Origin of the sequence: Paenibacillus sp. FSL R5-0407 (assembly GCF_038009185.1) — a bacterium.
Taxonomy (GTDB): domain Bacteria; phylum Bacillota; class Bacilli; order Paenibacillales; family Paenibacillaceae; genus Fontibacillus; species Fontibacillus vini.
In genome coordinates, this window is sequence record NZ_JBBPAX010000002.1 from 634,388 (window position 1) to 749,730 (window position 115,343).

Below are 115,343 nucleotides of genomic sequence, written 5' to 3' on the forward strand. Positions count from 1 at the left end.
TGCTTCCTTATCTGAAGGAAGAGTACGGAAACCCTTCAAGCAAATTTTATTTGTTAGCTGAGAATGCTAAGAAGGCGGTAAAAAGTGCGCGCGAACAAGTAGCTCTATTACTTGGGTGTGATGATGATGAAATTGTATTTACCAGCGGTGCAACGGAGAGTAATAACATGATCATTAAAGGGGTACAAGACTATTACGGAAGAATATCTGAAAACTCAAATTACATGATCACATCTAAAGCGGAGCACCCTTCTGTATTAGAATCTTTCCGATATCTGGAGGAACGTGGAACGAATGTGAAGTATCTTGATGTCGATTCTTTTGCAAGGGTTAATGTGAACGAACTTACCGAAGAACTGAAGCACCAACCGCTTCTTACATCCATTATTTGGGGTAATAATGAAGTTGGATCCTTAAATCCTATACCTGATCTTGCTCAACGATTTGAAAAGAATAATCTATTCTTCCATACAGATGCTACACAAATCATTGGTAAAGTTCCATTCTACCTAAAAGACTTACCAGGGATTCGTTTCTTATCCATGTCCGGCCATAAAATAGGCGGTCCTAAAGGAATCGGAGTAGCTGTAATTCGGAAACAATCCAAAGAGATTTATACCAAGTTAACTCCGCTATTGCACGGAGGCGGTCAAGAAAATGATTACCGAAGTGGGACGCTTGCTGTTCATAATATTGTAGGATTGGGAAAAGCAGCTGAAATTGCCCATAAACAGTTAAACAAGAATATCACCAAACTGAAAGAATTAGAAGAATACCTAACTGCACTACTTTCGGAAAATTTGGGTAATAAAATAAAGTTTAACAGTGACACTGAGAATAAGATTCCCGGCCTTATTAGTTTACAATTTATAGGAGTCAACAGTGAACTTCTGCTCAAAAAGTTATCTCCTTTCGTTGCACTTTCTTCGGGCTCAGCTTGCAGTTCAAGCAAACCAAGCCATGTCCTTACTTCAGCAGGACTACCTCTTGAGGAAGTCAGACAAACCATTCGAATCACCTTAAATCCAAATATCAGCAAATCAGATTTAGATATTTTCAAAAATATTAAGTAGGAAGCATTAAGACCCGGCAGATTTCAATCTGCCGGGTCTTTTTTTATTCTTTATAAAATCATTCCCCCTTCTTATCCTAATACTTCAACATATATGCTATAGTTAATTAGGTAATATTATCTACTTTAACTAGTTACTGATTACTATATAAATCGAAAGGTGATTTCATGGAAACACTAAAACAACAAGAAAAAAAACTATTAAACGATCTCTGTGATCAATATAATCTTACTCCGGACTTAATTAATCTCCTAGTCAGAACTGCAGAAAAGAACATGCATGAAAATAAATCCTTAGCTGAAAAACGTACCGACTATATTGATATGATTAGTTATCACACTAAGAGAAAGGAATAGGGTTTATGATTATTAAGAAACTAGTTCTAAATAACTACAAAACATTTTATGGTCATCAAGAATTGGATCTTGATATTCCTGACAACTCTCGTAAAGACAACAAAAACATTATATTAATTGGTGGTCTTAACGGTTCGGGTAAGACTTCAATTTTAAAAGCCATACATTATAGCTTATTCGGAAAACGTGGAATATCTGCTGAGGAATATAAGCGCATTTTTTCAAATGTAATCAATAACACTTTTTTTAATGAAGGCGGCAGAGAGTGCTACGTAGTCCTGATTGTCGAAGTTAATAACAAAGAAGAATGGGAATTAAAAACAAAGTGGATATTTGACCATAATAAGATCCAGATCAATGAGACAAGAGAAATTACAATTCGTAAACCAGGAGCGCGGATCGGTCGTACTCAAATCATAAATAATATGGAAACATATAATCGCTTTATTGATCGGACTATTCCATACCACGTTGCCCCATTTTTTATATTTGATGGAGAAGAAATTAAGGATATCATTTTAAGACAAAATAGTCATGAGATGGAGGAAGCTATTCAGAAATTAAGTGGTCTTGAGGCGTTTAAAAAATTAAAAGCCGATTTAGAAGAAGCAAGATCATACATTTATAAACAAATACTGATATCTAAACGAACAGAAGACACCCAGAAGGTTGACAACAAAAAAATCATTTCGAAACGACTCGAAATTGATGACGAGTTAGATGAATTATCCTTAAAAAAAGAAAAAATTTATACGAAACAAAAAGATCTAATAGAAAAAATCACATTTCTAAAAGATCAAAGAATGAAGAAAGTAGCATTCAATTCCACCTCCCGAGAAGTTTACATTAAAAAAATGACAGCGAGCGAAACGAGAGTCCAAAGTTTGGAAACAAGCTTCACAAATGAATTTTTGGCTTCTGCAATTGATATCCTCTTAAAGGATCAGTATCTTTTACTGCAAAATGAATTAAAAAAAGAAGAATCCTATCAGCAACAGAAGCTAATAAAAGAAGCTTCGTTAGTTCCGTATCATAACTTTATTTCCAGCTTATTCGAAGTTGACATAGAACCTCCGCTTACCTCAACTCAAAAAGAGGATTTAAGGAAATGCGGGGAAAAAGTTTGGACCAAATTAAACAAAGTTAATTCCGAGCTTGAAGAAATCGAACTACTCCATGATTTAAATAATGAACAATATAGAAAATTAATGAACTTACCCATTAAGACTTCTCAACATTTAGCGAGTATTTACAGTCAGATGGAGAAAGAAAAAGCAATGATTCTACAATATGAATCTGAGATTAGAAATGCTCCTGACTCCGTAGATATAGAGGAAGAAAATGAGAAAATTGATAACTTAACTAAAATGCTTGGCGAAGTAGAAATGAAACTAAAATCAACTGTCCGAAAAATCAATACACTAAGCGAAGAAAAAACTCGCCTCAGTAAAAGACTAACTCATATCGAAAAGAAAGAAGATAACAACAATCAGGATCAAGAACAATATGAAGCCATTACTGTGATTGTTCAAATGCTTGATGAATTTATCGTAAAATCAACTCAATTAAAAGCTAACTTTATACATGAGCAATTCAAACTCATGCTTAACCAATTATTCCGTAAACAAGATGAATTCGGGAAGATTGAATTCGATATGAGTTCTTTTACGATCCGGCTATACAATGACCGAAACCAAGAAATTAGTATTCATGATCGTTCAGCTGGAGAAATGCAGATTATTTCATCTGCTCTGATCTGGGCTCTTACCAAGTCATCCCGATATGTGCTGCCTATGATTATCGATACGCCGCTGGGACGACTAGATAGTTATCACCGCTCATATCTTATTGATCACTATTATAAAGAATTAAGTGAACAAGTCATTATCTTATCAACGGATACTGAAATTACTGCGGATTATATTAAACAGATTAAGGACAGTACCTATAAACAATTCACATTAGATTATGATCAAAATAGAAAATACACTCTGATTAAACCAGGGTATTTTCAGACTAGGGGGGGCGTCTAAGTATGGCAGCTTTCAAGAGAAAGCATCTTAGTTATGAAGGAAAACTACTGCTTGATTACTTTACCGATGCCCTTTCCGTTGACCGGCCGTTTATAATGAGACTTGCATTAGCTAAAGGTCTTTCCTCCCATCGAAATATCGAAGTCATCAATCAAAGTGACGGAAACAGATGGGAAATTCCTGATTTCTTCAAAGTGGATGAATATAAATTATACTCACACATTATCATTAACCAAGCTAGAAGAGTACTAAGTGCCGAAGAAATTAATAATGAAATCTTAAACCAGATTGAAAAAGGGCTTCGAATACTAGAACAAATACAAAAGGAAAAAAACTCACTTGACGACTTAAGACTTGCGATAATAACAATTAATTAATAAAAAAGGGCAGATCCACTAAGGATTTGCCCTTTTTTATTAAATTCTGTTTTGCAAAGGGGTGATATTTACAACCGTTTCCGTCGGAGGAGTCAGTTCTCCAAGATCCATCAATTGTGGTCCTTGTACAATACATTGACCTTTACGAAGGTTGTTTAATCTTTCTTCCCACTGCTTACGTTTACTTGGTTCAGTAGCTAATGAGCTTGCAACAAAGGATACTTCTTGATCTGTTTGAGCAAAGTATATCTTTTGTGCAGAGTTTTGCATTCTCGCTAACTCATCAGCATCTAACTGGGATTTTAAGAACTGGGTTGCAAACCAGCCTGACCATCCAAATTTACGACCTTCCGTCAAGATTTTGGCTGACGGAGATTGTTCCCGGTGATCCAGATTTTGTGCTTCATCCAACACTAATGGCACAGGCTTAAATTTACTTCCATTTCTCAATAGGTAGTTCCATAAATCCCATAATATAAATTCGGTAATAATACGCTGTACGTCATTTGGATAACCCGTTAATTGAATAATATTGACCGAACCATTGTTGTCAATCATATCACTCCAGGAGAAGTTCTGGTCATTAATAAATACTTGTCGGTCGATGAAAGGCCTGATTTGAGACAATGCTGTTTTTGAGGCACCGCCAGTATCCTCCTCCAGCATCTCCCTCATCACATTAAGATCCATCCCGTCCTGAGCTTGTCCAAGCCCTTTCAATACCGCTTCATAAATAGCATTTAACTGTTGGATTCCAAGAGACTTATAAACGGAAGCAAACACACTCTTTATTCTCTCTGCAATATCGGTATCCGATTCAGGGAGTGTGATTCCGCCTATATCTCTTATGTTTCTTTTAAACGGGTTAATAGGCACCTTTTCATTATATACAACTCTTTGATTTAGTCTGGAGCCCAAGAATTCTACAAACTCGGGTTCAAGCTGATTCGGTAAGAACCCTTCTGTATAATCAATCACAATACTTGAGATATTTTGTTTAGACAACTCCAGTAACAGACACTGCATAAAATAGGTTTTACCTTGTCCGGATTTGCCTGAAATGAGTAAATGCCTGTTAGCTAAGCCAGAGTGATCATACTCCCAGTATATTTTTCTCGTACTATTCTCCGCAGTACCAAGAAGAACTCTAATATTCCGTTCTTTCTCACTTATGATCTGAATTGGAGTGTTATCTAGTTTATCTGGTTCCTTCTCATCTTCTACAAGCTCAGGAGGATCCTTCATATCAGAAGGCTCTGGCTCTTCTTGTACTTCCACTTCCTTAATTGGTTCTTTATCTTCTTCGACAAGATGATTAGCTACATTTCTTCCCTGCTCTAAGCTCACCCCTGAACTTTCCCCTGCTGCTGCAGTTTCCTTCATAGACCCATTAGGAACGCTAGAAGCACTAATAACACTATGAGTACTAGATTTGATATTATATCGATGTGATAATAAACTCTCTTTAATTAAATCATTATCTCTATGCTGCATCCATTCATACATTTCCTGCATCGAATTGATCAAACCATACAATCCATCAGACTCCGTTAAATTAAGATAGGTTACTTGGTCTGTAAGTTCTGTAGAACGATGGTAAGCATCTTTTTGAAACGAAATTACAGCTCCGGCTCCAATAATACGATCAATATCGAAGCTTATTTCTATTTGATCATGGATCAACTTCTCAACGATATGATCAGACATATTAAAGTTTTTCTCTGGCCAGAAATCACTTGAATGAAGTTTCGCTGCATTTACAAGAAATAATTGAGCAAAGAAGTACCGATAAAATTTTGAAGTGAACGGCTTTTCGGGATTGCTAAGTGCATCTTGGAAGATTTTTTTAGTTTTCAAAACCTGATTAGCTGCTTTATTCATAACACTATTACTATTTATGCCGATTTTAACTTCTACAGGATAGAAGTGAATTAGTAGCTTTTGGTCTCTCTCTTCAACACCCATCAATAACAAATCATCACTATGAACGCCTTTTACCCCTAAGTTCTTGGCCGTAAATGTTCCGTCTGTTTTACTAAGGTTTGAACTGCCAGCCACCCTTAGAATTTCTTCTAATGAAATTGGGACCCAGTAAATATCAGAATGATCGAAATAGGCAAGAGCAAATTTAATAGCTGATATAATACTAAACTTTTCACGGGAATAATGTCCTTTACTTCCAATAATTCTGAGAAGCCATTCACCATTAAACGTGTTAAAGGCTTTTATAATATCGATCGCTTTCTCTTCTGCAACACTTAATTGATGGGTTCCAAAATACTCACTAATAACAGAAAGATAATGATTAGATTTATTTGTCACCGTAATCGCATCATAACCATTAGAAGAAGAGTATTGATCACTATAGTGAATAACAAATAAATTCTCATCTAACTGATTGAAATAATTAAGATCTAGATGAGAATCCACAAAGGTAACCCAATGAGATGAATCAAATATCTTTTGTAAAAATTGTTCATCTGCGGTTGTAGTCCTAGAAGTAATGGCTTCTCCTTTATGGAAGGAATTGTTTCCTTCATTTTTCAGGTTAGCCGCAAGCTCATTCAGCCCCATACTAAGATCGATTAATGGATTGGAGTCCTGGTTATTCACATAATATTTCGTGCCAAAACCTGAGCGATAGTTCTCTTCATATTTGAAAGATGGCAGGTAAGAATATAAACCATTAAGCGCAATTCCTGCAGGCATCTCATTCATGGGTTGTACAGCATAACTTTCTTTCATATTCATTCTATAGAATGTAATATGTGCGTAATCCAGATCTTTCGTAGGATCAATATACTTCTTGTAATAAGAAATGGAGTTTCGGATCACTCGAAGAATATGACTCGTATCAAATTGTTCGTGCTTCAATGTAATATTAAAGTATGCCGATACTTCTTCTACCGTATTTAAAACGGATAGCTGATCGAACTCTGTTTCCAAACTATACTCACGGTATAGATTAATATGAATCTGGCGAAGATGGTCTACTCCCTTTTTCCTAACGGACTCAATAAACCATTGTAGCATTCCTCTTACAACTTCATGGTCATTCTCGATGTTGATCAGATTAATTTTGTACGGTGCTTTAATTTGATCGCTGAACAGATAAGAGAAATGCTCTTCAAACTGTTTGAGCTTATGCATGACAATGGTTGATAAATATTTGTTGGCATCTGTTACACTAACTTTATTAATGTTTTTATAGATGACCCACTCATAAGCGTCAGCAACAGTATCAGATTTATAAAGACATTCTTCCTTTTTATTCTCATATATAAATGGCAGCAAACTTTCAGGCCTAAGTCTGTTAAGTATACGATCATCCACTAGTTCATCTTGAACATCTTGCCCTAATTGCAGCTGGTAAGCAATATTTAATGGATGATACGGTGTAAACAACACATCTTCATTATGATGAATGACACCTAATTTAAATAGATCTCTTCCTTTTCTGCCTGCCGGTTTTCCCTCTTCAAAAGAGTTAATCTCTTTGATATATTCAGCAATGTATTCCCTTGCCCGTTCTGCAATTTCTTCGTTCATATAACATAAACTTGGAGTCGTTTTATGTGTCACATAAGAATTGATCAAGCGGTTATAGGCATCCATTAAATCTGTACTAAGCTCCAAGTCTTCTGGATGCAGCTGATCGGATTCCAGAATTGCACTCTTTATTCCTTTTTCCTTCCACTGCTCTTCCCATTCGAGATATTTAACAAACTCATTACTTCCATAAAACACAGAGCTTCCAACCCTTAGCTTATTTCCATCTCTATGAAAGATTAAATGTTCCTCTCTTTTGCGTTTCCAAAGACGGAATGCAGTAATAGGAACTTTACTCTTGTCCTCGATTATAAATTGAACAGGGACAGTAACTTCCTGAGGAACATAATGAACTTGAAGTGGTAATTGGTTTTGCTCATTAAACAGTTCGCTATTTAGGGATATCTCTATAAAATCATCATGATTTATATTAATCCGTTCACATGCTGTATTGATCTTTACTTCCTTTTTCTCATAACCATCTGTTCCAAGCAGATAGGTCTCTTTATCCGTCTCAATATTAATCGTACGGTTCTTAGTATCGACAAAATAATCGATCTCCAGGAACGAGCACTGTTGAGCAGAAAGAGGAAGAACTACAACCTGTAGTTCACAACCTAAATTTGCTTTCTTGTTATGTTTATAAGTAATCTTAATAAATGCAGGCTGATCTGGATTCGATAAATTACATTGGAGACTAACGTTCGTTCTAGCTACTTGAGAACGGACTTCAGAATCTCGAGTTGTTACCTGGAAATTAATCCCCTGGAGACTTTTGCTTTCTCCTTCAACTAAAAAGGATAAAGTCATTTTAATTTCTGCATTTTTATCCGGATTAAAGATAACCACATGTCGTTTTCTCTCTCCAGCAGCCGTCTGTTTGTGAGGTTTATTCCACATTTGAAGCTGATCTTTTAGATCAATCTGCTTAAGCTCAACGGTTTGTTTTCCCGCCTTCTGAGCTTCTTCATATGCTTTCTTTACATCCGTATACGGAGTATTGGTCCATTCCTCAGCATCTCTCAGTTTTGGAGCAACGCTAGTTGAGAGCTTCTTCTCTAATTCCTCACTTTCCAAACCTGAATCATGAATATGACGGACAAACTCAAACAGTTCACGGTTCCTAGATATTCTTTCTTTCATTTCTTTTTTACTGTATGTGCCCAGATCTGGGTCTTCGAACAATCCAAAATCCTTGTATTCGCCACGATCAATTTTCCCTTTGGAGAGAGCAGTAAATATTTCCTCGAAGTCGAAAAAAGTAATTTGTTGAAAGCTGGATTCAGACAGGATCTGCTCCATTCTCTCTGAAAGAATAGTCTGTTCTACCTTATCTAATACACTGCTGTCTATCTGCTCCTGCAATCCTGCCTCAAATGTTTTAGGATGTAAGGGCATGCCTTCTTTTTGTAGATCTGTACTTCCGCCTTGAATGGAATCTAATTGTTTAAACACAATACTTAATAATGCAGTATCTTTCCAAATCCCTTGCTGCTCTCCAACTTGGTTTCGTAAAGTTACTAAAAAGTCAGGACTAACCCCATCTGATGTATAAGCAACAACTAAATTCACATTGTTTACTTCTACACTAAACGAGTGATAGGCTGAGCCTTGATTATGTTGATATACAAACGGAGTACTTATTGATTGGTCACGGAGTGACTCAGCTAAAGTAAGAACTTCATCTTCATTTTCTAATTGCAGAAAATATCGCTGCCCGGGTTGAATGTTAATATCACTAAAAAAACTAATCAATAGATTAGATACATAGTTATAGAATTGGTTTGACATACTGCGCATCCCCGCTATCACTTTTTTTATCAATGAAGTTCAAATTATCTAACGTTTCCAGAACTACCTTCTTGGAATGCCGGTCTAAAGCCACGCCTCTTTTCTCGTATTCGCTAAACAGCTGATTGATAGGAATACGCTTATCCTTAACAGAGACAGCAGTCAGCAAGAGCAGCATTTCATGATTTAACATTAAAATCGTTCCGCTGCTTCCCCTCGTTCTTAAAAACTCAGATCCGAAATGCTCAATACTGTTGCCATAACCGATCCTTGCCCCTTCATTCATACCTTCTTTTATACTTTCGAACAATAGGCCAATTGCTGTCCTGAGATCTCCTGCTTGTTCTTTAGGAGTAACTCTTTCCCCAAAAATTTGTCTGTATTGTTTGATCCAATCATTCACATCGTCCAAATACTCTTGCTCTTTTCCAGAATCGCTGAAATATTCTATGAGCTCAGGATAAACAAAGAAACTATTTTCTGTATTTCCATGGAACGTACTTAACTGGGACATGGTATGAATATGAGGAAACAATAGAGGTGCTTTCTGCTTAATTCTCTTGAATCCATCCATGTCACTTGCTGCTTTTCTTCTTTTAGAAATAACCCCTTCCCAATCAAGTGCATAGTAAAGAGGAGTGGACGTGGTATAATCACCTTTATCAAACCGCTCAAACTTTAGCATCAATTGACAAATATAGGTAAAAAAATAAAAGTGCGTTAAAGTCGGTAATGATTTAATAAAGTATTCGTGATGACGACTTATGTAGATAAGATCCTCACAGTACAACTTATTCAAAAATCCCAACTTGCATTGATATCCCTTTTCGGCAGGATGATTATCGTCAGTGGTGGAGCTATTCAAAGCACCAATGATCAGCTCAGACAATACATCTTCTGTTTTCGTATCTTTAAATATATTAGCAATCCGCTGGTCATTTTTAACTAATACATCCGAAGCACACTTCGCCACTTTTCGAAATAAATTGTCAGAATCAGACCCTTGCAGGTAATTGTATATATAAGGATGAATTAACTTAATATTTTCCTTTTCCCCATACAAATAATATTGCAAAAAGTTTTCAAGTTCGTGCTGGAGCTGACCCTCCGGGTTAATACTTTTTTCAATACTATAAACTAAGGGATCTACTCCCAGAGCATCAAGTGAACTCGTTTTTTGTTTTTTTGGCTTGATTTGTGTAATATTACGAACATAATCCCCTAGGAGTGGCTGGAAACTGCCCTTTACATATTTTTTAGTTGTTGCAAAGGGAAGCACTTTATTTATTGCACCCTCACTGTGTGAGGGTGCTTTCTTATGCGTCAAGTTATTAGTTATTTCGTCCGTTTTTAAGATCGGCATACTTGTTCCCTCCGGTAAATGAATATCCAGAAAATTCGTCTTTGCTCAGGTAGAAAATTTTATTGTCCGGAATATAGTGGATGAGAAGTTGATTTTTCTTTTCTCCACTGCGCATTAATTTTTCTATAAATTCAATAAAGTGAACCATTTCCTCTTCATCTTGTCTATTTGGCCTGTAACCATCCAATACTCTTCTGAATAGATGAAAGAGAGTGTAGTCGATCTCTAAATAATGACTAGACTTACCAATATCAAAAGCAATATTGATCCGATCCTTAAAGATCTCTAATGATTCACCACTTTGCATTTTAATATGGCTAATATTGGGGTTAAGCTTCATCCGCTGAGCCAATCGGTATTTCTCATGAACAGGACTAATATAGATATATTCTTCCTTAGGAGTCCCTTTCCACTGAAAGATTACTTTAGTAGTTTCCATGTATATTTCACGAATTGAATTCTTCGTATCTCTTACATTGAAACCGTAAAGTCTATGTGTATATAGTTTATAGTCCTGATCTCTAGTCTTGTCATAGAAGTCCTTGTTTTGTAAATGGGCGGTTAATATAATGGCATCAGAGATTTTATTAAAAGCATGATGATCGACCTGTTCATTTCCCTCCCAAAATGAAAGGAACCAGCGATTAGCAACATCATCACGAATATATTCTTTAATCACATCCTGCTTATTATAAAGAGAATGAAGCGCCACAATTAACTCATCAATTTCCTTAGATCGGGTCCGGTTAAGCGGACTGATCTTATGGAACCATTTTAAAAGAACCGACCGATCTTCCCGATTGAATAGTAAGTTAGGTGTTATATTGTCCAGAACATCATATTCATCCATTTTCACAATACTAACCGGATGATCCGGCATGATAATATCAACTACAAAATTCAGGAAAGTACGTGCCGAAATGACTAATTTAAATTTGATGATAATCTCAATAACCAGATCCAATATCGATTTCTGTATCTGTTCAATTTGTAAAAGTTCATAATTATAATGAGCGATCGTATAAACTCCCGATTCAAGATCTTCCTGGTGTGCCAGATAGAACGGATTCTTCTCTGACTTCATAAAGATCTTATTCATTAATTCACTATAAAAATTAGAAGTTGGCCCTTCTGCAGTCAGCTGATAAGGATGATAGTCTCCAAAGCTCACCAAGTCGAAATGTTCTGAATTAAAGTAAGGTGTCAATTCTGGCGTGAATATTTCACTCTTCTCTATAAATGAAGCTAATTCTTTAAACTCAGCATTATTGGGATCATACACAAAGTTATGAAGGACACCCATATTTATAGCTAATATCACTTTTTGATTGGATGTTTTCAGATTCTGATCTTTAAATCCTTCAAGTGCCTTTACTAAGGTCTCCATTGCATTCATTTCTGGAGAATAACTTTCTGTAGCATCGTTGATGATGGTATACTCTTTAATTAATTCAGGACGATGAGACCGCAAATAAGCTAGCAGATGGGATTTGCCATCGCCTACACTTCCACAAATAAATAATAAATTGGAGCCCTGCTGATTAAGCTTACGTTCAAGTATTTTCTCTACTTGTAATTGCGGCCCACGATTTACATGAAGATAGTCTTTGTAATAAGAGAAGGATCCTGCTGATTCTACAGCTTCCTTTGAAGATTCCTGAAGGCGCTTTAATTCTCGAATTAAATAGCTTTCTCCCTTAGGTAGATCTTTAATTAGAATAGAAGTCTCTTCATCGTTAATCACTTTATCGTCAACTTCTGGATTTTGGTCTTGTATTAAACCATTTTCCTTCAGATACGATTTAACCATCGATTCTATTTCCGAAGTCTTCAAATCAGATTGCGGCTTAGGTTCCTCATATTCAGGAGCTTCAAAGTGCTGAGATGAATAAAGCTCCAGAAACCATACAGCAACTTTGTGAGCATTTTTATGTGCAGAAAACACATCTGGGTAGGTAATATCTGAACCATCATGTGCTCCCTTATTGCCAATCTTTCTGACGGAGTTCATTGCAAGCTGAATATCTTGTCCAACAAATCCCTCTGCGACCAGATAACTAATCTTATCTGCAAGTTTTGCATAAAAAATTGACGGCATATTAATATTGTTTTTTTCAAACTCCAGTACATTGTTAAGAACCAACTCTAAAAAGGTTCTTGCCTTAACTGCAGCACTGCCTTTATCTTGAAAGAACAATTGGTTCATTAGTCCGAATTCTCTTGCTGCTTCTGGAGATATAGATTCTAATAAATCAGTCAATGCTCCTAAACTCATAAAATTTACTCCCTTTATGATTTCAAATCAAATGTATTAAAATGGGTATTCCTATAAAGTATCTTATCATTTCATTATAATGAATTGTTTTTGAAAATACCTCTAAAATCTAACTTTAAATATAGATTTTGTTGAAAAAATAAACAAATTAGTAGTGCATATCTCCTTTTTTAGTATCGTAAAAAGTAAATGATCCTATGGACATATAGCAGCTATACAACCAAGACGGGCTATGAAACAGGTGAGCATAGATTTCTTAACGAAAAAGCCTCTCCGGCTTTCAATATATATATTTTTTAAAGTAAAAAACCACCTTTTCCAGGCGGCTTTAAGGTCCCTTACTTGTCACAATTCGCAAAATGCATTAAATGAAGATCGGAAGCGGCATTCGATGCAATTTTCCCCAAACCCTGCGAGCCGCCCCGTGAAGTTTCTATAGATTCATCACTTTTCTCGAAATGCACACCCTTGTTATGCATAAATGCCCCAAGTATCTTTTGGGGAATGGCTCTGTCCATTTTTAGCTTCAGTTAAGCCTCTAGTATAGATATCTACAAAGGAAATATAACGTACTTCTTCCTCCCAAGCATTTAATACAATCAATAACGCCCGTCCTTTAATACGAACGCTTGTACTCGCAAATAAGATGAATTCCCATTATCGAGAAGTTTGGGATAAATAGATTCAATTTCACCAAGCTGCCCTCTTTCATTTAACCCAATGCAACATCCATTTCCAAGTTAAATAGGTTTACTATCATCGGTCATATTCTCGGTAACAATATTAGAGGTTTTTACAGATGGGTAAAAGTGCACGATACCTTGGAACTATCATTTCCTTCCAATCTCTTTTAATAATAGCATCATAAGACTCCTTTCGGGTATTACTTGAAAACTACCAGATTTTATACCAACAATTATAAGCCAGGGTTCCAGCAGTACCAACCGGATCCTCGATCAACGCCTCAACCGATTCACCTATTGAATCTGCTAGCATCTTCCCGCCAGATTTTATGCCATCCCAGAACCCGTTCAGCTCGTTCTGTCTTGTCTGTTCCTTCTTCGTTTCCGGCCCGGCGTTGCCCATTTCCACTGGCGCCGCACATCTAGTATCCAGCTCCCCATTTTCCCCATCTACCTGCATGAACCTGTAGGCTATATTCTTCAATTCCCAGCTCGTAAACTGCATATGTTCGATCGTCAGCTTCATTTCCTCTCGGGCACGCTGAAAATTCGCAAAGAAACGCTCCTGCGTTGTTCCATCCCACAGCAGCATGAGCATAGTTATCTGGTTGTTTAGCGAATCTTTCATTCCCTCCAATTGATTGGATGCGTTCTCGAATTGATCTGCCACGGATTGAAGCACCCCGGTGGGACAAGTATCCTCACCACGGCTCCACTTCTCCGCTATTTGTTAACTATTTATTTAACATCAATACAAATGGAAAAGGTGCTTTTGTACTTTTTATGGAAGTGTTCTTAAGTAATATTGAACCATTAGCAATTCGTTATATATAAAAAAGTGTGGAAGCTGCTCTTCACAGTGACTCCAAACTGACACCGCGACAAGATATCAATAACCTTTTCCTTATTTACCACAATATCCCTATAATACAGAAAACCATTAGAAATGCATATGAAATATTTCCTATTCTGACATACCTTTAATAAAATTAGTCTATTAAATCAGGGAAAACAGAGTTAATTAATTATAAAGGCACCCTACTGGATGCCCCTAAATTAATTATATTTACTTCGTTAATACTTATCATCCACTATCATCCACTATTTGAAAACCTACTATTTACTGCTAATTAAAAATCAAGAGGTCTCCCTTAGTAAGTTTCGCCCTACTTATGATACGGTTCCCCCGATAAATTTAAAAAAACGAAAGGACGCGATAAACTCGCGTCCTCATTTCGTCCCCAGCCAACCGATATGACTAGTCGAACCCCTGTCAACGTCCTAAATAGTCCGCCCATTCATTTCACCTTCCCAAAACTCCTCTCTGTCTTAAAGCCACAAGGCTTCCCAGCCTTTCCTCCCCCTGAATCAAGAAATGCCGAGGAAAAACAGGAGTAGATCCTGAATTCCGTTCGGCTCTTAGGCAAACTTATTATGCTTTAGGCAGACTATTTAGGCTTTGGGTAAACTTTGAGTGCTATTTACAACCCCTTTGTGAACTACTCAAAAAGTCGTGTTACGCCACCATCCCCCACCAAATCGCCACAAACCCTTGCGCCACTTGGCTTTAACGCCTCTCACCCTAACTCCCCTGTTTCAACACGAGCAAATAAAGTCGTCCTACAAATCGGAGTAATATCGGGGGCAAATCGGAGAAAAACCGTGATAAAAAAGTAAATAAAGTCGAGTTAAAAGCAGGGGAAAAGGCAGGGTAGAGCAGGTAGAAAACAGGGATCAGAGGAAAAGAAATCGGAGTAAAAATTGGAGAAAGATATTGAGGAAAAGCTTGATAGAACAAGGGATTCGAGGAGTTTGAGTTCTCCCCTTCTCCCTAAACCCGCTTCCCTGATTTACAAAAGAAGCCGAGGAAAACAGGAGTGGATACCTGCGTTTCGCTCGGCTTTTTGATACGACTATTTAGGCTTTGAGATGACTATTTAAGCTCTGAGATGACTTTTTGAGATATTCACATAGTAGGGATTGGGTTATAAGGGAAGAACAAGGGTTTACTTTACCTTATTCATCATCCCGATGATTTTCAAACGACTGCTTGATTCGAAACATTGTATACTTAACTTCATCAACTGACGAAACTCCAACCTCTACATCACCATTGCCCCATCGACCAAGTTCGCTCACATCCTTACAGATGCCCTGTGGATCGTTTATCTAGTGGAAAGCCATATTTAAACTTAACCGAAGCTTACTTTTCTTTGGAACAATATCGACGAAGTTTGTTGTTGTCTTGAAAGCTATATATAGCTTTTTAAACTCCATTCGAACAGAACTATCCAGATTACAGATTCGCTTTGACAATTCCTCAAATAACGCCATCATTTCACCCTCAACTCAGGATGATCTGCAATGATATAAGTGATATTTTCACTTCCAGAACTTTTACTGCCTGATCTGCAAGTGAGTGAGCACGTTTTGTAATTTCATCTTTATTCCAAACACTTAGTTTACCTAGCCCTCTATTCAACCGTAAAGGACTGTCTGCAAAGCCGCCATCCATATCTCGCTTCACAGTGAATGGCTTGTCGCTCAGCTCAGAGTTGTAACGTGTCAGTGTTAAATTTCCAAGCGTATGTAAATATGTATTCTGAACCTCTTCCCAGTCTGTTCCGAGGTCTTGTCTCCATTCAGCCGATAAGTTCGGGTTTTGAGGCATGATGTGCTCTATCGTGTAACTCTCGATGTCATCTATCTCTTTGCGATTGAAGTATAAGTGCTGGGTATCATAATTCTGATCTTGATGTCGAACCAACTTAATCTTTTTTGAGAGATCAAATCCCCTCATAGCAATCAATTCGGAAAGATTCATGTATATTACGCCTCTAAAAGTTTCTCTCATCTATTGCATTACCACATTAAAACACTTTGTAAATAACTTTCTGTAGTTCAGCTTATTACGAATATATAAGAAAAGCCGATAACATTCAGGAGTGAATGCCTGAATATCGCTCGACTCTTGATCTGATACTTTACCTCTTTTTTATCATTACCTTTGCTATAATTAAAACACATCGTATAATTACTGGTAGTAAATGCAAATCATTTCTTAATGGGAGCGAATTCTTATGCACGAGTTTGAGATATTCTTCAAAGATGAAATAAAAAAAATTAGAGAAGATATGATACCTGAATTGACAACATTCCTCACCCCCTATTTCCCTTCTGAAGATGAAGCCCACAATTTTGTAATCGAATGTGAAAGTCATCAGGACCCAACACCAAAGCGTGTATTGCATCAGATATACAGGCATATCAACTTATCTAATGAAATGGCTGAACTTAAAACCGCAACTGTAAAAGACAGTTTTAGAGTGTTCTTCTGGGTTGTGACCATTGAGGCAATTTACAAGGCATCCACACCATATTCAAAAAAACCAAAAATTGAAATTGTCCGAGAGTTCTTCTCCAATTATTTAGAAGAAAGAGATCAGGACATCCTGAAAAGAAAAGTTTTCAAAATATCTGAGCCACCTGTGCAAACCACCATTGATATGGTTGCTAATTTGTTAAATACCGTCAGAAATATGGTTGCCCATGAAGGCATCTTTTGGATGTTTACATTCCCAGAAAAATCTGGGGATAGCAACATAGTTACAATTCCAGGTGAGAAAACTTCATACTTATCAACTTACACAATGAGCGATGAAAATCTTGATGCATACACTATTGATATTACACGAATAGAAATGAAAGATATTATTATGAAGGGAGCAATAAAATACCTCAAAATGGTCCTCAAAAAAATCGGAGAAGGTAACGTAGTAAATGAGTGATTGCAATGATTTAATGCATATTTTTAAGCTTATTGAAGCTTATCTTCCAACATCACGAACGTGCCTTCCGATAAACCTTTCATCGCCCTCGTTGACCTAACAATTAACTGATTGTTTAGAGACTCGACCTTAATGGAGACTTATAGAAGAGTCGATGAGATATTGGAAAAGGTGCCCTCTAAAATTCATTTTCTTAATAGGAGTACCGCAGTTTCGTTTGACTGAAACTGCGGACTATTGCTATTTATCACTAGAAAGATACCAGGTCAGCGTTCCCCTTAAATGATCTTTCGAGTTTAATTTAGCTTCAATTATCTTTAGATCTACGTTTTCAGGACGAACCCCTGCCTTACGTAACAAATCCCATTTTGAAAACTTCCTTCCATCCCGCTTCAACTCTTCAATAGCCCATGTAATTCTCCGCCATCGATACTGTTCGTTAGTTTCAACCACAAGCTTTAAATAAGCCACTGTTAAGGGTAACTTATCAAGATGCTTGTCCACGAGACTTTTATGATCAATCTCACGACCAATCGAACTCTTGCTAATTTGTTTTGGCTTTCCCTCTTTTGCTTGAATAGCAACAACTGCTCTTTTTATTTTCTCCAATAGTTCCTGGTCTCGCTTCTCCCAGTTTACCCTAGGCTTTGGTGTAACTCTCTTGCTCACCTTTGACGGCGATTCCTGTTCAAGCCATTGTCGATCAGAACGATAAAGCCTATTAAATAACGTAGGATTTAATTCCCTCAACTCTGTTCTGGACAAAAAGGGATATTTTTTTTGCATAGCCACCCATTCCACTCGATCCTCGTTTCTTTGTATCTCCCCTACTAACTGCAATTCCACCTCTTCCCGCCCATCTGCTTTGCCTAAGTATTTTTTAATTGTCTGTACACTTACACCAAGCCTTCTTCCAATCGCTTTCAAACTCATACCCGCCTCGGCTAACCGTCTACATTCTAATTCCCATGTCATTCCGAATTGCTTGACCCTCATTTTCTTTACGTCTTCACCAGCCCGAAGGGTATAGACAAATCCGCACGAGCAATGATATGTGCCAATAGCTATTTTATCCTTCACGGTCAAAGCAACCTCATGAATGACGAGTCTTTCATAATGATCTGCGGCTGGATTCAAACATTGCCATGGTCCAGAACCGAAGGGCTTGTAGAGATCATTACGTAGGAACATTTCATCTACATCAGATTTTAAAAATTGTAAAAGTAATAGATGACGGATCGGATGGAAAGTCCTCTGGTGCTTCCTGGTTAGTTGCTTTAGCCAGTTGTTTTTTGTATGAATTCCTGACTGCAAACGTTCAAGAAAGCCCTCGCCAAAATATGAAATAAAGTCTCGACAAAGCCTATCTTGATCAACATGATGCCCCATGATACTTGAATACCCTGATGCTTTTAACTTATTCCAGTAATACTGTTCGAACCAATCGAATGTTCGATTTGGATACCTGTTATTCAGAAGCATCTTTGTATTTTCGCTTAGAAATTGGAATTTCTCTAGATCGCTCGATTGTGTTTTCTCGGTAACACAATTAAGCGGACTATTCCATTCATCCGTCGCTATGAACTTATATTTGTTTTCTCCGTGCAAATGGATTTCACTATCTATAAGATGAATCCCATGCTCAATACATACATCTAATCCAGGGATTTGATGCATTCTGTGCCAATAACTTTCGCCATAGATCTCGATGTCACGGGACAGGCACTCCTTACAATATCGAATCCATTTATTCCGCCGTACTGAACTTCCCATAATACCAAGCCGAGAGTAAATTTCGTTTCCGATCCCCTCAACCATAGATTTATATACTGCATCTGCTTGATCAGGAGGCAAGAACGCCGAATAAAATGGGAACATTGTGTGTTCCATAATCAACTGCTCTACTGTTATTTGGGAAGTAATCGGCAGTCTCTCCACTAATCCTCCGATTTTCGAGGGTAGATCAACTGAAGCAGTTATATGCTTATCTCCGAATATGTGTTGTAACATGTTACGGTGATTCGGTTCACATGACCATTTCTTATATCTACCGATTATTGAATAAAGTAATTCGTCTGGATATGGGGTAGGAAAAAACACAAGCATTCTCCTTCACCTCACTTTACCAAAATCATCACGGATCATACCCGCTTGCTTCAAAGCCTCGTATGCTGATATACCCATTTCATTTCCTTCATTTACAATCACTCTTAAATCCCCTTCATTATTTATTTTCATTCCCTTTTTCTTGGCTTCTTTTTCATTAGGATTTCTCATAGCAAGCTGGTATGCCACTTGAACAAGTACATTCAAATCTGAAATGCTTGGTTGATTAGCCATGGCTTCATACACTAAGCCGCCAGCCTGCTTCTCTGTTAATCCTATTAGTTGAAGTCGAACTATCGCTTCCTCTTTTAAATACTTTATTTGCTGTCCTCTTGATTCCGAGCGTTTCTGTGCTTCTTGAATATAGGATTTAACTTGAATTTGCGACTGTTCCTTATGAATAAACTCCATCATGTCAGGCATCATAATGTCTTGATAATCTACTAATTGCGATTTTCTCCCGCTCCTTAGTGCATCTATCATTGGACGAATTAGTGTTAATTGATCCTTTGCCACTTTTCGAATGAATGGTCCTGTAATGGTTTCTTTCCCTGAAGAAATAGCTCTTGCCTGTGTCATCATAAACAATTTCACAGCTATATCTGGAATACCTTGCGTTTCTTCATATAAGATAGAGGAAATCTCATCGGTCAACTCAACCGAATTACGAACCCACTGATACTTCCATAATCCATGGGTGAATAATTCCCATGTTGCGTCCTTCTTCAACCGATCCCAAAAGAAGTTACCATGTCCATTTAAGCCCCGACGAGCTTGACGGAATTCCGTTTGGAGTACATTTAATGACTTCGGGGTTCCGACCAAAATAATCGGGATATTTGCCGTATTGATTAGTGTTGTGAAAAAGTTGAGAACTGCGGATCCACCACCACTTTTTGCCATACTCAAGTGCTGGACTTCATCGATACATAACAATCCCAATCCTAAATTCAGAAGTAGCTTAGAAATTATAGGGATCATGACATTGGTAGATTTCCGTCCGTTTCCATGCTTCTCCATATAATTTGTGCCAAGTAATGCATCAATCGTCATAAAAAATTGTAAACAAAGAGCTTTCAAACTGCCGTCGTATGGGGCTTCAATTCGCAGATGTGAAACCTGGTATCTAGGAAAGTCCTTTCCTCTGTACTTCGAATGAACAATCACTTGAGGTGTCAAAGAAAGAATTTTAGCAAGTGAGCTGGTCTTTCCTGAACCACTGATTCCCACCAACGTAAGCGATTTAGCACTTGAACTTTGATAGGTCGGACTCCCACTTGCTCCATCCTCTGATGTTAGCCTTCTAATATAGCTTGAAGAAAAAGGATTACGATCCAAGTAACCATTGCGAAGCATGGTAGAAATCGTACTTTCGAGCCTAAGATGTTCCTCAAGGGGTTGGAAGAACTGATTCAATCGTTGCAATAAATGTACCCGCATATATGGCTCCAGCAGTCTTTCATTAGGATTAAACGGAGGATAATACGCTAACTGTTCAATCACTTGCTGTGGCGACATGACATCAGGAAGGCATTCAATATAAGGATTTCCCGCATAATCCTTAATGATCTGCTCCCTATATTCAGCTACAACCGCTTCTGTTCCATTTGGTAATTTAACCATCTCCATACAAACCCTCCTGTTGCAATTGTTTCAGCAAGTCATAATGATTCGGAAGTTCATTATCTTTATCTATCTGATCCATATCAGCGGCGGAGGGTTTCGGTTGTTTCACGGCTTTTAAAACGAATTGCTCTTGACCTCGATTCCTCCCTTTCTCTAATTTCCTATTCTCACGAATGTCCCTTAACCTTTTCGCATTAGATTGTGGTACTTTTTCAGCTTTTGTTTTTTGGACTGCTTCCTTAACAATCGTTTCAATTTCAGCCGCCAATGAAATCTTTCGTCCTAACTCCTGTTCCTGTAAGCCCGTTCTTTCTTGCTTTTCCATTGATAATAGAGAGTGAACATCTTCTATTGATTTATCTTTATATCTAGCTTGAGAGTCAAGCAAATAGCAGACATCATACTCATTACGACTTAGTCTTAGATATACCTGGTTAACGCAACGAGGATCATAGTTAACATCTACTTGAAATCGTCCACTTGTCCTTGCACGAATGAACCAGTGTTCACGCAAAGCCGTATCACAACTGTATAGCATGCCATTGACTTTGATTCCCTTTGCAGTGACCACCGCAGACTTCACAGAAGGAAGCAGATTAAATTTGAGAACATCCTGTGAAACTCTACGGAGTTTTCCCGACTTGTTTTGTATGCCATAGTTCCACAAGTGAATCGGAATCGCTCTTACATTCTCAGCGATTTGATTTTCATCACGCTCATAATCCGCTAAGAGATGATGATTGTTATAATGAAGGACAACTTTTATCAGAATCTTTGTCACTTCCGATAAGGTTAGAGAGGCGTTTAAACGATTGTCCTTTACCCCTCGATCATTTGCATCCTTATAAACTGCACCTGGCATAAACGGCTTGATATGCGTCTGAAGCAATCCGAAATAACGTTCGACTTGCGGCTTCCAGTCGGGACGAAATGGGGGCGTATTCTTCACAGCAATTTGGAGATATTCGATCATCGAAAGCGTTTTGTTTGAAATTAACTCCCCCCGATCTGCAAGGATCGACTCTGGCAGATAACCCGATACTGGCCACTCTTCGTCTTTGATCTCTATTCCATATTGCCTGCAAAAGTCCACCTTGGATTCGGATGCGTTTAATAAGGCTAACATCGCTCCACCTGCCCAACTCGGTGAATCAAGACCTACATGGAGACCGACAATCAAATGACTATAGCCATCAACCACGAAATATAGAATAGGGCGACCTATAATTTTCGTTCGGTCAAACGCAGATACGATTGTCACATCGGCAATTGTGCTATCTATTTGATAAACGGAACCTGGAGCGTATGCATCTTGCTGGCTCGATCCCAAAACTGAACGATTTTGCTGTTGAAACTTCCTGACCCCCTCTCGACTAAGGACCTCTCGTTTCGGATCTCTCCATTTGTTAAACCAATATCGAAACTGACCAAAACTAGGTATCGGTGAGCCTTCCTTTACAACTGGTAGGATAATGCCGCTACTTACCTCCTGCTCTGATGAAAAATACTCTTTAATCATTTGCTCATAAGCCCATCTCAATGATGGTTGCTTTGGTTTTGCCGTGTAATAGTATTTATCCAGTGATATTCGAAACAATCGCTTCAGTTCCTCGCTGATAGCCATATCCGAATAGAGGGAAGCATATTTACGGGGACGACCTAACTTTTTATCCTTTCGAGACGTGCGCTCTTTTCCCGCTCCGCCGCAAGAATCGAAATCTGATAATAGCGAATGCTTTGTTTTACCTCGCTTCCAGTATCGCTTTAAATATTTGACTACAGTAGTTTTATTTACGCCAATAGATTCAGAAGCCTTTACGATCAATTTTGACCGTTCTTTTGGCAGGAAAATATTTGGCTCAAATTCCTTAGACGCAATCATTTGGATGATTTCATTCGCTTGATTCCAGCGTTTTTCTTCCTTTTTAGACATCGTTTCGAGATCAACAATTACGAACCACGGATCTGTTTCTTCTATTATATATATACCTTCTTTTATACCCTCTTCAATGTCCACAATCTGTTTGGCATACGGAAGAAAGTCATTGTGAACGTCTATTACAAAACATGAAGAACGATCTGGAGAAATCCAGAGCACCCTTTCAATTCGAGAAGAATCATCCGCATACCGATACAACGTATTAACTGTTACTAGCATCTTTCGTTTCCCCTCCCCGATCTATAATCTGAACTTCTAGTTCTTCAGGAGAAAATTTAAGATTGATCTCCTTATCCATGTTGATATTTATCCGACGACTGGCAATTAAATAGCGAAATACAAGAAGACCTGTTCCTACCTCTACCTTCATTTCACGATCAAACGAATGAAGGATAGATTGTATTTGTTCATCGGTATTAGTAATAAGTTGCGACATCCACTCTGCATATTGGCTCATTTCCCGCTCTGAAACACCAAAATATTGAATATTCAATGCTGGCAATACCCATTCGATATTTTTGCTTTTTTGAATAGGGATTTCATGAGGTGTAACAATACCGAAATTAATCTTTCGAGAGTTCCAGTAAACTCTTTGTAATTCCAGTCGTTCGATGGTTGCCTTCTTTTCAAGCTCCGCCGCATCTTTTAACGTTCGGGCAAACTGATATTCTTGCCCCTGCTCATTGATCGCCGTCACTAGAAATGTCGTCAGCATGATGTGCGGTACATTTGTCTTGCTGTCCTTCAATCGCTTTAATAACGACTCGTCTAGTTGATCCACTATGAGTTCCATCTCCAATAATGGAAATTGCTCGTTGATGTCCGTTATTGATTCATTCCATTCAAGCAGATAGAAATATCTGAGCTGGGTATCCGTAAGCAAATGGACGATACGATTAGCTTTATGTGAAAAGATGCGAGTGGATCTTCCTCTGCTTGGAATATCAGATACAGTGAGCCATGGATGATATTGTTCGTGTTTACCTTGCCCTCTCTTTTCAGAGAGAAACCTTTTGAATTTGGCTTCAGTCCAAGTTGAATTTGTTGCCATTTATCTGTCCCTCCTTTGCCTAATAAAAAGGAAAAGCTTTGGATTGTTTTGTAGGCACTTTGTTCCGTTTTTTTACGGTACTGCGCTACTCATCCAAGGCTTTATTAATTAAGATGACACTTTTTAGATTTCTGTCCCCAAAGAAGATTCGAATCCGTTATATCACAACGTCTTCAATCATCTTCCCCTCGATACCGTATATAGAGATCACGAAGTTCCAAAAGATCGTAAAGGCTCATAGCCCTCAATTCCTCGTTACTTTTTCGAATATAACCCTCATCGATCATCCCGTATTTTAGAAGCTCCTGTGAAACTAACTCTCTCCATGTTTCATACATCAAAATCTGCACTAGCGAGATCCCGAATATTTACATCTTCTACGGGGATTTCGATGCTGTCTCGTCCCCGCATATCTTGAATTAAGTGATAAACTATCGAAAATGTAATGTCTCGATCCATGCATTCATCTTCCTTCTATTATATTTGCAATCCATCTACCGCTTTTTGTTTATCTTCAGCATTGCTACCTACATAATAACGATAAACAATGTCAATAGAGCTATGACCTGAGAGTAAGGCGACTGTCTTAGGATCAACGCCGCTTTTGATTAGTTGCGTACAGAATGTGTGTCTAGCGGCGTGGGGGTTAACTTTTTGTTCCAACTGAGCCTTTGAGGAGTATTTGTCCAAAATTTTGTTTATTGCCAATCTACTCAAGGGTCCTCGTTGACCGATTAACAATCTATTCGATGGATCATAAGGTCTGACTTCCAAATATTCTTTTATGGCAGTCACAGTTGCGGCATTTAAGTTTACCTTCCTGGACTTGTTACCTTTTCCACTTCGAATAAGCACATGACTGTAATTGTTCCTACCATTGCGTTCTGTCAAGGAGAGATCCTCCAAATCAATCCCCACCATCTCTGAACATCTTATTCCAGTCCCAAACAACAAATAATAAATAGCAATATCACGCTTGTTATTTTCCGCTTCGACGGTTCGTTTTAATCGATACAATTCTTGTTTCTCCACTACTTTTACTTCGTGATCAAAATCTAACGTATGTTTTAACAACACCTTCTTTAGCTCGATCTCCTCTTTACAAATTCCCGCCCTTACCAAAAATCTCTGATACAACACTACGCTCTTCAGCTTCCGATTGATACTGGTTGGCTTGAGTTTCTTTTGCAAATTCAAATATTGGCGATATTCTCGAACGTCGGTTTCGGTTATCGTATCGCATTCATAACCCAGTGTTCCTCGAAGCCAATCATGGAATTGACTGATGTCGGTACGATAAGCCTCAATCGTAAGAAGACTTCTACCTTCTCTCCCCAGCTCTTTAATGAATATGGCTAACATGATTCCCCTCCTTCAATTTTGTGATTTGATAGTTTTACCTATCGAAATGAGGTAGGTTTCTGTTAAACTATCAGATTGATTAACATTCCAATAGTTAGTCAATATCAGTTGTTTACTTAAATTCCCATCGAAAAATTCACTAGCACCTTGCACCTCCCATCTAACAAAATCTTTCTCCTCCATCCATCCTTTGATATAACCATTTTGGAAATGGATAACAAAGTTATATCGATCGATGAATTCTACAGTGGCTTGATTCGTAAGTGCACCATAATAAAAACCAGGAAACTTTCCGAATTTGTTATCAATAAATTCAACAGAAGTTAATGGTAAAAAGGATAAGAAAGGGAAGTAAGAATTTGAACCTAGTAATTTCTTTACAAAATTACGAAATACTTTTACTTCGAATTCGAAAGCCAACACAATAACAGCATTTTGCTTGTAATCATCTTCTGGATCATACTTAAATACCATGCAACGATATTGCTCTTCCATCTACATCACCCTTTCATTTTTGGCAACAAAAAAAGTGCTTGACTATATGCAATGAACTTCCTTTTTTTTAAGAAAGTATTCGCAATATAGACAAAGCACTTTATGGATTTGTTAACTATAATCTGATTATAGTTACAAATAACTCTATTGACAAGTAAAAATGCTGTACACATATTCTGTTATCATAATTGTCAGTTCTGTAGAGAGTTTTCTTTTTTTCGATTGCGACAAGCCGCATTCCTGCATCAACACTTCGAAAACTAGATTAAAAAAACTTGGTACATAACTTTTTTAGCCCTTTTTGCTTCGAACTTTACTTCTCGAACATGAGTTTCCCGCACAAGTCCCTTCGTCAATTGCCTGTTAGGCATAAAAAATAGCACCCTGCCTACCAGTCAACGGATTCCGTTTTTTTAAACTGATAAGCAGAGTGCTATTAAGTTAATGACTATTTGAGTCAGAGTATACCACATTCAGCATAACTAGTGAAACGTGAGTTTCACACTATGCCGACTTTTTCTCAGCAATTTCCCCCTTTATCTTTTTCATCAGCGCAATCAGCATCTTGCGAAGTTCAACCGCCTCGTTATCTAATCGTTCAAATGTCTGTTTACAGATGATCCCAGCATTATAAGCTAATTCACACCACACCTGGCTCTCTGCGGCTGAACCGAGTGCATTGTTGATAAAGTTGATTTCCTTTATAAAATATAACTGGCCGTTTCCTTCCGCTAAATTTGCTATTACCGATGTCGATGATCTCAGTAATTGATCCCCGATTACCTGTTTGTCCTCCCACTTCCATTTCTTAACGATCTCTCTAATCTCTCCGATCCATACCACACCTTTTTGATATACGGTCAATCTTCTGAAATCACGGATTTGCGGCTCCCTCATCGCTATCATTTATTAATCCACTCCTTATATTTTTCTGATCACTTGTTTTTTTGAATACCTTCACTCTCTATCTCTTACACTTTAATCATACTTTATTTTGCAACCCCTCAGTCGCTATTTTACGTCGAATGTGGTTCGAGAATTATCTATCTTCGGGAGTTATACTTCAGTGACTAAATACAATCTCTCCTCATCAAAAATGTAATTTATTGGTTGCATATATTAAATATCTTTAATTTGCAGAAAAACCACTCAGATTTACTGCAAATCCGCAATTTCATAGTGGTAGTGTCTCCAGCAACTTATATAAGAGCATTATATTCACTAAACGCCTACGCTTAGGTATTTTCGTAAACTCATCAAGTTATACCGAACGTTGATCTTTCTGTTTAATTCACTGTTTCAATCTATGAACACAGCACAGCACAGCATAACATTCACTAATGGCCTGCGCTTGGGTATTTCCGCAAACTCGGCAAGTTATACTGCCTTTCGCAATTTCTTTTTCGTTATACTGTTGTTGCTGGGGAATATGAAAAAAAATTCACTAAACGCATTCGCAAACTTGATTAGGGCGTGTCTGAAAACTCGTAACTGAGTCAGCCTAGAGATGGCGGCTACGTATATAAATGCTAGGAATGACTTGCCATATACTCGATACTACCAAACAGGTAAGCAATCGTGAATGAGCTACGCAAAACACTTCTCTATGCCGATAATAGGCTTAGGGGGAGTAATATATGCGAAATAATCACTGGTCAGTAAACTGTGCAATTATTTATTTAATTCTTATTTTCATCATTAATATTGGTTTTTCAACTTGGTCAACTATTGAACACAGCCGACTAACACACGATTTTAATAACTCAGGCCAAGCAGCAACCATTTCTCAAGGATTTGAGAGACTAATTGAATCTTTACAAAGCATACCTGAAAGTAATAACTCAAATGAAATACAAATAAAAGCAGAGCAATTAGCTAGTACGGCTAGGTCCGCTCTTATCCACCTCTTACTAAGCAGCTTTGCAAGTATTTTCACAACCATTGCATTAATGTTTCCAAAAATCGCAATGGAGATAATCGAAAAGTTTATTGAAATCCCCGATATTGACTATGATTCAATTGGAAAATTTCAATTAGTTATGGTTCTAGCTAATATCAGCATTTTTTTATGGGATATTTATGGAGTATTTGATACATTCAAATATATTTAGCCCACTTGCGACAAGTATTACGGTATAAGATAATGGCTCTTACTAGGACGTGTTTGAAAACTCACAGTTTCAATTAAAAATGGCAGCTACAACAATCTGTAGTTTTCAGACACGTCCTAGTTATACCGTATTATCGCAATTTGTCATTCGGTGTACTGCTAAAGTAAACTCATGCCTTCAATGCGTTATTCAAGTTAGAAAGTGCGAATTAAAAAAGCGAAGTGCCACTACTCCGCTTCAGAATGGTATATCATCAAATTTTTGAGTCTGTAAAATAATTTGTGTAAACTCCCAATTCTACTAAAATGGAAAGTAATAGAAAGGTTGGGGGAACACATGGGACTTTGGACAAAAGAGCAATTACGAGCTTTCATTAAGGAGAACAAACTGGTAACGGCTCAAGATGCACAGAACGCTTTGAAAGAGTTGTTTGCAGAGACCATTCAAGAGATGTTGGAGGCAGAACTCGATACACATCTTGGATATGAGAAGCATGAAGTTAAAGCCAAAGTAACACCCAATAGCCGGAATGGCAAGAGTAAAAAGACAGTGGTTAGCGAGTACGGTGAGCAAGAAATCATGGTCCCTCGGGATCGTTTGGGTGAGTTTGAGCCCTTGGTTATACAGAAACATCAGAAGAATGTGACCGGAATCGAAGATCAGATTATAGCTCTTTACGCTAAAGGTGTCAGCACTCGGGAGATTCAGGATCATCTCCAAAATCTGTACGGAATCGAAGTCTCGCCTACACTCATATCCAATGTTACGAACAAAATCGTACCTCTCATCAAGGAATGGCAAAATCGGCCACTTCAAGGTGTCTACGCGGTCATATACATGGACGCGATTCATTTTAAAGTGAAACAGGACGGAGCTATTGTAAATAAAGCTGCATACATGGTGATCGGAATTGATCTGGATGGGAATAAGGATGTGCTGGGTATGTGGATTGGCGAGAACGAATCCAGCAAGTTCTGGCTCAGCGTACTCAATGACCTTCGAAATCGAGGGGTCCAAGATATCCTTATTATCTGTGTGGACAACCTAAGTGGCTTCTCTGAAGCGATTGCAGCTTGCTATCCAAAGACCGAAATCCAAAAGTGTATCATTCACCAGATCCGTAATTCCACTCGCTACGTATCGTACAAAGATCTTAAGAAAGTCACCGCTGACTTGAAGCCGATTTACAAAGCAGCCACGGAAGAAGGCGCCCTGCTTGAACTGGATCGGTTCGAGGAAGTTTGGGGCACCAAGTATCCGCTCATTGTTCGCTCTTGGAGAAACAACTGGGGAGAGCTCTCAACGTTTTTCAAATACCCGCCGGAGATCCGCAAACTCATCTATACTACCAACATGATTGAAAGCTACCACCGGCAGCTTCGTAAAGTGACCAAAGGAAAAAGCATTTTCCCTACCGATGAAGCCTTGCTTAAAATGCTCTACCTAGCCACAATGGATGTTACTCGTAAATGGACAGGTCGTGTCCAAAATTGGGGGCAAATGCTACTCCAGCTATCCGTCTTCTTTCCGGATCGCATCAGTAACTATTTACGTTAGAAACGCCAAATCCCCCTCGGGGGATTTGCTTGACAATGAGTTTACACAAAAATCTTGACAGACCCAAATTTTTCAATGTATGGATTATCATCATCATTCAGTCGAACACCTACTGTATCAGACTTATTCTTTGGAACATGGTAATCCGACAGAAAAACTCTATCTGCAATCTCTTTACCAAATACCTTTTCTACTTTTTCCCTTTTAATTTGGCTTTCCCACATTCCAGACTCATGAACCTTTGTTGCTATATCTTCAGCCGAATCTAATGTTTGTTTTGTATATTTCGGTACTTGATAGAAAGTGATACGTTTCCCACCTTTATACCCCTTATTAATCCGTCGTTCTAAAATTCGATTTGATATTTCAAGCAAATGACTCGGAAGTTGATTATGCGGTATTTTCTCAATCATGCCAAGTAGAGTTAACAAATTGACCGACCTTGTAACCGTTGATTGGCTTTTTCCCAATTTTTCTTTTATTCGATTAGTCGATGTAAAAAACACATGCTCCTCTCTATAGCTAAAAGATCGGAAAATCCCCTCTTCCTCATGTGTATTGAAATACTCTAAGTAAGTCAGGTATTTTTGAACCAATTTATAGAGGCTGGGAAACTCTCGTTCAAACTTTTGATTATTGTCTCGTAGTGCCTGCAAGTTATTTTGGTACTTTTCCCACTGATTTATCTTCCACTCATCCCTAAGACCCTCCAGATCCAACAATCTCGCCAATTCTTCTTGTGCATGACGAAAGCCCGCTTTTTCCCCGATATTTACACCATCGATGATTTCGATTAGATCAAAAATACTTAAACCTATTGTGTTACCTCCATCTCGCTTTGAGTAATAACGGTATACATCCTTCTCGTGCTTTGAGATCCAGGCAAAATTGTTTTGCACTAATTGGCATGGAAAATAGGTATTCTCTTGAATACATTTCAAATTTTCAAAAACGATCTCGAACATATTCACTCGATTTGCAAGATCAACAAGCTTTTGCGTTGTTCCTATGAGCTTATATAACTGTAAACGATGCTGTGTTTTAACGAACTGATTCAATCTCCCAGTATCAATTGCATGTTCTCGAAGAACTATTTTGTCACGACCTTTGACTTTAACATACCCCTCCTCCATCCTTCTTTCCCCTATTTTTTTGATATGGAATGCCGCTTTAGATAGTTGCCTGCCCATCAACCCTTCTTGTCTTTTCTCGTCTACCATTTTACGTACTCGATTTATTACAACAGCTTTTTGCCGTCTCGTTACTGTGTTAAATATGCGATCAATATCAGTCACTCTCAGTATTCCCTCCTCGGACTATCTCTATATACAAAGATACTGGTTTTTGAAGTCACGATAAAGAAGTTATGTGTCGAGTTAGGTCGGACGTATTTGGGGTTGACTATTAGAAGAAAGAGTGAAGAGCCATTAATAGTAGAACTATCTCCTATTTAGTCCGCCCTTTTCGCACCTCCGTGCTTATCAAACACTATTCGACCAAATTAGTACGACTATTTCCGATTAAATCTCATTTTTTTGAATATGATAGAGAATCAAAAATAACAAGGAGGTAGATTTCAAATGAATCAAAAATTTATAGTAGGAGTGGATTCGGGGAAATATTCAACAAAGGCGTTAATGGCAGAGGGGGACACGCTCCACCGAGTAAAGTTTCGAACTAAAGCGTGGGAAACTGACGTTAGTTTAGGAAAGGAAGTATTGGCAAGCGGAAATACGTTCCGAGTAGAGTATGATGGTAAAACTTATCTGTTAGGCGATGCGGTTTCCGAGGAAAAGTCATCATACCAGCTCAGCAAAAATTCGATTGAGCACATCCTTAGCATATATGTTGCCATTTGCCAATGTTTGAGCAAGTCAAAGCAATCTATTGGCTTCGCCGCTGTGCATTTAGCCTGTAACATTCCGATTAATTTATATAAATCAGAGGAACAGAAGAATGCCTATGCAGAGACAATTCAAAATAGTGGTGAGCCGATTTGCTTAACGGTCAATGGAAAAGCCTATGCATTCCGTATAAAGCAAATTGTGCTACTTCCAGAATCTCTCGGCCCCATTTATGAAAACACAGCCGAATATCGATCCAAACGTGCAACAATCCTCGATATTGGTGGCTTAAATGCAAGTGTCATGCAAGTAAATCAACTCATTCCTTCATTTGATCAAATGGTTAGTGCTAATTATGGGATGAATATACTAAGAGGTAAGATAGCTGATCATTTCTCAAGTAAGTATGGGATTGCCATAACAGAAAATGATGCCGAACAAATCATGCGAGATAAATTCCTGATTTTAAATGGTACAAAGCAGGAAGATAGTTATGAACTCATTAATCACATGTTCTCTGACCATATACAGGAAATTACCAACTTTGCATTGAGTCGTGGGGTCACGAATACGAATAGTGAATTAGTATTCTGTGGTGGTGGCAGTTTACTCCTGAGAGAGCATATTCTTCGGCAATTTCCATCCGCAACTATATGTGATGATCCGCAGTTCGGCAACGTCAGAAGCTACTTGAAGGTAGGCGAAGCGAAATGGCTGAGCACAAATTCTCAATAAGTTTCAGGAGGCAATATATACACATCTACAAACACCTTCTGCTTCAACCGAACCGTAGTGATTATGTATGTCGGCTGATAGAGGCTGATATGAACAAGAAGGGGCAATTTTCAGAGGATGAGATAAGACGGGTAGTGGTGGGGATACTTGGGGAGCAGATCAGTAGGCATTGGGGGCTGAGGGAAGAGAAGAAAAGTACGCTTTCAAATGAGGATGTTAATCTGATCAATCAGTTGTTCTGACATTGAGCCTCGTAAGATGCAAATGTAAATAGAAGCCACTGTAGTTGTCAGTGGCTTTTTGAATTCTTTCATACAGGGTTCTACGAAACTTGTTCCTTATGAAAGACTGTAAGAATATCCCTTGGCACACGAATTGTATTATCGTTGCCATCCAGCTTATCAGCACGGCCAGTTCCATATGCACCTAAACCATGTTTGCCTTTTTCTGCTCGAATCGTTATCCGATAGGTATCTCTTGTATAATCGTAATCAAGACAATCTCTTACATCGGAAAGTGAAAGCAAAGCGACCTCACTTCCCTTAAACTCTTTCTTCCCGCAGATTAAAGCGAAGTAATATTTCTTGTTATTCTCAGTAAAATTCCGAATCATCTCGATTTCATCCTGCACAAAAACAAACTGCCATAACTGGACATCCTTCTTCTGCCTGGCTAATGGTTCGGAAGCATACTTTGAATAAATCATAAAGTCGCCAGTGTTCGCAGTAATATTATATAGCCTACGGTTTTCCGCTTGCTCAATGATAGCTGGAGCAAATCCACTATTTATCAGCCCCGATAATAATGCTCCATAATAAAAATCCGCCTTACTTAAAACTCCCATCCCCATTTACCTCCCCTTTCAAAGTTTTCCTTTACAGTTCTCTAACTATTTCTTCATCCAGCATCGCCTTCCGTTTTCCCCAATCAGGCATCAACGAAAAAAGCATATTATAGAAGCTATCCTTATGATCATTATATTGAAAATGAATTAACTCATGTAAAACAACATAATCAATACAATGTTTCGGTGCTTTGATCAACTCAGAGTTAAGCAGAATCGTATTCGAATCGATAAGAGCCGAACCCCATCGAGCCTTCATTACACGTTGTTCAATCTTTGGTCTTTGTATTCCATACTTTTGCACCAATAGGTACTGTTTTTCTAATGATTCTTCAAATATCCTTGTTGCCTTCTCATGATACCAATCATCCATCAACTTAACCTTTCGAGCACGATTACTCGGATCTTTAACCATCAAGATAATGAAACCCCTATAATACTTAACTCGTTCTTCTTCGGATGTTACCTCGACTCGTAATCGGTATTGCTTGCCTAAGTATTTGTACGATTCGCCGCTGACATATTCCCGTTCACTTTGTTTATATGGCTGGACCTGTTCGAAGGTCTTCACATTTTTGACGATCCAGCCGCCTTTACTCTTGACGAAATCGTAAATAAAACTGAGCGGTACTTTCTCCGAAGCAGATACCATAATCGTCATGTCAGGTTTAATGTTTAGGTTCACATTCTTTACATCTTTACGTTCAATGAAAAATTCGATTATTCGATTGGCATACTCAATCTGATGCTTATCCATGCTGTCACAACCTTAATAACGACGTAATGCTACTGTTTTTATTTGTTCGATAATCTTATCTACTTGCTCGAATCCCAGGCTAACTTTATGTTCTTTTGTAAAATCAAAAATGAGATCATCTAACTTCTGGGCAATTCGATTGTGAACTTCCATGTTGTCATACCAATCTACCTTGGTATAGGAGCGAATGATGTCTTCCATTTGCAAGGCTAATTCAGCTAACAACTCATCACTCATCTTCTGTTCTTGCATAATATCTTTAGCTACTCCATAGAAGGCCTGTGCATTAGAATTTTTCTTGATGCTGTCAGGGTACGCTTCAACAGGTTCACCTTGCTGATACTCCTTCTTCAGATCATTCATTCGCTGTAAATACTCAGCTTCCGAAATGCGCTGTTGCTTATAAGCATCAATAGCTTCCTTGATCCGTTCCGAAAACTTTTTGTAGTAGGCAGGGTTCTCATCCCACCTTGTATTAATACTCTTCGTAAGACGTGTCCGAATTGCATCTGCTTTGGCACGTTTTGATTCTAACCGTTCCAATTCCTCTTCAAATGCTTTTTCATTGAGAATATCCACAGGATTCGTGATACGAATGACTTCTTCTGCCGAAATGTAATGATCCATTAGATTTTGCATTTTTGCTTCGTATTCTTTATGATCAATGGAATCCGAATACCGTAGCTTGACTGCCTTTCTAAGCTCTTGATAAAACTTCAAGTCTCTCTTATATTTCTTTAGCTCTTCTGCTGGCAGTGCGTTATAGACTTTCTCGGACTCCAACGCAATACCAAGGTTTTGACCAAACTTCGAGAGGACTCCATAGAACTCTTGCCTACGCTCTTCATCTTCCAACCACACTTCATATTCTTCCGTATCCTGTTTGTTCTTGATTGGAGCGAAAATTTGAAGTAAGTCGGAGTAATATTGCCGCAGTGATCCAATGATACTGATCACATCGTAAATAGCCCCCTGCAAATCCTTTGGATCGAAGTTCTCCAGCCCTGAACCTGAATATAATTCTAACGCTTGATCGAGTCGGTTCAGCAGACCTCGATAATCAATAATAAATCCATAATCCTTGCCTTCATACAAACGATTGACTCTAGCGATTGCTTGCAGTAACGTATGTTCCTTCATTGGTTTATCGATATATAAAACAGTTGCTCTTGGTGCATCAAAACCTGTAAGAAGCTTATCAACGACAATTAACAGCTCAATCTCATCGCCTTCGATGAAATCCTCTTTTATAGCATCTTCGTATGATTCATCGTCACCGTACTTATTCATCATTCGATTCCAAAAATTGAGTACCTTATCTCTTGATACCTCATCAACAACCTCATGCCCTTCTCGTTGATCAGGAGGTGAAATAACAACCGCACAGGTAAGATCGCCAAACTCCTCGAATGCCTCCAAATAGCGGATCGCTTCGATCTTGCTATTCGTCGCAAGCATGGCTTTGAATTGGCTACCCTGCGTTTTATAGTTGTCCAAAAAGTGTTGGTTAATATCAAAGGCAATCATGCTGATCCGTTGATTAGACGATGCAATTCGTTCGAACTGACTCCACTTTTTCATGACCTCATCTTTTTGCTTGTCATTTAAGTTGCGTGTGATCATCTCTAAGCGGGTATCAATTGCCTTCTGATTGACGGTCTGATCAACCATCTTTCCTTCATATAAAAGAGGAACAATCGCCTTATCTCTTACGCCGTCTGCAATCGTGTATGTATGTATCAACTTGCCGAACTTAATCATGGTGTTCTTTTCTTTCTTCATCAGCGGCGTACCCGTGAAACCCAGATAACATGCGTTCGGGAACACTTTTTTCATTTTGATGTGAAACTCACCATACTGTGTACGATGGGATTCATCAACCAAGATAAAAATATCCCTAGATTCAACAGGCTTTTGCTTTGCCGAAGCGGTATCAAACTTGTGTACCAATGTCGTTACAATATCCGCATTATTGTCATTGATAAGTTCTACCAAATGTGAGCCTGATGTTGCCCTGCTCGCCTTCAACCTGGTGTGCTTAAATGTCTTAAATATTTGTTTATCCAGCTCCACCCGATCCGTAACAACAACTACTTTCGGATTATACTCATTCATTTCAGAAAGGATATATTTCGCCAGCATCACCATCGTTAAACTTTTGCCTGAGCCTTGCGTATGCCAAATAACCCCAGACTGACGATTTCCGTTTTCATCACGTTCTTGAATAGTCTTGATGATCTCCTTGATTGCAAAATACTGCTGGTAACGAGTAACCTTCTTAACATCTTTATCAAACAGGGTAAAGAAATCAGTTAGCTCTATTAATCGTTCTGGATGAAAAAGCGAAATGATATTTTTATCCTGCATCGTCGGCAAACGACCATCAACTGTTTCATCCAATAACGCCTGCAACCATTCTTCCTTTTCTTCTTTCCACACTGACCAGAACTTTTTTGGCGTGTTGCATGTTGCATACTTGGTTTCATTTTTGTTCGTTGACATGACGATCTGCACGTACTTAAAGAGCTGAGGAGCGTAGTCTTTCCCCTGATTACGAATCATCTGGCTAATACCTTGCTCCATGGAAATCGATGCCTTCTTGCATTCAATAACTGCAAATGGAATCCCATTTACAAACAACACAATATCAGGACGTACCGTCCCACGCCCGTCCATACGCTCTACTGCGAACTCTTCAACTACATGGAAAACATTATTCTCGAAGTTCTCCCAATCAATATATTGGATTGTAAATGATTTCTTTGAGCCATCGGGCAAAAATTCCGTATAGCTCCGTCCCAGCATCAATGTCTCGAAGATCTTTTCATTGGTTTTGACCAGTCCATCTGTTAATGGCTCGTCAAGATCCCTCATAGCTTGCTGAATATTGTTCTGACTGAACTTATATGTCACACCTTTGTACTCATAAGAGTTGAACTCTTTTAGCTGGTCTTCCAATACCGTTTTCAACAAAACGTTATAGAAACCGCCACGCATAGACTCGGCTTGCTCTGGAGTTAGAGGCTTATAATCTAAGCGATGTAACAACTCAAGTGCAGGCTGTTGGCTGATGTATTGCTCGTCATAACTATTTGGTCGTTCCACGTTTACACCTCCATGATAAGTATAAAAGGAAAGGGGAAAGGCTAGACCTTTACCCTTAATTTCCCTGTAAGTAAGAGTTGCATAAGACCTCTCTTTTGTTCCTTTATAGATACAACTTCTTTCTCAAGACAATCTATTTCATTGCCCGCATTCGTTAGTACCTCAGCAATTTTAAGTTGCTCATGCTTGGGTGGACAAACTACTGGAATGTTGAAAAAGTCACTTGCATCGACATTCAACAATCCATCATTCCTAACACCAGTATTTATCACTTTGCCTAAATGTCTATTCATTTTTCCTGATGCAAAGTAATGCTTATAGAACTCAGTTTCACCCTCAACGATCTGAAAACTATAATAAATATTTGGTACAAGAGCCTCTTCATAGTCTTCGAGTCTAAAAATACATCCACAAGGGTACGTTTTAGAATTACCTTTGTTATAGGCAAATTCGTTTTTCTTAATCAATGTATATTTCGATAGATTTTCACCCGCAATAACTTTACTAAATCTATCACTTTGATTAAGAAAACCACTTAACGAAGAAATCGTTAAAACAGGCTTATCTTCTTTTCCTTCATTTTTTCGCTGAATCCTTTTCGAAATCTCTTTTAACTTTTTTACCGTCCATTCTTCGGGGAGTATTCCTGCTTTTGTGTCCATATAGCCTTCTGGCACTTCGCCACGACTAATCATTGCAATACGATCTTGTACCTCCTCTGTAGTACACCTCTCCCTATCATTCCACCTGATTTGTCCCGTCAATAACTTCTGCATTAATCCTTTTCTTTGCTCTTTTTTCAGTTCAATTAGTTTTTCTTTTAGTTCGATTGCTTCGTCCCAGGTAGACAATACATTCGCAATACCCTTTTGTTCATTAACACTAATGGGAATTGTGACTTCTGTTTCTGCAAACTCCTTTTGCCCTAAAGTTTTATTTCGACCTGCTCCACCAGGGGATGCTAACTTCAACAAGTGTTTGCCCTTGCTGGATTTAAAGAAGTGCGTAATAAAGTCAATGCTTAGTTTACTTTCAACTGGTCTGTACATTGGGAATCTATGAGACGCAATAAAACCTAATTCTCTATTTGTCGTTTTTGCTACTGCCATTTCCCATGCAAAGACAATATTGACTATAAAGCAGTCAGGCTCGATCCAAAAAACTGATTTACCACCTAAATCCTTTCCAGTAATGCTCTCTTTATAAAAGATTCCTTTCCCATGTGAACGTATTCCGATTTCTCTATAAGTTTCATCATCTTTTACATTCACGGGATTTTTCAATCTCACTAACAACTCGTTAATCTTATAAACACTCCAGCCTTCAGGAACATGTTTTTTTCTTGCAGATTGTCTCTCTTTAACTTCCATACTCATTGTGCTACCACCTTTAACAATCATATTGGATAGAAGTTATATTACACTTACAACCCAAGATCTTTTAGATACTTTTCCATCTGAGCTTCAGCATGAGCAAGTTCTTTTTTTATTTGATCTATATTCAACCTTGTTTGTCTTATATCAATTTCTTTTTCTTCTTCATACGTATCAACATATCGAGGAATATTTAAGTTATAATCGTTCTCGACTATTTCATCACTCGAAGCAACGTATGAGTATTTATCAATTACTTGGAATCCTTCATATGTGCTAATAATTTTTTGAATATCCTCTTCCCTGATTATATATTGGTTAATTGCTTTATCATAATTGTCTTCTGAAGAAGCATCAATGAACAGTACATCTTTACGCTTACGATTTTTTTTGAAAATCATAATACATGCAGGAATACTTGTACCAAAGAATAAATTCTCTGGTAGACCAATTACCGCCTCTAATAGATTCATATCTATTATTTGTTTTCGAATTGCTCGCTCACTCGCCCCTCTGAACAATACCCCATGAGGAAGAATAGTTGCCATTCTGCCATTCTCAGCTAATGAATAAAGCATATGCTGAACAAAAGCATAGTCACCATATTTCCCAGGTGGAACCCCCCATTCAAATCGTTTATGCTGATCCAAACTCGCCGCCATTTTAAATTTTTCATCAGTGTTTCCCTCACCTGCAAAACCTATTGCCCACTTATCGAGCGAAAAAGGCGGGTTGGCAACGATTACCTGATACTTCATCAACTTACCGTCTTCTAAGTGAAGTGGGTTTGATAATGTATCTCCCCATTCGATTTTTGCATCATCAATACCATGCAAATACATGTTCATCAGTGCAAGAGAGTGAGTTTGTCCGTTCCGTTCTTGCCCATAGATAGCGACCTTCTTGGATGGAACTTGATTTGCCACCTTTATCAGCAAGGAGCCTGATCCGCATGTTGGGTCATAAATGCGATCATTTTCTTTTGGCTTAACCAATCGAGCCAGCAGTTCCGACACCATCGAAGGCGTAAAAAATTCCCCACCTTTTTTGCCAGCATCAGAAGCAAACCGTTCGATCATAAACTGATACGCATCACCAATGACATCTTCACTACCGACAATGGAAGGCTTCAAGGTAAGCTTATTGAAGTCTTCCAGCAATGCACGAAGCATCGCATTTCGTTCTTTTGCTTTTCCAAGAGTGGCTTCACTGTTAAAGTCGATATTACGGAATACACCACGCAGTTTCCCTGTGTTCTCGTTCTCCAAACGTTCCAAAGCCTTGTTGATGATTTCACCAATCTCCGTATCCGTTCGTTTACTATATAAATAATCGAAAGTGGATAGTTCATCTAATACGAAACGTTCTCTGGATAAAGCACGTTGAATTCGATGTTGATCGCCATCATAACGTTTTGTATATTCCTCGACATGTTCTTTGTACGCATCGCTCAGATACTTGATAAACAACATAGTAAGGATATAATCCTTATATGTACTGGAGTCAATTTTCCCCCGAAATGTATCCGCCGCTTGCCATAAAACTGCATTTATTTGCTGTGAAGTCACTTGCTCACTCATCCTTGTTCCCCCTATGAACTTTTCCGTTTTTTCCATAAACCAGCTCTTCAATTATACATGAAAGGAAGGGAAGGGAGTATGCCTCCCCCTCCTAACAATTTTCGGGATTAATCATTTTTCACATAAGCATCTGAGATACCCATCATTTGATAGCTATCCGTGTAACTTCGCTCATGCTTAACCTTGGCTTCATCCATCGCCTTTTGGTACAATTCATCAGCTTGAAGCAACATCTGGCCAACTTCTCGTTGCTGATCAAATGTAAGTTTCGGCATCTTAATCGAAGCAACATCCTTATGGCTGAGTACCGTGACTGTCGTACCTCGCTGATACGCTTGTAAATAATACTGTCCGATTGGACTTTCCAGGAATGCTTTAATGAAATGAGGTTCATACTTTGCTCGATCTGACACCCGAATCCGAAGAAAGTTACTCGAAAATACAAGTGGTTTCTCTTGGATGTCTTCTGGTGTCACAACAGTCATTTTAAGCATCGTTCCTCGACTGGATAGCAAGACATCACCTGGTTCAAGTTCATAATTTCTTGCTCGCCTTGAACTTAAAGTGACTCCCTTCAATCCCTCAGCAATGATTCGATCCTCCTTAACGTTAGCCAGATTAACCAGATAGTGCGTTGCCTCTGACTCCTCGCTTTCATCTTTGGTCGGATTGATTCCTCGTTCAACATCAGCAATCTCGCCAAGCAAGACCTTAGGAAGCTCCGACTGCTCGTATTTCTTTCGGTTAATATTTGCATTCCCTATCCTTGAAGAAACCTCTGCTTTTTCAAAATACCTCATTGGATGCAAACTCCAATCGTTGTCAGCAAGCTCGTTAATCGGAACAATTCGACTATAACCCTCAATCTGCTTATAGTTCTGATAAGCATGAACAATATCTACGATGTCAGACTCCCGCAGAACATTCTGATTCCGAATCGCTTTTCCATAACTGTCCTCGGCATTAATAAACTGTATTCGATCCTTCATTGCATCAGGTTTGTTCTTATTTATCACCAGCACAGCTACAGGAATACCTGTGCCGATAAAAAGATTCGCTGGCAAACCAATGACTGCTTCAATCAGATTTTCTTGAATCAAGCTGGTACGAATCTTCGCTTCAGATGCCCCTCTGAATAGAACGCCATGCGGAACTATAACCACTGCCTTACCATCCTCTTTGAGAGATGCGATGCTATGTAGAACAAATGCCATGTCCCCATAAGACCGACTCGGTAGGCCATAACGAAAACGTCCATATACATCTTTTTCTGCTTCTTCATATCCCCAGTTACTCAATGCGAATGGCGGGGATGACAGTATCCCATCAAACTTCATTAATTGACCATCATCATCCTTTAGTTGAGGGTTCGTGATGGTATTACCGAGTTTCACATCTGCGGTATCAGGGTACATACCATGAATAATTAGGGTCATAATTCCTAGTGCACGAGTCTGTGCATTGATTTCCTGACCGTACAGTTTAACTTCACCTTTGTTCAATTGTGCATATTTATTTGCTTCAATAAGAAAACCATTTAAACCTGAAGCGTGATCGCATATCGTACCACTCGACTTATCAAGTAGGCGTGGAAGAAGCGTCGTGATACTCCTCGGACTACTTGCTTCTCCTCCGTAAGCACCTTCCCTAGAAACGAAAGCCTCTAGCAAATCTTCTAAGTACCTTGTTACTGTTCCAGTCAACGGATTAGGGTCATCATACAACTCTCGATTGAATGATTGACGATTTAGCACCTTATCTGCAACCTTGAATAAGCTCAGATCATCCTTAATGCTGTCGAAGTTAAAGATTGTAAAGACATCCTTTAATGATGGATTACAGTTCTCGAACTGCTGGAAAGCCATATGAAGCTTTTTACCAAAATCAATACCATTAGAAGTGATTGCTTCCCAGGAATGACTTTCGGGAATAATAAAGCTGTGATTTGTGTTTTCACAAAGAAGCTTGTAGGTCAACATTGGCTGTAGATAGTGCCTTATCTCAGTTGTTTGCATAATGCCTCTCCAACTATCCCCAATAACCCACGCATCTTTGTCAGCCTCATTCATTAACGTTTTTCTCATTATCATCCTCGCCTTTCGTTTTTAATTACTTTTTTTGTGTATTAGCAATACACTTTATATGGATTCATTGATAAATCCTTATTCGCATTTCCCATCTGTTACCTATGCTATCATGTCGTCAATTCTTTGTAAAGTGTATCTATGATACTTTTTTTGAATATAAAAAATCCATTTTATCTAAATTTTATAAACCTACTGATTGCAACGGGATTCTGATTCAGATACGCCAAAGTATTCATTGATCCAATTTTCAATATTAAAAATAGAGATGGGTTGCCCCATCCCCTCGAACCTTTTTATCCCCCGCTTTACTACATTGCAATTTTTAATTCATCAATCAGCTCAGATAAAACGTACAAATCTCGTACTTTTGTTTGTTCTTTCCATGGGCAAGTAATTACATGATCATTGATCTTCACAAAAATTTCCTTTATTTCCCTACTCACTAGTTCTCCATCAAGCATGAAATCGTTTGAGATCATCATTTCTTGCAACGTATTTTCCATAGTCCTTTCTTTCTCTACATCTTTGAAAGCTGTTTTTAGGGCCTCGTGATATGGAATATCCAGTGCTTCGCAGATCTGAAATATTTTCGAGATGGACGGCGACTTTCTTTCTCCCGATTCAAGTCTGAAAATGTATGAGGAACTGACCCCGCTAATATCCTCCAGCTCCTTGAGTGAATAGTTCCGCAGTAACCTAAAATGTTTAAGTAATAGTCCGAAGCTGTCCGAGATTTCTATCCCCTTCCCTTTTTCCGATTCATCCTCATCCAAATGCACCTGCTTCTGATTGTCGTCATTCATTTTGATCGACTCCTTTTTCAATTCTCAATTAAGAATCCTTTTTTTCTATTAACGCTGTATTATAAGCAAATCTAACGTTCATGATTACTTCATTAGTACAACAATTAGATTTTTGGATAGCCATCATAACAGTTGCAGATAGCTCTTAATAAACGGATTCGCATATAATTCCAATCGTGTTTAGGTTGTAACTCTATGAGAGTAAATATGAACACTTTCTCTCAAGCGATCTCTCCTCTGAGCAAGTATCCCTTTTGGCAAAATCAATTATTATCTATTACAGAGCTAGTTACCCCAGAGTCAGATTGTCTTGATCTCTAGCAATTTACGTAAATATTTCATACAACATTCATCAGAAATATGATCATCTTCATTTCTTCACAGCGAAAACTCCAATCTCTATCACTACACATCTTATAAACCTCATAATTTGTGCATAATTCTTTAGCAAGTCTTTCATAACTATTATGAGGTAGGTTCACAACTTGGCAGATAACAAGCACTGCAATCTCCTACAGATCACCAATTTCTTTGAGATGCCCCCTCCATTCCTTACCTTCCCTGCACCACTTCCAATCATTACTTTGATATGGATCCCCCATCGTTTTTACAACTTCCTCAAACGTTCCTCCATATCTATCTTCGAAAAAGCATATCATATTCACTATTTCTTTGATTCTCTCTGTATTATAAATTTGATCGTCCAATGATAGCCTCCTCTTCGATTCCGACCTCAGTACCCTTTGCCAGTTTTAAGGCCTAGAACGTTGCTTCACAGCAATTCACAAACGCAAATATCATATTGCATCATATCTCTGCTATTCTCATACAGCACGACAGGATCAAATTCCATTATGAGTTTGAATGTTCGTGTCGGATAGACTGAGGTTACTTTCATTTTAGAACCTCCACAACATGTCTAGTATAGGCTTAAAATCAAGGATAAAGCGGTATGCCGAGCTTCTTGCGGCGGTAAACCTCATAGGAGTTCATGTCTTTCTGCAACACCTTAATTTCATAAAGCGGAACCTCCTCAGATTCTTGCAGATCGTGAGTAATTTCGAGCAAATCGATTAATCTTTGCTTCCATTCTTTTTTCTCCGTTTCATAGAATATCGTCGCAATAATCGTATTAAAAACACGTTCAAGTTTGAGTTCTTTTCTCATCGCATAATAAGTCCAAAACTCTTCCTTGCTTTTCATGAACCACATCGCAATGAACCGATTCTTTCTATAGTTGTCTTCTATGCCAGCAATGATTTCATCAATCGATTCCCCCGCAAAAAAGCTCTCTCTCCACCAAATCAAATATGAATCAAACATATATGATGTCCTCCCATCTCATTTGCATCTACAGGAATTTTAGAAACAGGCGAGTTTACTTTCAAATATTGTAGTGCATCCTGCGACAATTTTAATTCTCTAGTTCCCATTTGCGGGATCTTAGTCTCAAATTTACAACTCTTTTGGGGTAATTCTTTCTTTACCTTAACCAAAAATCGTTCCCTCCCCTCTAATTCAACTCCATATTCGTACTATTACTTCGATTTCCTTTTGAGTTCTTCAATATACTTTAGCAATCTCTGATTTTCCTTCGAGACAGAGAAGCTCATATCAAGCACCTTCATGTCTTTTCTATTCGGATTTTTAACTTCACGATTTCGTCTCAGCGGCAATCTAACCCCCTCCTCATTCTTCCATAAACTGCTCAAGCTCATCTGCACTAAGTTCAGACGGTTCCTTGCCAACCTGTTTGCAATAATTAAACAATGCACGAACCTTTACTTTTGAGGATGAAGGTATAGCGAAAACGCCATCTTGAAAATCATCTTCAAGTGCAAGTTCGATGCGATCCTTCTCTTTTTCGAGATCCCGCCAATCAAAGATGTCTACAGCTTCGGGGTGGGCGTCTATTTCAAAGTCGTCAGCAAGATGACCAAAACAGTTTTCATATGTATCGCCATACTGTGATTGAAACACCTGGATCCGTGCTTTAATCTTGCTCAATCTTCCTTCAATCGTCTGATCACTTGCTTCCTTCATTTGTCGATGCCATTCTCTTTCAAATGCAGATGCGTGGATGTGATATTGCATTCTTTCTTTTATCAAATCAGCTTCGTCTTCAAGCAATCGCTCCAACTCACCAGGGGAATAGTCGGTATACTTAGCGACCTCTTCCATTTGCATCCCGCTATCGGCCATCCTTCTGACAACCATTAATATACCGATCTCGAAAGCTTTTTCATATGCAGATGCATACGCCTTATATTCTTCCCAATTGAACTCAGCTACATTGTTCTTGTAAGCATATTTTAGTGCAGCATCAACGGGTAACTTTGAATCATATGACTCCTTGTTGCATTGCGAACAGAAGTAATGTGGAATGTTATGAATGACGATTTTCCGAGTACCTACGAAAAATTCATTCGAGCCGACTCTAAACTCTTTGGTTTTGCCACAAGTACAAATAGATTCCATTGTCACATTCCTCCTCTTTTCTCCTGATTCTTAGCCAATTGCTCTTTTGAATATGACCGTATTTTAACCCCTCCTCGTATTACCCTGATCTTACTTTCGACGTTTATCCGAAAATATGTAGATAACAATTACGCATCCTGCACCAAGCTAGAAATAGGTCCAGTTATCATTTGAACTGCTATATGATTCTGGAAATAGCTCCAAAACAGTAGCAGACCTCACCAATAACCCCCCCAAAAGACTGAATACTCCTGTTTCAATATAGAAAGTATTCTTTGTTTTTGTTCTTCAAATTCTCTCCAATCAAAGTTGTCCACTGCTTCATTCATTCTATCAACCTCACTATTTGTAAAAAAGAGATCCCAAGCCTTTCAGCTTCTCTTTGTCAGGAGCGCTGACTTTAGACAACAGCATCAAATTTATGACTATATGCAATAATAAAAAACCTGCCGATCTAATGACCGACAGGTAATTTCAAAAATATTTTGTTGGGTTCGTTTCGAAATATACACATTCGAATCCCCTCAATTTCGATTAAGTTGATTTTATTTTTTTAGTATAGCACATTTCCCGTCCTTAGTACGTGAAATAAAGTTGTTTCATTGTGTAATATTAAACCCTATGCCCAACTCTTCCTACTCCTCTTCCATTTCACGCCATCATTTCTGGGAACCTCCGTAGAATTTCTGTATAACAGTAATCACACACAATGATATTCTTCTCGACCATCCCAATGAACTTCGCCTCTACTCTATAACTAGCCCCTTCTTCAACTGTCTCTGGCAACAGACTCTCATTACATACCGAACATCCCCCTCGAAGCTTCATGTAGCAATCCAAACAAAGCGCTCCTATATCATTGATCATGTGATTGAATAGCATCTCTGATTCATTAGAACAAAACGTGCAACATTTCATATTCTTCATCCTCCATTTTGTTTCGGAAACGCAAAAAGACCGCAGACTTAACCCGTTTAAAGGTTTTTGTCTGCGGTACTTCCGCAAATCCGATCAATATTTATTTGATTTTAATATACTTGATAACCATAGTATACGCAAGATTTTTTTGCTGTCTGACTGTTCAAGAAAAGGAATCCGTCACTTCCCAGCATTAGCACAACCCATCACTAATCCTCCCAAACATCCTTCATCAGCTCTTTTATTACCCCAACTCTACTTTTCGTTTCATCATCATCAGTCACCCATTTGCCATCAATCAGGATCACTGAATCTCCAGGCTCAACGGCACTGTCCACTTCCGATCTTGCAAAGTCCTTCGTTACTCCGTTTATCTCAATGACAACGAATTCGCCTTCAAATCGATCAACTATCCCCTTCATATCTATCCCTCCCATTCTATCATTCACATGCTATGCCATCGCCATCCCTATCTAGCTTTGTGGAATAGCCAGGATCGCCTTTGTGTAACGGAGCCTTCCCAGCCTCTCTGACTGCTGTACAGTTCTTGTACACCACATTATCTTCCTGCTTTTTCGGAACTTCAGTCGGCTTTGCCGCCGCTTGCTCGGATGGCTTTGCAGTCGATTTCGATGGACTCCCTCCACCCGATGTCTTTACTGTTATTTCCTTGCCATTCGTTGTGAAAATGATATTTCCTTGTTCGTCATTCCGATATATCTTGATTTTCTTAGCGTTTAGCCGCTGAAACACCTCAGAGGTTGGATGACCGTATTTGTTGTCTATGCCGACCTGGATGACAGCATATGTTGGTTGAACAGCATTTAAGAAGGCTTGGGTTGTAGATGATTTTGAACCATGATGCCCGACCATCAAGACATCAGCCCGTAAATTTGCATTGGAGCTAATCATATCTTTTTCGGATCCAGCCTCAGCGTCACCTGTGAGCAAAAAGGAGGTAGAGCCGTAACTAAGATGAATAACCGCACTCATTTCATTCGTTTCATCGTACTGATTGACAGGAGCAATCATCTTTACTGTCACATTCGACTCCCACTCAAGTGTTAAACCTGCTTTTGCTGTGGTAATCTTCAATCCCTTCCTTTGAATTGCTAATAGGACATCTTCAAAGGTCTTTGTATTAGACTGTACCTTCGGCATATAGATCTTGCCAATATCGAAATTATCAATGACCGCATCCAATCCGCCAATATGGTCGGCATCGGGATGAGTTCCGATCAAAATATCAATTTTGTTAACCTTCTGTTTCTTCAAATAGGCTACAATCAATTCCTCTTTATCGTTATTGCCTGCATCGATCAACATTGTCTTACCTGATGGTCCAACAATGAGCTGAGATGCGCCTTGACCTACATCAATAAAATGAACAGCCATGTTCCCTTTCAACTCTTCGGGACTCGTCGCTTGTTTTGATTGAGTTGATTCTTCACTCGATTTAATCAAATTAATAGATGATGTTGTTGTTTCTGATACCGATTGCTGAGTAGTTGACTTTGTTTCGGCGACCTGTTTCACATCTGCATTGTCATTGCCATGGATTTGCTGTACGATCGAATTTGTTTGAGTACAACCGACAAGTAAAACAATAGACATGATCATTGCAAATGTTAATTTCATTATTCTTGTAATCAAGATTCCCCCCCTAAATAGCTATCATCAGTTTTTTATTGCCTCCTCCTGATCGGAGTTTGCATTTGAAGCATCTTCTACATCTGATATTTTGATCGTAAACTCTCATTATCAATGTGAATATAATTCTTGAAGTAGCCATTCTCCCGTTCCATATATTTAGGATGTTCAGATAGATAGAGTTCAAAATGTTTTTCTAATGCATGTGTCTCACCGTATAGCTTTAAGTCTTTAAGCCCATCATGTCTAATCAAATGTTTGATTATTCGACCAACAGATTCGGGATAATCTTGTTGTAACATATACTCCTCTATTGACTTCTCGAATTTTCTTTCAATGTAATCTTTATAATTAATTTTTCCTTCATGAATATCCCGAAATTCTATATATGCTTCATCCATTTCAACTTTACTTACGTTGTTTACCTGTCTTAATTCTTTTGTCACATCAAACAAATAATCGATATGCCTTCTTAACAGCGGGAGATTGGCATTTAACAAACACTCAATTTCTTCAGAAAACTCGATCTCATTAATATGCTTGATTATAGACTGTGGCAACTTGGTATCATTCCGCCAAATTTTATCTAAAATCTCATCCAATTCAATGTTAATCTGATGAATCCCCTTATGTACCTGTCTTGCAATATGATCAGGAATATCCAACTCTTTTTGAAAGTGTGTTCTCCCTAAACTTATTTTTTGCCCGCTCTTTATATCTCTAAGTATAAATTCGTATCGTAACGACTTTCCACAGAGGCAAGTAACCCCCTTTTTAACTCCCCCGTGATCGACATAGCCATCAAAGAAAAAACGTTCAGTTCCTTTATAAGAAGCTAATACATTGGCGAAATATGATTGTTTTGATAATCTTGAGAAAACGTGTAAAGCATTTCTTTGGCTCTTCGATAATGATCGGATAATTGCTTTCCGCTCTTCTTCTGTAAAGTACATCTTTATATCTCCTCTCGATGTAAAATCAATATCCGAATATCTCCTCTAATATCCCTATGTGCTTCCAACTATCGATGAGCATCAAAGACTGAATCAAATCAGCACTCTTCTTAAAAGATTCTTTTAGATTTTCGTCAATACTTTCAGGATGAATAAGTTGAAAATACACCTTCAACCTAACCATTTCATACACCGTATCCGTAGGATCCTCATCCACTTGCGGAGAATAAATCATTAATTCACCTTTATACGAAACAACCCCTAAGCCAACTTCTGTTGCGAGATCAATATCAACTCTGTCTTTTATCCTGTAAAATGCAAGATTGCTATTGCTCTGAAATTGAGTAGTGAATACAGCTTCAATATCGTCTAACTTCCCTTTCTCTTTCAGTAGACTCCTTGCTTGTTCTAAAGCACCACTATTCCCTTGAAATAAGTCATTGCTACTGGTTCCAAGGAAACCACCCAATGAATAAGTATCAAACTCATTGTCCATTACAATCATCGAAACTATCTCAAAATCAACATCCTTAACCAATTCAGACGCATCAATTATTAAATCAATATATTTTTCAAGTGCTCCAACATCCCTCTTCTGAAAGTAAACCAATTCCCCCATATCTCTTCCCCCAATTATGTATATTTCCTGTTAGTTATTATCGAATTATATTACCGTTTTTTTCATTTGTATAGGCATATAATAGAGACTATTTTTCACACGCATTTATAAAAAAATATTGAAAAATTATTGAACTGAAAAACTGCTGTTCTATACAATCTGCCGTAGAAATCCATTTTGAATCACATCAAAGCAATCGAAACAGACAACGCAATTCTTTTCTCCCATGCCAATAAATTTTGCCCTGAATCGATAGTTTACATTTTCTTTTATCTCAGTGGGCAATAAGCTCTCACCACAACATCCGCATGATCCATGTAATTTTAAGTAACAACCAGCACAAAGAGATCCAATCTCATGTACAGGGTGATTAAATAGCATCTCGCCTACTTCAGAGCAGAACGTGCAACATTTCATCTTCTTCATCCTCCAAATTGTTTTGGAATACAAAAAAACCGCAGACTCTCCCCAAAAAGGGTTTGTCTGCGGTGCTTCCGCTTCCGATTCAATATTTATTTCAAATTCACTATACCAATTGATTCAAAAATATTCAACTAAGTCTTTTCCCTATCTTTCCACTAGCCCCTTTAGCATACCGATTACTATAATCTTCCAGATCACTTTTTATTCCCTACTATATGATCCGCAGTGGTGGATAAGTAGCACAGAGGTAAGTTTTTGGGGGCATAGGTGAAAAGAAAAGAGCTATACATCACGCTCTTCTAATTTTTCCTCTTACTATTATTTTTACTTTATCAACGGATTCATTGAACCGCTCCTTACTTCGAACTTTAAAACCACAATTAATACATTCCCATACATATTTGCCCCACAAAGACGTTCCCCAAAAGTCTTTCTCTTCTTCTAGCTCTGTTTCACAAACTGGACAAAGTGGTGGAGTTTGAACATCAATTTTTTTCAAAATACTCTCGATTGATTCTTCTTCGAGTCCTCTTCTAAATGGTCCTTCGGAGCCTTTCCTTATTCTCCATTTAACTCCTTTATACTCATAATGCCCATAGTCTTCCCAACCACCGTAAGGCCTTACAAATCCAATCAGAGGATACCTCTTATTTTCTTGACCAAGATTTTGAATCCTTTTTACAATAAGCACCATAATTCCTATCAAGGCTAACAACGTACCTGATACAATCCACATCCAAACAGGGATCTCCCACTTGCCTTTTTGTATTATCGAAATTGCACCAGCTATAGGAGGTAACGCAATAATAAATGTGACTATTATTTTTGCTACAACACCTGTTGCAACACTTTTCAACATTCGAAGAAACCAATTCTTCATTTATACCTCCATTCGATACTCGATCCAGTATACCTTGATATTATATTCGCTTGAAATTCTACTCAGTCCCTTTGTGGCAAGTTGAGTATAAAAGCTATTTCAACGATCAGCGTAAATTGTCCCAGTAAAGATCCCAACAAAACCAATGGAATAATTCATATTATACTTTTCCACGATTGAATTTCGCCAAATAAGGGTTACTTAGCAATTTGCTATTTTTCCGTTCGTCCTCCAACAACGCACTTATATAAGCCTCGATTTCTATGAAGCTCATTTCAGATTTATATCCTTTGGATCCGTCGAGCCACTGTACATTCATTAGTCTATCGAAAGTTGCTTCACAAGTACGACGAGGAAATTTCCCCAAGGATGAGCTAAAAAAATTCGAATGAGTGGTGTAATGATGTGAATGAATAAATTCATCCCAAGTTTGTCGAAGATCTTCTTCAGACCTTATATCGATGATTTCTATTTCTTCAAGATTTCTCTTTTCCGCTGTACCCCACGCTTCCTTCAGTAGTTCTATTGCAGAAATATCAGTTTTTGGTGCACTGTATCCAAATATAGTGAACATATATGCCCTACTTAGATAATGCTTCGTAACATTCCAACTATCTCTAATAAATGAGTCATTTGTGTAGTCCTTTTCTTTAACAGGGTATAATAGTTTTGTTGGCTCAAATGGTTTGCCACAAATCGAACAGAAACCCTGTACTAATCCGCCTCTTTTATGTTCCTCACATAATCCAACATAAACATTACCATGCAAAAAAGATAATTCAGGCAAGTTGTCGGTCATCTTAGAAACTCTGCTATATGCTTGAAGCAGTAAAGGATCCCAATTAAAAGTCGCAATCAAATCTTTCTTAGTAAGACCAAGAATCAAAAAATCATAAACTGTTGGTTCTTCTGGGATTTCAAAATTGTAAAAATAATCATATATACGTTTTTCCAATTCAGCAGTAATCTGTTGACACTCAGGGCGACTATTCAATTCAGAGTAAATATCCTCCAAGTTATCGCTATTCGTCCTCAAATTTACTTTTTGAATAGCATCAGCCATACCTAATTTTTCTATAAATCCAGCCATAACTGATGTTTTTTTATGATTTTTATCACCGTTAGGAATAGCGGCTACACTTGCTCCCGCTCCAAGAAGGACTACGTGGGGGCGACTTTTCATTATTGCTTCAAAGTTTTCTATTCCCATTACCGCACCTCAAATCTTTTTTGATTGATAACAAAAACGTATTACCTTTCATCTAACACTGGTTGTTTAAAATCCATAAATTTGATCAACCCATCATAAAACGAGTCGAATATCATTACATTTGACAATGATTCATGAACTCTTTTATCTTTTGTTTCTCGAAGTAAATCCATTGCTACTCGAAATCTATAGTTTTTCTCCCCATCCCCCCAGTATTGCAAAGGTTTTTTCCAAGTTTGTTCGTTACACAGCTCTGCTTTAGAATTCTCATAGTACAATGAACGACTTTTTTCATAGTAGTTATAGTATTCTGAGTCGATTAATGAAAGTATGCTTTGCAATATAACATCTTCAATACCATCAGTCGTTCCGAATATTCCTTTTATATACCCAACCATTTCTGTCTTCATCTCAAAACACTTGCTTTTAAACTCTTCTCCTCCAAGTTTTTGAATAGTCTCATATAGATTAAAGTTATAATAATTCCCTAACCTATTTACAGAGGCTCTCACTATAGATGGATTTGTACCAAGAATTTCCTTCTCTAAATCCGCCAGCAAATCATAAATCCGACTTTTGGTTGCCCCTCTCTTCTCACTAACTACATCTTTGCATTGATTGAGCTTTACTAGTATCTCATCAGTAATGCTATCTTTCTCAAGTAAATGTATTTTCTCTAAAAGATCCATTAATTCTTTCAAGTATTCTGAATACATGTTTTTCAAACCATTTTCGATCAACCCAAAAAACTTCTTTTTTTCCTGAATATACTGTGTAGAATCAATTTTGATTATTTTTTTTGAAGAAGAGGATGTCTCAATACCATGAAATGAATTGTAAAATACAATGTTATTTGTATTGAAATTAATTCCTACTCTGTTTATCGTATCAATCGCTTGTTGTCTCTTTATTTTTTCACCCCTAGACTTTTCTCCTTCAGCCTCTGATTCTTCAGTTAACTGGCAATCTCTTTCAAGACCAACAAGGTACACTCTATTTTTTAGATCATTATTTTCTTTGATAAGAACTTGTTCAAGTATGTTTAAAAGGGTTACTTCTCCCCCAAATCCACCGATTCTATCATGCATTAAAGAAATGCTGTCCTTTTTCTTCATTGCATCCTGAATATCTTTTCGTTCCCCCACATCAATACCCCTTGTATCAATTACTCGATTAACAAAGCTTGGAAGGTTCATTTCAACATCTTTTCTACAAAGATCAATATAAATTTTATTGGGTAACGGGCAATTTTCTAATCTGCCATCATTTATATCGTCAAAAATTTTTTTCATCCATTGACTGAAATCATTCTCCTCGTTGAAATATTCCGTTTGTGTTCGGCTTTCATAATTTATATACTTCAGTATTCCTGAAGTAAGCAAATTGAGTAAATCATTCTGATCGATTGTTTTAGAATTTGAGGCAAATTTCTCAAGAATATATTCAAATTTATCTTCGTTGCTTGTAAATTCAGAAGGTATCTGTATCATATTTTTTATAGCTCTACTTACTTCTACAGAAGGTGCTGAATCAGTTTCTGCATTACGCTTAGGAGAAATAGCTTTGACATATTCTCTTACCATTACACTAAATTCATCTGCACTAACTGGTTCTACTGTAACCTTACTAATTGTTCCTTCAACCTGAGTTATTACAGTTTCACAAACCGTAGTACGTCCAGGAGCTGTCTTCAGGAGCAGTGCGTCTGAAGGTTTCTTGTTTTCCATAAATCCATCTTTGTCAACTAGATTAAAAAGAGTGCAAATCGCAGTTGATTTTCCAATTTCCACCTTACCATTGAAAAATATATCGTATTTATCTACTGAGCAAATTTCTTTTATCTCAGTCACACGATCCCATATGTGATTTGCTACCTTTTGAATAATATAATGCTTTTCAACGCTATCACAAATTAGTTTTGATTCAATAAGTAATTGGTCACATAATGTAAGTACACTTTGTCGTTGTATCATTATTTTCATACCAATATGGTATGATTCACCTCCAATAATATTTTATCTATCCTCGACAAAATAGATTTATTAGTTTCAACCCCTGAGATGTGGTGAATCATAAGGGAGTGAACAACACTAAATGTATTTTAGACAAAGCTGAATCCATAAACATCGCAAGCTTTTGGTCCTGAAACATTTCCATTCAAGACCATATTCCATAAGCAAACAATGTCTTTATGTTTTGAAACGATGGGTTGAGCTTGTGATAAACTCTGACATTTCTTAATAGTTTGCTTTACGGTAGTTGAGTGAAGTGGACAAACAATACTTAGGTGTTCATCAAAAGCCACAGGCAGTGCATCAACTTGTTCTTTTTCAAATAAGAATGCAGAAGCAATAGTAAACGCATCAATTTCATGCTCTTTTATTAATCCTAGAGATGAAAACTCCTTCGAGTTATAACGGTTTTTCGGTTTAAATCTGCCCGCACTGTAGCCCTCAAAAACATACAATGGGGTTTCATCTCCCCATTCATCCTTATTTTTTGTCGCTTTCATGGGATTGTTTTTCAAAAATTCTTCGTTAAACAATAACTTGCAAATTGCCAATGCCTTCATACTTGCTGAAGATGCCACTCCTTGATACCATTCATAGCCTTTGGCGTTACTACTTTGTGAAGATTTTTCTTTCTCTATATCAAATCTTGCTTTCATACTAAATTGAACTTGACCTTTTACCACTCTTGTAGTTGGAACAGGAATCCACATAGGAGCTTCAATACCTATTGCTATTTGCTTCCCCCTATCAGCTAATATTGAAGCAATTAGGTTTGAAATGGAGCTGTTTTTTTCCATGACGTTCCCTTTTTCATCTATTTTTACCCAAGCAGTTGTCGATCCCTTTTTTGAAATATCCAATCCGTATATACGCATTTCTCACCTCTATGAAATTCGCTTCAATTCGACTTCATTTACCATATTATAACATGCCGATTCTAAGTCATTCTCAAAATCTGCAAGATAATTTCCGAAAAGACACCTTTTCAACATGAAATTGATTTATGTACAAGGGAAAGCATTTAGCTTGCTTCTCCCATATCAATCTTCATAAACTGATTCAATTCTGGAACGAAGAAGTATCCACAGCTTCGAAGCTCTTCTTTCATATCTTCAACAGCAATGTATATGTCTGCCGCTAATACCTCCAGCGATTCAAAATTTTCCAATCGCAAACACCTGTATAAAAAGTCAACACATTTGGAGATTCGACACTGATAAAACTGATGCCCGTACAAGTTAAGCACCTCCTCTTTTGATTTCTTCTATGTTGATTGTACGACATAACTACCAATTTGGTTCTCTAGCATGCTTGAGCTTTAGCCTTTTCAGGGGAAGGGTAGGAGATAGAAAAAGGAGGGTTTAGGAGAAGCGCTACCCCTAAACCCTCTTGCTCTATTCCTTGCTGACCCTTGTGATTACAGGCATTTTACCCAACTTCTCCTATTTTAACTCCGCTATTCCCAACATTTCCTGCTTTTCGTGGGAGATAGGTTGGAGGCTGAGATGAGTGAAATGAGCTATTTGCTCTAGGACGAGTTTTTCGGCGAATAAAAGTACGTGAGTTATGTAACAGCTACACATTGAGCAATCAATATGGAGTAGGAAGATCAAAACATCTTTGATTACCGACTCTATATTTTACGTTTTCTTTGCCTCACTCCGTCGGCTCAGTAACAACTTTACGATTTGCTAATGAATTCATTCATGGTTGTAATAATTGGTTTAAAATACTCCTGTGTTAGTTCTTGATAGTATCTCAGCATGAAGCTTCCTGCGGATTCATTTATATCATCTCTTCTTCCCCATTCCTTTGATGTTCTTAGTGGGAATGGAAGCAAGAAGATATTTAATGTTCGAGCCTCCAGTTGTATTTCTGCTTTTAAACTTGAATGAGTTGGGTGAACTGTCGATTGAAAAGTTCTAAATTCAGCTTCAGGAAAAATTTTTCCTAACACACGTCTTTTAGTCGGTATTTCACCCAAACACATCATGATTGGAGAATTTGTACTATTAAGGAGATTGCGCAAAATAGCAAGGCGTTTCTCTACATCCTCGGTATAGTTCGTATTGTCGTCACAGAACTCCTGTTCATATTTTAATGAAAATGCCCTTTCATATAACTTTGAATCCAAACCAAATTGTGTAGATGTCGGTTGATATTCAATTGGCCACTTTTTCATATCTCTTCTAGGCAATGGCTTCCAATCAGTAAGAGCAGTATGTAGAAGATCATCAGTAGAGGATTGAAATAGTGTTTGTATACGATCCTTGATTTTTCTGGCTATGTCCTTATCATCATTCATTAATCGAAACCAGTAATCTTTACTTTCTTTTGGTTGTTCTAATTCCAAGCACATCCTTGCAATTATCTCGTTAAATGCTCCCTTAGCTGGCTTTCCAGTTAACAAAGTTCTATCCCTTTTATATATGTAATCTCTGATTTTTTGACCACCTGACTGAGCATTTGGTTCCCAATAACCTTGTTCTCTATTTGGAGGACTGAGTGCGGAGGTAAGATTACCGTTGGAATCAAAGGAACCAAATTTTTCGACTCTAGCAACAATATTTGATTCCTCATCATGTCCACCCAATCCCTCTTCAATTCCAAAAACGTAAATCTTCGATTTCTGAAAATCTCCGAATCCAACATACGATAAAAGTGTTTGATACTGCTCTTTGCTTATGTGCCATTTCGTCATTCTTTTAGCTCCTTGTAGTTTTTGAATTGTCGAATATAACTACATTAAAGTATTTACTCAACAATTGATCTATTTCGTACTTATGCGAATTATCTCAGGATCATAAGTTGCTTACCATTTTTTGAACCATTTTCACAATAACGTCTGCGGATGATATATTTCAACTATCAAACCATCTAAAAACAAACTAGTCACATTCTTTTGAAATTAGTAACTGCTCTACGACACCCCAGTTGTTGTAAAATCTACTGCAATCATAAACTCCTTCTCGATCATCAATCCATTTTCCATGAATATGATTGACATAAAAATGATAATTACCGTTCGAATCGGTTGTTTTATGTCTTATCCACTCTTGAATTTCGGTTTTATTCAAAACAAGAACATGTAGCTCATTGTCAAAGTCCTTTACCACGAAAAAGTAAAGATCATACTTATTCAAAAGACTTTCATTAAAGGTAAACCACCCTGATGCATATCCTTCTTTTTCTCGAAATGACTTTGATGTTCGAATCAATATTCTATCTATGGTATTTTCTCCGTTTGAAATCGTTAGTTTCCCTAGTGAACGACTTCCATTTGTAAACTGCAATTGTGGATTCAGTTTGAACAACTGACTCTTAATATAATCACGCACATCATTAATGGACAATTTATCAACTTCTGAAGCCAAATCTGGTTGAGTATGTTGTAACTGATTCTTCAAAAGTGCTACCTCCTCTTTTAATATATCAATCTCATTTTTCATAGAACCAATCAGTGATAAGACTTTCAATTCAAAATCAGAATGCATGAACTATTCACCTCACTATATTTTAGGGTTGGATAATAATTCCTTGTAGGAATATGTTATCACAAAAGCATACAAAAAATCAAACATGATATTTACAAATATCTTTGCATATTAGTTCTATAATTCATCTATATTCGATCCATTAAAAAGATACGTTTTTACCTTATTATATCCTCAAAAACCGAATGGGATCTCTGACAATTGAGACGATCCCTTTTCACGCTTAATTCAAGTTCTTCTTAATGCAATTGTAAAAACACATGTCCTCCCTGTCCCCTTTTCCCAATACAAACAACTCAATCAAAATAGCAAAACCTATTATTATCCCTACTATGTGAACTACTCAAAAAGTCGTGTTACGCCACCATCCCCCACCAAATCGCCACAAACCCTTGCGCCACTTGGCTTTAACGCCTCTCACCCTAACTCCCCTGTTTCAACACGAGCAAATAAAGTCGTCCTACAAATCGGAGTAATATCGGGGGCAAATCGGAGAAAAACCGTGATAAAAAAGTAAATAAAGTCGAGTTAAAAGCAGGGGAAAAGGCAGGGTAGAGCAGGTAGAAAACAGGGATCAGAGGAAAAGAAATCGGAGTAAAAATTGGAGAAAGATATTGAGGAAAAGCTTGATAGAACAAGGGATTCGAGGAGTTTGAGTTCTCCCCTTCTCCCTAAACCCGCTTCCCTGATTTACAAAAGAAGCCGAGGAAAACAGGAGTGGATACCTGCGTTTCGCTCGGCTTTTTGATACGACTATTTAGGCTTTGAGATGACTATTTAAGCTCTGAGATGACTTTTTGAGATATTCACACCCTTATAAATCAAGGAACAAACCGATTCCACATGCACCGTATGCGGGAACATATCCACCGGCTGTACCTCCACCGCCCGATACCCGCCATCCTCAAGAATTTGCAGATCCCTCGCCAATGTGGAAGGGTTACAGCTCACATACACCACCCGCTCCGGCTTCATCTCCAGGATCGTCTCCAGCAGGCGCGGGTCGCAGCCTTTGCGTGGCGGGTCAACGACGATGACATCGGCTTCGATGCCCTGCTCTTTCCAGCGCGGGATGACATCTTCCGATGCGCCGGCCTCGAACGTCACATGTTTCATGCCGTTCAATTCAGCGTTGGCTCGAGCGTCCTCGATTGCTTCTTTGGCGATTTCCACACCGTATACGCGTTCAGCATGCTGGGCAAGAAACAGCGAAATGGTGCCGATCCCACAGTAAGCGTCAATGACGGTTTCGCGGCCAGTCAGTCCGGCGTACTCCACGGTTTTTCCGTACAACACTTCTGTCTGTACCGGATTCACTTGGTAAAAAGAACGCGCCGAAATTGCAAACTGCACATCGCCTATATAATCATAAATAACGTCACGTCCCCAAAGGACACGGGTCTCGTCGCCAAAGATGACGTTAGTTTGCTTGGTGTTCACGTTCTGGCAGATGCTCACGACGTGCGGGATCTGCTCACGGATCAAGCCGATCCATGCATCGGCATGCGGAATATCCCGGCCATTGGTGACGAGGACCAGCATCATTTCACCCGTGCGGAACGCCTTCTTCACGACGACATGGCGCAATAATCCGCGCCCGGTCTCCTCGTCGTAGGCGGTGACGCCCAAATCGCGGGCGATGGCCTTAACGCGGCTCACCACATCGTCGTTATGCTCGTGCTGAATTAAGCACGTTTCCATATCGACGATGCGGTGGCTGCCGCGGGCGTAAAAGCCGCCGACAAGTGCGCCGTCCGTGACGCCGACAGGCACTTGAGCCTTGTTGCGGTAGCGCCAAGGCTCCGCCATGCCCAGCGTCGGCAGCACGGTGATGCCGGGGCCGCGCTCAACGGATTCGGCGTCTTCGGCCGTGCCAGCTGCACCCGCCACGTGCAGCTTACCGATGCGCTCCAGCGCATCGACGACATGCTGCCGCTTCCAGGCGAGCTGCCCGGCGTAGCTCCAGTGCTGCAGCTGGCAGCCGCCGCATCTGTCGTAGATCGGGCAGGGCGCGGCCACGCGGTCCGGGCTCGCTTCAAGCACGTCAAGGAGCTTGGCGTAGCCGTACTGCTTTTTCGTCTTGAGTACCTTGACCCGGACCTTTTCGCCTGGAAGCGCTCCTTGCACAAACAGCGTGTAGCCCTCGGCCCGCCCCACGCCTTCCCCGTCATGGTTCATGCCGATGATGTCGATGACGACCTCGTCATTTTTCGCGACCGGCAATCCCTCGATTTGCGGCACATTCCTATTCTCCCCGCGCTGCCCTTGCCGCCCGCTCTCCGTCCGCTTCCCCTTCGAATCCCGCCACGCCTGCTTCTGCCTGTTTTGCCCCTGCTGTTTCGTCATACTCATTGCCTCATTTCTATCCGCTTGAATTCCGCGCTTGCTTTACTCTCATCTTAACCGGAACTTGCCCGTTTCTATCCCGCCGCCTCTAACCGCACAAACTTCTATCCGCACAAAACCCCCGCCGACAGGCAGGGGATCAGCAACAACTCGAACCTATTCACTTCAACTAACTGGACTGTATATCAACTAACTGGATTTTATACATCTAATTTCGCAACTTACGCGTACATGAGCTGATTAACTGGAAAACCTACATCTATTTTTGTGAAAAAAGGACGTTTGCGCTCGGACCCCTCAATTTAGCTGTAGGTTCTACAGTTAATGCTTCACATTTAGCCAATTTCTCGAAATTACCTGTATAAAATCCAGTTAATTATCGGTCGGCACATGAGCCAATAGGGCAAAACCAGCCGGCCAATATACATCATCGGCTACGACGGATAATCCCCGGGATGAGACCCTCTCTCATCCCGCCCATCTAGCTAGTTTAACTAACAAAGAGCCACACTCACCGGATATTTGCCACTTTCGATCATCGAACGCCTTACCTAAGCAAAAATCCGCAAATGTTGCGGCAGAATCTCGAACACGCCAGGCAGCTCGCCGCCGAGCTCACCGTCGAGATTGAGCAGCACGTTGCCCGGCGAGGTCACTTCCATCCGCTGCGTCTTGAAATAGACAACATGCGTGTCATTGAAGTGATCGCCGCGCAGCGCCATCGTCACCAGGCGGATGAACTCCGCCAGGTTGCATTTCTTGACGGCGATGACGTCCAGCAGGCCGTCGTCGATTTGCGCGCCAGGGGCAAGCTTCTCGAAGCCGCCGACGGAGTTGCTGTTCGCGATCAGGAACAGCATGAACTCGCCTTCCATACGATCATGGCCTTCGGCATCAATGATAAGATGGGTCGGCGACAGGCTGGCCATTTTCTCAATGCCCTTCATGTAATAAGCCAGCTGGCCGATCAGCGTTTTGAGCCGGCTCGGCACTTCATAGGTCAGCTCCGTCAAAGAGCCGCCGCCGGCAATATTGATGAAATGGCGCCCATTCACCTTGCCGATATCGATCGGACGGGTTTTATTCTCAATGACCAGATCGCAATAATCCTCCCAGCGCTTGGGGATCTTCATCGCGCGGGCGAAATCATTGGTCGTTCCGAGCGGGAAAATCCCCAGCGGAGGCAAGTTATCCTTGCCGGCCATCCCGTTCACGACCTCATTCAGCGTGCCGTCTCCGCCGGCCGCGATAATGATATCATACCCGCGATCCACGGCATCCGCCGCTTCGCGCGTGGCATCCCCTTCCCCTGCCGTAGCATGGCAGGAGGTTTCAATTCCGGCCTTATCCAGCCGGTCGAGCACGTCGGGCAATAGCCGCCGCATCTCTTCCCGTCCGGACGTCGGATTATAGATCAACCTAGCTTTTTTCATTCCATTAACGCCACCTATTATCCGCATTTATAGAGGTTGTTCAAAAAGTCATCTTTCCACGACGAAGCAGATCATGAAGTGATTCGACGTCGAATCTTGAATTCAGCCGGGCCTTCCGTTGCTCACGTACCCCATGTACGCTCCGCTACTCACTCCCTAACTTCATCCAACCTTCTTGGTCCTGAAAACCTGACTTTTTGAACACGCATTTATTTACAAATGTGTGTTCATCCTCTTATTGACTCAATGTCTCCATTATATTCAATATTTGCCCTAACATCCAGCGAGCGAGAAAAGGATGCGGCAGCAAGGCGTCCCCGGAATACCGGAAATCAAGGCCGGTAAGCCTGGATGGAATCGCGGTCTTCGTAAAATAGCCCGCGCTGAGGAAGAGCGGCGCCACAATGACCTCGAAACCCCGTTCCTCATTCCAATAGCTTACCTTGCGCCTTACGCTGTCCGGATTGAGCAGCGCATAATCGGCATCCGCGAGCCCGCTGAGCTCTCCCGTTCGGGCTGCCAACGAGGAAATGCCCCGCTCCCAGCGCTGACGGAAACCGTCGTGAATGCTGCCGTGTCCTACAAGCAGCAATACTTCCCGCTCGGGCTCCCGCGACAAATTTTTCACCTTATCCCAGATCATTTCGGCGATCACAGGGTCGTCATCGATCGGATCACCAAAAAACACGCGTGCGGAGCAACGGAGCCGCTCCATGTCGGTCTCTTTCTCCGGCGTGTTCTTAACGCCAAGGGCAAATGCAATTTCATCAATATGCGTACTCCCGGAGGAAACGAACAGAGGGATTACGATCAGATCGCTTACGCCTAGAGCTTCCAGGCGATCAATGCCATCCTGAATCAGTCTGCCTTCCACCTTTTCCAGAAATGATGCCTCTACCGGAACATCCTGCGGCAGTCCGGCCGTCGCTGCTGCAACGGCCTCATCCACCAGAATGACCCACTCCGGGTCAGGCGAGCCATGACTAATGACTAATACGCCGGGTTTAAAGGGCATGTCCGCCTGGTTAAAAGAATCCATCATTAACGTCCCAAACGGTCCAGCGTCATTTTGTAACCGTCATTGCCGTAATTGAGGCAACGCTTGACCCGGGAAATCGTTGCCGTACTGGCGCCGGTCTCAGCCTCAATTTGGTTGTACGTGTTCCCTTTGCCGAGCATTCTCGCAACCTCAAGACGCTGAGAGAGCGATTGAATTTCATTGACTGTACATAAATCATCAAAAAAGGTATAGCATTCCTCGATGTCTTTCAGAGTAAGAATGGCTTCGAATAATTGATCAATCGTTTTATCATTCAACTTCTTAAGCTGCACTAGATAATCATCCCCTAATGTTACTGTATCCACAATCCCATTGTACCCGAGCCGAGTCCCCATTTTCAAGCATTAACGGTTTCACGCATCACAGAAAGAACGCCCAAATCCGGCAATCGCCTATCGAATCGGGACATTCGTCTATACGCATTCGCCTCCGGGCACATACAGTGTAGTAAACAAACGCCTATCAAGGGCGGGTTCAACGGTTCAATTTTAACCAAAATATTAATAAAGGAAAGTGATCCAATGCCACATTACCAATCTCCTCACCGGAGCGCAGCGCCGTCTTCTTATCCATACAATGACATTTACCCGGGGATTACCCCTTATGACGCCACGGACTTACCGCTAACTGCCGAAGCTTCCGCATTTGCTCCATTCTCGCCGGCCGCGGGAAGCTCATTGACCACGCTTCCCGCTGCAGCGGCTGCGGATACAGCCACCAAAGCTGCATCCGGATTCTCCCTCGCCAATATCGGCGGCATGATCGAGCGGTTGGGCGGAATCGAAGGTATCCTGGCCACGATGGGCAAAGTGCAAAAGGTCATGCAGACCGTCCAGCAATTTGCGCCTATGGCCAAAATGTTTGCAGGACTTCTTCCCGGGGGCAAAGGCGCGAAACTGCTGGGCGGGTCCGGAGGAAAACTCGATGAGTATAAGCCCCGCCGCAAAACCCGGGGCAAAAAAGGCCGCAAGAGCACTTCCGGCTCCCGCAGCCGCAAAAAAACAGGCAGACGCCGCCGCTAATTCCCGGCGGCGTCTTGCTTTATTTGAACCAGCCCCGCTTCAGGAAGGCAAAGATCATCCAGATGCTGAGCAGGCCCATCAGTCCCAGGACGGCAAAATATCCGTATCGCCACTCCAGCTCAGGCATATACGCGAAATTCATCCCGTAAATGCCTGCGATCAAGGTGAGCGGCATAAATACCGTAGTAATTACGGTAAGTGTCTTCATGATCCCGTTCATCCGATTGGAATTCAACGAAATATAAGAGTCGCGCAGATCCGCGGTCATTTCGCGATCGGTCTCGATCATTTCCGCCAGCTTCAACAAATGATCATGAATGTCCGCAAAATAAGCACGCGGTTCTTTCTCCCCTTGTATATGCTGCGAATTCAAAATTCGGTACATCAGATCCCGCATTGGAACAATCGTCCGGCGCAGCTTAAGCAGCCGGCTGCGAAGATCAAACACCTGATTCATCAGCACCTCTACGGATTCGCGGCTCCCCTGCTTTTCCAGCTCGTCCAGCTCGTCCTCAACCGCATAAACACAGGGAAAATATTGATCCACGAGTGCATCGATAACCATATATGCCGCCACAAAAGGTCCCCGTGCCCAAGCCTTCCGGTTCTGCGCCCGGCCCGCCAAGCTGTTCCACACATCATCGATTTCCTTAAGTCTCCGGTGATGAAACGAAACCAAAACCTTGTCCCCGATGAATAAGTTCACTTCTTCCGTATTCAAGGTTTCGGGATCCAGGGCATGAAGGACGAGAAATTCATAACCCTCATAGTAATCGACCTTCGGTCGCTGCAATACATGGAGGCAATCCTCAATTGCCAGCGGATGAAAATGAAAAAAATGATCCAGCTGCTCCGCCTCTTCCGCACTTGCCTCGTTAAAATCCACCCAGCTCCAGCCGTATTTCGAATCTCCGATCGACTCCAGCGGAATACCCGTCTCCACTTTATGATCATGCGTAATGCCCATGGCTCGGATCATGCCGTCTCCTCCTTCCTGTCTCTTCTTCAATATATAAAGAAAAGCCAACCCGGTCAGATTGGCTTTCGTGTCTTACGCTTGATTCATTATATTAGAACAACACCGTGTAAATTAGTCCTGCCAACACAGCCACGATTGGAATCGTGATTACCCAGGCAATAACGATCCGTCCGGCCAGCGACCATTTTACGGCCGAGAACCGCTTGGCCGAACCTACGCCGAGGATGGCCGAGGTAATGGCATGCGTCGTACTAACAGGCAAGTGCAGCAATGTTGCTCCGAAAATAACGGAAGCGCCGGTAATATCGGCGGCAAAGCCGTTAATCGGTTCGATTTTGAAAATTTTCGTACCCATCGTTTTGATGATCTTCCAGCCGCCGATCGAAGTTCCGAGTGCCATAGCCGTCGCTGCGGAAAGCTTGACCCACAATGGAACTTCCATATGGTCCTGGTATTTGGCCGTAACCAGCGCAAAAGTGATGATCCCCATCGCCTTCTGGGCATCGTTCGTCCCGTGGGTAAAGCTCTGAATCGCCGCCGTGATGATCTGCATCGTCCGGAAGCCTTTATTGACCGTATGCGGACTGCGCTTGGCAAAGACCCATTTAAGTATCATCATAACGATGTAACCAATAACAAAGGCGATCAACGGGGAGAATATCAATCCCTCGAGAATCGTAGTAAAACCGCTCCAGTTCAATTTCTCCGAGCCGGCTCCGACAAATACGGCACCGGCCAGAGCCCCGATCAAGGCATGCGACGAAGAAGAAGGAATCCCGAACCACCAGGTAATCAGGTTCCAGATGATCGCCGCGAGCAGCGTTGCAATCAGTATCTCCAGCCCGTTATCCAGCTTGGCGGGGTCCGCCACACTGCCGCCGATCGTTTTGGCCACGCCGGTAAACATAATAGCCCCGAGAAAGTTCATGACAGCCGCCATCATGATTGCGGTCCGCGGCTTCAGTGCCCGGGTAGAAACTGAAGTCGCGATCGCATTCGCCGTATCATGAAATCCGTTGATGAAGTCAAAAGCGAGCGCCAGTATGATAACGATGACAATAATTAGTAGACTCGTATCCATATCTTTTTTGCACAGACCCTGGTCTCTCTATATCTGAATCCGCGCAATCCCAACCTCCCGAAAATCGATTGTAAACCTAAAAGTCTGGCTTAACTTATGAATTGCGCATGATAATGGATTCCAGCATATTCGCCACGTGTTCGCACGCATCTGTCGTCGTTTCAAGACGCTCGTAGATCTCTTTCTTCTTGATCAGAACGATCGGATCCGTCACTTTCGCAAACAGCTCGTTAATGCAAATTCTCAGCAGCTCATCGCCTTGATTCTCCAGGTCATTCAGACGAATCGTATATTCGCGAATGGCAAGAAGCTTCTTCTGGGACAGCAGATGAATCGCTTTTTGAATTTCGTAAGCCGAATTGCGCAAAATTTCCGCAAAGTGGATGATATGCTCGTCCGGCTCATTCAGATGATACATATAAAAACGGGATGTCGTCGCTTCCAAACCATCCATGACATCGTCCAGCGTTGTCGTCAGGTTCATGATGTCATCACGTTCAATGGGTGTAATAAACGTTTTGTTCAATTCGACGATAATGGTGTGTGTGTATTCGTCGCATTTGGACTCAAATTCCTTCATTTGCTTAGCAAATTGAGCCACATCCTTAAATTCCGTTACCTGCTGGGCGAAATAGTCCGCCGAATGGACGATCGTATCGGCCATGTTCTCCAAAGTTTGGAAAAAGATATCCTTTTTCTTCACTCGCATCTGAGTTCCTCTTTTCTCTACGTGTAATTTTTACACTCCTAACACCTGTAACACACCTGAATATTCTATCACAACTCGTGAGTTTATAGGAAATAATGTCGCAAACATTTCATCTTCATTTGCTTATATTTACCCTAACTTTCCCATTCTTATCCTTAGTTCCCCATAATTCAACACGGCTATCAGACTTTGCCTGCTTATTCCGTCTTCACATGACTGTCGAAATCCGGTTGATTCGGCACCACATTGAAATAAGTAGTCCCGGGAACAAAGGGAACCTCGACATTATCCTTCACGAAGCGGATGACATCGTCCGTGCGATGTATCCATTGCCCGCGGATAGCCTTTCCCTGCTGGAACAATATGGCTTCACCTCCAAGATTGAGGTCCACGGCCAAACGGCCCACGTCGTCGAGTACTTTATGGTCCGCGCCCAGCACAACAACATTGGCAGCCGTTAAAGTCTCTCCCGTGTCGAGATTGGTATGCGGGCTTCCGTTAATGTACCTTTTATATAATTTAGTCTCCGTATCGTACTCATAAGTCACCTTGTAGTTGTCCAATTGGAACTTGATCTCTATCGAGCCCACCGGTTCCCCTTCAATCGGGTCGTCCTTGCCCCGGAACGTATAGCCGGGAACATCCGTATCTTCGGTGGCGTATCCCCGTTTGGCCGCGCCCTCCAGCAGCTTCTCCACATTGGAGTATAAATTGTGCGGCGCTTTCCGCGATTTATCCCGCCAGAAATAGGCTCCCGCATTCGTGATCTCGTCCAGATCCTCCTTATGCTGGCGCTGAAGCACGGCATAAGCGTCGTTGCTCGCCCCTGCATGTACCAAAACTCCGTGATAACTCTCGCCAAGCTCGATCATGTACGGGCGAATACTGCGAATGGGTCCGATTTTAGCCTCATCCGCATTGCTGTGAAAGATCGACACCAGCCGTGTCACCCCGCCCTCGGCCAGAACTTCATAGACGATATCGGCGCCTGACAGGCCGGATTGGGGCCTTGCGGCCGGGGCATTATTCACCATGACCGCCAATGGACGCCGGGTCAAGGGTTCAACCAGCGGCATGCCCGTTAGCGGAGCCGTAAACGCGGAGCCTTCGGTTTCCGCAGGCTCACCGGATGGCTCATTATTTTCACTGACAACCGGTACTGTAGACTCGTCCTCGGGAAGCGAGCCCCCTTGCTTCTGACCGCAGCCTGCAAGAAACAACAAGCCTGCCAACAACACCAGGAAAATAAACCTGGTTCTCGTGATGGATAATTTCATGATTCCTCCGTATAACTATGTATTACCTCCATTATACGTCGAATAAAGTCATGGCGAAAAGAACAATTGTACGAGATTGGCAAGAAATGTCGGGCATTTATTACAAATTTTAATTATAGTGTAGTTATAAGAAAAGGAGGAGATGTCCAAATGTTTGTTCATTGGTTGAGGAATAATGTGATCGCTTCATGGCTGCTCGCCGTGATCCGGATCTATGTGGGATTCGAGTGGTTGACTTCAGGCTGGGGTAAACTGACCGGCGGTTTCGACGCCAAAGGCTTTCTGACCGCAGCGATCGATAAGAGCGGCGGTGAACATCCCGCCGTCCAAGGGTGGTGGGCTTCGTTTCTCGAGCATTTCGCCCTACCTGGCGTAGGACTGTTTAATGTGCTGGTCCCCGTAGGCGAAGTACTGGTCGGACTTGGCTTGATACTGGGCCTATTCACTTGGGCGGCGGCCTTGTTTGGCATGATCATGAACTTCGCGTTCTTGTTCTCGGGAACGGTAAGTACGAATCCGCAGCTGCTTCTGCTGCAAATTTTCATTGCCGTTGCGGGTGCGAACGCAGGTCGGATCGGGCTCGACTATTATGTACTCCCTTATTTGCGGCGGGTGTTTGGCCGCAAACGCGTTACCGGCACTTTCCCCGGCAACCGGTAAGGTAAGTAAAGGGCCAATTGGATCGGCCCTTTACTCCAGGCTGCCGAACCTCCAACAGTTCAGGCTGAGGCTGCCATACTCATAGCCTTGATACAATTTAAGGGCCTTGCGGTCATGATCCGCGGCTCCCATGGCATAGAAGAGCGGGGCGAAATGCTCCGTGGCATAAGACGGAACGGCTTCCCTTACATGGGGAGCCTTTTTCTCGTATTCAAACAAGGAACGAAGATTCCATTTCCCCAGCTGTTCCCCAATCCAGTCGTCAAAAAGAACGGCCCAGGACGCTGGGGCCGCTCCCTCGCGATCCAGGAGACGCAAATTGTGAACAAGCCCGCCGCTGCCGATGACTAGTACATCTTCATCGCGCAGACCAGCGAGCATTTTACCGATGGCATATTGTTCGGAAGGCGAACGTTTCGAATCTACGGAGAGTTCCACTACGGGTATGTCTGCATCCGGAAACATGGCGCGCAGTACGACCCATGCCCCATGGTCTAGACCTCTGCCCGAGACGGGCCGGAATGGCAGATTGCAAGAGCCAAACAAGGCACCGATTTCCTTGCTCAGTTCCGGTTGGCCGGGAGCCGGATAGCGAATGCTGTACATTTCTTCCGGAAAGCCGTAATAATCGTGAATCGTAGCATGAGTTTCGTCTTCAGTGAGAAGCTGGACGGAGGAATCCCAATGCGCCGAGAAAATAACGACCGCCCGCGGGCGTTTCAGCGTCTTCTGTCCCAACTGCCGAAGAAAATCAATGTAATCATCGTTTCCGATAGCCAGGGTCGGGGACCCATGGGCTATAAACAATGCAGGCTGAGCCATTTATCCGGCCTCCCGTCAAAGCGAATGGTATACTTCCATTTTATCCCTAAAGGAAGCCATTTACCACTTTCACGGAAAAAACCGTCTAACTTTTTCATTTCTCACGTCATACGCGAAAGCTCAGATCATCCAATGCTGCCAATTGCTGTTCGCGGCTTCCAAACCGCCAAGCCATTCTCTCGTTTTCCGAAGCAGTTGTTCCCGGGTTTCTCCGGAAGAATACGTGTGATCCGCCTGAAAAATAATCTCTTTGTCGCAGCGGCCTTCCTGACGCATCCAGAACACTTTCTGATAGAGGAACGCATAATCGGCCGGGATGGTATCATCGGATGTACCATGGATGACCAGCACGTCTCCCGTAAATTTGACCGCTTCCTGAAACGGCTGATAGGTGCCGAGTGATTCGAAAAATACAGGGCTTAAGCCATATCCCAAATAATCGGCAGTGCCATGCTTAATTGCCTCATCATGAACCTTGCGTCCGGTAATTTTAACAATATCGCTGAACGGATACCCGACTGCGGACCAAAGGATCAGGTTCTTGACCCGCCGGTCCCGCGCTGCCGTAAGCAATGCGACCGCTCCGCCAAGACTATGGCCGATCAAGGTTACCCGGGTCGGATCGATATCGCCGATGGAAAGGGCGTAATCAAGCACCGCCCTTGTCTGCGCGATCATTGAATCGATCCCTTCCCGTCCGTATTCGCCGCTGCTCTCCCCGCATCCGATGTAGTCGAATCGGACGACGAGGTAGCCCTCATTCGCCAGGTCCCGCGCAGTCTTGACGAAGAGCCGGTCCACTCCGATCCGGCTACCGACGAAGCCGTGGCAGATGACAACGAGCGGAACCCGGTCCTTGCACCGTCCTGTTTTCTTGTCCTGAGCCGCATAATGAATGCTTGCCGCAATCTGTTCTTCCCCGTGATGGATAGTAATCTGCCGTTCCATATCCAGTCCCTCCGTCCGCAATGCTAATTGAGAATTAATTAATATTATATTAATCCGATGAGTTTAATATGAATTGATATTAAATTCATCTTAGCACCGCTGCTCTGGAGTGTCAATCCTTTCCTCACTCGTAGGACTGGATAAAGTACATCCGGGTTTGTTCGGTTCCCTCCCATTGATTTGTAAAGAGGCTGTCCTCAGGACGACCCGCGTCCATTGACATCCCTTCATCATTGACGGAGTCCACGGCCTCCTCTTCACTCACCACTTCCTCCAGGCTTCCCCGGGAATGACTGTTCAACAAAAATCTTCGGGTCAGTTCAGATTCGTATTTGCCCATTCGTCCATTACCTCCTTTATCTTTTGCTGTAGTTTCGGCGGAGCCGGAGTCTTTTTATTCCTTGTTCAAAAAATAGACAACCTTGGTTACTGATTCTCCGGTCATACATGGAATTATCCGAACGGTAAGGTATAGCCATTTCCGTAGGCCCTTGCGGAAGTGACAAAATTTGCAGTATACTACTGGAGAAAATCGGTAAATTAAAAGCAAAATGGGAGAATCAATCAGGATTTGCACAGGTTGGGAGGAGAGGAAATCATTGTACATTCATGAGATGATTCATGAAACTAAAACATTAAGACAACGAATGACCCCGGCTAACGAAGCCTATTTTGGGGAAATGGTCATGTACATCCGATCCGGTTCGAGTTCTTTGACGGAAGCAAAGGGAGAAGAAGTACTGTTGGGCTTGGCCAGACAAATCATCAAGAATCAGGACAAAGGCATTACCGCCGCAGAGCTATTCGGAACCGACGCAGCCGCCTACTGCGAACAGCTTGTGGATGATGTCAATATGCGTAAACCGCGGAGCACCAAAGATAAAATCAAATACTATACGATGATCCCATGGGTTGCTTTAACCTGGGTCTTCTTTATTTACATGATCACCGGCTTCTTCAGCAAATGGTTTGGCGGAGAGCTGGAATATACCCTGATCAGCAGCGCTTCGCTCCTTCTTATTGCCGCACTTTCCATCGTATTAATGGAATTGGTCACACGGTTTCTCGGCCCCGGCTCCAGAAAGAGCGAGCAGGAGCAAACCGCCGCCCGATCGCGCAAATTTGATCCGAAAGCGTTAGGCGTGTACCTTGCCGTTGCCGTCGGCCTGGTCGCCATCGGATTGCTTTTGGGCCGGATCATGCCATCCTTTACCGTTTCGCCTTGGGATAGCTTAATCATCTTCGTCATCGGGATTCTCGGGCAAAAATTCATTTTCGGACGACGGACCAAATCATAAGCAAAATAAAGGCCGGACCGGGACATGCTCCATACGCATGCCTCGGCCGGCCTTTATTGAATTTTGCGATTTTTAGATTTCCATTTTTCGATTAATCAAATAAGAAATCAACCAAACCATCAGCCCCATGAATACGGCTTCGACCGCAAAAGCACCCCAATGCAGTCCGAACATATTCTCGGAGGAAAATTCCGCGCTCATTTCCCCCGAACCGGTTTCAGCTGAGAATATGCCTACCGAAAAAACTCCGAACTCGGCGCCGAACAAAGCTTTCTCTATCACGCCGATCACATATTGAATGACGAAGAAAGTCAAAATTCCGACCCAAGTTCCACCCTTGCCGCGAATGCTAATAGCTGCGCCGATCGCAATCGCCAGAAAAATCATTATAATAAACAAGCTGTACTGCCATACCCCGAGCAGAAAAATGACGACCATATCTTTTATAATTTCTCCGTTCAATCCGTTGAACCCTGGCAATGTCGCAATATTCAGATACACAAGTCCATGGACGGCCATGATCGCCAACACGGTAAGGATAAAAATCCAGCAGAGCAAGAACGAAGAAATGACCGACCAGACCGGATGCACCGGCAATAACCTGCGGTGGTAAGCCTTAATGTTGTGATCGAACGTTTTGCTGCCGAGGACAATGACGAAAATCCCCGCAGAAGCATAGAGAATAACAATTAAAACGACGGTTATCTCCGTTGCCCAATTTCGCGTAATTCCGAACCATGTGATCAATAATTCGGCAATTGCCAAAATGGCGACCATTCCCAGAAAGGTATTGGCATTCCGCTTCCAATCGTATTTTAGCAATTTCATCATTCCGCAAACACCTCTTTGAACATGTCGTCCACGCTTTTTCCGTGCTTAAGCCGTATATCCTCCACTTCCTCCTGCAGAACGATCTCGCCGTTTCGGATGAAAATTACTTCATCAAAAATCCGTTCAATATCCCGGACAAGGTGGGTTGAAATGACCAAACTGCTGTCCTCGCTATAAAATTCAACGATAGCGTCAAGAATTTTCGCCCGGGCCACCGGATCGACTCCGCCGATCGGTTCATCCAGCAGGTATAGCTTGGCCTGGCGGGACAGCGCTAGCGTCAGCTGCAGGCGTTCGTTCATCCCTTTGGACAGGGAGCTTACCCGGTCCGAATCCTTCAAATTCATAAAATCCAGCATTTTCTTTGCCTTTTCCTCGTCAAAATCGGAATAGAAATCGCGGTAGAACCCAACCGCGTCCCGCACCTTCATCCAAGACTCCGTCAAGGGACGGTCCGGCATGAAGGATACGGCCGATTTGGTGCCGAGTCCGACCGGAGCACCCAGCACGCTGACGCTTCCACTCGAGGCCGGTATCAATCCGGCGGCAATTTTCATCAGCGTGCTTTTCCCGCTGCCGTTCGTGCCAAGCAGACCGATAATTTTGCCGGAGTCCACGCCGAACGAAACGTTGTTTAACGCCGGTTTCGAACGGTATGACTTCGATACTCCTTCAAACTTCATTAATTTATCTACCATCACTCGCGTCTCTCCTTTGACGTTCTGGTTATCGCCGTTCCTCCGGCTTAACGGCTTCCGCGACGATCGCCGTGATATCCTGGTCCGTAAACCCCAGTTCCTGCATTCCGTTAATGAATCTTTCCAGCAAATCGCCGGCCATTTCTTTTTTGATCGACATAATTTTCTCTTCCTCACTTGTCACGTATCTTCCAAGACCGCGTCTCGTCTCCACTACGCCTTCACGCTCCAATTCCTGAAAAGTGCGTTGCACCGTATTCGGATTGATTTGCAGCTCAGCCGCAAGTTCACGCACGGAGAGAATTTTGTCTCCGGCTTTCATTTTTCCGGTCACGATCTCCCGTTTGATATAATTCATAATTTGAATGTAAATCGGCAGATTATTGTCGAATTCCATAGTCACATCTGGCCCTTCCTTTCCGCCGCTGATCAGGCCGTATTTTAAGAGGTCATTCAAAAAGTCATCTTCCCATGACGAAGCAGATCATGAAGCGGATTCGACGTCGAATCTTGAATTCAGCCTGGCCTTCCGTTGCTCACGTACCCCCATGTACGCTCCGCTACTCAGTCCCTAGCTTCATCCAACCTTCTCGATCCTGAAAACCTGACTTTTTGAACACGCGTTTTAAGCAACATCCCGTTTTTTAAACGTAACAAAGCTTGCTCCAAGAAACAAGACTAGATATACGGCAAGCACGATCAGCGAGAACGTCAGCGTCATGCCTTGAACCGGCGGAGTGCCGCCTTCCATATATACCGACAAGTTCACGTTTGTGAAAAGGACGTACTTGATGATGTCATATCTTGATAATAAACCGACGACCAGGCTTTCGATCAGAACCAGAAGCATGCCGACCCCAATCGTAGCTCCGGTAGAACGGGTTAAGACGCCGATCATAAACGTTACCGTAACATAGATCAGACTATACGCCAGTTGAACCGCCGCAGTGAGGAGAACATCCACCCATCCGTACTCTCCGGCCTGAAGGCCGAACAGCATTCCTCCAACGAGAAGCGAAAAGATACCCGCGAATAGAGATAGGGACAAAATATAAACCAGCACGGACACATATTTGGAAGCAAGTATTTTGCTGCGGCTCTGCGCCCGGATCAGGAGGAGCTTGATCGTCCCCAGGCTGTGTTCCTTCGCTACGGAACCGGCCGTCCCGATGATTGCCAGAAACGTAAGCAGCTGTCCCATGCCATTTTCGGAGAACACGCCGACCATAAATTCGAAGCCTGAAGGCATCCCGTCCTGCGAGCCGAAGTTCTTCATCAAATAAGCGATCATCACGACAACAACGGCGATAGCTGCGTAAGGAATGAAGAAGCTGCGTTTCTTGTACATTTTCAACCATTCATTCGTCACCAATTTTCCGAAACTAAGCAATGCGATTCCCTCCCGTCCATTTCAAAAACTCGTCTTCCAGCGATTCCTTAATCTCCTCAATCCGGTACAATGCGATTCCATCGGCACCAAGCGCTCCAACCACCCGCGGAATGTAAGCGTCCCGGACTGAAACTGTCACTTCGTTCTTCTCCTCCGACACGTTTAATACCGTAATTTCCTCCATCCGTTCCAGCCGCGCCTTCGTCTTACCGGCGTCATCCACCCGGAAGGTTACGTTCACTCGTTCCGCCTTCGCAGTTTCTCCGCCCGAGCCTCCGAGATTTCGAACCGTGACCAGCTTGCCTTCCTGAATGACTACAACCCGACTGCACATCAGCTCCATCTCCGACAGCAAGTGGCTGGAGACGAGCACCGCGATTCCCTCTTCGTTCGCAATCCGTTTGAGATAATCGCGCATTTCGCGTATCCCTGCCGGATCAAGGCCGTTGGTCGGCTCATCCAGAATGAGGATCGAAGGATCATGCAGCAAGGCTTGAGCTATTCCTAAACGCTGCCGCATCCCGAGAGAATAAGCCTTCACTTTTTTCTTCATCGCGTTCTCAAGTCCGACCAGCTTTACTACCGTACGGATCCGTTCCTCCGTAATTCCTTCCATCATCCGCTGATACTGCTTGAGATTATCGTAACCGGTCATATAGGGATAGAACTCCGGGTTTTCAATGATCCCGCCCATATGAGCAATGGCTCCCGTAAAATCCTTCCGGACGCTGATCCCTTTGACGAGCACATCCCCTTCCGTCATTCCAATTAAACCGACGATCATCCGGATGGTGGTCGTTTTCCCCGCTCCGTTCGGCCCGAGCAATCCGACGATTTCTCCTTTGTGTATGTCAAAAGAAAGCTTATCGACGATATTTCTGTTCTTGATTCGTTTAGTTACTCCTTTGACAGAAAGCACAGCCGTGTTGTCCGCTTTGCCTTTCTCTAAAGGTTCTTTCATTGAAATCACTCCTTATTCTTATTACGTACCAGTGTCATAGTTGAATAGTACACTAGTTTATTGGTATTGTAAAGCCTCTTTCTCAGATCTTGTGAAAAGAGGCTTCCGCCCGGGAGAATCGACGCCCTTATTGGGAATCATAAGTGGACACTTTTTTGTCTACCATGGGGCCGAGTTAGCATCATATAAAAAAAGCCCCGGCTAATCCGCCAAAGCGGACTGCCGGGACTATGCAGATTCCCAAACTCAAATCAGTAAATTAAACAAGTTCAGATCACGGTTTAACTCCGTATAAGGTATGCCTTTGGCCTCCATCCGTTCGATAAGCCCCTGGTAATCTTCCTTATCACTGAGCTCGATCCCGACGAGAGCCGGACCGTTCTCTTTATTGTGCTTCTTGGTGTATTCAAAACGAGCGATATCGTCATTCGGTCCAAGCACCTGCTCCAAGAACTCGCGAAGCGCGCCCGCCCGCTGCGGGAAATTGATCAGGAAATAATGCTTCAATCCTTCGTAGATCAAGGAACGTTCCTTCATTTCCTGCATCCGGTCGATATCGTTGTTGCCCCCGCTGATGATACATACGACAGTTTTACCGCGAATCTCATCGCGGTACATGTCGAGCGCCGACACCGGCAGCGCACCCGCTGGCTCGACCACAATCGCGCTGTCGTTGTACAGTTCAAGAATCGTTGTACACGCCTTCCCCTCCGGGACTTTGACGATATCATCCAGCAGTCGGGAGGAAATTTCATAATTCAGATCGCCGACGCGCTTCACCGCCGCCCCATCGACGAACTTGTCGATGGTGTCCAGCGTAACCACTTGCTTGCGTTGGATGGCTTCCGACATGGAGGCCGCTCCGGACGGCTCCACGCCGATCAGCTTGGTTTCCGGGCTCATCGCTTTCAGGTAAGTACCCACCCCGGAAACAAGTCCGCCGCCGCCGATCGTTACGAATACATAATCCGCCGGGGTATCCAGGCTCTCCATGATTTCCATGGCAATCGTTCCGTTACCAGCAACAATCTTCGGGTCGTCAAACGGATGAATGAACGTCATCCCGCCTTCATTGCATGCCTTCATCGCTTCCGCAAAAGCATCGTCATACGTATCTCCGGTAAGAATAACTTCTACCGACGAGCCGCCGAATCTTTTTACCTGCTTGATCTTCTGGTTCGGCGTAGTGCTCGGCATGAAGATTTTACCTTGGATACCGAGCGCGTTGCACGAAAAGGCTACTCCTTGAGCATGGTTTCCCGCACTCGCGCAGACGATGCCTTTCTCAAGCTCCTCTTTACCGAGGCTGCGAATCATATTGTACGCGCCGCGTATTTTAAACGAGCGGACAACCTGCAAATCCTCCCGTTTCAAATAAACTTTACAATCATATTTAGCCGACAGAGTCGGGTCCAGTTGCAGCGGCGTGCGTCTAACCACTTCCTTTAGAACATGGTGCGCACGAATGATATCTTCCATTCCTACCGTATGGCTTTTCGTTTGACTCATCTCTATCTCCTTCCAACTCGATTCTCTCATTCTTTTAAAGGTACACCTGAATCGCCCGAGGTTCAAGAGGTATCTTCATAATATCCTTGGTATCGTAAAAAACGTACAAACGCCCCTTGGCCGGCTGCGGATCAGCGTGGACCAAAGGGCACTGCACTTACTTTGAGCTCTTTTTAGCAACCATACTTGGTTTAGGTTGTACTTCCGTCTTATTGACATGGGCGATCTCGGTCAACTTCCACTCCGTTTCGCCCAGCACAAGATCGGCGGGAAACTCTTCTCCCTTTTGCAGATAGTTCTCTCGACCGAGTTCATCAGTATATACGCCTTCGACCTCCACGATTTCGCGGGAAACCGGAAGCATGTCTTTCTTCTCTTTGCTCACTTTAGATCGCCTCCTCCAGCATAGTATCTCCCGGGGGAAATCGTTTATCCAAAACGAAGAAGACCGCCCGGACTCACCCGGACAGTCTCTTCCCGTTCCCATCTCAGATTCTTTTCACAGGCCGCAGAACCGCATAACCATACCCTTCCGGAAAATGCCGCTGATAATCCTGCTTATCGTCTTCGTCCCATGCGTATCCGAGGGATGCGGGGTTGAAATTCCACGCCAGCGCTTCCACGGCCTGCATCACGGGCCAATTGTCCTTCAAATAATCATAAGGAGGATGAAAAAACACCAGGTATTCGGAGGCCGGAATCAGCCTGCAATCCATCCCGTCCGGGATCACGCCCGTATCTTCTACGGGGACGGGAATTCCATATAAGTAGCCTTTCTTCCCGTTTTCATAAAACCATCCTGCCGTCTGGCCCAACTGACCGATCAGCGTACGGCCGGACATGCTTTCCAGAGTCCCGCAAATTTCGTCGCAGTCATGTCCGTTTGCCCAGAACGAGCCATAGTTTGATACTTCCTTGTCTCGAATTCCGATAAATTGGTGGGCCGGAATATGCTCTACCTTAACCTCGATATGCTGGATAGCGGATTTGAAATTCATGTTCCATTGCTCCTTCATCGCGAAATGATAAGGAGAGAAGACTTCCTGCCGGACGGCCAGCTTGATGGGACGTTTCGATTTCCGGTAGGCGCCCGGCGTAATGCCGAACGCTTTGACGAACGCACGAGTCATCGCTTCCTGCGACGAAAAGCCGCATCCGATGGCAATGTCGAGCACCCGTTTGTCCGTATCGCGGAGCTCCAAGGCGACACGGCTGATCCGGCGCATCCGGACATAATCCCGAAGCGTCATCCCCGTCAGTGCATGAAACTGCTTTGTGCAATAATGCGGCGAGTAACCCAATTGCTGCGACATTGTAAGCAGCGAAGGCGTCTCCTCCAGATGTTCGTCAACCCAGTCAATCATCCGTTGTACCATCTCGTTCCATTCGTACATCTCCGGCAGCTCTCCTTTCATGAACAATGTATCACGATCATTTTCGAGGCTTTTGATCTGAATTGCAAAAATAAAGACCGCCCGCTGACGGACGGCCTGAATGGACGTTTCGCTATAAGTGCGAGTTCAAAAAGTCAGGTTTTCAGGACCGAGAAGGTTGGATAAAGTTAGGGACTGAGTAGCGGAACGTACTTGAGGTACGTGAGCAACGGAAAGCCCGGCTGAATTCAAGATTCGACGTCGAATCCGCTTCATGATCCCCTTCGTCGTGGAAAGATGACTTGTTTGAACAACCTCTATAAGTGATTATACCAAGGCCTTCGCAGCGATGTCCGTGCGGTTTTGCTTACCTTCGAACGAAATTCTGCCTGCTGCGGTGTAAGCTTTATCACGTGCCTCGGCAATATCCTTTCCGAGTCCGACGACGCCAAGCACACGTCCGCCGCTCGTCACCAACTCGCCAGCCTCGCCCTTGGCCGTGCCCGCATGGAAGACGAGCGCGTCCTTCTCCGAAACCTGGTCGAGTCCGTGAATCGGCAAGCCTTTCGGATAAGACGCCGGGTATCCGCCGGAGGCCAAAATGACGCAAACGGCCGCTTCCTCGCTCCATTCGATCTCCACATCAGCCAACGTTCCATTAACCGCCGCCAAAAAAATCTCCAGCAAATCGCTCTTCAGTCGCGGCAGAACTACCTGCGTCTCCGGGTCGCCGAAGCGTGCGTTGAATTCGATCGTCTTCGGCTTGCCGTCCGGCGCGATCATCAAGCCGGCAAACAGAACGCCCCGGAATGGACGTCCTTCCTGAACCATCGCCTTCGCGGTCGGTTTGATGATCGTTTCGAGCGCCTCTTCGATAATGCTATCCTCGATGTGAGGAAGCGGCGAATAGGTGCCCATGCCGCCCGTATTCGGTCCCTTATCGCCGTCGTATACCTGCTTATGATCTTGAGCAGCCGCCATCGGGCGTACCGTCTCCCCGTCCACGAACGACAGGATCGACATTTCCTGCCCCGCCAGGAACTCCTCGATCACGACCTGGCTGCCCGATTCGCCGAACACCTTGTCTACCATGATCTGCTTCAAAGCGAGCTCCGCTTCTTCCCGGGTAAAAGCGACGGTTACGCCTTTCCCTGCGGCCAAGCCGTCCGCCTTAATAACGATCGGCACAGGCTGGGCTTGCAAATAAGACAGCGCCGCTTCGTAATCGTCAAACTTCTCATAGGCTGCGGTCGGAATTTGATATTTTTTCAGCAAATCCTTCATGAAGGTTTTGCTGCCTTCGATCAGCGCCGCATTTTTCCGCGGTCCGAACACCGGTATGCCTTTTGCTTCGAAAGCGTCGACAATTCCGTCCACTAGTGGATCATCCGGTCCTACGACGACCAATCCAACCTTCTTCTCCAACGCAAACTCCGTCAGCCGGTCGAATTCATGAACCTGAATCGGAGCCAGCTCCGCAATTTGCCCGATCCCCGCATTTCCTGGTGCACAATAGATAACGCCAGCTTTAGGACTCTTGGCCAAAGACCAACAGATCGCATGCTCGCGTCCGCCGCCGCCGATAACTAAAATATCCATCCAACATTTCCTCCTTAATGTATACATTTCTGGTGCTACAGGTGCTCTTGGTGTTCTTGGTTGTGCTTAGCCGCTCTAAGCGTGCTTGCCTCGTCTAACGGACACAGGAGACGTTACATCGCCTAAAATGGCTCATTTCTGATTTTAACGGACACCACAGCACTTATTCCCTTAATTAGCGCCTACTTTACTGCCGAATCAGGAAAATAAGAGCTCCCATGTCCGTTAGGTTAGAAAATCTGTTATTTTCGCCCCCATAACGGCCGTGGTGTCCGTTACGCATGTGCGACCATTACTGTGCACATGTCCGTTACGCATATCTGCCCAGTACAGCGGGCATGTCCGTTACGTATATTGCCCGTTGCGGCGTGCATGTCCCTTACGCATATCCGCCCCATTACAGCGCACATGATCTTTACGCCATTTTACGCATTTGCGCGTCCGTCACGGCTGCGGTATGCGATACGCAAAACGCAATCTCCTCTTCGTCCAACGAAACTACACGAAAAACGACAGGGCCGCCGCAGCGGTCCTGCCGTCCAGGCCTTAGCTTAATGTTTGAAATGTCTTACGCCGGTGAATACCATGGCAATGCCATACTCATTGGCCACTTTGATCGATTCCTCGTCCTTAACGGAGCCGCCTGGCTGAATAACCGCCGTAATTCCCGCTTTTGCGGCGATCTCCAGCGTATCGCCCATCGGGAAGAACGCGTCGGAAGCAAGCACGCTGCCTTTGGATTTGTCTCCCGCTTGCTCGATGGCGATCTTCGCCGATCCGACCCGGTTCATTTGACCGGCCCCGACGCCGACCGTCATGTCATCCTTCGCCAGCACGATGGCGTTGGATTTCACATGCTTAACTACTTTCCAGCCGAACAACAGCTGTTTCAATTCCGCTTCTGTCGGTTTACGATCCGTTACGACCTGCAGATCACTTTCGGTCAAGGAATGAACATCGCTCTCTTGAACAACCATGCCGCCTTCAATCGAAGTAACGACAAGCTGGCTGTTCCGGCTGCCCGCCGACTCTAAACTGCCGAGCTTAAGCAAGCGAATGTTTTTCTTTTTCGTCAACAGTTCCAGCGCTTCCGCCGTAAATCCTGGCGCCAGAATGATTTCAAGGAAAATCTCTTTCAGCAGCATCGCAGTTGCTTCGTCAATAATCCGGTTGGCCGCGACAATTCCGCCAAAGATCGATACCGGATCGGCATCATAGGCCTTGCGATAAGCTTCATAGATGCTCTCGCCAACACCTACGCCGCAAGGGTTCATATGTTTTACGGCCACGACAGCCGGTTCTTCAAATTCCTTCACGATTTGCAGCGCTGCATTTGCGTCATTAATGTTGTTGTACGACAATTCTTTGCCATGGAGCTGCTCGGCTGTCGTCAGCGTATCCGCTGCAGCCAGCGGCTTGCGGTAGAATGCCGCTTTTTGATGCGGGTTTTCGCCGTAGCGAAGGTCCTGGATTTTCTCATAGGTTACCGTGTAACGCTCAGGCAGCGGATCTCCGGTCACGTTCGACAAATAATCGGAGATGAGCGCGTCGTAAGCCGATGTATGACGGAACACTTTCGCCGCCAACCGTTTACGAGTTTCCAGCGCCGTATCTCCACCTGAACGAACTTCTTCCAGTACAGTGCCGTAATCGGCCGAATCGACAACCACGCTGACAAAAGCATGGTTTTTTGCTGCCGAACGCAGCATAGTCGGTCCGCCGATGTCGATGTTCTCGATTGCATCCTCGTAAGTCACATCCGGCTTGGCGATCGTCTCTTGGAATGGATACAGGTTTACGACGACCAGGTCGATGTAATCCAGTCCCAGCTCCTTCATTTGAGCCTGATGCTCCGCGCTGTCGCGAACGGCAAGCAAGCCGCTGTGAACGGCCGGATGCAATGTTTTGACGCGACCGTCCAAAATTTCCGGAAAGCCCGTAACATCGGAAATCCCGATCACCGGAACTCCTTCCTTCGACAAGAGATTCTTCGTGCCTCCTGTCGAAATGATCTCCACACCAAGCTGTGACAGCTCGCGGCAGAATTCCACGATGCCTGTTTTGTCCGACACGCTAACGAGCGCTCTTTTGATTCCCACGATTGGCTCCCCCTTATTAATGACGAATAATGACCACGATATTTCTCGGGAAATATCGAAACCTCTCCAACTAATCCGGCTGAAAAAGACTTCTTTCGCATCCGGCAGATCAGCTGCGGCAGCTTGTCAAAAGTGCAGACAATCCGCTCTGAAGCTTTGCACCACTATTGATCTGTCGTTCTATGCTGAACCACAAGTATTTTCGCTCTTACAACAAATCGCTGTATTCTACTGTCGTATAGTGACTTTCCTGCCATCCACAATCACTCGTCCACTCGCAAACCATGACACAACCTGCGGATACAGCTCTTTTTCCGCTTGGTGAATTCTGTCTTCCAAGGTCTGAATATTGTCATCCGGCAGTACCGGTACCGCCTCTTGCGCCACAACCGCGCCCGTATCCATGCCCCCATCGACCAAATGCACGGTAACCCCGGTTACCTTCACGCCGTAGTCCCATGCCTGCCCGATCGCATCTTTGCCTGGAAAAGCCGGCAGCAGCGAAGGATGGATGTTAATCATTTTCCCGGCATAAGGTTCTACCAGAACCGACGTAAGAAGCCGCATATATCCGGCTAGCACAATGAGATCGACCTGATGCTTCTCGAGTTCGGCTACGATCTCTGCTTCGTAATCTTCACGGCGGGCATATTCTTTAGGCGTAAACAGATAAGTATCCACGCCCGCCTGCCGCGCACGCTCCACAACGGGAGCCTGCGGCTTGTCACAAACGAGCAGGACGATTTCCGCGGAGCCAAGTTCTCCTGCACGCGAAGCATCCACCAGCGCTTGAAAATTGGTTCCCTGGCCGGAAGCAAACACCGCGATCCGGCAGGAGGAAGAGGACGCCATTACACTTCCGCTCCCTTAAACGTAACGATGCCTTCGCCGGAGGTTACACGCCCGATCACATAAGGAGTTTCTCCTGCGGCGCGAAGTGCGGAAAGCGATGCCTCGGCATCCTGCTCCGATACCACGATAACAAGTCCGATGCCCATATTAAAAGTCGTAAACATATCCCGGTTGCTGACATTGCCCTTTTGCTGAAGCAGCGAAAAGATCGGCAAAATCGGCCATGAGCCGTAGTCGATTTCAGCATTTACCCCTTCCGGCAGAACGCGCGGAATGTTCTCGATGAACCCGCCGCCGGTAATGTGGGCCATTCCTTTGACCTTGACCTGCTCCAGCAAGCCAAGCACCGGCTTCACATAGAGCTTGGTCGGTGTCAGCAGCACGTCGCCGAGCACTTCGCCGCCGAGTTCCGGCAGGCTGTCCTGCAGCCCGTAGCCGGCTTGCTCCAGCAGCAGCTTCCGCACCAGCGAGAAACCGTTGCTATGAACGCCGCTCGACGCTAAGCCGATCACCGTATCGCCGGCTGCAATCGTGCTGCCATTGACGATTTTGCTCTTGTCGACAACGCCGACTGTAAATCCGGCGATATCGTATTCGCCTTCGCTGTACATGCCCGGCATTTCCGCCGTTTCGCCACCGATCAGGGCACAGCCCGATTCATGACATCCTTCGGCAATCCCGGCCACGATCGACTCGATCTTCTCGGGCACAACTTTATCGCAAGCCAGATAATCGAGGAAGAACAACGGCTCCGCCCCTTGCACGACGATGTCGTTGACGCACATCGCGACCGCGTCGATCCCGATCGTATCGTGCTTATCCATCGCGAACGCGATTTTCAGCTTGGTGCCTACGCCGTCGGTTCCCGACACCAGCACAGGCTCCTCATATTTGTCTTTGTTCAGCCCGAACAAAGCCCCGAAACCGCCCAAATCGGTCATAACCTCCGGACGGAACGTCCGTTTGACGTGCTTTTTCATCCGCTCTACCGCTTCATTGCCTGCCGCGATATCCACACCGGCGTTTTTGTAAGCTTCAGACACGTAGGGACACACTCCTTGTAATCGATTTATTGGACTCGCCAGATATGCTGAATACCTGTCGTCGTACTGATTGTATTGTAATGATCAGTCATAATAATGCCTCAAACAGCACCTCATCGGCAGTCCGAGCCGCCTCTTCTTGCACAATTAACTGGAAAATCTACAGTTAATTCGCCCATAAACGCTTTATCCCCCAGAATAACTGGAAAACCTACAGTTATTTTGCATTAAAAGCTCCATCAGGGACAATAAAGCCGAAATTAACTGTAGAAAATACAGCTATTAAATAAAACCTTCTCAAATCGAGTAAATTAGCTGGAGGAAATACAGTTAATTCCCAGCTACCAGCTAATAACATCCCATCTTCGGAACTAACTTGGCCTCCGGTAAAGTGGAACATTACTCTGTACTGAACTTAGCTAGAACGCCGAACTCTGCTGCCAATTCCGAACTTAAACCAATCTATTCTTGCACGAATAATACTCTTATCCGAACTCAACTTAGCCACCAAAACGCCGAACTCTGCTGTCAACTCCGAATTTAGTTGATCCGTGTCTTTCCCCGTTCAACTCGGTCCCCAACTCGTCCCGGCATCTGATCCTAAGCTGCGAGTTATTTCATCCCATAAAATACATAGCCCGTGAAAAATCAGCAGGTACAGCCAAATTTCTCTTCGCCGTCGAAATCGGTCCTAGTCGGATAATCGTTGTCGAAGCAGGCCATGCACAGGCCGCCTTTATAGTCGTCCTGATTGTCGCCGCCGACGGCACGGATCAGGCCTTCCGGCGTCAAAAATTGCAGCGAATCCGCGTTGATCTCCTTGCAAATTTCCTCAACCGACTTGGCGGAGGCGATCAGCTCGCCGCGATCCGGCGTGTCGATCCCGTAGAAGCACGGGTTCTTGAACGGCGGTGAAGTGATGCGCACATGCACCTCGGTCGCTCCGGCATCACGCAGCAGATTTACGATGCGCCGCGACGTCGTGCCGCGAACGATCGAGTCGTCGATCATGACGACGCGCTTGCCTTCCACCACGCGGCGGACGGCGCTCAGCTTCATCTTCACGCCCTGCTCGCGCAGCTCCTGGCTCGGCTGGATGAACGTCCTTCCGGTATATTTGTTCTTGATCAGACCGAGCTCGTAAGGAATGCCGGTCTGCTCCGCATAGCCGATGGCGGCGGAGATGCTGGAATCGGGCACGCCGGTTACGACGTCGGCGTCCACGAAAGATTCCTGCGCCATCACCTGCCCCATCCGCTTGCGCGAAGCGTGCAGGTTAGAGCCGTTCAGATCACTGTCCGGACGGGAAAAGTAAATGTACTCCATCGCGCACAACGCTTTCCGTTCAGGGGCGGCGTACCGCTCCTCTCGCAAGCCGTTCTGGTCAAGAACGAGCAGCTCGCCGGGCCGGATATCGCGGATCGATTCTGCGCCGACCACCTCGAATGCGCATGTCTCCGACGAGAACAGGTACGCATCTCCGAGCCGTCCCATCGTCAGAGGGCGCAAGCCGTTCGGATCGCTGGCGACGAGCAGCTTGTCGTTCGTCAGCAGCAGGAAGGCGAAGCCCCCGACAAGCTGCCGGAGCGCATCCTTCGCCGCTTCGACGAACTCCTTCGGCGACCGCGCGATCAAATGCGCGATGACCTCCGTATCGCTCGTCGTCTGAAAGATCGAGCCGCTTTGCTCCAGCTCGCGGCGGATTTTCGGCGCGTTCACGATGTTGCCGTTCGTCGCCACCGCCAGGTCGCCGTCGCGGTATTTAAAGATCAGCGGCTGCGCGTTCGTCAGGCGGCTGTCACCGCTCGTCGAGTAACGCACATGCCCGATAGAACGATCCCCAACCAGCGATTCCAGTTTATCGCGGTCAAACACCTCTTTGACCAGTCCCATTCCGCGGTGGTAGTTGAACGATTCCCCGTTCGTCACGCACAGTCCGGCGCTCTCTTCCCCGCGGTGCTGCAAAGCATGCAGCCCGTAGTAGGAAAGAGAAGCGGCCTCGGGATGGCCGAAAACCCCGAATACGCCGCACTCTTCTTTTAATGTATCGAAAATATCGCTCCGGCCCGTGCCTTCGTTATAATAATCGCCTGTCCACAACCGTTGCGTCATTATTTCATCAGACATGGAATGGTGTCCTCCCAGACCCGCTTGAGTCCCTCCACAGGTCTGTTCAGGGCGGAAGCTCCGCCTACAGTGATGACCAGATCGCTGCCGGCCACCTCTCCGATTCTTTGTACAGGCACACCGCGCGAAGCGATGAAGTCCTGCAGCTTCTCCGCCTGTTCCTTCGATGCCGAGAGCAGAATCCGGGACTGTGATTCACTGAACAAGGCCACATCGGGACGCAGCGAGGAATTAAATTCCACAGTAGCACCCAGGCCGCCGCTGATGCAGGATTCCGCCAGCGCTACAGCCAGGCCGCCTTCGGCCAAATCATGCGCAGAGCGTACCAAACCTGATTGGATCGCGCCGAGAACCGCATTGAGCAGCTTTTTCTCAACTTCCAGATCAAGCTGTGGAGGACGTCCTTCGGTTACGCCATGCACAACCGCTTGGAATTCACTGCCGCCGAGCTCGCCCTTCGTATCGCCCAGCAGGAATACTACATCACCCTCAGCCTTGAAGCCCTGGGTCGTAATATGATCCGTATCATGTACCAGCCCGACCATGCCCACCACCGGGGTCGGATAGATCGCGCCTTTCGAATTTTCATTGTACAGGCTGACATTACCGCCGATAACCGGCGCGTCCAGCACGCGGCAGGCTTCCGCCATCCCGTCGACCGCACGCTCCATCTGCCAGAAAATTTCAGGCTTTTCAGGGCTGCCGAAGTTCAGGTTATCCGTGATCGCTAGCGGCTCAGCGCCCGAGCAAACAATGTTGCGCGCCGCTTCGCTAACCGCAATCTTGCCGCCGACTTCAGGGTCCAGGTAGACAAAACGTCCGTTGCAGTCCGTCGTCATCGCCAATCCCTTGCGGGTTCCACGAATCGTTACAACCGCCGCGTCCGAACCCGGACGAACCGCCGTGCTGGTGCGAACCATGTAGTCGTACTGGTTGTAAACCCATGCCTTGCTCGACACGGATGGCGACGCCAGCACTTGTTCCAAAGCAGCGCCAAGATCGCTGACTTCTTCATAACGCAAAGTATCTACTGCCGCATTTTGCTCATAATAAGCTGGAACTGCGGACGGTTTTTCATAAATCGGGCATTCGTCAACCAGCGCCGTTACCGGCATATCGCCGACAACCTCGCCATGATGGAACAGCTTCAACCGGCCATCGTCCGTGACTTTACCGACTTTGGAGCAAATTACGCCCCAGCGTTCAAAAATCTCCATCGCTTGCGCCTCATCCTTAGGCTCAACGACGAACAACATCCGTTCTTGCGACTCCGACAGCATCATTTCGTAAGCCGTCATGCCTTCCTCACGCTGCGGCACTTGGTCCAGGTACAGCTCCAGGCCGTTGCCCGCCTTGCTCGCCATCTCCGCACTGGAGCAGGTAAGTCCCGCTGCGCCCATGTCCTGAATGCCGAGCACGATGCCCGTGTCGATCAGCTCCAGGCAAGCTTCCATGACCAGCTTCTCCATGAACGGATCGCCGACCTGAACCGCTGTCCGTTTTGCTTCCGACTCTTCCGTCAGCTCTTCCGAAGCGAAAGTCGCGCCATGAATGCCATCGCGGCCCGTAGGCGGCCCCACGTAGAAAACCGGGTTGCCGACGCCTTTGGCTACACCGCGTTGGATTTTGTCGTGATCGATCAGCCCGACGCACATCGCATTGACCAGCGGATTGCCGTCATAGCTGTCATCGAACACCACTTCGCCGCCTACCGTCGGAATGCCGATGCAGTTGCCGTAACCGGCAATCCCGGAAACCACATGCTCGAACAAATATTTGACGCGGTCGCTTTCCAATTTACCGAACCGCAACGAATTGAGCAGAGCGACAGGTCTTGCACCCATGGAAAAAATATCGCGGATAATCCCGCCCACGCCCGTAGCCGCGCCTTGATAAGGCTCAACGGCCGAAGGGTGGTTATGGCTTTCGATTTTAAATACAACCGCCTGATTGTCGCCGATGTCAACGATCCCCGCGCCTTCGCCGGGTCCCATCAGAACGCGCGGTCCCTCCGTAGGGAAGCGGCGCAATAGCGGCTTGGAGTTTTTGTAAGCACAATGCTCGGACCACATCACGCTGAACACGCCGATTTCCGTGTAATTCGGTTTGCGGCCGAGGAATCCGCAGATCAGTTCATACTCGCTGTCCGATACACCCATCTGTTTGTAAATTTGCTGCTCCGCGATTTGCTCCGCGTTCGGTTCCTTAGCGGACACTTGCTGACTCATGCCGATCCCTCCATGCCTTTAATATCGAAGTAAACATTTTTTTGCCGTCTTCGGACCCCAGCAGCGAGTCTACCGCACGCTCCGGATGGGGCATCATCCCGACCACGTTGCCGTTTTTGTTGGAGATGCCGGCGATATCCTCCACCGACCCGTTCGGATTGTTCACATATCTGAAAATAATCTGGTTATTCGCCTTCAAATCAGCCAGTGTAGCTTCATCGCAATAATAGTTGCCTTCCCCGTGAGCGATCGGAATCTTGATCTCTTCGCCCACCTCATATTGCGTCGTAAACGGGTTGCTGTTGTTCTCAACGCGCAGCACCGTATCATGACAGAGGAATTTCAGCGACATGTTGCGCAGCAGTGTCCCCGGCAGTAAACCCGCTTCGGTCAAAATTTGGAACCCGTTGCAGATGCCGAGAATATATTTGCCTTGCTCTGCGGCCTTCGCTACTTCCGCCATTACCGGAGCAAACCGGGAAATGGCTCCGCAGCGGAGATAATCCCCATAAGAGAAACCGCCGGGCACGAGAATACAGTCATAAGCGGAAAGATCCGTAGCGGTATGCCATACGTAATCTACAGGCTCGCCGATCGTATCTTCCACCGCTTTGTAGCAGTCGATGTCACAGTTGGAACCGGGAAATACGAGTACTGCGAATTTCATGAATTAGTCCTCCAGTTCAAAGCGGTAATCTTCTACCACCGTATTCGCGAGCAGCTTTTCGCACATGGCCTTAACACGGGCTTCCGCCTCAAAACGGTCGCTGGAATCCAGCTCAATTTCCATATATTTGCCGATCCGTACGCTTTCCACTTCCTTGAAGCCCATGGAATGCATGGCTCCTTGCACGGCTACCCCCTGCGGATCAAGTACGCTTTGCTTAATGGTGACATAAACGCGAGCTTTCATCATATTCCTCGTGTTCCTCCTATTGTTGGTTTGATTTGAGCGGCGCTGCCGCGGATGATCTATAATTGCATGAAAATCACTAATTACTGCAGCTCTTGGCCAGTCAATCTGCTGTAAATAAGGCGATAGCGTCGGGTTGTTTCCTCTACCACTTGAAGCGGCAGCGGATCCGGTTGACTGTTCTTGTCCCAATCCGAGCCGGCCAGATAGGTCCGGACCGGTTCTTTGTCCATGCTGTCGATCTCGATATCGAGACCATAGTTTTCTTTGTCCCAAAAACGGGAAGCATCCGGCGTGAAAATTTCGTCGATCAGAATCAATTTCCCATCGATCAAACCGAATTCCAGCTTGCAGTCCGCCAAAATAATGCCGCGCTCCTCGCAATAATCGCGAGCGAAGCCATACAGCTCCAGACTCCGGCTGCGCAGCAGTTCCGCCAGATCCGCGCCTACCAGGTCCGACATTGCTTCGAATGAAATGTCTTCGTCGTGGCCGACGTCATTTTTGGCCGCTGGAGTGAAAATTGGCTGCTCCAGCTTGCTGTTCTTGCGTAGTCCTTCCGGCAGCTTGATGCCGTTGATTTCGCCGCCGGCTTCATATTGCCGCCACCCGCCTCCGGTAACGTATCCCCGCACGACGCATTCGATATCGATCCGCTCCGCCTTGCGCGTGACCATAACCCGGTTCCGCAGCGCTTCACGGTTCTCCTCCGGTATGACTTCGCCAAGCAGGTTCACGTCCGTATGAATTACATGATTCTCGATCAAATCTTGTGTCAGCTCAAACCAGTAAGCGCTCAAGCGGTTCAGCACATTGCCCTTATCGGGCACGGCCGGATCCAGTACATAATCAAAAGCGGAAATTCGGTCGGTTACCACGATCAGGTAATGCTCTCCCAAATCATAAAGCTCCCGGACCTTGCCTTTGTACAACAGCGGGGCCTTTACAAGCTCCGCCGCCGTGGAAATGGCCGGTGCCGGTGTAGTAGGCGTTGACATGATTGCCGTCCTCCTTCTTTGGGGCTGCTTTGTTACAAAGCCGCCTCTATTCTCGCTTCTTTTGTCCAGGATCCTCTTTCTCTTCTTTCGGTTCCCGGTTATGCAATAGCGGTAAAAAATATCTATATTCTGTTGAATAACGGTATTTTTTACCGTTATTTGATGGAGGAGCAGCAGGGCTGCCCCCCTATTCAAATTCAAATGCCTTATTGTTCGATCAGGCCCAGCTTGCGGAAAATCGTATCCACATGCTTCAGATGCCAAGCCGGATTAAATGCGTCCTCGATTTCTTCCTTGCTTAAGACAGATGTGATTTCCGGCGTTTCTTCCACGATGTCGCGGAATTGACGCTGAGTCTCCCATGCCTGCATGGCGCGAGGCTGGACGGTGTCGTAAGCCTGTTCGCGGCTGAAGCCTTTGTCGATCAGCTTCGTCAAAACGCGTCCGGAGAACGGAACGCCGAATGTACGGCCCATATTGCGCTTCATATTTTCCGGGAAAACGGTCAGGTTCTTCACGATATTACCGAAACGGTTCAGCATGTAATTCAACAGCATCGTCGCATCCGGCAAAATGATGCGTTCCACGGATGAATGCGAGATGTCGCGCTCATGCCACAACGGCACATCCTCGTAAGCCGAAATCATATGGCCGCGGATAACCCGGGAGAGACCGGAGATGTTCTCGCAGCCGATCGGATTGCGCTTGTGCGGCATCGCAGACGAGCCCTTTTGTCCTTTTGCGAAGGCTTCTTCCACTTCACGGAATTCACTCTTTTGCAGCGCACGGATCTCGGTCGCGAACTTGTCGAGCGACGTGGCGATCAGCGCCAGTGTTGCCATGTATTCGGCATGGCGGTCACGCTGCAGCGTTTGCGTCGAGATCGGAGCCGGGCTTGTTCCAAGCTTGCGGCAAACGAATTCTTCCACAAACGGGTCGATGTTCGCATAAGTGCCGACGGCTCCCGAAATTTTGCCGAATTGCACGTTGTCGGCCGCACGGCGGAAACGCTCCAGATTCCGCTTCATTTCTTCGTGCCACAGCGCCATTTTGAGCCCGAACGTAGTCGGCTCCGCATGAACCCCATGCGTCCGTCCCATCATCGGCGTATCTTTGTAGGCCAGCGCTTTTTCACGCAAAATTTCGATAAAGTTGACGATGTCTTTTTCCAGAATTTCATTCGCCTGCTTCAACAAGTAACCGAGCGCCGTATCGACCACATCGGTCGAGGTCAGCCCGTAGTGCACCCATTTGCGTTCCGCGCCCAGGCTTTCCGAAACGGACCGCGTAAACGCGATAACGTCATGGCGGGTTTCCTGCTCGATTTCATAAATCCGGTCGATATCGAAGGATGCGTTCTGCCGCAGCAGCGCTACGTCTTCTTTGGGAATAATGCCGAGCTCCGCCCAAGCTTCGCAAGCGCAAATTTCAACTTCGAGCCAAGCTTTGAACTTGTTTTCCTCGGTCCAGATCGCTCTCATTTCCGGTCTGCTGTAACGTTCGATCATGAGTTTTGATTCCTCCAAATATTGGTTTGCTGTATAAAATCCAGTCCGTCCCGAACATCCCCGCAAAGCAGGTTGATATGTCCCATTTTACGTTTAGGGGCCGAGCCGTTCTTTCCATATAAGTGTACTTTCGGAACCACGTGAAATCCAGTCGCATTACTTGCGGCGCTCGCTCCGGACTTTGTAGTCGCGACCGAGTCGTCCGATTCCGGCAACCAGCAATCGGTGGTTACGGCTTCCGTCACCGCATCCAGGTGCTCGCCCAGGACATTGACCATAACGACCGGTGTCCGCAGAGACGGATCGCCCAGCGGCAGATTACATATCGCCCGCACATGCTGCTCGAACTGCGAGGTATTGCAGGCTTCCATCGTGTAATGTCCCGAATTATGCGGGCGCGGCGCCAATTCATTGACGTAAAGTTCTCCGTCCCCCGTCAGGAACAGCTCAACCGCGAGCAGCCCGACCGCTTCCATCGACTCCGCGATCCGGGCGGCCAGCCGTTCCGCTTCCCGCAGAATCCGTTCCTCGGCCCGGGCCGGAACGATGGACGCATGCAGAATGTTGTCCACATGAATGTTCTCCGCCACCGGGAAAGTCCGAATTTCGCCGCGCGGGCTGCGCGCCGCAATGACCGACAGTTCCTTCTCGAAAGTAATGAACTGCTCCAGCACCAATTCCGTCCCCGCACGACTCAACTCGGCGTAGGCCGGGCCAATCTCTCCTTCGGAGCGGATGACCCATTGTCCTTTGCCGTCGTAACCGCCGGTGGCCGTTTTAAGAACGGCCGGTATCCCCAGCCGGGCTACTGCCGCCCGTAAATCTTCCTCGCTGCCGATCTCCGCGTACGGCGCCACTTTGGCGCCCGCCGCTTCAATCGCGCGCTTCTCGCGCAGCCGATGCTGCGTCGTGTAGAGCAATCGGCTGCCTTGCGGCACGTATGACTGCTCTTCCAGCAGCGCGGCTACACCAGCGTCCACGTTCTCGAACTCATACGTGATGACGTCGGCGCGCGCCGCGAGCTCCCGGGCCGCTTCTATGTCGCCGTAACCGGCTACGATTTGCCCGGCAACCTGTCCGCACGGTGACTCCGGCGTCGGATCCAGCGTGACGAAGCGGTAGCCGAGGTTGCTTCCGGCCAGCGCCATCATCCGGCCAAGTTGGCCGCCGCCAAGTACGCCGATCGTCGAGCCCGGCGCGATTACCGCCGCTTGCTTCGCCTTCAGCGCGCTAGGCTCTCCGCCGTTGCTGCCAAGCGCCTGCCCCCGCTGTTCCGCCGCGCTCATTGCTTCTCCGTTTCAAGCACCAGCTCGCTGCTGCTTGCCAGCACCGCATCGCGCTGCCGGTCGCGGCGTTCCTGCAGCCGCCCGGCCAGCTCCGGATCGAACGCGCCAAGCATCTGTGCCGCGAGCAGCCCGGCGTTCGTCGCTCCCGCTTTACCGATCGCGACGGTCGCTACCGGGATTCCGCCCGGCATCTGTACGATCGAAAGCAGCGAATCAAGTCCCTTCAGCGCCTTCGACTTAACGGGAACGCCGATGACCGGCAGTAGAGTCTTTGCCGCAACCATTCCTGGTAAATGCGCCGCGCCCCCAGCGCCGGCAATAATAACTTTCAAACCGCGCCGGGCCGCATTCTCCGCGAATTCAAACATGAGATCCGGTGTACGGTGAGCAGATACCACTTGCTTCTCGTAAGGAATTCCCATCTCCTCCAAAACGACGCATGCATGGGACATCGTTTCCCAATCCGATTTACTGCCCATAATTACTGCTACCTGTGCTGACATCGCTATAACCCACTTTCTATGTTTTATCGCGGACCAAAACGTTTTTCACGGCCCGTTTATACACAACCTTCGTTTTCCTTGCAGGCCCCCGGCCCAACAAAAAAGTCCGGGATACCATGAAAATAACATGTATTTTCAAAGCTCCGGACCCGTGTGAATGTGCCGCCTGATCTGCAATTGCCTGACCATGCGCGGTCTGGGCCATCGCTGAATACATTGTCCCAAGGAGCAACCTATTCGAAAGAGGTTGTTCAACAAGCCGCCGCTCCAAATCGAGCTGCCCCGCCTACTGAACACGCACTTAACATTGACGCATTCACTCGTAGTCCGAAAATTTACGGTTTTCAGGTAGAAACTTCCGGGCCTTATCCCCGGCTTTATACGAGATAATTATTCAACTGATATTGCGGTTCCCCGCTTCACCTCTAGTGTACCAATCCCGAACAAAGGATGTCAACTAAAACACGAACATTAAAATAATGCCAAAACCGAATGTTCGGCTTTTCCGCAATGTTATAACCGATAGCCTACTATTGGTGCCTGGTAGCTTGTCTTTTTTGCCGGCGTATTTGATAAGAGGAGCGGCTGCTTGGGAACGTGAAGACCCTACTATAGTCGAGTTTGGATTTACCTTGGTGCACAGGGGTAACGTTTCTTGCTCTTACTCTACTAACTCTACTCTAACTACTGTACGTGGCTCCCACACCTGCGTCTGCTAATGCTACTGCTTCTGCATCTGCTCCTACTTACTCCGCTCTCCTCTTGCTCACGTCTACTTCTGCTCCAACTCTTACTTACCTTTATCTGACGAGCTTGTTCACTCTTACTTACTCTTATTTACTCCTACTCCTACTCCTACTCCTACTCCTACTCCTACTCCTACTCCTACTTCTGCTCCCACTCCGGTTTCTACTTCTCCACTATCCTTTTGCTTACTTTACTCCTACTCTTACTCTAACTCCGCTTTTATTCTACGCTGACTTCACTCTTGCTCTACTTTTACTCCTGCACCCTGCCCAAATTTCCGACGCCAAGTCTCTTCACATTTCTAACGGACATACGAGCCGCTAAATCGCAAAAAACCACCTATTCGCCGCGCTAACGGACACAGATGACCTTATTGGCCTCCTTTCGCTCAAAAAGTGAATGATTCCACCAACTTAAGGGCTCTGGAGTCCGTTAGGTTCCAAAACCAGCGATTTTGTGATGTTTAAGAGCTCTCATGTCCGTTAGCGGCGGGCAGGATACTACAAAAAAAGGAACACCGATCACCGGCGTTCCTTTCAACTCACTTATTTATTTCACAACAAGCACCGGAATCCGGGCATGCTGAACGACATTATGGCTGACGCTGCCAAGCACGAATTCACGGATGCCGCCAAGACCGCGGCTGCCGATGATGATGATGTCGCTGTCGTGCTTTTTCACATAATCGAGGATCCCTTCAGCAGGTGCCCCTTGAAGCATTTCGACCTTGGCGGTTACGCCGGCCGCTTCGAGCCGGTTCTTCGCTTCCTCAACCGTTTTCTCGGCCAGCTCGTAAAAATCCTGGTTTACCGAAGCGGGAATAGGAGCAAAGCCCTCCGCCACATAAAACCGCGGAAAATCGAACACATGCAGCACCTCAAGCGTCGCTCCAGGCGTGACCTTAACCAGATCGATGGCCTTATCAAGCGCTTTGTTGGAAGCTTTGGAACCGTCATAGGCGGCTACAATTTTAGAAAATAACATAGGAACGCACCCCTCTTCTCTAAAAGTATGTACACCATTAAACGTTCGAAACTCAGTATGAAACGAATAAAGCTGCAATGACGGAAGGCCGTCAGGTCAAAAAATAACCGTAAAGCACGGCATTGAGCAGCAGGAGCAGCGGCACCCCGATACGAAAACTGGCATGCTTCGTCTTATGACGTTTCATGTTCATCGCCAGCAGTATACCCAGCGCTCCGCCGATGGCGGCAAGCAAGAACAGTGTCTTCTCGGGAATCCGTTCTTTCCTCTGCCTGGCCCGCCGCTTGTCGTCGGACATCACGATATAGGCCACGAAATTGATAAAAATAAACCAGATCAAAAGCCCTAACCGCATATCTTCCGCCTCCTCGCGCCCGGCCTTACAGGCATTCGCCTTCCTGACTCCATTATACTCCTATCTCTTTCAATTAAAAAGCTCCCCTCGCGGGGAGCACTGCATGCCCTCAGGACTCCTGCTTCGGAATTTCGTTCAGGCTTGGCGGGTATTCCGCCTGCTTCTTGGGCTTTAGCGAAATGCTTTCCTCCAAGATACTGGATTTGTTCTGCCGGTTCTGGGTCTTCTCAGCTTTGTTGTGCGGCATAAGATCACCTCCCGGCTTTAGCATCCCGAGCGTATTTACCTTTTATTCGAAAAAAAGATATCTCGGAGGGTTAATCGCCTTTTTTCTCCAAAGCCGCTTTAAGCAGCTCGCCTAAATTGGAACCGAGTGTTTCCTGCTTGGCGTACTGCTTCACAAGCTTTTGCTGCTCCCGCTTGTTCACGTGCTTGGAATCTTTATTCACCGTTTCCGTGATGCCGCAAGGCAGGCACTGAACATACAACCCGGCCTTGCCTTCTTTCATCTCCATCTTCTTGTGGCACTGCGGGCAGCGTCGGTTAGAGAGCCTTTTCTCTCCGGAACGCCGGTATCCGCAATCTTCACTCGGACAGATCAGCATAAGGCCGCGTTTCGATTTTTTCTCCAGCAGCCGGGTTCCGCAATCCGGACAATGACTGTTCGAAACGTTATGGGGTTTGTACGAAGCCTCGCTGTTTTTGACGCCGCGCACCAGGACCTCGGCCATCTCCCGAATCCCGCCGAGGAACGGATCGGGCTTGCCTTGCCCGCGGGCGATGCGCTCCAGCTCGGACTCCCACTTCGCCGTCAATTCCGGCGATCGGAGATCGGCTGGTGCCAGCTCGATCAGTTGCTTGCCCTTGCCTGTGGGATGCAGGCTGGAACCCTGGCGGTCGATCGTATCGGAGCTGACCAGCTTCTCGATAATGTCCGCCCGAGTCGCCGGCGTGCCAAGGCCGTGCTTCTCCATCTGCGTCAACAATGCCGCCTCCGTATAGCGCTTCGGCGGCTGCGTCCGTCCGCTCTGGATCCGGCAGCGCTTGACCGTCACGGTCTCGCCTTCCTTCAGCTCTGGCAACGTAGCCCCCGTGCCTACGCCCCGATCTTCCCCGTTCTCGTTCTCATCGTCGTCCGACTCATCGAACGCCTGCCCGTCATAAACGGCTCTCCAGCCGCTGTCCTTCACGGTAACGCCTTTGGCGAGCAGCTTCTCTCCATCGACCTCCAGGACGACGGCAACGCTGTCGAACCGGGCCGCCGGATAGAACAGGCTGATAAAACGCCGTACGATCAAATCATACAGCTTGCGTTCCTCTGTATTTAAGGCATTCAATATTACTGTTTGCTCCGTCGGAATAATGGCATGATGATCGCTAACCTTGCTGTCATCCACCACCCGTTTGCTAACCGGCAGCGGCTTCCGCAGCAACGGTCTCGCTAACGATGTATAGGGCCCGATGGCAACGCTGGTCAAGCGCTCCTTCAGCGTGTCGACCATATCGGAAGTCAGATAACGCGAGTCCGTACGCGGATATGTGACCAGCTTGTGCTGCTCATACAAGCGCTGGAGCACATTCGATGTCTGCTTCGCGGAAAAGCCCAGCATTCGGTTTGCGTCCCGCTGCAGCTCAGTCAGGTCGTAAGCCTGCGGATGCGGCACCTGCTTCTCGCTCTTGTTCAGCTTGATGATCTTGCCGCTTCGTCCCTCCAGCTTACGCTGCAGTCCAGCCGCTTTATCCGCGTCAAAAATACGCGAATCCCCGCCGTTACCGCGCCATACGGCTTCGAAAGAGCCCAAATCGGCGCGAAGCACCTGATATTCCTCCGACTGGAACGACAAAATCTCGCGTTCGCGCTGCATGATCATGCCCAGCGTAGGCGTCTGAACGCGTCCGGCCGACAGCGGAGCGCCGAACTTGCAAGTCAGCGCCCGCGTCACGTTCAAGCCGATCATCCAGTCGGCCTCGGCCCGGCAGCGCGCCGAATGATACAGCCGGTCAAATTGCCCGCCCGGCTTCAAGGAAGCGAAGCCTTCTTTGATAGCTTTGTCGGTCTGCGAAGAGATCCACAGCCGCTTGAACGGCTTGTTCCATTTCGCCATATCCATGATCCATCTCGCGAGCAATTCGCCTTCCCGCGCGGCATCCGTCGCCACGATCAGCTCGCCGATGTCCTGGCGGCGCATCAACTGCTGCACCGCTTTATACTGATGACTGCTCTCGCGCAGCACTTTCAGCTTCATTTTCCCCGGAAGAATCGGAAGATCCTCCAACGACCAGGTTCCGAACTTGCCATCGTAATCCTCGGGTTCGGCCAGACCGACCAAATGTCCAAGAGCCCAGGTCACGACATATTTCGGCCCCTCAAAATGTCCCTTATGCTTATCGCGGCTTCCCATCACCCGGGCAATTTCCCTTGCCACGGACGGTTTTTCCGCCAACACCAACGTTTTCATAAATGTAATCCTGCACTCCTTTCCTTGCCTCCCCTCATTATATCATCCTCCCGGCCTCTCCGCTCCCGACTGTCCAGTCGGCTTTGCCAACGCATATTTCCCTCCAGAAACCCGCTTATGTAAGGGTCCGATCTCGCATGTTTTTCATCATTTTCACATAGAGAACAGGAATGAGGTGCAATAATAACCTAATCCTCTGAATTTCCTTTCAAATACTACAGTAACGTGTAATAGAATTTATGGAGCAAGTTTCCACATTTGCCGCTTGGAAATTAAACAAATTGCTGTTACAATCTAAACTAATACCTGGTATTAGTACCTGATGCTAAAGTAAAGAATAAAGGAGTGACTCGCCGTGACCTTGTCTTCTAAAGCTCGGATTACCGCAATCGGCACGTATGTACCCGAACGAATTCTTACCAACGAGGATCTGGAAAAGCTCGTCGAAACGAGCGACGCATGGATTGTGCAGCGAACCGGCATCAAAGAACGGCATATTTCCGCTGAGGATGAGTTCACCTCGGATTTATGTATCCGGGCCGCAGAAAATTTGCGCGACACTTTTAAGGTTAGCCTGGATGATGTCGATTTGATTATCGTATCAACGACAACTCCCGATTACTCCTTCCCCACGGTTTCCTGCCGGATCCAAAAGCATTTCGGAATGGAACATGCCGGAGCCGTCGATCTGAACGCCACCTGTGCCGGCTTCACCTATGGGCTTCATATGGCAAACGGAATGATCAGCTCGGGCCTTCATAAAAAAGTGCTGGTCTTCGGCGGAGAAACGATGTCCAAAATTACCGACTACACTGACCGCAGCACCTGTATCCTGTTCGGGGACGGCGCCGGAGCCGTCCTGGTGGAATATGACCCTGACCACCCGAGTTTCGAGTCGGTCTTGATGGGGACCCAAGGGAGCGGCGGCATTCATGTATACCGTTCAGGTCTCTCGACGCAAATGGATGGCAATGCCCTTGCGGGCGATGGCCGGATCGTTCAGAACGGACCCGAAGTATTCAAATGGGCCGTCCGTACCGTTTCGTCGGGCATCGAACGCCTGCTTGGGCAGGCCGGACTCACATTGGACGATATCGATTGGTTTGCGCCGCACAGCGCAAATTTAAGGATGATTGAATCGATCTGCGAGAAATCAGGCATTCCTTTGGGCAAAACGCTGCAGAGCGTACAAGACATGGGCAACACATCGTCCGCCTCGATCCCGCTCGCCCTGCAGTCCGGAATTCGGGCCAATCAATTAAGTCCCGGCGACCGGGTCCTGCTCTATGGATTCGGCAGCGGATTGACTCATTGCGGAATGATAATCCGCTGGAATCTAATCAGTTAAACTCCCGGAACAATAAGAGCGAATACACATATTTGCTGGAAGGATACTTGAAACTCAGTACCAATCCCGCATCTTCAATCCTTATCGACTTCAACGCGTTCGTCTTCACTCTGCATCGCACCAGGCTGGCGGCGGCCCGCCCGTCATTTTTGGAGATCGCCCGGGCAAGCGCCCGGGCATATGTCGGCCCGCAAGCGATTGTCTCAAAAAAGGGAATCAGCGCCCGGGCCATCAGCCGGTGTATTCCCGCATTGAAATGAAACTGCACCTTCCCCGGCGGAATCGTGATCCCGCAGGAATAATAGGATCCCGGCGCCGGAAAAGAAATAAAATAGCCGATCCCGTTCGTACCCATACCGCGGCGGGAGAGACTTGGCGCTACCGCGCCCAGCAGCTTCTGCATTCCATCCAAATCAGCCCTGACGACAGCCCGGCTCCAGGCTGACGCAAAACCGCGGCTCCGCGCCACCACCCTATAGAACGGCAGCATCTCGGCCGCTATTCGCCGCAAAAGCCCCGCTGTCGGAAGCTGTCCCACACGCCCCCGGCGAAGGGTTCTCCTTTTGTTCCCTTTACGTTCCGACATATACGATCCTCTCCTCGTGGAAGACATGAACTTCCAATCAAATCGCTTTTCATTATTAATGCATCGTATGCAATCGCCCGTATTAGCGGGTGGGCGTTTGTCCGTTCGTTTTTTATTGAGAAGGTCGGTGCGTTCCGAACGCCGTTACTGGACAAAACGATTTATTCGTTGATATGCTTAACGCTAGAAGTGATAGAGCAATTACTGAAAAAGAGGAGATTTCGAACGCCGTGCCAACGATAAGACGACTTTTGACCGAACAGGATTTCCAGGAAGCGATGGACCGGCAGCTTCGCATCCGCGTTTTCCGTAATGACCATATGGTGGACAACAACACCCATGTCATCCGGTTTACCGACGATACCATCATCACGCAAACCGGGGTCAGCGAATTAACGTATCATCCCCGCCGGGACAGCCAGTTTTTTGAGCTGAGAAAATAGAATCGGAGCCTGACCGGCTCCATATAAAAAGACGCCTTTCGGCGTCTTTTTTCTGCATATTTACTTTAGTTGCCCCTTGCTTTCCGCTCCCTGCCCCGCACACCATGCAGCTGACGAATAATAACGGACTTTTGAGGTCTTATTTTCACAAAAAATAGCCGTCCATAGAAAATAAGGGACTTTTGGGCTCTTATTTTGCCAAAGCAAAGCGAAAAGCCGGAAGTTTAGCAAGACTTGAAGAAATAAGGACCAAGAAGTCTCTTATTTCTCGCTTAAAGCCTAAATTTGCAAAAATAGCGCCCAAAAGGTCCTCTATTTTGTAGCGGGAGCAGAGTGCTTTGTATGTGCTAAGCTGATTTTTTAAGCGAACTTAGTTCCGGCTCGGCTTCAGAGGTTTCTTTTCCATATCGGATAAAGATCCATACCCCGCCCAAAATAGCGACTCCCGCAACCAGCTGCACACCGGTCAAGCTTTCCTTTAACAACAACCAGGCCAGCAACGAGGCGAATACCGGTTCGCCAAGAACCGCCATCGAAACGGCGGAAGCGCTGATGAACTTCATCAGCCAATTGAACAAATAATGCCCGAACAACGTCGGGACGATGGCAAGCAGCAGGTAAATCCCCCACTCCCTTGGAGCGTATCCTGTAAAAGCAAATCCGCGAACCGCGTTATAACCCGCAAGCATCGTTGCCGCGATGAAGAACACCCAGAAATTGTAGACAAAGGCGCTCATATTTTTAAGAAGCTGTTTGCCGGCAAGCATATGCACCGCGACCGCAATCGTCCCTAGCAGGGACAGCAGGTCGCCTTGCAGTGCCGTGCCCGACAATTTGAAGTCGCCCGATCCGATCGCCACTGAGCCGGCCAGAGCCACCCCCATGCCTGCCAGCATGGGGCGGTTGATTTTTACGCCGAATAATAGAAAAGAACCGAGCATTACGAGAATGGGCTCCAGCGTAAGAATGACGGTCGAGCTCGCCACGGTAGTCAAACGAAGTGAACTCATCCACAGGAGGAAGTGAAGCCCGAGCATCGCCCCGGATAACAGCAATCCCCTCCATTGTCTGGATGTCAAGCTTAACATCTCGCCCCGGTATTTCCACGCTAATGGAAGCATCAGCAAGTTCGTCAGGTACAGACGATACATAGCGACGATGGATATTTCCGCGTTTGACCAGCGAACGAAGATCGAAGAGAACGAGATCGCAATAATGCCTATGATATATAGAAGCTCGTATGAGACGGATGACTTGGATTTCATGTTCATGATGCTGCTGCTCCCCTGCTTCAATAATAGTAGTGTCGATAGATTCCGGTAAGCCGTCCCTAATTATAGACGATTGCTGCGGGTTCCTTCAATGGAAATATGAAAGCCGACGATCTGCTGGAGTAACACGATCAACCTTTGCTTTGAACCGTACCGTACGGTGTGCTACATTGAAGATATCCGCGGGGATTGCCCGCTTGCTCAGGGACTTTAAGATAAAGGAGAATTCATATATGAACATTAATCCTATTGTATCGCCAAAATGGCTGCTCGCCCGGATGTACGAGCCGGACCTCGTCATTGTGGATTGCCGCTTCGTCCTCGGAAGCCCGGAATCGGGGCAGGCCGCTTATGCCGTCTCTCATATTCCAGGTGCCGTATTCCTTGATATCGAAGAGGACCTCTCGGCACCCGTCGGACCGCACGGCGGACGGCACCCTTTGCCTGAGCCGCAGGAGCTCGCCGCCCGCCTGGGACGCGCGGGCATCAGCAACGCCTCCCGGGTCGTGGCCTACGACGACCAGGGGGGCTTGTATGCAGCGCGGCTTTGGTGGCTGCTGCGCTGGCTGGGCCATGACGACGTGTACGTCATGGACGAAGGTTTCGCCGCCTGGCAGGCCGGCGGCTTCCCCGTGACCGACGCGACGCGCACCGTGGTGCCGGCGTCGTTCGTCCCGGACGTCCGCGGCGACATGCTCGCAGACGTCGGCGAGGTCCGCCGGGCGCTCGGCGATCCCGGCGCCCTGCTGGTGGACTCCCGCGACGCTTCGCGGTACGCGGGAGAACAAGAACCGATTGACGCCAAGGCCGGGCATATTCCCGGCGCGATCAATCGGTTCTGGAAGGGCGTGCTGGATGACCAGGGGGCCTGGCTGGCGGAGCCGCAGCTCCGCGAGCAGCTAGCCCCGGTCATCCGGGCCCTCGACGATGGCCGCGAAGCCATCGTCTACTGCGGCTCCGGCGTCAGCGCCTGCCCGAACGTGCTGGCGCTGCACCGGCTGGGCTACCCGCAGGCGAAGCTCTATGCGGGCAGCTGGAGCGACTGGATTAGCTATGAGGAGAATCCGGTGGCGACTGGAGAAGAATAAAAAGAAGAAGCCGCGTTGTAAACTGGTACCCTTGTCAAGGACACTTAAAAAAGAGAAGGCTTAGGCAACAGACAATAGATGATTCCTGTACTGAACAGGGGTCATCTTTTTTAATCCCCATTGATACCTGTGATGGTTGTAATATTGAATATAGCGGTCAATTTCGTCTTGCAACTCTTCAAAAGTGATGCAACCTCGACTATCTACATGGTCTTTCATGTGGCCAAAAAATGACTCCTGCGGGGCGTTGTCCCAACAGTTTCCTCGTCTGGACATGGACTGACCTAAACCTTTCTGCTTCAATAGCTTTTGGTACGTGGGGCTTGTATAATGGCTTCCCTGATCTGAGTGGATGAAAGCCTCTTTATGTAATTTAACACGTCTTTGTTTCATGAGTTTATCTATAGTTTGAGTGGCAATGGATAAATCAATTCGCTTTGAAAGATGATGTGCCAGTAGTTCCCCCGTAGAAGCATCCAATATAGTCGACAAATAGCCTACCTCCGTACGGTTGTAGGGAAGATACGTAATGTCGGTAAGCAAGACGAACCCCGGAATACCCTTCTTGAAATTCCTCTGTAACTGGTTAGGAAGGGTTCGATGCTCCAGGGTAGCTTTGGCCATACGTTTGTAGGGGTTCGGCTTTCTATGCGGACACACCAGGTTTAGTTTTTTCATTAACCGGCGGATTCTCTTTAGGTTGTAGGTGATACCAAATTCATTCTGAAGAACCATCTTTATGGAGCGAGACCCCTTTTTGAACCCTCTCCAATAGAATGCTTTCTTAATCCAGCCACCTGCCACGACGTCGAGTCTTGCACGTTCTAAGCGGGCGTCTGCAGCCTTTACATAGCTGTAATACCCCGAACGAGATACGTTAAGGAGTTTACAAAGATAGCGAGTCATACGCCCAAGGCCTTGGTCTACGGCCTCTGCAATTAACTCAAATAATTTAGTTTTGCTCAGATTCATTCCTTTTGCTACCAACAACCTTTCGTTCGAGTCTAGCTTTTTTAGTAGTTCAAGTTGGGACTCCAGGAGTTTGATCCGAGCATCTTGCTTGGCAATGACCTCCTCTTGCGTCAGTTCTCGCTGCAAGGGACGCCCCGAGCTGCCTTTACGAGAATCCGTTAAGCCAACGATTCCATCGCGTTTATACGCTCTCCGCCAACGATCAGCACACTGTTTTATACGACTCATCCCTATGACATTTACATCAAATCCATTGGCCTCAAAAATCTCCCTAGGCGTTTTTTGTAACATATTTTGATCGATGAAAAGCTGCTTAAATTCATCTGAATAAGTTATGGCCTTCGCACTTACATTCACCACGTACTTGTTTTGTGATAGGACCTCACGGTCCTCTTCGGTAAATCTCTTCTTGCTCATGCAATCCCCCCCCCCCCCCCCCCCCCCCGATGCTTATTCCAGTATACAAAAAGGTACCCACAGCCTGAACACCTTTTTTCAAAGTGTCCAAACTATGGGTACCAGTTTATTGGAGGCGGGTTCTTCTTTTTATATATAATCTACTTCTTATGTAGTTCAATCCGTTTTACCTCTGTCGCTTTCAGCCGGAACAAATTCGAGAATATCTCCCGGCATAACTGGCCAGATTATGCACTTCATCTGATCATCGCCGTAATAGCTGCGCAACAGTTGGCAGTAGAGTAGGTTGAAGCGGCCCAACCCCCTCCGCAATTTTAACGGACATACGAGCCGCTAAATCGTAAAAAAGACGTAATTCGCCATTCTAACGGACACAGATAACCTTAATCACCTTCTCGTGCTCCAAAAGTGACTCATTCTACTAACTTAAGGGCTCTGGTGTCCGTTAGGTTACAAAACCAGCATATTTGCGTGGTTTAAGGGCTCTCATGTCCGTTAGCGGAGAAAAACACCACGGACCCACCTATCCCGCTAAACCTGACCGCCCCCCTTCTTTCGCTTCAGGTATTGTTTAATACGAGTTTGGCAACGAAAGGTGTCGCTGTGCGTCGCCCGATTTTGGGGATTGACAAATTATTCAGGAGAATTTAAAGTTTATAAATGATAATGATTATCAATATCAAAGATATAAATTTGAGAGGGAGATTACCGGAAATGAAGAAATTATTGTTACATCTGCTTGTCCTTACAATCTTTGCATTAAGCGCTTGCGGCAACAATACAAGCACCAATAGCGGCGCAAACAGTTCTACTTCAGATGTAAGCAAGAACTCTGCGAACAGTAGCTCCGATACGATTACTTACCAATCCGAAAACGGTCCGATCGAGGTTCCTGCCCATCCACAGCGTGTTGTCGTCCTGTCCGGTTATGCAGGCAACCTGCTGGCACTTGGCGTTCCACTTGCCGGCGCAGATTCCTGGACCAAGAATAACCCTAATTTCCAGGATCGACTCAAGGATGTTCCCGAAGTATCCGAAGAAAATGTGGAAAGCATCTTAAACGCGAAGCCTGATTTGATTATCGCGGGATCGGATATCAAAAATGCCGATAAATTGAAGCAGATTGCTCCATTGGTCACTTATACATATAACAATGTGGATTATCTGACCCAAGTTCTGGAGATCGGCAAAGCGGTGAATCAGGAACAGAAAGCTGCTGACTGGATTGCCGACTTCAAAGAACGCGCCCAGAAGGCAGGCGAAGAAATTAAAGCCAAAATCGGAGCCGACAGCACCATTTCCATTATCGAAGGGGATTCCAAGGCATTGTACACCTTCGGCGACGCTTGGGGTCGCGGTACTGAAATCATCTATCAGGCGATGGGTCTGAAAATGCCGGATAAAGTAAAAGAAATGACGTCGAAAGAGGGCTATTATGATTTGTCACTGGAAGTTCTCCCGGATTATATGGGCGATTACGTCATTTACAGTAAAGATCCGGCTAGCGATGCCTCCTTCCAGCAAACAGACACCTATAAGAATATTCCGGCCGTTAAGAATGGCCGTGTCTTCGAAGTAGATGCCACCGGCTTCTATTTCAACGATGCAGATTCTCTTGATTATCAGCTCGATTTCATCACGAAATCACTGCTTGGCTCCAAATAATGATAGTGATGCAGAATCAACCTTCGCAAAAGTCGGCAAAATCTTTTGCGTTTAAGCTGTTCGTCAGCTTGATTATGTTTATGGTCATGTTTGCCCTGGCGGTCATGCTGGGCGCAAAAAGTGTCTCGCTCGCAGATATCTGGAGCGCCATTAGCAACCCGAACGCAACAGGTGACGATATATCCGTCATCCGGGAACTGAGGCTTCCCCGGGAAGTTGGCGGCATCCTGGTCGGCTCCGCTCTGGCCGTTGCCGGTGCGATCATGCAAGGCTTGACCCGAAACCCGCTCGCCGATCCCGGGCTGCTCGGCCTAACTTCCGGCGCAAATGCGGCGCTGGCCGCTACCTTTGCGTTTATGCCGGCTGTCGGTTATTTCGGTACGATGGTGGCCTGTTTTATCGGCGCAGCCGTGGGCGTCATGCTGGTATTCGGAATCGCCGCCCTACGGCGGCAGAATATGTCCCCGCTGCGTATGGTTCTGGCCGGTTCTGCGGTTTCGGCCCTGCTTGCCGCAGTAGCGGATGGCATCAGTCTTAAATACAAAATTTCCAAGAACGTTTCGATGTGGACGTCCGGCGGACTGATCGGCACAACCTGGGGACAAATTGAAGCGATTGCCCCGGTGATCGCGCTTTCCCTCATCGCCGCGATCCTGCTGTCCCGTCAGCTTACGATCCTTAGCCTGAATGAAGGAACGGCCGTCGGGCTTGGTCTAAAAACTACGCGAGTCAAAATTGTGCTTTACGTGCTGATTACTCTACTGGCGGGAGCCGCGGTCGCCCTCGTCGGCAATCTGGCATTTATCGGCCTGATGATCCCCCATCTTGTACGAGTGTTCGCCGGAACTGATTATCGAACGATTCTGCCGCTTTCCGGGGTCGTTGGCGGCACCTTTATGCTGTTTGCCGATACGCTGAGCAGGATGATCAATGCGCCGTTTGAAGTGTCGGTCGCCGCGATTGTAAGCATACTGGGTCTACCCTTTTTCCTGTTCATTGTTCGTAAAGGGGTGCGACCATTGTCATGAACACCGTTATGTTCCTTCGCAAACAACCCGTTGTCGTCGTCCTTCTCGTTCTGCTTACCCTCGCCACAATCGTGATCGGGCTTGGCATCGGTTCGTCTCCTGTGTCGTATGACAGGTTACTTCCTACCCTATTCGGCCACGGGTCATTCGAAGACCATTTCGTCTTGTATTCGATCCGTCTGCCGCGAATGCTGATTACGTTGCTGTCGGGGATGTCGCTTGCTTTATCCGGGGCCATTCTGCAGGGCATTACCCGCAATGATCTGGCCGATCCGGGGATCATTGGCATTAATGCGGGAGCCGGAGTTGGCGTCACTGTCTTTTTCCTGTTTGCGCCGATCCATGTTGAATCGTTTATTTACGTAATTCCGCTTGTGGCGTTTGTCGGGGCCTTGGTAACCGCCATCCTGATCTATCTGTTCTCCTATAAACGCGGGGAAGGCGTTCAGCCGATCCTGCTGGTCATTACCGGCGTAGGATTTTCTTTGGCTCTATCCGGTCTTATGATCTTCCTCATCTCCTCGGTAGACCGGACAAAGGTAGACTTTATCTCCAAATGGCTGGCCGGTAACGTTTGGGGGACGGATTGGCCGTTTGTTCTGGCCTTGCTTCCCTGGTTGGTTATTCTTGTTCCTTATGTACTGTTCAAGTCCAGAGCCATGAATTTGCTCGCTTTGAATGAGCCCACGGCGATCGGAGCTGGCGTAAAGGTTCAGAAGGACCGGATTCTGCTGATATTGTCTGCGGTGGCTCTGGCGGCTTCGGCCGTTTCGGTTACCGGAGGCATCTCGTTTATTGGGCTAATGGCGCCGCATATCGCCAGAGCCCTGGTAGGTCCAAGACATCAGCAGTTTGTGCCGGTATCCATTCTGATCGGCGGTTGGCTGCTCCTGCTTGCCGATACGATTGGCCGCAATCTGTCGGAGCCGAACGGCATCGCAGCAGGGATCATGGTTGCTTTTATCGGTACCCCTTATTTTCTTTACCTGCTATTAAAGAAAGAGCATTAAGGCGGAAATCGCCGATTCCCGCCCAAAGAAGGGCAACTTGTGCTAGCGAAGGGCATTCTCCGATTAACCGGAGGATGCCTATTTCTTAGTCGACAGGTTACCTCACTTTTTCCCGTTACAATAAAAAATAGATTTAGCGATCATTTTCGATCTCATACAACTGGGTTATACCTTGATAGGTCACTTCCACAGTCAAGTCTTCCTTCTTCAAAAAGGTCACCATTCCTGATGGATCCACCTGGCCTGCCTCGGGATTCAGCACCTTATATGAGGCTTGGGAGGATACGGAATATTCCATTCCATTGTCCATAGTAGCTACCGGATTGAGGCGGGGAAACGATTCCCCCATCCATGAAATAGACATATAGTCGCTTACCTCCAGCTTAACGGCTTGACCGGGTGTCTTTCCGGCGAACATGATAAGCGGATTATGTACTCGTTTGGACCAGAAAATCTCGTCATGCGTACCCGCAGGATCCATCAGAAAAAATAAATCCTGTCCATATTTAAATCCCTTCGACAAAAGTAAATCTACCAGAGGGTCAATTGCCATTTCTTCCTCCGCGCCCATGTCCAGCCAAATCTTCACATCCGGCTTCCCGGTTTCTTGTCTCCACTCTTCATAAGCATTCCCGTTAGCTACCCATGTGGAGACAGACATCGCACCGATCATCGAAAAAGTCTCGGGATGGTGATACCCCATCCAGAACGCCTGTACTCCGCCAAATGACGATCCCATAATCATACGGTGGTCCCTGTCCGGGATCGTTCTGTATGTTGAATCCGCAAAGGGAATAACGCTTTCAAGAAAAAAACGGGTAAATTCCTCCGCCCCTTTTCCATCCGAAGGGATAGAATCATTAGGGAAGGGGACATACTCATTCCCCCGGTCTGAGCCTTCACCTGCATCGACTGCAATTACAATCACCTTCTCCAAATTGCCGTCGCTAACAAGCTCGTCAACCTTCTTGTCAACCAGCCACTCTTTGTTGAAAGAGCTGGTGCCGGTATTGAACACATTCCGCCCGTCGTTCATATACACTACCGGATAACGGTCTTCACTGGTTTCATAACCAGGCGGCAGGTAAACAAAGATTCTCCGTTCCCCAAGCTTTTCTATGCTCACTGTACCTTTGGTCTCATCAGGAGCAGCATTTTCCTTCAGGGTTGGCGAAGGCTGGACCGCGGTTGGCTCCTGTTTTTCATTACAACCTGTGAGCGCTAACATGAATAATGCGGCAAGTCCCAAGCAACTTAACTTATAAATCCAGTTTTTGACCATCTGTTTTTCCTCCGTTCAGTTGTGCAAACGTTTTCACCAATTACAAGTCTTCACAATTCATAGTCTCCGCACTATGTACCTGCTTCCCGCCCCGTAACTGATAACACAATTATAATGGAAGTATGCGCGGAGGAAAAGTATTCCAGTATTTTTAAAGTGCGGTGCCTATGCCTTTGATTAAAAAAACCGCCAGGGATATTCCCCTGACGGTTCTTAAATATTTTAAACCCTTATTTCTCCTTGGCCTCAACTCGGCTTTATTTATAGTAAGAAGTCGTCAACGGGATGAATACGGAACCTCCGCTTTTAGCATCGCCATGAACATACAATGCCTTAACTCCCGAAATATCCGCCTCAATCGTTACCAGGCCGTCTTCCACTCTTACGTCCTGTTTTTTCAACACAGTATCGGTATCGCTATCCTGAATTGTAAACTCCTTGAGATCTTCTCCAATGGCCGCAACTTGAATGTACAGCTTTTGGTATTTTCCTTCCGGATACAGCATGAACGAACTGCCGCGGCTGCCGCTCCCGTTATCGAAGAAGACGTCCTTGTAATCTTTACCGTTATAAATCGTCACCTTCGGATCCTTGGTATGATAGGAAGAATCAAAACCTTTGGCAATAGAGACTCCTTCGGTTTGTTCACCCAGCTCGACCGTATTACTTTTTGCGTCGAAATTCACAGTGACACCCAATAGATTAGAGATGGAGCGGACAGGTAAATATGTATTATTGTCATAAATAATCGGAGTAATTACCGCCCCGCTGCTGTTCGTCAGTTGCACGGGATGGCCGTCAACCTTGAACTTGATTCCGGGATTCAAGTAAGCTTTAATCTCCTGCAAATTAGAACCGGCATAAACGCCCGTCCCCAGACAACCCAGCATGGCTGAAGCAATCAGTGCGACAGTAACCTTATTTTTCAATTGAATATACCCTCCTAAAATTAATTAATTAAAATCCAAGATAATCCAGGGAGATTATACCTATTTTTTTCTATCTAGGCAATATGAGTAAATACCTAAATTTGGTTACTGGGGGTTAAACCAAGCCTCCACCTTATCGCTGGCAGCCGGAACCTCCATCCCCTTTTTCCAGACCAATATGCTGTCCTCCGGTTTGCCGTAGTACAATGCCTCCATCTCTCTATCTTCACCGTATTTCTCCTTGTAAAAATAGTCCATTTCATTCATGGCACTGTAATAACTTACTGCAATTTTTACCTTTGCCTTGGTTTTGATGATGGGACGGTAAGGAACAATATAAACATTCCCGTCCTCGGCCATTTCGAATTTGGAGAAGTTGGATTCATACCCGTCGGTCAGAGCGATATGATACGCTATTTTTCCGTTCTCCAGCCGGCTGACATCCGAGATCGCGATGACATTGGAAGGAACGGGAATGATGTTCCAGCGGAATAGGCCGACGTAACCTAACAGCAATACGCCGCAAGCCAATCCGGAAATAACCGCTCCCTTCAGAAAAGCTCTCCATTTTGAACGGTTCCAAAACCGCGAAATCTCCTTCATCGCCTCTACATCTTTACGGTTTGACTCCCCTTCTTCCCTTGGAATTTGCAGGTCGGCCTGCATTTTGTCCAGCTCTTCGCGGAGGGACTCGGATACCTCCAAATGGGCTTTAACCAGGGCTTCGGTTTCTTTGCTGCACACCTTATCAATATACAAGGGCAGCAGATCTCTGATGATATCATCGTGGACTTTGTTCTTATTCATGTTCATGTTCATGTTCATGTTCATGACCCCTCCTTCAAGAGTTCCTGAATCTTCTGTTTCGCCCGATAAAAAGTCACTCTCGCCCAGCCTTCGCTTTTTTCAAACAACCCGCCGATCTGAGCAAAAGACAACTCTCCGAACACTCTCAAGGTAAACACCTCTTTGTAAGGTTCCTTCAGCTTACGCAACGCCCGGTGGATTCTCATGGTCTCGTCCGTTTTCAGCAGCGTTTCTTCCGGGTTTGCCGCGCTTGCTACAGCGTCTTCCGGTTCCGGGGCATAACGTTTTTGCTTGTCGAGATGGGCAAAGTAAGTGTTCTTGGCGATTTGGCAAAGCCAGACGCTGAGCTTGCAGTTTCCCTTAAAGCTATCGATGCTTTTCAGTGCCTTAAAAAACGTCTCTTGGGTAACTTCTTCCGACAACGCCTCGTTCCGGCTTAATGAATACACGAATAGGTACACATCGCGAAAATACAGATGATAGATCTTTTCAAAATCGAAATCAGCCACGCCTTCACATCCTCACGACTATATGACCGGCCTAACCGGAATTCGTTACAAAGATTACGAAAAATAAAAAAAGGGAGAGCCCTTTTATGACTCTCCCCTTCGATTTCTCCTCAACCGATCGTATGAGCTACGTTTCCGTCCTGATCGGTAATATGTGTTTTTAAGATTTGTACGGCTACTCCTTTTAAGGAGGTCAGGTCAAACCGGCACTCTTTGGGGATTAGTTTGCCGGAGAGCTCCGCGGCCGCATTATCATCCAAGCTGAAAGTGATTTCGTTGTCGGCGCCGGTTTCATATCCCGATGCTTCCCCGGGCGTGAATACGACCCGGACGTCGGGGCCGACAAGACTTAACTTTTTGCCTTTCAAAATACGTCCCCGGAGCAATTTACCGACAATTTCGGCTTGCTTCGCCCCTATTTTCAACGTGGCCGGGGTCTTGCTAAAGAGTCCCTTTTTCCCCGGCTCGAAACCGAGCTGGTCAACAAACAGAAAACCGGTATTAGAGCCGTCCCGTTCCATTCCAGCCTGTACTTCCTCTGCTATGGCGGGAACCTCAAGCAACGATTCCCGTGTCAGATCGGTTATGTATTTAGGCAGATACGTAAGTCCGGTTGAGAGAACCCCCAATGTATTCCAGGTCTGCATCGCCTCCAGCTCATCGCCCGTAATTCCAACCATCTGCAAGAACTCCACGCGGCCGTTCGGCGTATCTATATTCGGAAGCTGTGGATCCTCCACAAAGGCCAGCGCGGTCAGCTTCGTGTCGGCATCCATGCATATAGGGCCGTTAGCGTCCAAATAATCCCCCGCTCTAAAGACGTTGCCGCTGTTAAACACGTATCTCCCCATATTTTGAAGCAGATTCAGCGCCCATCCTGGCGGCTCCTCTTCCTCGGTGTCCCGGACCAGTCGAAAAGTCAATTCAAAGCCGTATCCGCTGTCTTCCGCATGCTCCGATTCTTTTTCGTACAATTCTGTAAATCCATAAGTCACGAAATGCCAATGAGGAACCGGCTCTTCCGCCTTATACGCACTAATTCCGTCCAAGGGATCCGGCCCGCCCAACGCATAAGAAATTAGCGTTCCGTAATGCTTTGGCTCCTGGTCCCCATAGATCTTGACCACCTCTTGATCAATGGCATCCCAGCCTGTAGTTATCTCCAGCTCCTCGCTCATCTCTGGTCCTCCTCTTTCGTCACTTATATAGCAATTCATTAATGATTAAACCTATTATAAAAGAAATTTTGGAGAGTGCAGTTATAGAGGGTGGTTTATAGTAAAAATTAATGCTTTTGACCTAACAGGAAGAATTAGCATGAGAATCCCGAAACGTACATTTTTGAAACAATTTCCATGGTACATCCGTAATAACTCAGAAATAGCAACATTTTTATCGATCTAAATTAGAAACATCTGGGACCCCGCAGTGATTATCTGATAAAATTAGCACAAAGAGCCTTTCGGTCATCTGAACGTGCGCGAAATGGCAGGAATACTTTATGTACTATCGAGGGAGGTGTGAATTTGAACAATTCGAGATTATTTAAACTGCTAGGACTAATTGTCGGTGTGGTGCTCCTGAACATTGTAGTTTTATCACCCGGGTTATTGGGGGTCCAGATCGGTGGAGATACCGTGATCCAAACCGCATTCGGCGTAACCTTGCTGGTAATCAGTTTCCTTGTGCTTATTTATGGGAGTTATGTCTTGCTGTTTAAGACCTCTGCCCCTCCTCCCGTAAAGGACATACAAAGTCATGAGGATTACATAAACGCTCTCTATCATTACAGGGATATCAAGGTGCTGAAGAAAGATATCCTTCTTGCCTTGGATCAACTGGACAGAATCGACAAGAAAAGGAACACCTTGCTGGATGTGCTGAGCCAGCGATTCGATCCAACCGAATTAAGCTACCAGAAGTTCAAATCCGTCATTTTTGAAGTCGAAAAGCTGTTCTATCTTAATGTAAGGGGCATTCTGAATAAACTCGGCGTTTTCGATGCTTCGGAATTTTCCGCCTTTGCCGCCGAGCAAAATTCAGGAAGGTTCTCCAATAAGCTGGTACAGGAAAAGACTAAGCTATACAACGAGTATTTGGACTTTGTATCCGGGTATCTCGGCGCAAACGAAGAAATTTTACTCAAGCTCGATAAGCTGCTGCTCGAAATGGCCCAATTGGGAAGCGCGGATTATAAAGAGATCGAGGATATGCCCTGCATGAAGGAAATTGACGCACTCATTAATCAAACTAAATTTTATAAGCAATGAAAGGGAGATGAGAATGGCAAAGAAGGGTAAGGCATTTCTGGTGTTGGCAATCATCGCTGCGGCGGTTTTTGCGCTCGTCTATTTTGGAATCACTTTAACGTCTAATCTGGGGAAATCCCAGACTGAGATCACTACCGAAGATGCGGCTAAAAAGCTGGATAAAATGTACAAAAACATTTCGGTCTCTTCTGCAGAACCGCTTAAGGGTCAGATCGACCTGGATCCAGTCAATGTCGGCGACTCTTTGCCCGATATCTCCAAGTTTCCCATATCGGTAGAGAACACGACGGACAGCTTTGTGGAAATCTTCTCTTCACCTGAAAAATCGGGCACCGGAATCGACGGATGGCTGAACGAGGTGGCGGAGGACTTCAACAAAGCGAAAATCACGGTGAACGGAAGCCAGGTCTCCGTCAAGATACGAAATATCGCTTCCGGGACCGCGACGGATTACATCAAATCCGGCAAATATGTTCCGGATGCCTTCACTCCGTCCAATGAGCTGTGGGGTGAAATGGTCAAGGCTCAAGGAATCAAAGCCGAATTAGTCACGGAGCGACTGGTCGGGAATGTCGCAGGCATCGTATCGAGCAAGGCCAAATATGATGAACTGGTGGATAATTACGGCTCCGTCAATATCAAAACCATTACGGATGCGATCGCAGGCAATGAACTGTCCATGGGTTACACCGATCCTTTTGCCAGCTCGACAGGATTGAACTTCCTGGTGACTGCGCTCGGGACGTTTGACAGCTCCGACCTGCTTGGCGATAAAGCTGTACAGGGTTTTGAAAAATTCCAGGCGAACGTACCGTTCATCGCCTCCACTACGCTGCAAATGCGTGAAGCCGCCAAAACGGGGATGCTGGATGCTTTTGTTTTAGAGTACCAGACCTACCTCAACGCAGCGGATTTCAAAAGCGGATATGTATTCACCCCCTTTGGCGTGAGACATGACAGCCCGCTTTATGCGCTTGGGGATCTCTCCGCAGACAAACAGGAAATCATCAAGCAGTTTGCCGATTTTGCCGGGCAAGAGAAATATCAGAAGCTGGCTAAAGACAAAGGCTTTAATGAGCTTGAAAATTATCGTTCCGAGGTTCCGGCCGTTGACGGCACCCTCCTCTCCTCCGCCCAGAAGCTGTGGAAAGAGAAAAAGGACGGAAACAAGCCGATCGCCGCGGTATTCGTAGCGGATGTCTCTGGGAGCATGGACGGCGAACCGCTGAATCGTCTGAAGGAATCATTATTAACGGGACAAAAGTATTTGGGACGGGACAATAGCATCGGTTTCGTATCTTATGCCGACAATGTAACGATCAATCTTCCGATCGGGAAGTACGACACGAATCAACAGTCCATGTTCGTCGGCGCGATTAACAGCCTGCAGGCCGGCGGGGGAACGGCGACGTTTGACGGTATTGTAGTAGCCATTAAAATGCTGCAGGATGAATTGGCTGCAAACCCGGACGTGAAGCCGCTGATCTTTGTATTAAGTGATGGGGAGACCAATGAAGGCCATTCGCTCAAAGATATCAGAGGATTGATTGAAAATTATAAAATCCCGATTTACACGATCGGGTACAACGCCAACATCAAAGCGCTTGAAAGCATTTCGAGCATTAACGAGGCGGCCAGCATCAATGCGGATACGGACGATGTAGTATACAAGATCGGCAATTTGCTCAACGTTCAGATGTAATTATATTGAATTCGAGGAGGGGTTTTTATTGTCAGCATTCAGCATGGAAGTCGTAAGTCCCGAGCAATTGAAAAACGCAATCGAGGAGCAGGTCCAGCCTGAACCGGAAGAGGTGTCGGAGCTCCAGCTTTTGGCTTCGAATAACGTCAACGCTATTTTGGAGCTTGATATCGAATCTTTGGAGAAGCGCAAAGAAATCCTGCATTCCATCGATAGCTTCGGTATGAATACGATGAAGTCTTCCTCCGAGAAGAACTCCTTGTTGCAGGTGTCCGTAGGCAAACTGTCCAAAACCGGGGATGACGGCGGCCAAGTCGCCAAGGGCTTGACGGAGCTGCACCTTCAGCTCAAAGATCTGGATCCCAGCGTAGTCGATTTTGCCAAAACCGGATTCCTGGGCAAAATATTCAACCCGCTCCGGAGCTATTTTGCCAAGTTTGAGAAGGCGGATGCCGTTATCTCCGATATCATTGTGTCGCTTGATAAGGGCAAGTCCACTTTAAAAAATGATAATACGACCCTGGAATTCGAACAGCAGGCTTTGCGCGAGTTGACGAAAAAGCTGCAAAAGGAAATACAGCTCGGCATGCTGATGGATACGGAGATCGAGAACCAACT

Annotated in this window: 100 protein-coding genes and 1 riboswitch (2 of these 101 running past the window's edge); of the genes, 21 read left to right on the top strand and 79 right to left on the bottom strand. The window is 44.8% G+C overall.

Going from position 1 to position 115,343, the window contains the following annotated elements:
* The 4 genes from NYE70_RS21985 to NYE70_RS21995 form a co-directional block, all read left to right on the top strand.
* A protein-coding gene (locus tag NYE70_RS21985) for a cysteine desulfurase family protein (RefSeq protein ID WP_341048205.1) crosses the window boundary here: on the top strand, positions 1-1,073 show its 3' portion. 58 nt of this gene lie to the left of the window's left edge; 1,073 of the gene's 1,131 nt are visible here — the last part of the coding sequence; its start codon lies off the left edge, out of view; it ends in the stop codon at positions 1,071-1,073.
* Positions 1,074-1,240: 167 nt separating this feature from the next.
* A complete protein-coding gene (locus tag NYE70_RS26045) occupies positions 1,241-1,429 on the top strand; it encodes a DnaD domain protein (protein ID WP_445323855.1) in 189 nt (62 codons plus the stop codon).
* Between the two features lie 5 nt (positions 1,430-1,434).
* Positions 1,435-3,462: a DNA sulfur modification protein DndD gene (gene dndD, locus NYE70_RS21990; protein ID WP_341048206.1), complete on the top strand. Its 2,028-nt coding sequence runs from the start codon at positions 1,435-1,437 to the stop codon at positions 3,460-3,462.
* A gap of 2 nt (positions 3,463-3,464) precedes the next feature.
* Positions 3,465-3,839 carry a hypothetical protein gene (locus NYE70_RS21995; RefSeq protein WP_341048207.1) on the top strand — a complete coding sequence of 125 codons (375 nt, stop codon included), beginning with the start codon at positions 3,465-3,467 and terminating at the stop codon, positions 3,837-3,839.
* A 39-nt stretch (positions 3,840-3,878) separates the two neighbouring features.
* Here NYE70_RS21995 and dptH read toward each other — a convergent pair whose 3' ends face one another.
* From dptH to NYE70_RS22025, 6 genes are all read right to left on the bottom strand, one after another.
* Positions 3,879-9,179 (bottom strand): DNA phosphorothioation-dependent restriction protein DptH, encoded by a 5,301-nt coding sequence (gene dptH / locus NYE70_RS22000; protein WP_341048208.1) that lies wholly within the window; start codon positions 9,177-9,179, stop codon positions 3,879-3,881.
* Positions 9,160-10,542: a DNA phosphorothioation-dependent restriction protein DptG gene (dptG, locus tag NYE70_RS22005; protein WP_341048210.1), complete on the bottom strand. Its 1,383-nt coding sequence runs from the start codon at positions 10,540-10,542 to the stop codon at positions 9,160-9,162. The genes dptH and dptG overlap by 20 nt, the downstream gene beginning before the upstream one ends.
* Positions 10,511-12,817 (bottom strand): DNA phosphorothioation-dependent restriction protein DptF, encoded by a 2,307-nt coding sequence (gene dptF / locus NYE70_RS22010; protein WP_341048211.1) that lies wholly within the window; start codon positions 12,815-12,817, stop codon positions 10,511-10,513. Before dptF ends, dptG begins: the two co-directional genes overlap by 32 nt.
* Positions 12,818-13,711: 894 nt before the next feature.
* Positions 13,712-14,182, bottom strand: coding sequence for a WXG100 family type VII secretion target (locus tag NYE70_RS22015; protein WP_341048212.1), 471 nt, complete (start codon positions 14,180-14,182; stop codon positions 13,712-13,714).
* Between the two features lie 1,487 nt (positions 14,183-15,669).
* Entirely contained in the window at positions 15,670-15,837 is a 168-nt protein-coding gene (locus tag NYE70_RS22020; RefSeq protein ID WP_341048213.1) for a DUF5655 domain-containing protein, read from the bottom strand.
* Positions 15,838-15,844: 7 nt separating this feature from the next.
* Positions 15,845-16,324, bottom strand: coding sequence for an HNH endonuclease family protein (locus NYE70_RS22025; RefSeq protein WP_341048216.1), 480 nt, complete (start codon positions 16,322-16,324; stop codon positions 15,845-15,847).
* A gap of 256 nt (positions 16,325-16,580) precedes the next feature.
* Between NYE70_RS22025 and NYE70_RS22030 the strand changes: the two genes are divergently transcribed.
* Positions 16,581-17,288, top strand: a complete 708-nt coding sequence (locus NYE70_RS22030) for a hypothetical protein (protein ID WP_341048217.1) — start codon at positions 16,581-16,583, stop codon at positions 17,286-17,288.
* A 240-nt stretch (positions 17,289-17,528) separates the two neighbouring features.
* Here the strand turns inward: NYE70_RS22030 and NYE70_RS22035 are convergent, their stop codons facing one another.
* The 7 genes from NYE70_RS22035 to NYE70_RS22065 all read right to left on the bottom strand — a co-directional run bounded on the left by NYE70_RS22035 (position 17,529) and on the right by NYE70_RS22065 (position 26,773).
* Entirely contained in the window at positions 17,529-19,394 is a 1,866-nt protein-coding gene (locus tag NYE70_RS22035; RefSeq protein ID WP_341048218.1) for a TnsD family transposase, read from the bottom strand.
* 6 nt (positions 19,395-19,400) lie between these two features.
* Positions 19,401-21,023 (bottom strand): ATP-binding protein, encoded by a 1,623-nt coding sequence (locus NYE70_RS22040; RefSeq protein ID WP_341048219.1) that lies wholly within the window; start codon positions 21,021-21,023, stop codon positions 19,401-19,403.
* Positions 21,010-23,178: a Mu transposase C-terminal domain-containing protein gene (locus NYE70_RS22045; RefSeq protein WP_341048220.1), complete on the bottom strand. Its 2,169-nt coding sequence runs from the start codon at positions 23,176-23,178 to the stop codon at positions 21,010-21,012. The genes NYE70_RS22040 and NYE70_RS22045 overlap by 14 nt, the downstream gene beginning before the upstream one ends.
* Entirely contained in the window at positions 23,162-24,010 is an 849-nt protein-coding gene (locus NYE70_RS22050; RefSeq protein ID WP_341048223.1) for a TnsA endonuclease C-terminal domain-containing protein, read from the bottom strand. The genes NYE70_RS22045 and NYE70_RS22050 overlap by 17 nt, the downstream gene beginning before the upstream one ends.
* Before the next feature lie 477 nt (positions 24,011-24,487).
* Entirely contained in the window at positions 24,488-25,372 is an 885-nt protein-coding gene (locus tag NYE70_RS22055) for a tyrosine-type recombinase/integrase (RefSeq protein ID WP_341048225.1), read from the bottom strand.
* A 12-nt stretch (positions 25,373-25,384) separates the two neighbouring features.
* Positions 25,385-25,867, bottom strand: a complete 483-nt coding sequence (locus NYE70_RS22060) for a hypothetical protein (RefSeq protein WP_341048226.1) — start codon at positions 25,865-25,867, stop codon at positions 25,385-25,387.
* A gap of 504 nt (positions 25,868-26,371) precedes the next feature.
* Positions 26,372-26,773 (bottom strand): four helix bundle protein, encoded by a 402-nt coding sequence (locus NYE70_RS22065; RefSeq protein ID WP_341048228.1) that lies wholly within the window; start codon positions 26,771-26,773, stop codon positions 26,372-26,374.
* A 731-nt stretch (positions 26,774-27,504) separates the two neighbouring features.
* Here NYE70_RS22065 and NYE70_RS22070 point away from each other — a divergent pair.
* Together NYE70_RS22070 and NYE70_RS22075 are read left to right on the top strand one after the other, a co-directional pair.
* Positions 27,505-27,978, top strand: coding sequence for a hypothetical protein (locus tag NYE70_RS22070; RefSeq protein WP_157741956.1), 474 nt, complete (start codon positions 27,505-27,507; stop codon positions 27,976-27,978).
* A 336-nt stretch (positions 27,979-28,314) separates the two neighbouring features.
* Positions 28,315-29,535: an IS256 family transposase gene (locus NYE70_RS22075; protein ID WP_211020084.1), complete on the top strand. Its 1,221-nt coding sequence runs from the start codon at positions 28,315-28,317 to the stop codon at positions 29,533-29,535.
* Between the two features lie 41 nt (positions 29,536-29,576).
* Here NYE70_RS22075 and NYE70_RS22080 read toward each other — a convergent pair whose 3' ends face one another.
* A complete protein-coding gene (locus NYE70_RS22080) occupies positions 29,577-30,830 on the bottom strand; it encodes a hypothetical protein (RefSeq protein WP_341048234.1) in 1,254 nt (417 codons plus the stop codon).
* Between the two features lie 285 nt (positions 30,831-31,115).
* On the opposite strand from NYE70_RS22080, the gene NYE70_RS22085 reads away from it, so the two are divergent.
* Positions 31,116-32,114: a ParM/StbA family protein gene (locus NYE70_RS22085; protein ID WP_094248230.1), complete on the top strand. Its 999-nt coding sequence runs from the start codon at positions 31,116-31,118 to the stop codon at positions 32,112-32,114.
* 89 nt (positions 32,115-32,203) lie between these two features.
* Complete coding sequence (locus NYE70_RS22090; protein ID WP_341048238.1) at positions 32,204-32,356, top strand: hypothetical protein; 153 nt, start codon at positions 32,204-32,206, stop codon at positions 32,354-32,356.
* 80 nt (positions 32,357-32,436) lie between these two features.
* On the opposite strand, the gene NYE70_RS22095 is transcribed toward NYE70_RS22090, so the two are convergent.
* From NYE70_RS22095 to NYE70_RS22220, 26 genes are all read right to left on the bottom strand, one after another.
* Positions 32,437-32,958: a hypothetical protein gene (locus NYE70_RS22095; protein ID WP_094248419.1), complete on the bottom strand. Its 522-nt coding sequence runs from the start codon at positions 32,956-32,958 to the stop codon at positions 32,437-32,439.
* A 31-nt stretch (positions 32,959-32,989) separates the two neighbouring features.
* Positions 32,990-33,715, bottom strand: a complete 726-nt coding sequence (locus NYE70_RS22100) for a M48 family metallopeptidase (protein ID WP_094248232.1) — start codon at positions 33,713-33,715, stop codon at positions 32,990-32,992.
* A gap of 12 nt (positions 33,716-33,727) precedes the next feature.
* Positions 33,728-36,820 (bottom strand): type I restriction endonuclease subunit R, encoded by a 3,093-nt coding sequence (locus tag NYE70_RS22105; protein ID WP_094248233.1) that lies wholly within the window; start codon positions 36,818-36,820, stop codon positions 33,728-33,730.
* Between the two features lie 41 nt (positions 36,821-36,861).
* Complete coding sequence (locus NYE70_RS22110; protein WP_341048241.1) at positions 36,862-38,196, bottom strand: restriction endonuclease subunit S; 1,335 nt, start codon at positions 38,194-38,196, stop codon at positions 36,862-36,864.
* Between the two features lie 47 nt (positions 38,197-38,243).
* On the bottom strand, positions 38,244-39,773 hold the full coding sequence (locus NYE70_RS22115; protein WP_094248420.1) for a type I restriction-modification system subunit M: 1,530 nt from the start codon (positions 39,771-39,773) through the stop codon (positions 38,244-38,246).
* Positions 39,774-39,880: 107 nt separating this feature from the next.
* A complete protein-coding gene (locus tag NYE70_RS22120) occupies positions 39,881-41,857 on the bottom strand; it encodes an N-6 DNA methylase (protein WP_157741957.1) in 1,977 nt (658 codons plus the stop codon).
* A 311-nt stretch (positions 41,858-42,168) separates the two neighbouring features.
* The gene (locus NYE70_RS22125) at positions 42,169-42,663 is read right to left on the bottom strand and encodes a helix-turn-helix domain-containing protein (RefSeq protein ID WP_341048243.1); all 495 of its coding nucleotides are present in this window, start codon (positions 42,661-42,663) and stop codon (positions 42,169-42,171) included.
* Between the two features lie 512 nt (positions 42,664-43,175).
* Positions 43,176-43,370: a hypothetical protein gene (locus NYE70_RS22130; protein WP_094248237.1), complete on the bottom strand. Its 195-nt coding sequence runs from the start codon at positions 43,368-43,370 to the stop codon at positions 43,176-43,178.
* A 229-nt stretch (positions 43,371-43,599) separates the two neighbouring features.
* Positions 43,600-43,986, bottom strand: coding sequence for a hypothetical protein (locus NYE70_RS22135; RefSeq protein ID WP_094248238.1), 387 nt, complete (start codon positions 43,984-43,986; stop codon positions 43,600-43,602).
* A complete protein-coding gene (locus NYE70_RS22140; RefSeq protein WP_157741958.1) occupies positions 43,968-44,159 on the bottom strand; it encodes a hypothetical protein in 192 nt (63 codons plus the stop codon). Before NYE70_RS22140 ends, NYE70_RS22135 begins: the two co-directional genes overlap by 19 nt.
* Before the next feature lie 193 nt (positions 44,160-44,352).
* Positions 44,353-45,141: a YgiT-type zinc finger protein gene (locus NYE70_RS22145; RefSeq protein ID WP_341048246.1), complete on the bottom strand. Its 789-nt coding sequence runs from the start codon at positions 45,139-45,141 to the stop codon at positions 44,353-44,355.
* Between the two features lie 1,127 nt (positions 45,142-46,268).
* The gene (locus tag NYE70_RS22150; protein ID WP_341048248.1) at positions 46,269-46,496 is read right to left on the bottom strand and encodes a DUF3006 domain-containing protein; all 228 of its coding nucleotides are present in this window, start codon (positions 46,494-46,496) and stop codon (positions 46,269-46,271) included.
* A gap of 4 nt (positions 46,497-46,500) precedes the next feature.
* Complete coding sequence (locus tag NYE70_RS22155; protein ID WP_341048249.1) at positions 46,501-47,697, bottom strand: MBL fold metallo-hydrolase; 1,197 nt, start codon at positions 47,695-47,697, stop codon at positions 46,501-46,503.
* 89 nt (positions 47,698-47,786) lie between these two features.
* Positions 47,787-48,662 (bottom strand): hypothetical protein, encoded by an 876-nt coding sequence (locus tag NYE70_RS22160; protein WP_094248243.1) that lies wholly within the window; start codon positions 48,660-48,662, stop codon positions 47,787-47,789.
* Between the two features lie 25 nt (positions 48,663-48,687).
* Positions 48,688-49,281, bottom strand: a complete 594-nt coding sequence (locus NYE70_RS22165; RefSeq protein ID WP_094248244.1) for a hypothetical protein — start codon at positions 49,279-49,281, stop codon at positions 48,688-48,690.
* A gap of 712 nt (positions 49,282-49,993) precedes the next feature.
* Positions 49,994-50,563, bottom strand: a complete 570-nt coding sequence (locus tag NYE70_RS22170) for a hypothetical protein (protein ID WP_341048250.1) — start codon at positions 50,561-50,563, stop codon at positions 49,994-49,996.
* A gap of 181 nt (positions 50,564-50,744) precedes the next feature.
* Entirely contained in the window at positions 50,745-51,794 is a 1,050-nt protein-coding gene (locus NYE70_RS22175) for a hypothetical protein (protein WP_341048251.1), read from the bottom strand.
* Positions 51,795-51,835: 41 nt separating this feature from the next.
* A complete protein-coding gene (locus NYE70_RS22180; RefSeq protein ID WP_341048253.1) occupies positions 51,836-53,767 on the bottom strand; it encodes a hypothetical protein in 1,932 nt (643 codons plus the stop codon).
* A 128-nt stretch (positions 53,768-53,895) separates the two neighbouring features.
* Positions 53,896-54,666 (bottom strand): hypothetical protein, encoded by a 771-nt coding sequence (locus tag NYE70_RS22185; protein WP_341048255.1) that lies wholly within the window; start codon positions 54,664-54,666, stop codon positions 53,896-53,898.
* A gap of 161 nt (positions 54,667-54,827) precedes the next feature.
* Positions 54,828-54,974, bottom strand: coding sequence for a hypothetical protein (locus tag NYE70_RS22190; RefSeq protein WP_341048257.1), 147 nt, complete (start codon positions 54,972-54,974; stop codon positions 54,828-54,830).
* A 513-nt stretch (positions 54,975-55,487) separates the two neighbouring features.
* The gene (locus NYE70_RS22195; RefSeq protein WP_341048259.1) at positions 55,488-56,507 is read right to left on the bottom strand and encodes a hypothetical protein; all 1,020 of its coding nucleotides are present in this window, start codon (positions 56,505-56,507) and stop codon (positions 55,488-55,490) included.
* Between the two features lie 187 nt (positions 56,508-56,694).
* Positions 56,695-57,300: a hypothetical protein gene (locus NYE70_RS22200; RefSeq protein WP_341048261.1), complete on the bottom strand. Its 606-nt coding sequence runs from the start codon at positions 57,298-57,300 to the stop codon at positions 56,695-56,697.
* A gap of 777 nt (positions 57,301-58,077) precedes the next feature.
* Positions 58,078-59,646 (bottom strand): 23S rRNA (uracil(1939)-C(5))-methyltransferase RlmD, encoded by a 1,569-nt coding sequence (rlmD, locus tag NYE70_RS22205; RefSeq protein WP_341048263.1) that lies wholly within the window; start codon positions 59,644-59,646, stop codon positions 58,078-58,080.
* 551 nt (positions 59,647-60,197) lie between these two features.
* A complete protein-coding gene (locus tag NYE70_RS22210) occupies positions 60,198-61,079 on the bottom strand; it encodes a diacylglycerol kinase (protein ID WP_341048265.1) in 882 nt (293 codons plus the stop codon).
* 235 nt (positions 61,080-61,314) lie between these two features.
* The gene (locus NYE70_RS22215; protein ID WP_341048267.1) at positions 61,315-62,121 is read right to left on the bottom strand and encodes a sirohydrochlorin chelatase; all 807 of its coding nucleotides are present in this window, start codon (positions 62,119-62,121) and stop codon (positions 61,315-61,317) included.
* On the bottom strand, positions 62,121-62,411 hold the full coding sequence (locus NYE70_RS22220; RefSeq protein WP_091230469.1) for a YerC/YecD family TrpR-related protein: 291 nt from the start codon (positions 62,409-62,411) through the stop codon (positions 62,121-62,123). Before NYE70_RS22220 ends, NYE70_RS22215 begins: the two co-directional genes overlap by 1 nt.
* Positions 62,412-62,660: 249 nt before the next feature.
* Here NYE70_RS22220 and NYE70_RS22225 point away from each other — a divergent pair, with 249 nt between their 5' ends.
* A complete protein-coding gene (locus NYE70_RS22225; RefSeq protein WP_213654595.1) occupies positions 62,661-63,161 on the top strand; it encodes a hypothetical protein in 501 nt (166 codons plus the stop codon).
* A 19-nt stretch (positions 63,162-63,180) separates the two neighbouring features.
* Here the strand turns inward: NYE70_RS22225 and corA are convergent, their stop codons facing one another.
* The 4 genes from corA to NYE70_RS22245 all read right to left on the bottom strand — a co-directional run bounded on the left by corA (position 63,181) and on the right by NYE70_RS22245 (position 67,207).
* On the bottom strand, positions 63,181-64,140 hold the full coding sequence (gene corA / locus NYE70_RS22230; RefSeq protein WP_213654594.1) for a magnesium/cobalt transporter CorA: 960 nt from the start codon (positions 64,138-64,140) through the stop codon (positions 63,181-63,183).
* Positions 64,141-64,231: 91 nt separating this feature from the next.
* Positions 64,232-65,221 (bottom strand): inorganic phosphate transporter, encoded by a 990-nt coding sequence (locus NYE70_RS22235; RefSeq protein ID WP_211022932.1) that lies wholly within the window; start codon positions 65,219-65,221, stop codon positions 64,232-64,234.
* A gap of 94 nt (positions 65,222-65,315) precedes the next feature.
* Positions 65,316-65,930, bottom strand: a complete 615-nt coding sequence (locus NYE70_RS22240) for a DUF47 domain-containing protein (RefSeq protein WP_114498688.1) — start codon at positions 65,928-65,930, stop codon at positions 65,316-65,318.
* Between the two features lie 197 nt (positions 65,931-66,127).
* Positions 66,128-67,207 (bottom strand): DUF3048 domain-containing protein, encoded by a 1,080-nt coding sequence (locus NYE70_RS22245; RefSeq protein ID WP_341048272.1) that lies wholly within the window; start codon positions 67,205-67,207, stop codon positions 66,128-66,130.
* Between the two features lie 150 nt (positions 67,208-67,357).
* Between NYE70_RS22245 and NYE70_RS22250 the strand changes: the two genes are divergently transcribed.
* Positions 67,358-67,867, top strand: coding sequence for a DoxX family membrane protein (locus NYE70_RS22250; protein WP_211022934.1), 510 nt, complete (start codon positions 67,358-67,360; stop codon positions 67,865-67,867).
* A gap of 30 nt (positions 67,868-67,897) precedes the next feature.
* Here NYE70_RS22250 and NYE70_RS22255 read toward each other — a convergent pair whose 3' ends face one another.
* From NYE70_RS22255 to NYE70_RS22265, 3 genes are all read right to left on the bottom strand, one after another.
* The gene (locus NYE70_RS22255; RefSeq protein WP_211022935.1) at positions 67,898-68,689 is read right to left on the bottom strand and encodes a dioxygenase family protein; all 792 of its coding nucleotides are present in this window, start codon (positions 68,687-68,689) and stop codon (positions 67,898-67,900) included.
* Between the two features lie 120 nt (positions 68,690-68,809).
* Entirely contained in the window at positions 68,810-69,637 is an 828-nt protein-coding gene (locus NYE70_RS22260; protein ID WP_341048275.1) for an alpha/beta hydrolase, read from the bottom strand.
* A gap of 124 nt (positions 69,638-69,761) precedes the next feature.
* Positions 69,762-69,977 (bottom strand): hypothetical protein, encoded by a 216-nt coding sequence (locus NYE70_RS22265; protein WP_290405791.1) that lies wholly within the window; start codon positions 69,975-69,977, stop codon positions 69,762-69,764.
* A gap of 274 nt (positions 69,978-70,251) precedes the next feature.
* Between NYE70_RS22265 and NYE70_RS22270 the strand changes: the two genes are divergently transcribed.
* Positions 70,252-70,935, top strand: coding sequence for a DUF1129 family protein (locus tag NYE70_RS22270; RefSeq protein ID WP_341048278.1), 684 nt, complete (start codon positions 70,252-70,254; stop codon positions 70,933-70,935).
* Positions 70,936-71,007: 72 nt separating this feature from the next.
* On the opposite strand, the gene NYE70_RS22275 is transcribed toward NYE70_RS22270, so the two are convergent.
* The 24 genes from NYE70_RS22275 to NYE70_RS22390 all read right to left on the bottom strand — a co-directional run bounded on the left by NYE70_RS22275 (position 71,008) and on the right by NYE70_RS22390 (position 97,398).
* Positions 71,008-71,766 (bottom strand): hypothetical protein, encoded by a 759-nt coding sequence (locus NYE70_RS22275; RefSeq protein WP_341048279.1) that lies wholly within the window; start codon positions 71,764-71,766, stop codon positions 71,008-71,010.
* A complete protein-coding gene (locus tag NYE70_RS22280) occupies positions 71,763-72,464 on the bottom strand; it encodes an ABC transporter ATP-binding protein (RefSeq protein WP_341048946.1) in 702 nt (233 codons plus the stop codon). The genes NYE70_RS22275 and NYE70_RS22280 overlap by 4 nt, the downstream gene beginning before the upstream one ends.
* 28 nt (positions 72,465-72,492) lie before the next feature.
* Positions 72,493-72,867, bottom strand: coding sequence for a GntR family transcriptional regulator (locus NYE70_RS22285; RefSeq protein ID WP_211022940.1), 375 nt, complete (start codon positions 72,865-72,867; stop codon positions 72,493-72,495).
* Positions 72,868-73,089: 222 nt separating this feature from the next.
* On the bottom strand, positions 73,090-73,854 hold the full coding sequence (locus tag NYE70_RS22290; protein ID WP_341048280.1) for an ABC transporter permease: 765 nt from the start codon (positions 73,852-73,854) through the stop codon (positions 73,090-73,092).
* The gene (locus tag NYE70_RS22295) at positions 73,847-74,815 is read right to left on the bottom strand and encodes an ABC transporter ATP-binding protein (protein WP_341048281.1); all 969 of its coding nucleotides are present in this window, start codon (positions 74,813-74,815) and stop codon (positions 73,847-73,849) included. The genes NYE70_RS22290 and NYE70_RS22295 overlap by 8 nt, the downstream gene beginning before the upstream one ends.
* Before the next feature lie 246 nt (positions 74,816-75,061).
* Positions 75,062-76,324 carry a threonine ammonia-lyase IlvA gene (gene ilvA / locus NYE70_RS22300; RefSeq protein WP_211022943.1) on the bottom strand — a complete coding sequence of 421 codons (1,263 nt, stop codon included), beginning with the start codon at positions 76,322-76,324 and terminating at the stop codon, positions 75,062-75,064.
* Between the two features lie 157 nt (positions 76,325-76,481).
* Positions 76,482-76,709, bottom strand: coding sequence for a hypothetical protein (locus tag NYE70_RS22305; protein WP_211022944.1), 228 nt, complete (start codon positions 76,707-76,709; stop codon positions 76,482-76,484).
* 103 nt (positions 76,710-76,812) lie between these two features.
* On the bottom strand, positions 76,813-77,718 hold the full coding sequence (locus NYE70_RS22310) for an AraC family transcriptional regulator (protein ID WP_341048949.1): 906 nt from the start codon (positions 77,716-77,718) through the stop codon (positions 76,813-76,815).
* 306 nt (positions 77,719-78,024) lie between these two features.
* Positions 78,025-79,296: a phosphoribosylamine--glycine ligase gene (purD, locus tag NYE70_RS22315; RefSeq protein ID WP_341048283.1), complete on the bottom strand. Its 1,272-nt coding sequence runs from the start codon at positions 79,294-79,296 to the stop codon at positions 78,025-78,027.
* A gap of 551 nt (positions 79,297-79,847) precedes the next feature.
* Positions 79,848-81,395, bottom strand: coding sequence for a bifunctional phosphoribosylaminoimidazolecarboxamide formyltransferase/IMP cyclohydrolase (gene purH, locus NYE70_RS22320; protein WP_341048284.1), 1,548 nt, complete (start codon positions 81,393-81,395; stop codon positions 79,848-79,850).
* A gap of 228 nt (positions 81,396-81,623) precedes the next feature.
* Positions 81,624-82,247 carry a phosphoribosylglycinamide formyltransferase gene (gene purN, locus NYE70_RS22325; RefSeq protein WP_341048286.1) on the bottom strand — a complete coding sequence of 208 codons (624 nt, stop codon included), beginning with the start codon at positions 82,245-82,247 and terminating at the stop codon, positions 81,624-81,626.
* The gene (gene purM, locus NYE70_RS22330; protein ID WP_211022948.1) at positions 82,247-83,290 is read right to left on the bottom strand and encodes a phosphoribosylformylglycinamidine cyclo-ligase; all 1,044 of its coding nucleotides are present in this window, start codon (positions 83,288-83,290) and stop codon (positions 82,247-82,249) included. Before purM ends, purN begins: the two co-directional genes overlap by 1 nt.
* Positions 83,291-83,938: 648 nt before the next feature.
* On the bottom strand, positions 83,939-85,417 hold the full coding sequence (gene purF / locus NYE70_RS22335) for an amidophosphoribosyltransferase (RefSeq protein ID WP_290405800.1): 1,479 nt from the start codon (positions 85,415-85,417) through the stop codon (positions 83,939-83,941).
* Positions 85,402-87,645: a phosphoribosylformylglycinamidine synthase subunit PurL gene (purL, locus tag NYE70_RS22340; protein ID WP_290405801.1), complete on the bottom strand. Its 2,244-nt coding sequence runs from the start codon at positions 87,643-87,645 to the stop codon at positions 85,402-85,404. Before purL ends, purF begins: the two co-directional genes overlap by 16 nt.
* Positions 87,623-88,312, bottom strand: a complete 690-nt coding sequence (purQ, locus tag NYE70_RS22345) for a phosphoribosylformylglycinamidine synthase subunit PurQ (RefSeq protein WP_211022951.1) — start codon at positions 88,310-88,312, stop codon at positions 87,623-87,625. The genes purL and purQ overlap by 23 nt, the downstream gene beginning before the upstream one ends.
* 3 nt (positions 88,313-88,315) lie before the next feature.
* Positions 88,316-88,561: a phosphoribosylformylglycinamidine synthase subunit PurS gene (gene purS / locus NYE70_RS22350; RefSeq protein ID WP_211022952.1), complete on the bottom strand. Its 246-nt coding sequence runs from the start codon at positions 88,559-88,561 to the stop codon at positions 88,316-88,318.
* Positions 88,562-88,641: 80 nt separating this feature from the next.
* Positions 88,642-89,556, bottom strand: coding sequence for a phosphoribosylaminoimidazolesuccinocarboxamide synthase (locus NYE70_RS22355; protein WP_211022953.1), 915 nt, complete (start codon positions 89,554-89,556; stop codon positions 88,642-88,644).
* 206 nt (positions 89,557-89,762) lie between these two features.
* Entirely contained in the window at positions 89,763-91,064 is a 1,302-nt protein-coding gene (purB, locus tag NYE70_RS22360; RefSeq protein WP_211022954.1) for an adenylosuccinate lyase, read from the bottom strand.
* Positions 91,061-92,350 (bottom strand): 5-(carboxyamino)imidazole ribonucleotide synthase, encoded by a 1,290-nt coding sequence (purK, locus tag NYE70_RS22365; protein ID WP_341048291.1) that lies wholly within the window; start codon positions 92,348-92,350, stop codon positions 91,061-91,063. The genes purB and purK overlap by 4 nt, the downstream gene beginning before the upstream one ends.
* Entirely contained in the window at positions 92,347-92,853 is a 507-nt protein-coding gene (gene purE / locus NYE70_RS22370; protein WP_341048293.1) for a 5-(carboxyamino)imidazole ribonucleotide mutase, read from the bottom strand. The genes purK and purE overlap by 4 nt, the downstream gene beginning before the upstream one ends.
* Positions 92,854-93,156: 303 nt before the next feature.
* Positions 93,157-93,258, bottom strand: a riboswitch (purine riboswitch).
* Between the two features lie 891 nt (positions 93,259-94,149).
* A complete protein-coding gene (locus NYE70_RS22375; RefSeq protein WP_211022957.1) occupies positions 94,150-94,584 on the bottom strand; it encodes a universal stress protein in 435 nt (144 codons plus the stop codon).
* A gap of 91 nt (positions 94,585-94,675) precedes the next feature.
* Positions 94,676-94,939, bottom strand: coding sequence for a DUF1294 domain-containing protein (locus tag NYE70_RS22380; protein WP_211022958.1), 264 nt, complete (start codon positions 94,937-94,939; stop codon positions 94,676-94,678).
* Between the two features lie 109 nt (positions 94,940-95,048).
* Positions 95,049-95,186: a hypothetical protein gene (locus NYE70_RS22385; protein ID WP_211022959.1), complete on the bottom strand. Its 138-nt coding sequence runs from the start codon at positions 95,184-95,186 to the stop codon at positions 95,049-95,051.
* 70 nt (positions 95,187-95,256) lie between these two features.
* Positions 95,257-97,398 carry a DNA topoisomerase III gene (locus NYE70_RS22390; protein WP_341048295.1) on the bottom strand — a complete coding sequence of 714 codons (2,142 nt, stop codon included), beginning with the start codon at positions 97,396-97,398 and terminating at the stop codon, positions 95,257-95,259.
* A gap of 361 nt (positions 97,399-97,759) precedes the next feature.
* Here NYE70_RS22390 and NYE70_RS22395 point away from each other — a divergent pair, with 361 nt between their 5' ends.
* On the top strand, positions 97,760-98,746 hold the full coding sequence (locus NYE70_RS22395; RefSeq protein ID WP_211022978.1) for a ketoacyl-ACP synthase III: 987 nt from the start codon (positions 97,760-97,762) through the stop codon (positions 98,744-98,746).
* On the opposite strand, the gene NYE70_RS22400 is transcribed toward NYE70_RS22395, so the two are convergent.
* A complete protein-coding gene (locus NYE70_RS22400; protein WP_341048297.1) occupies positions 98,739-99,332 on the bottom strand; it encodes a hypothetical protein in 594 nt (197 codons plus the stop codon). The two genes, NYE70_RS22395 and NYE70_RS22400, sit on opposite strands and share 8 nt — an antisense overlap.
* Positions 99,333-99,562: 230 nt before the next feature.
* Here NYE70_RS22400 and NYE70_RS22405 point away from each other — a divergent pair, with 230 nt between their 5' ends.
* On the top strand, positions 99,563-99,775 hold the full coding sequence (locus NYE70_RS22405; protein ID WP_341048298.1) for a hypothetical protein: 213 nt from the start codon (positions 99,563-99,565) through the stop codon (positions 99,773-99,775).
* Positions 99,776-100,122: 347 nt separating this feature from the next.
* Here the strand turns inward: NYE70_RS22405 and NYE70_RS22410 are convergent, their stop codons facing one another.
* Positions 100,123-101,046, bottom strand: a complete 924-nt coding sequence (locus NYE70_RS22410; protein WP_341048300.1) for a DMT family transporter — start codon at positions 101,044-101,046, stop codon at positions 100,123-100,125.
* 239 nt (positions 101,047-101,285) lie between these two features.
* Between NYE70_RS22410 and NYE70_RS22415 the strand changes: the two genes are divergently transcribed.
* Positions 101,286-102,134, top strand: coding sequence for a sulfurtransferase (locus tag NYE70_RS22415; RefSeq protein ID WP_445323886.1), 849 nt, complete (start codon positions 101,286-101,288; stop codon positions 102,132-102,134).
* 60 nt (positions 102,135-102,194) lie between these two features.
* Here NYE70_RS22415 and NYE70_RS22420 read toward each other — a convergent pair whose 3' ends face one another.
* A complete protein-coding gene (locus NYE70_RS22420; RefSeq protein ID WP_211026252.1) occupies positions 102,195-103,523 on the bottom strand; it encodes an IS3 family transposase in 1,329 nt (442 codons plus the stop codon).
* Between the two features lie 714 nt (positions 103,524-104,237).
* On the opposite strand from NYE70_RS22420, the gene NYE70_RS22425 reads away from it, so the two are divergent.
* From NYE70_RS22425 to NYE70_RS22435, 3 genes are read left to right on the top strand one after another with little or no spacing between them, the layout of a single operon-like run.
* Positions 104,238-105,188 carry an iron-hydroxamate ABC transporter substrate-binding protein gene (locus NYE70_RS22425; RefSeq protein ID WP_341048304.1) on the top strand — a complete coding sequence of 317 codons (951 nt, stop codon included), beginning with the start codon at positions 104,238-104,240 and terminating at the stop codon, positions 105,186-105,188.
* Between the two features lie 8 nt (positions 105,189-105,196).
* Complete coding sequence (locus tag NYE70_RS22430; protein WP_341048305.1) at positions 105,197-106,216, top strand: FecCD family ABC transporter permease; 1,020 nt, start codon at positions 105,197-105,199, stop codon at positions 106,214-106,216.
* A complete protein-coding gene (locus tag NYE70_RS22435; protein WP_341048306.1) occupies positions 106,213-107,226 on the top strand; it encodes a FecCD family ABC transporter permease in 1,014 nt (337 codons plus the stop codon). The genes NYE70_RS22430 and NYE70_RS22435 overlap by 4 nt, the downstream gene beginning before the upstream one ends.
* A 133-nt stretch (positions 107,227-107,359) precedes the next feature.
* On the opposite strand, the gene NYE70_RS22440 is transcribed toward NYE70_RS22435, so the two are convergent.
* The 5 genes from NYE70_RS22440 to NYE70_RS22460 form a co-directional block, all read right to left on the bottom strand.
* A complete protein-coding gene (locus NYE70_RS22440) occupies positions 107,360-108,508 on the bottom strand; it encodes an alpha/beta hydrolase (RefSeq protein ID WP_341048309.1) in 1,149 nt (382 codons plus the stop codon).
* A 257-nt stretch (positions 108,509-108,765) separates the two neighbouring features.
* The gene (locus tag NYE70_RS22445; protein ID WP_341048311.1) at positions 108,766-109,437 is read right to left on the bottom strand and encodes a stalk domain-containing protein; all 672 of its coding nucleotides are present in this window, start codon (positions 109,435-109,437) and stop codon (positions 108,766-108,768) included.
* A gap of 105 nt (positions 109,438-109,542) precedes the next feature.
* Positions 109,543-110,262 (bottom strand): zf-HC2 domain-containing protein, encoded by a 720-nt coding sequence (locus tag NYE70_RS22450; RefSeq protein WP_341048312.1) that lies wholly within the window; start codon positions 110,260-110,262, stop codon positions 109,543-109,545.
* A gap of 2 nt (positions 110,263-110,264) precedes the next feature.
* The gene (locus NYE70_RS22455; protein WP_341048313.1) at positions 110,265-110,753 is read right to left on the bottom strand and encodes an RNA polymerase sigma factor; all 489 of its coding nucleotides are present in this window, start codon (positions 110,751-110,753) and stop codon (positions 110,265-110,267) included.
* 110 nt (positions 110,754-110,863) lie between these two features.
* Positions 110,864-111,931: a suppressor of fused domain protein gene (locus NYE70_RS22460; RefSeq protein WP_341048315.1), complete on the bottom strand. Its 1,068-nt coding sequence runs from the start codon at positions 111,929-111,931 to the stop codon at positions 110,864-110,866.
* Positions 111,932-112,273: 342 nt separating this feature from the next.
* Between NYE70_RS22460 and NYE70_RS22465 the strand changes: the two genes are divergently transcribed.
* The 3 genes in view from NYE70_RS22465 to NYE70_RS22475 are tightly spaced (at most 43 nt apart) and all read left to right on the top strand, a layout consistent with a single transcriptional unit that may run on beyond the window.
* Positions 112,274-113,023, top strand: a complete 750-nt coding sequence (locus tag NYE70_RS22465; RefSeq protein ID WP_341048316.1) for a hypothetical protein — start codon at positions 112,274-112,276, stop codon at positions 113,021-113,023.
* Positions 113,024-113,036: 13 nt separating this feature from the next.
* Positions 113,037-114,725, top strand: a complete 1,689-nt coding sequence (locus NYE70_RS22470; RefSeq protein ID WP_211026217.1) for a vWA domain-containing protein — start codon at positions 113,037-113,039, stop codon at positions 114,723-114,725.
* 43 nt (positions 114,726-114,768) lie between these two features.
* Positions 114,769-115,343, top strand: the 5' portion of a protein-coding gene (locus NYE70_RS22475; RefSeq protein WP_341048952.1) for a toxic anion resistance protein. Its footprint extends 553 nt past the window's final position; only the first 575 of its 1,128 coding nucleotides appear in the window; the start codon lies at positions 114,769-114,771; its stop codon lies off the right edge, out of view.

What these genes read in the sequence shown, in the direction of transcription:
- NYE70_RS26045 (WP_445323855.1), top strand. Translation starts at nt 1,241, where the DNA reads ATGGAAACACTAAAACAACAAGAAAAAAAACTATTAAACGATCTCTGT.
- dndD (WP_341048206.1), top strand. Translation starts at nt 1,435, where the DNA reads ATGATTATTAAGAAACTAGTTCTAAATAACTACAAAACATTTTATGGT.
- NYE70_RS21995 (WP_341048207.1), top strand. Translation starts at nt 3,465, where the DNA reads ATGGCAGCTTTCAAGAGAAAGCATCTTAGTTATGAAGGAAAACTACTG.
- dptH (WP_341048208.1), bottom strand. Translation starts at nt 9,179, where the DNA reads ATGTCAAACCAATTCTATAACTATGTATCTAATCTATTGATTAGTTTT.
- dptG (WP_341048210.1), bottom strand. Translation starts at nt 10,542, where the DNA reads ATGCCGATCTTAAAAACGGACGAAATAACTAATAACTTGACGCATAAG.
- dptF (WP_341048211.1), bottom strand. Translation starts at nt 12,817, where the DNA reads ATGAGTTTAGGAGCATTGACTGATTTATTAGAATCTATATCTCCAGAA.
- NYE70_RS22020 (WP_341048213.1), bottom strand. Translation starts at nt 15,837, where the DNA reads ATGATGGCGTTATTTGAGGAATTGTCAAAGCGAATCTGTAATCTGGAT.
- NYE70_RS22025 (WP_341048216.1), bottom strand. Translation starts at nt 16,324, where the DNA reads ATGAATCTTTCCGAATTGATTGCTATGAGGGGATTTGATCTCTCAAAA.
- NYE70_RS22030 (WP_341048217.1), top strand. Translation starts at nt 16,581, where the DNA reads ATGCACGAGTTTGAGATATTCTTCAAAGATGAAATAAAAAAAATTAGA.
- NYE70_RS22035 (WP_341048218.1), bottom strand. Translation starts at nt 19,394, where the DNA reads ATGCTTGTGTTTTTTCCTACCCCATATCCAGACGAATTACTTTATTCA.
- NYE70_RS22040 (WP_341048219.1), bottom strand. Translation starts at nt 21,023, where the DNA reads ATGGAGATGGTTAAATTACCAAATGGAACAGAAGCGGTTGTAGCTGAA.
- NYE70_RS22045 (WP_341048220.1), bottom strand. Translation starts at nt 23,178, where the DNA reads ATGCTAGTAACAGTTAATACGTTGTATCGGTATGCGGATGATTCTTCT.
- NYE70_RS22050 (WP_341048223.1), bottom strand. Translation starts at nt 24,010, where the DNA reads ATGGCAACAAATTCAACTTGGACTGAAGCCAAATTCAAAAGGTTTCTC.
- NYE70_RS22055 (WP_341048225.1), bottom strand. Translation starts at nt 25,372, where the DNA reads ATGTTAGCCATATTCATTAAAGAGCTGGGGAGAGAAGGTAGAAGTCTT.
- NYE70_RS22060 (WP_341048226.1), bottom strand. Translation starts at nt 25,867, where the DNA reads ATGGAAGAGCAATATCGTTGCATGGTATTTAAGTATGATCCAGAAGAT.
- NYE70_RS22065 (WP_341048228.1), bottom strand. Translation starts at nt 26,773, where the DNA reads ATGATAGCGATGAGGGAGCCGCAAATCCGTGATTTCAGAAGATTGACC.
- NYE70_RS22070 (WP_157741956.1), top strand. Translation starts at nt 27,505, where the DNA reads ATGCGAAATAATCACTGGTCAGTAAACTGTGCAATTATTTATTTAATT.
- NYE70_RS22075 (WP_211020084.1), top strand. Translation starts at nt 28,315, where the DNA reads ATGGGACTTTGGACAAAAGAGCAATTACGAGCTTTCATTAAGGAGAAC.
- NYE70_RS22085 (WP_094248230.1), top strand. Translation starts at nt 31,116, where the DNA reads ATGAATCAAAAATTTATAGTAGGAGTGGATTCGGGGAAATATTCAACA.
- NYE70_RS22090 (WP_341048238.1), top strand. Translation starts at nt 32,204, where the DNA reads ATGAACAAGAAGGGGCAATTTTCAGAGGATGAGATAAGACGGGTAGTG.
- NYE70_RS22095 (WP_094248419.1), bottom strand. Translation starts at nt 32,958, where the DNA reads ATGGGAGTTTTAAGTAAGGCGGATTTTTATTATGGAGCATTATTATCG.
- NYE70_RS22100 (WP_094248232.1), bottom strand. Translation starts at nt 33,715, where the DNA reads ATGGATAAGCATCAGATTGAGTATGCCAATCGAATAATCGAATTTTTC.
- NYE70_RS22110 (WP_341048241.1), bottom strand. Translation starts at nt 38,196, where the DNA reads ATGAGTATGGAAGTTAAAGAGAGACAATCTGCAAGAAAAAAACATGTT.
- NYE70_RS22115 (WP_094248420.1), bottom strand. Translation starts at nt 39,773, where the DNA reads ATGAGTGAGCAAGTGACTTCACAGCAAATAAATGCAGTTTTATGGCAA.
- NYE70_RS22120 (WP_157741957.1), bottom strand. Translation starts at nt 41,857, where the DNA reads ATGAGAAAAACGTTAATGAATGAGGCTGACAAAGATGCGTGGGTTATT.
- NYE70_RS22125 (WP_341048243.1), bottom strand. Translation starts at nt 42,663, where the DNA reads ATGAATGACGACAATCAGAAGCAGGTGCATTTGGATGAGGATGAATCG.
- NYE70_RS22135 (WP_094248238.1), bottom strand. Translation starts at nt 43,986, where the DNA reads ATGTTTGATTCATATTTGATTTGGTGGAGAGAGAGCTTTTTTGCGGGG.
- NYE70_RS22145 (WP_341048246.1), bottom strand. Translation starts at nt 45,141, where the DNA reads ATGGAATCTATTTGTACTTGTGGCAAAACCAAAGAGTTTAGAGTCGGC.
- NYE70_RS22150 (WP_341048248.1), bottom strand. Translation starts at nt 46,496, where the DNA reads ATGGGAGGGATAGATATGAAGGGGATAGTTGATCGATTTGAAGGCGAA.
- NYE70_RS22155 (WP_341048249.1), bottom strand. Translation starts at nt 47,697, where the DNA reads ATGAAATTAACATTTGCAATGATCATGTCTATTGTTTTACTTGTCGGT.
- NYE70_RS22160 (WP_094248243.1), bottom strand. Translation starts at nt 48,662, where the DNA reads ATGTACTTTACAGAAGAAGAGCGGAAAGCAATTATCCGATCATTATCG.
- NYE70_RS22165 (WP_094248244.1), bottom strand. Translation starts at nt 49,281, where the DNA reads ATGGGGGAATTGGTTTACTTTCAGAAGAGGGATGTTGGAGCACTTGAA.
- NYE70_RS22170 (WP_341048250.1), bottom strand. Translation starts at nt 50,563, where the DNA reads ATGTTGAAAAGTGTTGCAACAGGTGTTGTAGCAAAAATAATAGTCACA.
- NYE70_RS22175 (WP_341048251.1), bottom strand. Translation starts at nt 51,794, where the DNA reads ATGGGAATAGAAAACTTTGAAGCAATAATGAAAAGTCGCCCCCACGTA.
- NYE70_RS22180 (WP_341048253.1), bottom strand. Translation starts at nt 53,767, where the DNA reads ATGATACAACGACAAAGTGTACTTACATTATGTGACCAATTACTTATT.
- NYE70_RS22195 (WP_341048259.1), bottom strand. Translation starts at nt 56,507, where the DNA reads ATGACGAAATGGCACATAAGCAAAGAGCAGTATCAAACACTTTTATCG.
- NYE70_RS22200 (WP_341048261.1), bottom strand. Translation starts at nt 57,300, where the DNA reads ATGCATTCTGATTTTGAATTGAAAGTCTTATCACTGATTGGTTCTATG.
- rlmD (WP_341048263.1), bottom strand. Translation starts at nt 59,646, where the DNA reads ATGACGAAACAGCAGGGGCAAAACAGGCAGAAGCAGGCGTGGCGGGAT.
- NYE70_RS22210 (WP_341048265.1), bottom strand. Translation starts at nt 61,079, where the DNA reads ATGAAAAAAGCTAGGTTGATCTATAATCCGACGTCCGGACGGGAAGAG.
- NYE70_RS22215 (WP_341048267.1), bottom strand. Translation starts at nt 62,121, where the DNA reads ATGATGGATTCTTTTAACCAGGCGGACATGCCCTTTAAACCCGGCGTA.
- NYE70_RS22225 (WP_213654595.1), top strand. Translation starts at nt 62,661, where the DNA reads ATGCCACATTACCAATCTCCTCACCGGAGCGCAGCGCCGTCTTCTTAT.
- corA (WP_213654594.1), bottom strand. Translation starts at nt 64,140, where the DNA reads ATGATCCGAGCCATGGGCATTACGCATGATCATAAAGTGGAGACGGGT.
- NYE70_RS22235 (WP_211022932.1), bottom strand. Translation starts at nt 65,221, where the DNA reads ATGGATACGAGTCTACTAATTATTGTCATCGTTATCATACTGGCGCTC.
- NYE70_RS22240 (WP_114498688.1), bottom strand. Translation starts at nt 65,930, where the DNA reads ATGCGAGTGAAGAAAAAGGATATCTTTTTCCAAACTTTGGAGAACATG.
- NYE70_RS22245 (WP_341048272.1), bottom strand. Translation starts at nt 67,207, where the DNA reads ATGAAATTATCCATCACGAGAACCAGGTTTATTTTCCTGGTGTTGTTG.
- NYE70_RS22250 (WP_211022934.1), top strand. Translation starts at nt 67,358, where the DNA reads ATGTTTGTTCATTGGTTGAGGAATAATGTGATCGCTTCATGGCTGCTC.
- NYE70_RS22255 (WP_211022935.1), bottom strand. Translation starts at nt 68,689, where the DNA reads ATGGCTCAGCCTGCATTGTTTATAGCCCATGGGTCCCCGACCCTGGCT.
- NYE70_RS22260 (WP_341048275.1), bottom strand. Translation starts at nt 69,637, where the DNA reads ATGGAACGGCAGATTACTATCCATCACGGGGAAGAACAGATTGCGGCA.
- NYE70_RS22265 (WP_290405791.1), bottom strand. Translation starts at nt 69,977, where the DNA reads ATGGGCAAATACGAATCTGAACTGACCCGAAGATTTTTGTTGAACAGT.
- NYE70_RS22270 (WP_341048278.1), top strand. Translation starts at nt 70,252, where the DNA reads ATGATTCATGAAACTAAAACATTAAGACAACGAATGACCCCGGCTAAC.
- NYE70_RS22275 (WP_341048279.1), bottom strand. Translation starts at nt 71,766, where the DNA reads ATGATGAAATTGCTAAAATACGATTGGAAGCGGAATGCCAATACCTTT.
- NYE70_RS22280 (WP_341048946.1), bottom strand. Translation starts at nt 72,464, where the DNA reads ATGGTAGATAAATTAATGAAGTTTGAAGGAGTATCGAAGTCATACCGT.
- NYE70_RS22295 (WP_341048281.1), bottom strand. Translation starts at nt 74,815, where the DNA reads ATGAAAGAACCTTTAGAGAAAGGCAAAGCGGACAACACGGCTGTGCTT.
- ilvA (WP_211022943.1), bottom strand. Translation starts at nt 76,324, where the DNA reads ATGAGTCAAACGAAAAGCCATACGGTAGGAATGGAAGATATCATTCGT.
- NYE70_RS22310 (WP_341048949.1), bottom strand. Translation starts at nt 77,718, where the DNA reads ATGTACGAATGGAACGAGATGGTACAACGGATGATTGACTGGGTTGAC.
- purD (WP_341048283.1), bottom strand. Translation starts at nt 79,296, where the DNA reads ATGGATATTTTAGTTATCGGCGGCGGCGGACGCGAGCATGCGATCTGT.
- purN (WP_341048286.1), bottom strand. Translation starts at nt 82,247, where the DNA reads ATGGCGTCCTCTTCCTCCTGCCGGATCGCGGTGTTTGCTTCCGGCCAG.
- purF (WP_290405800.1), bottom strand. Translation starts at nt 85,417, where the DNA reads ATGTCTGATGAAATAATGACGCAACGGTTGTGGACAGGCGATTATTAT.
- purL (WP_290405801.1), bottom strand. Translation starts at nt 87,645, where the DNA reads ATGAGTCAGCAAGTGTCCGCTAAGGAACCGAACGCGGAGCAAATCGCG.
- purQ (WP_211022951.1), bottom strand. Translation starts at nt 88,312, where the DNA reads ATGAAATTCGCAGTACTCGTATTTCCCGGTTCCAACTGTGACATCGAC.
- purS (WP_211022952.1), bottom strand. Translation starts at nt 88,561, where the DNA reads ATGATGAAAGCTCGCGTTTATGTCACCATTAAGCAAAGCGTACTTGAT.
- NYE70_RS22355 (WP_211022953.1), bottom strand. Translation starts at nt 89,556, where the DNA reads ATGTCAACGCCTACTACACCGGCACCGGCCATTTCCACGGCGGCGGAG.
- purB (WP_211022954.1), bottom strand. Translation starts at nt 91,064, where the DNA reads ATGATCGAACGTTACAGCAGACCGGAAATGAGAGCGATCTGGACCGAG.
- purK (WP_341048291.1), bottom strand. Translation starts at nt 92,350, where the DNA reads ATGAGCGCGGCGGAACAGCGGGGGCAGGCGCTTGGCAGCAACGGCGGA.
- purE (WP_341048293.1), bottom strand. Translation starts at nt 92,853, where the DNA reads ATGTCAGCACAGGTAGCAGTAATTATGGGCAGTAAATCGGATTGGGAA.
- NYE70_RS22375 (WP_211022957.1), bottom strand. Translation starts at nt 94,584, where the DNA reads ATGTTATTTTCTAAAATTGTAGCCGCCTATGACGGTTCCAAAGCTTCC.
- NYE70_RS22380 (WP_211022958.1), bottom strand. Translation starts at nt 94,939, where the DNA reads ATGCGGTTAGGGCTTTTGATCTGGTTTATTTTTATCAATTTCGTGGCC.
- NYE70_RS22385 (WP_211022959.1), bottom strand. Translation starts at nt 95,186, where the DNA reads ATGCCGCACAACAAAGCTGAGAAGACCCAGAACCGGCAGAACAAATCC.
- NYE70_RS22390 (WP_341048295.1), bottom strand. Translation starts at nt 97,398, where the DNA reads ATGAAAACGTTGGTGTTGGCGGAAAAACCGTCCGTGGCAAGGGAAATT.
- NYE70_RS22400 (WP_341048297.1), bottom strand. Translation starts at nt 99,332, where the DNA reads ATGTCGGAACGTAAAGGGAACAAAAGGAGAACCCTTCGCCGGGGGCGT.
- NYE70_RS22410 (WP_341048300.1), bottom strand. Translation starts at nt 101,046, where the DNA reads ATGAACATGAAATCCAAGTCATCCGTCTCATACGAGCTTCTATATATC.
- NYE70_RS22420 (WP_211026252.1), bottom strand. Translation starts at nt 103,523, where the DNA reads ATGAGCAAGAAGAGATTTACCGAAGAGGACCGTGAGGTCCTATCACAA.
- NYE70_RS22425 (WP_341048304.1), top strand. Translation starts at nt 104,238, where the DNA reads ATGAAGAAATTATTGTTACATCTGCTTGTCCTTACAATCTTTGCATTA.
- NYE70_RS22430 (WP_341048305.1), top strand. Translation starts at nt 105,197, where the DNA reads ATGCAGAATCAACCTTCGCAAAAGTCGGCAAAATCTTTTGCGTTTAAG.
- NYE70_RS22435 (WP_341048306.1), top strand. Translation starts at nt 106,213, where the DNA reads ATGAACACCGTTATGTTCCTTCGCAAACAACCCGTTGTCGTCGTCCTT.
- NYE70_RS22440 (WP_341048309.1), bottom strand. Translation starts at nt 108,508, where the DNA reads ATGGTCAAAAACTGGATTTATAAGTTAAGTTGCTTGGGACTTGCCGCA.
- NYE70_RS22450 (WP_341048312.1), bottom strand. Translation starts at nt 110,262, where the DNA reads ATGAACATGAACATGAACATGAATAAGAACAAAGTCCACGATGATATC.
- NYE70_RS22460 (WP_341048315.1), bottom strand. Translation starts at nt 111,931, where the DNA reads ATGAGCGAGGAGCTGGAGATAACTACAGGCTGGGATGCCATTGATCAA.
- NYE70_RS22470 (WP_211026217.1), top strand. Translation starts at nt 113,037, where the DNA reads ATGGCAAAGAAGGGTAAGGCATTTCTGGTGTTGGCAATCATCGCTGCG.